Genomic DNA, 111,942 nt, shown 5'->3' with positions numbered 1-111,942 from the left:
TAATTGCTCATTTGCGTTGCTAGCGAGATTTTGCAATCTCTTTTTGAACGATTTCTCGTTCGTGCTTACTCACTCGTTGTTCAGTTTTCAAAGATCAATTTCTTTCGTTTTAATCCTTCGCCCCTCAAAGGCGACTTGATCAATATACCACACCGGCCTATTCGATTGCAAGAACTTTTTTTGATTTCTTTCGTTCTTTCATTCGACCGCCGAAGCGACAAGGAGTAATATAACAAATCCGCAAACTGATTGCAAGCTTTTTATACCTTGAAAAATATGGTAAAAAAAAAGCTCTAGTGCGTAATGCACCAGAGCTTGAATCTTTTTAACCTTGGCTTCCTATAAAGATGTAACGAGCTAGGATCAGAATCGCCAGTACCCACATTAACCAGTGAATCGGATAACGCGTCTGACTTTTACCACCTAGGTTAGCTGCTGCTGCCAAAACTACATACGAAACGATACCGAAGGAGATACCATTAGCAATATTGTAAGTGAAAGGCATCAATACAATGGTAAGGAAAGCTGGGATTGCTAGAACGAAATCTTGAAAGTCGATCTCACGAATGGATTGAACCATCAGAACACCAACCACGATCAACGCTGCCGCTGTCGCAGAACCAGGAACCAACATGGCAATCGGAGCTAAGAACAGGGCAAGCAGGAAACATACGCCTGTAGTTACTGCCGTTAAACCTGTACGTCCGCCTTCAGCTACACCCGCTGCGCTTTCTACGAAAGCAGTAACCGTACTAGTCCCAACCAACGCACCGCCACTAACACCAATCGCATCCACGAACATCGCTTTACCTACACGCTTGTTGCCCTCTTCTTTGTTCTTCATAATACCAGCGCGATTCGCTGTTCCAACCATGGTTCCGAATGTGTCAAAAAGCTCAACAAACGTAAATGTAGCAATAACGGAAACTATACCCGTTGTCATTATGCCCGCAAAGTCAAAATCAGCGAAACGAAGTTTGGACAAATCAGGAACCCATGTCGTGTCTGCACTAGTCAATGAACCTAGATTAACCATACCCATGAAATACCCAATGATTGTTGTAGCCAAGATACCGATCAAGATAGCGCCGCGCAGTCGAAGCACCATAAAGATAGAAATCAACAAGACCCCAACGATTGTTAAAATAACGCCTTTATCTTCTAATGAACCCATGTGGAACACAGTTTCAAATGAAAGTACATCCGTAAATTGATGCGCCTTAATATCTTTGCCGCTTTCTACCGCAACGGTTAAGATACCGCTGTTCTTAAAACCGATCATTGCGATAAACAAACCAATACCGACGGTAATCGCATGCTTCAGGCTGTCTGGAATGGCCACAAGGAGCATTTGACGGACTCTGGTGATGGTAAGAATGATGAAAATAATCCCCGAAATGAATACAGCTGCTAAAGCCATTGAAAACGTGAATTTACCTTGCGAAGTTAAAATGATGGTCGCGAAGTAAGCATTCAAGCCCATCCCAGGAGCTAGCGCAACTGGAAAGTTAACGAATAACCCCATTGCAATCGTCATTACACCTGCAGCAATCGCTGTAGCCAAGAAAATCGAAGTCCAGTCACCACCGGTAGCCCCCGATTTAAAAGCACTCAGAATGTCTGGATTTACAGCAAGGATGTAAGCCATCGTCATGAATGTAGTGATCCCCGCCATGATTTCTGTTCTTACTGTCGTGCCGTTTTGTTTCAATTTAAAAAAGCGATCCATTTTCCTACTCCTCCTAAAACGAATGTGGGGAACCAAGGATAAACGCCCTTGTCGTCCTATCAAGGACGAGCGCGTTTATCAAGGTTGTGCGAAGCAAAAGTATACATATATACTTTCTGGCAACAGCAAAAAACCCGGAATCATAATGCCTGATTCCGGGTACGAAAAAGGAGCTATCCATATGAGAGCTGCCTTCGATGTGTAAAGGTGCACGTAGAAACTCATACGGATTCCGTTCCTTTTTTTCGTAGCCAGATCATTTGCGGTGATCTCGTAGAAACTCTCAGGCCAATTCCCGAGATTATACGAAAAACTGTTATCCATAACACATTTTAGTCGTGAAATAACCTAATGTCAATAAAAAAGACGAACGATAAAGGGGTATATTTTCCCAAAACGTTCGTCTTTTGCTAGTGATTTATATTATTCCCACTCAATGGTAGCTGGCGGCTTAGAAGTGATGTCATAGACGATACGATTCACGTTCTCAACTTCATTAACGATACGAACCGAAATCTTCTCAAGCACATCCCAAGGAATACGCGCCCAGTCAGCTGTCATGCCATCAATAGATGTAACAGCACGAATACCTACGGTGTAAGAGTAAGTTCTTGCGTCACCCATAACTCCCACGCTTTTCATACCCGGAAGTGCTGTGAAGTACTGCCAGATCTCACGATCTAAGCCTGCTTTGGCGATTTCGTCGCGCAGAATGGCGTCGGATTCACGAACTATTTTCAGCTTATCTTCCGTTACTTCACCTAGAACACGAATGGCCAGACCAGGACCTGGGAAAGGCTGTCTCCAAACGATTGCTGCTGGAAGGCCACATTCCTCTCCTACTTTACGCACTTCGTCTTTGAAAAGTGTTTTGAGAGGCTCGATGAGCTTGAACTTCATATCTTTCGGCAGTCCGCCAACGTTATGGTGCGATTTGATCGTTTGAGCCGTAGCCGTGCCGCTTTCTACGATATCTGTATATAGAGTGCCTTGGGCTAGGTAAGTAAAGTCATCAAACTGACTGGATTCCTCTTCGAATACACGGATGAATTCGGTACCGATAATTTTACGTTTTTGCTCTGGATCGTCTACGCCAACCAACTTGCCGAGGAAACGGTCACGCGCATCAATTTTGACCACTTTCATATCGAATTTACCGACAAAAGTGTCCATAACGCTCTCAGCTTCACCTTGACGCAGCAAACCATGATCAATAAACATACATGTCAGCTGTGCACCAATCGCTTTATGCAGCAGAATAGCAACAACCGATGAATCCACACCGCCACTAAGTGCGCATAGGACTTTCTTGTCGCCAACCTCTTGACGAAGTTCTTTGATCATGTCTTCCACAAAGGAGGACATCGTCCAGTCGCCTACGCAACCGCAAACTCCATAAATAAAGTTATGGATCATTTCATTCCCTTGAAGGGAGTGACGAACTTCCGGGTGGAACTGTACAGCATGAATGTTGCGCTCACGGTTACTCATAGCTGCAATCGGAAGAGAATCCGTGCTTGCTTCTATAACGAAGCCTTCAGGCAGGACGGAAACGTGATCGCCGTGACTCATCCACACGGTTTGCTTGGATTCTAACCCTTTCACTAACGGGCTTTCATTCGTAAATGCAAGATCTGCCTTGCCATATTCACGCGTGTGCGCACGTTCAACTTTACCGTTCAGTTGGTGAGCAATTAACTGCATGCCATAGCAAATACCCAAGATTGGAATACCCAGATCAAAGACTCCTGCGTCAACAGCCGGAGCTCCTTCACCATATACACTCGACGGACCGCCTGAGAACACAATCCCCTTAGGGTTAAGCTCACGAATTTTATCAACAGTTGTATTGAACGGCAGCAGCTCGCTGTAAACGCCCAAATCACGAATACGTCTAGCAATCAGTTGATTATACTGGCCTCCAAAATCTAATACGACAATCATTTCACTCGGTTTACTCATTATCCGACCTCCTAGATTCATAGCGATTGAGTTTTAAGGGGCTCCCCTTGTCCACTTATCACTATTTATAGGTACTAATTTTAAACATTAGGTACCTAGGATGTAAAGGGGTTTAATGTGTCTTTTGAATGGCTTTCCAAATCGCGTTGATTTCCCGCTTCGTATAGGTCAGTGAATTGGCCGTATCATAACGGACACTTTCGTAAATCAAGGCAAATTCGAGCAGTGCTTGTTTCTGCCGTTGATCTTTGAAATTTAGAGTTGTGACATACTCTCGCACCGTCTGGCTTGCGGATTTTGCGCCGTATTTTCGAAAAAGCTGCATCCATAAGCGATCCATATAGGGTGTCATGGGGTGTGAATTGCCCTGCTTGCTTTGGTAAATTGGAAAATTCAGCCGCGTATTGACTAGGAACCCTTTTCGCCTAAGCAAAACGAAAATACCCACAAGAAGGAAACAACTTCCGATTAGAAAAATGAAAGCTTTCCTATAAGGCTTTGCAAAATTGACGATTCTATCCTTCGTTGCATGAAGCCACTCACTTGGATTGGTTGTAAACTTGGTAGGCGCAGGAATGTTCGTGAGTGAAGCCGTCATCGCCGCTTGCTCCATGGCAGCTGTCGTCAAGGTTTCTCTCGGATGATCGGATGAAACACCAGAGAAACCCGGTGTAGGTTCAAACGGCACCCAGCCCATAGAAGGAAAATAAACCTCCACCCATGAATGCGCATCTAGATTACGAACCATAACATCCTTAAGCCCATCGCTATCGCTTGATGCTTGCAGTGTCCCTGGCGCGAAACCTTTTACCCAGCGGGCAGGCACCCCGACAGAACGAAGCATAACGACCATCGAGGTTGAAAAATGATCACAATACCCTGTTCGGTCTACGAACAGAAAATGACTGACAAAGTCCTCATTGCGGCTTGGATGTGTTGGCTTTTCGAGACTATAGGTATAGGTATTGCTTAAATACTGCTCAATCGCAACCGCTTTGGCATATGGTGTCAAACGGTTCCCTGTCACTTGCTCTGCAATGCTTCGAACAGACCGCGGCAATGAAGCTGGAAGTTGAAGATATTCCCCTACAATGTCCGAGGGATAGCTGCCCGTATCCGTGTTAAGTATGGATGGATCTTCCTGCGCGGGCTGGACAGTTATTTTGTAATAAGACAAAGGATCCATAATCTCAGGCAGAGTTACTATACCATTAGATTTAGATGCAAGGAGGCTGCTCGGCGTTAGCGGTTTCTCCTTCTCACTCAAAAGCATATCAACACCTAGTAACTTCCCACCCACAAACAATTGGCGATTAGGTGACTTCGTGTCCCATAGAATTTCCTGACTCACAGCCCGACCTGTAACTGATTGATTAGGAGAAACGTAAGGCTCCAGCTTTTGATTGGGCTCGGTCCAGCCTTTGCCGTCGTAGAAGCTTTTGGATTCTCCGCGCCAGTAGGTTAATTCAGAGGTTCTTGCTGTGAATACCGGGGTCGTGTCCACCTGGAGTGGACCTCCTAAAGAAGTGTCGTCTTGACCGTATCCAGACCGAGCAAAAGCACCCTTTGCCCCCGTATCATCGTTGTAAAGTTCAAATATACGATCGTATAAATACGCCCAACTAACTGGTTTCATAAGAGGAGTAGGCTCCGCCTGCTTTGCCGAGTACCATCCAACACTAGCTAGCGCGCTTACAACGACCAAGCTGACTACAAACCATTGAAAAAAGCCGCCCGATCGAACCGAAGCAATGCCATAGGTTTGTTCAATTCTAGAGAGATTGAGCAGCGATAACAGAAGTAGTCCATACCCTATTGTGCGCATAATCCCTTGAACCGTATCCGCGCCAAGCACCAACTGTAAGAAGACAAGATAAATGAGCGTAGCAGCAACAAACCAAAGACTGTGCTGCCTCTGCAGCATGAGAGCTTGCACAACGGAGATCAGGAGCGACCAACCTAACAGAAAGAGCAGCGTTCGCATTTGACCACTGATAAGATCGAAATGAGCTTGAACGATGTGAACCATATCCTGAGAAATGATCCTCACCAAATCGATGATCCATGCTCCGGTTAGAAAGCCTTCACGGTCAAACATAAAACCGATGAAAAGCAGGATAATGATGCTTTTGGCTGTCCATCCCCAAGCATAAGGAACCTTGAAGCAGTCTATGGCAATGCAGATCGCAAATACGACGAGAATGGGACCGATTTGAATGGAGGCATCGGCCATCCAGGCTAAAGGACGAAGCCACTCCGAGAGCAGTAGGAAGAGCAGCAATGAGATTAGAATGTCTCGGAATAAGGTGTTGGTGATTGGCGATGATGACTGTGCGTTAGAGATGGCGCTTGTATGGAAGATTGGACTTGATGGGATAGCGGCTGCGGGCTCGGCGCTTGAGTGTGCAGAGCTAGTGCTTAAAGAGCGTGAGTTCGAAGTGCGAGAGATTACACTCGGCGAGTCTGCGCTGGTGTGTATAGAGTTAGTGCTTAAAGAGCTAGTGCTTAAAGAGTTAGTGCTTAAAGAGTTAGCGCTTAAAGAGCGAGACTTCAAGCGCGACGAGTCTGCGCTTGAGCGTAAAGGACGTGAAAGAGCGCGCGGCGCGCGGTTGGGTTCAAGCGGTTGCATCCGCGACACCCCCTTGCTTTGGCCACTGGCTCCGCGGGTGCGGCACTTCTGTGAAGCTGCAGCCTGCGGCCTGCAGCTGAGAAGCCCCCTCTCGCTCCGCGACCGAGAGGGAAGGCCGCGCGTGCACGTAGACCACGTGCACGGATCGGCGCCTGGTTCGCGCATCAGCAACCGCGCGCACCAACGCCAGGTCCAGCGTCGATGTGATGCACAGCATCGACGCATCCAGCGGCAAGGCCGCCGCCTCTTTCCTGACAAGGTCAGGAAAGGAAAGGGCGGGCTTGCCGCCCACGCTCGCGAGTACTTCGTACGCGAGCGTTAGATCAGGGCGAATCGTCGGCGCGATTCGCCTGCTGCCCGAGCTGCTGGCGAAGCCGCAGCTCTCGCGCCCGCCAGCGGCGGCTTCGAAGAAGCCCGCCGCTAGGGCGACGCCCTTCTCCAGCAGCGGCTGCGCCGCCTCAGCTGGACCCGCCGCAGGCGCCGCGTCGAGCAGCAGCATCCGCTTCGCGGAGGATGCTTGCTCGGGGTCTTTGGTCATCAACCGGCTCAGCCTGGCTGTGGATTTCCAATGGATGCGGTGGTAGGGATCACCGCTGACATAGTCACGAACACCGCTAATCAGCGGAGTCTCGGTTTTAGGACCACGGACGGTAGACACATCACCGTCCTCGGATTGAAATGTCATACCTGATCCGGTCAAAGAATCAGGTCTCGGATAAACAACACACCGATGAAGATCATCACGGTATGCTTTTCGAACAGCAAAGCCAAATAAATCACCGGTCACCGCCTCAAAACCCGCGAACCGATAAACACCTCGCATAAGACCCGTCATTTTATAATGGAGGATTAAAGCTGATCGAAACCCTGGGAAAAGCAGCTTGCTGTAGCTCAGCTTCACTCCGCTTCCTTCATGAATCCATGTATCCTTAATGATCATCCAAGGCAGCGGCAAAAACGTACGATGCCCAACTTGCAAAGTGATTGTTACGTCTTCACCGGATACGAAAACTTCGCCTGACAACTGCCGGCTAATGGTTAGTCCTTGTAATGCGAATACATAAAATAATCCAGCCTGAATCCATATTAATGTCAAACAAATTCCTAAATACCAAGCGGCAAATCCGCCTTGCCAATACGCCAAAACAATGGACAGCACACTTCCCACAACCAACAGCGTCGTTTTACCCCAGCTTCTCATAGTAGGCCCTACTTCCCCGAGACGTAACGAAGAACAGGAGTTTGTAAGGAGGCTAGTAAACCTGTCAAAATCGTATCCGCAGACTTGCCAGTCATTCGTGCTTCGGAAGTCAAAATAAGCCGGTGTGTCCAGATCGGCAGCACCAAATCCTTAATGTCATCTGGTACCACGAAGCTTCTGCCCTTCATATAAGCAGACGTTTGCGCAGCGCGCATCAAAGCGTAAGATGCTCGTGGACTTGCACCCAAGTACAAATCAGCATGCTCCCTTGTTGCCAAGGCCAGGCGAACAATGAAATCTTTTAACGTATTATCGACATGAATCATCGTTGCTTCTCTTTGCAATTGAACAAACTCATCCTGTACGATAACCGGCTTCAAGTGATCCAGAGGCTGGCGATCCTGTAGGCGATCCAGCATCAGAATTTCTTGCTCAGGTGTTGGATAACCAAGTGATAACTTCATCATAAATCGATCCATCTGCGCTTCTGGCAGCGCATAAGTACCTTCATAGTCCACAGGGTTTTGCGTAGCTAATAAAACGAAGGGTTTAGGCAATTCATAACTCACTCCATCAATAGTGACCCGCTTCTCTTCCATCGCTTCTAAGAAAGCAGACTGTGTCTTTGGTGAGGTACGGTTGACTTCGTCTGCCAGCACGATGGGTGTCATTAAAGGTCCAGGGCGAAACTCAAAATCATTCGTCTTCACATTAAATACAGACACACCGGTTACATCTGACGGCAATAAATCAGGGGTGCACTGAATTCTCTTAAACTCACAACCAATCGTCCTTGCCAAGGCACGCACAAGCATCGTCTTCCCAACACCGGGTACGTCTTCTAACAAAAGATGGCCGCCGCTCAACATAGCAACGAACGCTTTCTCTATCGTCTCTCTCTTTCCAACTATCACTTTCTCTACGTTCATGATCATCCGTTCCACAAGAGGCTGCGGCTGATCGAATATTCGGGTTTTCGACTGCATAGACAAGAAGCCTCCTTTATAAGGGTATGCTTCTAGTTTTTCCAGCCCTCTACTATTTTAGACATTACCCTCCCATGGCAAATAGAGAGTTTTTCAGAAGACTATCATTCTCTTTAAATATATAAAAAGGCCGTAATGCCACAGATACCTCTCGCTTATTAGATTCTATGACCGTATCCGTAATTCGCCCGCCTAGTAAATCTATGGTTTTTCGTAAAGGAACGATGATCTTACCGTCTTTGAAATCCATATCCGCTAATGAATAGGTAGCCACGCTATTACCTAGGGTATAAAGCCTGATGCTTCTAGCGGACAAATCATATTCCAAATCATAAACACCAAAATGTGCATTTGCCGTCTTCTTTTCAGCCAGCCATTCTACTTGCCCGCCCATTTTCTCTATGAGAAAGCGCATAGACATTTCAATCCGGTTAGCACGCAGCTGGTACTCTGGAGGTTCAATTGTAAAACTGCTGCCTCCGACCACATGTACTTGCAGCGGCAACACTGCTTGCGCGGATAGAATTTGTGCCGTTTCTTCTCTGGCTGCAACCGTCTGATTGGCAAGCTGCTGTTCAGCATCCTTCTGGTCTTGATCCGTCTGAATATGTGCTAAAGCATATTGATGCGTTTCTTTCAATAAGTCTTGGAAATGGGCCAAACTCATGTTTCTCGACCACTTCGGCTTACCCACTGGGAATTGTTTGGGCTTAACCTGAGAAGTAAGGGGAGCGAACGCGTAACCTAATTTTTTGTAATAGCTGATGACTTGAGGCAATACCTCTACCGTTGACTCATGCCCGCTGCCATCATGAAACAGGATGTTGATCTCGTGTTCGAGCGGTGATCCTTTAATCGTTTGCCAAATTTCATTCACAGGTACATGCGCTCTTTTGGAATCACCGCTGTCAACATTCCAGTCCGTAACGATATAACCTGCTTGATCCATCAAATAGTAGTAGTACGAATCGAAATTCGTATATGTACCTCCAGGGGCGCGCACCAATTGCGGTCTGGTATCAGCCAAACTGGCAAATATGTCCTCACTACGTTGGATTTGGTCCCAAAAGGTTTGGAAATCGCTATACAGCTCTTTATATACATGATTATAGGAATGATTGCCTAATGTATGCCCGTCTTGCACGATTCTTTTCACCAAATCAGGGTGTGCCTGAGCTTGCTCGCCAAGTGCGAAAAAAGTAGCTTTCACATTCTCTTTATCTAAAATATCCAGCACCTGACTCGTCAGCTTGCTAGGACCGTCATCAAAGGTTAAGTAAACGGTAGGCTGTTCCGGTGTTTCATACGTCTTCTCACTCTGCTGGCGCTTACCTGTTTTGAGCTTTTGATAAAGATCTTGCCCTTCTTGTGCTTGTGCGGAGTTTCCATCGCTCTCCGCTGCTTTTGCCGGAATCGTAAGGAAAAATAGAGAAACTAGTAAAAGGACTACCACCCAAAGTTGAACTCTTTTCTGCCAGTTGGTCGCACGTTGTACCTGAAAACGCATCCGATGATCCCTCCGCTTGTTCTATCATTTTGCTAGCTCTGATAGATTATATGGGAGAACGATCAAGAGTATGTCACTACAACAAAAACTACCCATCTCGGAGTGAGAAGGGTAGTTTCCTGTGAAAGAACCTGATCTGCCTTTGTTCAATTTATGGCTAAATTTCTTGCGGTACAGCCTCATTTTTCGTTTGCGTTGTCACATTAAACAAGGGCTTGCTGCCAATAAGACCTATGAAACTAACGACTAATAAGACTCCGAGCAAAAGAATGGCCATTCTAGCGCCTTGAAAAGAAACAATTTGTGTACAGATACCAATGAGTAGAACTCGCATACCCATCCCTACAGTGTTGAAAAAGCTATTCACACGACCGATCAAATGATTCGGAACCATTTCCATCAAAATCGTATTGCGCGCTACGCGGCTCCCCGCATTCCCCCATCCGTTCAACGTTTTGAACAGGAGAAAAATAGAGACTAGAGGGAATACGTAAAAGAAAACAATCGACAAACTGAAAATGACAAACGAGAGAATCGTCGTATAATATGAGCCCAAACGCTGCATGAGCAGCGGGACCGTCAAACCGGCCACGACAGCTCCGATGGCAAAAATCATATCGGCTGCCCCGAGAACATTGGCCCCACCATGTAGGACACTTGTGATATACACGGGGTAAAGGTAATTACCAACCATGACACAAAGGAATGGCATCAGTGCGCAAAGGAAAAACATGACCAATAGCGGTCTTGTTTTCAAATAAGCGAAGCCTTCTCTGATATTCGACCACATGGAGACGGCGCCGTTTGCCGTGACAGACCTGTTCTTGATATAAGGAATAAGCAAAAATAGAGCAAAGCCCAAAAAGTAAGTCATCGCGTCTGCTAGTAGAATCCACGCAAAATCAATATGATCAATCAGTAGACTAGCCAAGCCGCCCGCGATCATCGATGTGGATTGATTTTGGACCTCGAGGATGGAATTTAACGTTTTGTACTGCTCCTTCGAGAAGATCTCCTGTGTAAAAGCGAACTGGGTTGGAAAGTGAACGTTGTAGTACAGAGAACCACTAAAATAAATAACGATTAATTGCCACGTTTCGAAGTGGCCTGCACTAAGCCCCCATAGCGCAAATAGCAGCGTGACCGATCCGCCAATTACTTCACTGCCCAGCAGCATTTTCTTTCGGGAAATACGGTCAATATACACGCCGATATGCGGCGATAGGAAGAAAAGTATAATGGTAGATGCCAGCGTCGCGTAGCCATAGATCTCACTTCCCCCGGCTCGATTCACTAACAGCCACGGCACGCCGATCATGGTTATTCCTGAGCCGATCGAGGATAAGATGTTGGCTATCATGAGAAATGTCATTCTTCGGTCTTTGAGCATCATCCACATGTGAAAAAATCCTTTCAAGAACTATTTTCTTCTAAGTTCACGATATTCCAAGTTGTATTTTGTGCAACAATATATCTCCCCTCAGCCGGAGTAGCTTGATATTGTTGTACTTCGTACAACAATTTGAGCTAAAAACACCTAATTCTGAGCGATTCTCACCAAATTGTTGTACGCGGTACAATAATTTGCCTATTTGTCCAAAGAAACCGCCATATTGTTGCACAAAATACAACAATACGGCTAGTTAGGAACTTTATGAGAAAACCTCTATCGAGGCCATTCAAAGTTGAGCGACCGCGTTTAACGAGGAGAGACTTTGGTCTACGACCAAAGATCCCTATAAGCGGAGAGACTTTGGTCTACGACCAAAGATCCCTATATTAGGTTTTATCGCCATAAGAAAGCGGTTTTCGGGAACCGAAAACTTATACTTTCTTATGTGGTCAAAAAAACATGCCCACTGGCTCGAGCTTGACTCCTCTATCTACCCTATAGTAAAGCTTCAATCTCCGAAAGGACCATGATTTTACCCGTTCTGGCATCAATATATACAACCATTTTGTTTCCTGCTGGATAGACCGCTTCTACGACCCATCCATCATAGATTGACCTGTTCGTGTTGTCATGGAGCACCAGCCCCTTCTTGAAGGTTACTTTCCATTCGGCTTCAGAATCGGGGTCCGTTTCTTTGGCTATTTGCAATGCAGTCTTCTCATCAATTAGCAAAGGGGTATCGTTCAAAGCCTCCCTTAGGCTTGCACGGATAGCAAGAGCAGCCGCCTCAGCATAGGTTAGGTAACCGTGGACGCCGAAGCTTTGGCCGTTCCGTCCCTCCAAAAGGCCATCTCCGTAAGCAACCGCGATTTTATCGGAGTCAAAAGCAGCGCCATAATCTGCAAACGCTTGTTCAGCTTTCATTCTTTCCTCCGCAGTTGCGCTTCTTGGATTTTTCCCCAGCTTAGTTACTCCGACTACGGCTCTGTCCCGTAGTATTCCTCCGTCCTTATCATAGGCGAGCGTATACATAAACGCTTTCTCCTCTATATAGGCAGGTACCGGCAGCCCTGAAACTAGCATTTCATGCCACAAACCAACAGGAATATTGCGTTCGGCGTTCATCGGATCTTGAAAAGCACGACGCAGCACCTTAAGCATCGGCTTTGGAAGCTTATTGCTTTGGTAAGCTGACTCCAGCTCTTCGCTGAGCCAATGGTTTGCCGGTAGATCCGGCTTGGCATACGCCAATTCCCCCATTACCTTAAACATCATAGAAATGGCTTCGGCATTCGTCAGCATCTCGTTCGGCCTAAACTTTTCTTTCACTGAATCATCCAAAATGCCATGGACATACGCAATCTCAACCAGACCTCGCTGCTTATCGTTGATATCCTGGAGATCCAGCAGAGCTTTTGCAGGCTTTACTTCTTCTGCAGACCAGCTCCCCTTGAAGTAAGAACCGATCAACAGCTTTACCATCCCGCCGACACCATTTTCACGGGTAATTTCCGTCCCTTGCCCCAGCTCGTGAACATACATCCTGATCCAGGTATCACGGTCTTTTTCCGGCAAATCAACCGCCATTTTAAGAGCGGTCGCCCAATCATCGAGCAGTATGGGTTTATCCAGCTTGCCAGAGTCCAGCACATTTCGCTGGAATGAATCCCACTCTTTCTGCGTGATCGTACCTTGTGTCGACGTAATATCCCTATAAGGCACGATGTACTGCTTGTAATCCTTAAGCTCCTTCATCACCCAATGGGTTTCCTCCACAGCCCCGTACGCTGTACTTCCATATGCCATGAGAATAGACAATATCGAAACAATCAGCTTCTTTTTCATCGCTTTCCCCTCTTCACAAATGTTCTCCCTTGCAATTGATTAGACGAGTAATTTGTAAAAAAGTTCCATCATTCTTTGTGGCGTATTAACTGCTTGCATTCAATGCCATTACAGCGTCCAAAACCGATTGTACGTGATTCTTAATCCTCACTTTACTCCATTCCTTGACGATATATCCCTCTTCATCTATGAGGAAAGTAGACCGAACAATCCCCATATACTCGCGGCCATATAGCTTCTTCCATGCCCATACACCAAACTTCTCAGCTACCTGATGGTCAGGGTCAGAGAGCAGTAGGAACGGCAGCTCATATTTTGCAATGAACTTATCGTGAGCTTTCAGCTCATCAGGGCTAATTCCGATCACTTCTACGCCTAGCTGTGCAAACTTACCATTATAGTCACGAAAATCGCACGATTGTTGGGTACAGGTTGGCGTATTGTCTTGTGGATAAAAGTAAATGACAAGCTTCTTCCCTTTAAAATCCTGTAAAGATACGTTTTTCCCGTTGGATGCAGGTAGTGTAAATGATGGTGCCAGTCGCTTGGCTTTCTCTGTCTCAATCTGTATCTTTTTGCTCATCTATGTTCTCTCCTCTAATTATCCGGCTATTGTCTTTATTCATTATGCGACATTCTATGGGAGAACATCAAACAGATCTTATCCAGGCTAGCTTTTACAAGGAAAAATATGGTAGTTTAAAAAGGAGAGGAAGTGTTCTTAATGAAAGCCAACATATCCGTAATTACGATTCTATCGAATGACGTGCCTCATTTAGCTCAGTTTTATCGTGATGCACTAGGTTTTAAAATAATTGTTGATTCTGAAGAATATGTTGAATTCGAGAATATAGGGGTCCGTTTTTCTATTTGCTCAAAAAGACTAATGGCTGTTAACACCGATGGACATAGCTCCTTTTTAGAAGAACGTAAAGGTCAATCATTCGAGCTCTGTTTCCCCTGTGATTCACCGGAATTAGTCCAAAAAACGTATAGCGACATCCTTACCAAAGGTGCTATTGCAATTAAAGCACCAACTATTATGCCGTGGGGACAGACAACCGCCTTCTTCGCTGATCCTGAAGGAAACATTCACTCCATTTATGCAGACGACGAAACTTCTGATTCGTAACAATAGCAGAATAAGCTGCCACGAGTCGTCACAAATGACTTCGTGAGCAGCTTTTTTTATCTACGTAGCACAAGCCTCTAATTTCCATTACAATGAGGTTTAGAAATTCGACGCTAGTGGAGTGATTCCTAATGTTTAAGATCTTGCTCATTGAAGATGACGTAACCCTGTTTACGGAGATCAGGGACAGGCTGGCCAAATGGTCATACGACGTACACGGCATCATGGATTTTAGCCGAGTGGTTGAAGAGTTTATTGCCCTAAAACCTGATTTAGTTATCATTGATATTCAACTGCCCAAATTTGACGGGTTTCATTGGTGCCGAATGATTCGGACCCATTCCAACATTCCGATTGTATTTCTGTCTTCACGCGATCACCCCACTGACATGGTCATGTCTATGCAGCTAGGAGCGGATGATTTTATTCAGAAACCCTTTCATTTTGATGTGCTCGTTGCGAAGATCCAAGCCATTCTTAGGCGCGTCTATAACTACAACACGGAATCCATCAAGCTCAAAACATGGTGCGGCGCAACTGTGGATTACGAGAAAAATGCGGTTACGAATCAAGCAGGCTCGATTGAGTTGACGAAGAATGAAATCTATATCTTGAAAATGTTGATTGAACATAAGAACACGATCGTGAGTCGAGAAGAATTGATTAACAGCTTATGGGATGACCAGCGTTTTGTAAGCGACAATACCTTGACTGTGAATGTCAATCGGCTGCGGAAACGGCTGGACGAGATTGGCTTAGGACGATTTATCGAAACGAAGGTCGGTCAGGGTTACATCGCTGCAGAGGAGTCCCCTTTCCATGATTAAGAAATATGTTATGGAAAGGAAAAGCTGGATCCTGCTTTTTTTGCTTGGGCAAGGGCTGCTCCTTTTTATCGCTTATCTCGATTATGAGATTCCCTTCTCCCCTATTCTCTATATTGTTTTTTTATTTACGACCTTGTTTGTTATCTTTCTGGTAATCCGTTACAACAAAGAAACAAAGTTCTACAAACGGTTGGAAGAACGAGAAAACTTTCTCGATCTCGCAAGTATCGCCGATGCTGAAAGCCCGTTTGAACACATTGTCGAGACCAGTATGACGGGCCTGACCGAGCGGCTGAGTCAAATCGCCTCACGGCACCAAGTGGCGTTAGAACAAGAGAAAGACGAGCTGCTGTCCTGGATTCATGAAGTGAAGACACCTCTCACGGCCATGCGTTTAATGATTGACCGCTTGGATGATGAAGCCATGAAAGCTGCTTTAACCTATGAATGGCTGCGGATTCATCTGCTGCTGGACCAGCAGCTCCACCATAAACGTTTGCCCTTTATGGAGAACGACCTGTATATCGAGCACGTAGATCTTGAAGCTCTTACTTATATGGAGATCAAGACGTTGAAGTCGTGGTGCATACAAAAAGGAATCGGCTTTGACGTACAATTCGAAGTCACGAAAGTGCTCAGCGATGCGAAATGGTTAGCCTTTATCCTACGGCAGCTCTTAACGAACGCCGTAAAATACAGCGACAGCGACTCATTGGATATCATAGTAAAGAGCTTCCAGCAGCATGAGCGTACAGTGCTCGAGGTAAAAGACTACGGCCGTGGAATCAACCCAAAGGATCTTCCTCGTATCTTTGATAAAGGCTTTACTTCTACGACTTGGCATAAGGACAGCGCAGCAACAGGTATGGGCTTATATTTGGCCCAAAAAGCGTCACAGGCCTTGTCCATCCATATTGCTGTACATTCAGAAGAAGGCATAGGAACAACCTTTACACTCACCTTTCCACAACCAAATGAAACCGTCCGGATTACGGGCATGTGACAACATTGTCACATGCCTTTCTTCTTTGTTCGTTCAATCGAAGGAAAAAGGATGCGAAGCTTTTTATAATAAAGCTATCGTAGACGAGGAGTGAATAATATGAATATTTTGGAAGCAGTCAAAATCCATAAAAGCTATGGCAATAAACTTAATAAGCAAGAGGTGCTTAAGGGCCTGGATATCAGTATTGAAAAAGGGGAATTCGTCAGCATCATGGGTGCATCCGGCTCAGGGAAAACAACTTTGCTTAATGTACTCTCTTCCATTGACAGGTTAAGTCAGGGCTCTATTAAAATCGAAGGCCAAGAAATTACGGCCATGAAAGAGAAGCAGTTGGCTGAATTCCGCAAGCATCATCTGGGGTTTATCTTTCAGGACTATAACCTTCTGGATACATTGACTGTTAAGGAGAATATCCTTTTACCGCTGTCCATTACCAAAGCCTCGAAGCAAGAAGCCGATAACAAATTTCAAGCGGTAGCAACAGAGCTCGGCATTTTTGAAATTAAGGATAAGTATCCGGGCGAAATCTCAGGCGGACAGAAACAGCGAACCTCTGCCGCAAGAGCATTTGTTCATGATCCAAGTATTATTTTCGCCGACGAGCCCACCGGAGCACTCGATTCAAAATCCGCATCCGATTTACTTAATAAGCTTAATGAACTGAACCAACGGCGGAAAGCAACCATCGTAATGGTTACCCATGATTCAGTTGCCGCCAGCTACAGCAGCAGAGTCATCTTTATTAAGGACGGACAAATCTATACGCAATTATATAAAGGTCAAGAATCCAGGCAGGCCTTCTTTCAAGACATCATGAAGACTCAAGGTGTTCTAGGCGGGGTGCATAATGAGCATTAACCAGCTGATTGTTCAAAACCTGAAGTCTAACATCAAGCATTACTACCTATACGTGTTTGCCTTAATGTTCAGCGTCGCGCTTTATTTCGCATTTGTCACCCTGCAGTATGACCCTGCTTTAGACCAAACCAAAGGTTCAATTAAAGGTGCCGCGTCCATTCGTGCTGCTTCCATTTTACTTGTTGCGATTGTCGCCATCTTTAATCTGTATGCCAACAACATCTTTATGAAAAGGCGCAGTAAAGAAATCGGCTTATTGCAATTAATCGGAATGACGAAAAGCGCAATTTTCCGCATTCTTAGCACCGAGAACTTCATCCTGTATTTCGCTTCATTAATCGTCGGGTCGTTTATTGGATTTTCCTTGTCTAAGCTCATCCTGATGATTTTATTTCAAATTACAGGTGTTAAAGCTGCCGCTACGCTGCAATTTTCGTCACAAGCACTGATCCAGACCCTCGTTATATTTAGCGCTGTCTACTTGTTCATCATGCTTGTCAATTATATGTTCATTAAAAGACAGAGCATTTTATCGTTGTTTCGCGTCTCTACCTCAACTGAAGTGAAGGTGAAAAGATTGTCTACTTCGGAAGCCATCATGGGGATACTGGGATTGATCCTTATTTTGCTAGGCTACTACGTTTCCTCTAAGCTGTTTAGCGGAGATTTCATGACAATGGTTGCCCTCTTTTCGGCCATGATCTTCATTCTGGCATCCGTCATCATCGGAACCTATCTGTTCTATAAAGGGTCTGTCCGGTTAATCCTTAACGTCATCCGAAGAAGGAAAAATGGTTATTTAAATGTTCGCGAGGTCTTATCGCTTTCATCCATCATGTTTCGCATGAAATCGAATGCTTTGCTATTGACTGTCATTACAACCGTATCCGCACTTTCCATCGGTTTGTTATCTTTAAGCTACATTTCCTATTACTCTGCGGAAAAAACGGCAAAAAATAGCGTGCCAGCCCACTTTGCCATTACGAATGTACAAGATGCTAATAAATTTAAAGCAGCGCTAGATGCCAATCAAATCAAGCACAAGGATACTTCGATTGAGGTCGTTCAGGTCAAGGCCAATCTAAAGGATATCTTGGATTCCAATATGAAGGGTCTTCTCCTTGATCCGAGTAACATGACGATTCCTGTTGTCAGTGACAAGGACGCGCCATTCATCGATCTGACTTCAGAACAAACGATTTTTACCGGTACCAATGATCTATTGGAAAAATTTATGAAACTTAAAGATGCCGGCCAAATCCAATTTAGCGGACAACAAGTCGTTATTCCACAAACTTATTTGGGCTCTGAGAAGCAATACATGGTTTCATGGTACTTTTCGAATGGCGGTCAGCCAGTCGCTATCGTTGACGATTCGGTATTCAAGCGTCTAAAGCAAGATATGAATCCCACGATTCAAAAAGAGTCATCCATGTATTTTGGAATTGATATTGAGAATGAAGCGAAGCTTCCCGAAGCGAATCAGATCTTTCATGAGCTGGGCTTTGGTAAAAATAAGTCCTATGATTCCCGCCAAGATATGGCCAATGAGCAGAAAAATAGAATGGGACTCATTATGTTCATCGTCGGCTTCTTAGGACTAACCTTCCTTATTACATCTGGCTGCATCTTATATTTCAAACAAATGGATGAAAGCGAAGATGAAAAGCCGACGTATACGATTCTAAGGAAGCTTGGTTTTACACAGGACGATTTGTTAAAAGGCATTCAGATCAAACAAATCTTTAACTTCGGAATCCCCTTGGTCGTCGGGCTGATCCACAGCTATTTCGCCGTCCAGTCGGGATGGTTTCTTTTCGGAGCTGAGCTATGGACGCCAATGATCATTGTGATGGTGCTGTATACCGTCTTATACTCGATATTCGGCATACTCTCTGTTCTGCACTATAAAAAGGTGATCCGAAAAGCTCTTTGATTAACAAGAAAAAGCTGCTATGAATCGTGAAGACTTCGTGAGCAGCTTTTTTTATCATCGTATGCCACCTAAGTGATTCGGATTACATGTTCTTCAAAGCTATAACATAGTCGTTTAGTTCGGTTGTAACTGAATTTTGCTTATATTTAATGTTATCAAACGTTAGACTGGTACCATAATAAAACTTGTTATCCCCAATGGTTAATTCCATACCGTACAAAGACCCATAAATTGTTCTTTTATCATTGGCTCGTATAAGTTCAATTCTTTTCAATTTTGACGAAATATCTTCTAGAGACTTCGTATCTGTAATGGCCAGCTTTTTACCGTCGCCGAATCTGACATCGATTTGTTTAATGCCATTAAAGTCTGTCTTCATTAATGCTGAAAGTGCAACTGGCGTTTCATCTTCAGGCTCCACCACCTCAATATCAAGTGCTGTATATTGCGGAGGAGAACTTAGCATTACAGCTCCTGTAGTCCATATATGCAGCCAATCTCCTAGTTTAAGATCCTCAAACTTACTTGTACCGTTGCTGGTATTCGTTATGATCGTATCTTCATAGAGATTGACCCAGAACTTCTCTATTTTCTTGCATTCCTTATCAGAACAGGCTTCAGTATTGACAAGGAGCATCTTAGAATCCTCCCTATCTATTTCGGATATAACCCCAACCAACTCCTCCTCACTCGGTATAACCAAAGTTGTAATATCAAGTGAGAAACGTGACCCTATGGCCTTATAGATGGCTTCTTTAATCTGGCCTTTCTCCTGTAAGCTCAATTCCTCACGATGATTACCTAGCTTCAGAAGCTGGAGATGAAATGCACCATTGGGGTATTCACCCTCAGACTTAGAAATACTCATTGGCTTAACAGATAATTGTTTATACACATTTTCAAGATGAAATATTCGATCCTGCAAGTTTTCAGGCAGCGGAGCTGCAGGATTCGGGGATGGGAGCTCATAGACACTTTCCACCTCAGTTGGGGGAACGGCGACGTCACCTTGGTTCCCGATACTAGACAAACCACATGCAAATAATAGCAATAAGAGTATGGACTTCATCTATCAACTGCACCTCACATCTTTTTGATTCTTTACTACTTAGACGCAATTAATTTCCAATTGTTGCATAAAAATCCTTTTTACTCAAGATCACTGAGAGAAAGGCTTGGCGCTGGCGAGAACTGGCAGTAGTTGCAGTGAATTTCAGAAGCCAACTGATTTAAAGCCATTTGAGGAGTGCACAAAAAAAACCTTCCTCCGCATAATCCCTGAGAGATCATGTGTAAGAAGGTTGAGTAGTGCTGATTTATATATGCCTCAATTTGTCAGGATTAATTACGAAATAGATAGCAGCTATCTGGCCATCAACAACATGAAAGGAAATTACATTGTATGGTAGACCATCATCGTAAGCCACAATGCCCATTTGTCCATTCACGGTCGCTAAAGAATAACTGAAGCCAGGCGGCACTTTGGAAAGCAGGCCTGACATAAACATGGCGATCCGTTCCGCCCCCATAATAGGCTTAACAGCCGCTTTAACCTTACCTCCACCGTCAGAGTAAAGGACGGCATCCGTTTTGACGATGCTCAACAACTGACCGATGTTGCCAGATACTAAAGCCTGCACGAATTGTTCCACGACAGCTGAAGTTTGTTCCATTACAGGCTGCTTCTGCAGCACCTTTGGATCACCGCCACGATCTGGAAAGCTGCTAATGGCGCTTTTGGCTCTACGAAAAATTTGCCGGCAATTGGTACTGCTTTTCCCAACAATCTCAGCAATTTCGTCGTATTCGTATTGGAGTACCTCTCTCAGTAAGAATACCGCCCTCTCTACCCAAGACAGCTGCTGCAGAAGCAACAAGTACGCGGTCGAAAGGGACTCTTTTTGCGAATAATAGCGATCAGGTTCTGTCTGGTTGTCAGCACTCATTATAAGTGGTTCCGGTAGCCACGGACCTACGTAGACTTCGCGCTTTTTGCTGGCGGAACGCAGCTTATCGATACACCGATTGGTAACGATTTTGCATAAATACGCTTTAGGATTGTTGACATGCGCCAGCTTCGTCTCACTCACATATAGAAATGCCTCCTGTACAACGTCCTCAGCATCCATAACACTCCCAAGCATCCGATAAGCAAGTGAGAACAAAAGCGGTTTATACGATGTATACACCTGCTCGGAAGATCCGGCTAACTCCATATCGCACAGCTCCTCACTCTATTTAGATGATATGACAATTTTAAGCTAAATGACTTTCTTTTAAAATAGCCTCTGCTGCTCGTTTGGCGCTTGCCGCTGATGTGTCTGCGAGCATTTCACCATGACTGACCCAGTCCCCAGCAACGTAGAGGCCACGAATTCCCTGAACAGCCGGACCTGTAACCCCATCTGATTTACCTATATGCATATAGTCGTGAACAACTGTTATATTCGGTAGAAATTGTCTTGAGACAACTTCTTGTTCCCAGCCCGGATGAAGTGTATTCATGGTAGCGGTTAGCATCTGCTCATCTGCTTTAGGATCGCTTTCCCCAGGTCCGTTATACTTCACCAAATGCACAACCAATGTACCGTCATCACTTAATTTGGCACGGAAGGTATGATGGGAGAAAAAGATGGGTTGATCCAGAGCGATCGCAATATCTCGTCCGGGTACAGGCAGCTTCTTCAATCCTAAATCAAGGCATGCCGCTTTCGATGGACGGGCCTCATCCTTCCACCGTTTCAGCACCGTGTGATCGGCATCACGAACGAGCTTGTAGGTCTCAGAAGCGGACGCAGTGCTGATCACGTTTGAGATTTCTATATATTCCTCATCGGCAAGCTTAAGCTTTTGAATTTTGCCATCCTCATGCATGATCTCCTTCACGTCTTTGCCGCTAATGATATGCACTCCTGCTTGAACCGCTTTGTCGTGCAGCTGATCCACGAGCGTCTGCCAGCCGCCATGAAGGTATAGTACTCCCTTAAGTGAACGCTGTACTTGTGCAAGCACAGGGCCCGCCAGCTGATAGTCGGGATCGTGCGTGTATGTGGCGGTTCTGCAGAGAGCATAGAAAATATGACGTACCATCGGATCAGGAATCTCACCTTCAGCCCAATCCCTCAAGGTTGAATGCTTTAATGTGGTTGAGTCGATTTTGTTCAACTTCATCACCAGTCGCAGGAGAGTCATTTTGCCAGACCATGATAGAAGCTTAGATGATAACATAGTCATCGGACTCGCTGGCATAGGAAGAATGTGATTGTTCCAGATGGCGTTCACTTTGGATGAAGGCGCCCCCCCATCTATGCGAACTCCAAGCTCTTGTAAAATCGAGTACGCTTTCCCAGCGCGGTATAATGCATGCCCGCCTAAGTTAAAGAAAACACCATTTTTCTTATTCGTGATGGCCCTGCCTCCCAAGCGCCCCGACTTCTCCAAAATAACCACTTTATTTCCACCCTTAGCTAATTCGATGGCCGCAATTAATCCAGCTAAGCCTCCACCAATAATCGCTGTATCGTATTTTCTCATGTTCATCACCCTCCGTTTTCGCTTTTCATTTATAAGGCGAAATAAGGATGTGTTTTGTGACAGATACGGCTTCAAAACCAAACTTTCTTTGTGGATATCTATATCTGTGGATATGTTGACACAGTACATGGAAGTTATGCACAACAGGACTTTTTCCCCTGTGGAATTGTGGGTAATTATGTGGATAACCTAGACCGCCGATTTATCCATCGAATATAGTTCTACATAGAGGTGTCTAAATCGGAACTCATCGTCTAATAGGCTCACATGAGGTGCCGGATGAATGAAACCATCTTCTCGGTCGAAATGATGTTGTAAAAAGTGCAACAATTCCAGCCTATATCCCGCCTCTTTCCCCTCGATGTTGCATCTTGTACAACAATTTAGCCCTAATCAGGCCATTTCGTACGAAATGGTCTCGAAATGTTGTACAAACTGCAACTTTAAGCTGCAAAACAGCCTTTGGGCTTGTGAATTGTTGTAGAAAATGCAACATTAGCTGCCGAACGACTCAAAATCGAATTTTGGTGTTATGCCTGCCAGTTGTGAGAATGAATCTACGATCTCCAACATACAGCATTCTGGGCTCGCCCAGAAGAAATCAAGGAAATGTCTCCACGCTGTACAACTCACCTTCCCAATTCCCTGTTTCCCATTCCCTATTTTCCCCCTTATCAAATGTCAAAAAAAGCACTGCGCCACCAAGGCCAGTGCTGCTACTTTTCACATCAAACAGATCGACTACTCTCTAACCTTATGCCTTTGTCCATCTGCAACGCTTCCTTCCAATAGTACCCGGCTAAAGCAATATCGAAGACGCCTAAACCCATCGGATTGAAGTAAACAGACTCTTCCGCGGCAATAGCTGCTAATCCATTACGCAGCACAATATCAGCTAACGTTAGAACACCTGATTCCTGTAAATCATACAACAGATGCAGCTGCTCGATATCCGTATTTTCACGACACACCTCTCGCCAATCATCCACGATGATCCCCTTCACCTTGGCTACACTTTGCGGCTTATAATCCCTTAGCGATATATTGAGCAGCAGTGCCCCTTTTGGCGGAGCCTCGTCGATATACCTTTGTGCAGATACCGTACATGTGGCAATTACATTAGCGCTTCGATAACCGGACCGCCAATCGCTTGTTATGTCAGTAATCCCTTTAACTGCAGCCGGAATCGTGCTTGGAACTACACCCTTCAGATCGTACACTGTCACCCGTTTAATCTTTTCTCCGAATAACGCGATACACATATCGAGGTGCAACCGACCAATGGGTCCCCACCCTATCACACAGATGCGCAAATCAGTAGGCTGCCTGGCTGCGATGTAATAACTAAGCATGACACCGCTAACCGCTGCTGTCCGCAAGCCATTCAGCAAGCCGCTGTGGATAAATGCCAGAGGCTCACCAGTAGTAGGCCTATTTAGAATAATGGTATTATGCGCTCTAGGAAGGCCGAGACGGCTATTATTCGGAAAGCTTGCAATCCACTTAATTCCCGACATCTCAATAGTTCCGCCTACAAACGCAGGCATCGCTATAATCCGGTTTGCCTGCTCACGGAATCGTAAGTACGGCTTTAAGGGGTGTACACTGTCACCCTTGTCTTTAATGGCAACGACATCTTTGATGATGTCAGTTATCTTCGTCCAATCGATTCCGATTTCTCGGATATGGTCATCGTGTAAATAAATCATACTCCAGTCTCCCATGCCAGGTACTCGGATTAGAACCTATCTCTTGCAGCACCCATTCGTCGTTGTACACGGTGTTCAAATAACGCTCGCCTCGATCTGGCAAAATGGCTGCACAAACCGCTCCTTCAGGGATGATTCCGCTCATTTTGCGGATCGCGGAAATAACGCCTCCAGAAGAGGCACCGGCCAAAATCGCTTCACTCCGCACCAAAGCACGGCAGCCTTCCACGCAGTCCAAGTCTGAAACGTAGATGACAAGGTCCGCTACATCATGTTTGTATAGACCTGGTACCATTCCGGCACCGAGCCCTGGGAACCTTCTCGAACCTTTTTCCCCGCCAAAAATGACACTGCCTTCCGCATCTACAGCTACAATCTGTGTGGACCACCCACGACTTCGGATGTATTCCATACACCCCCGAATCGTTCCGCACGAGCTTACGCCGCAAAATAAATAGTCGATCGGTCCCAATTTCTCTCCGATTTCCGACATGGTCGTCTCCATATGTGCCTTGGCATTATCTGGGCTCCCATACTGATTGGTCCAATAAGCATTCGGTATTTGTCCAACCAGCTCACCTACTCTCCGAATCCGTGCGGGCAAGAATTCACCAGTCTCCGCGTCCGGTTCCGTGACAAGATCGATTTCTCCATGGAAGCTGCGGATAATCTGCTTATGCTGCTCCGTTGTGCGGGGATCTACCACACAGATGAATCGCAGTCCCAGATAACAGCACAGCTGCGCAAGACTAATAGCCAAATTACCTGAACTCGATTCCACAATGACGCTGTCGCTGGTAACTTCACCACGCCGTATTGCTTCTCGAAGCATATAGAGTGCTGGTCTATCCTTCGCGCTGCCCCCTGGATTCATCCACTCCATCTTCCCGTAAACTTCGAATGGTTGATCTTTGAACAACCGCCCAAGTCGAATGAGCGGCGTGCCTCCGATCGCTTCAACAATACCCCCTTCAAGCTGCATATGCATTCCCTCCTTCACGTATAAAAGATTTTTTTATTCTTCACGGAGGCGCGGCTTAGCGAATCTTCAAAGGTACCTCCGATAACCTGAATTCCTGCTAATATCCGGGCTCGAATCATCATGCCGATCTCTGGAATGCGATTTTCCACATCAAAGCGAATGCTTTCCAGAACTTCTGTTGTTGCAAAATTCGTACTGTACACATATACACGCAATGAATTTCCCGCCATATTTACACGAACACTGGCATTTCCTAAATGACGATAAACGACATCTTCAATGTCGTAGATACTTATCTTCTCTCCGTGCTTCAGATCAGGCCCTATTCGCTTCACTATACTTTGAAAGCTTTGTCTAGGAACACCTTCCACCATAATAGGACGCAAATCACGAACAACATCGTAAGTAACGTAACGCAAAGCAGGAAACGAGTCTCTCACCGTTGACGTCAGTATAAGCACCTGCTCTTGCTCATCCGCCAGAGGCTCCAAACCTTCTCCGAGCGACTCCGCGTTGACCCCCTCAGCCAAAAGTCCTTCCGCCAACAGATATCTCCCATGTTTATGGGAAAAGTAAGCAATAGTTCCGATCTCAATAGAGCCATACGTATCTGTTATTTGTTCCTCAGCGATGCTGAGCCTTTCAGCTACCCGCTTGACCCAGCCTGGCGCAGCAATTTCCCCGACCAAAATAACATGCTGAATCCCATACGCAGCAGGGTCAACAGAGGCCAACAGAATGCGATCTAAAATGGACGGCATTGTATATAGCACTTCAGGCCTAAAGCTTGCCAGTCTTTCAATATGCTGCTCTACAGGAAGTTGGAAGGATAATGATTCAACCTCCAAACCCAGTTCGCGGAACACCTCTACAGCCGTCGCCTCCGCGTGTCCGGTACCCATATCCGCCATCGCGGTCCGATACTTGTGTCCATCAAGAATCCTACGGAAAATATCCAGCTTAATGCGCAGGTAAGCCTCTTCATCCGATTTTGAGTAAAAAATCGTTTTTCGCCGTTTGGAACTCGTACCTGATGTCTGATACCGATTCAAATCAGCGCGCAGCTGAAAAGGGTTATTTTCCGTATAGTAAAACGTCTCTAAAGTAGCTGCTGACATTAGCGGCAGCGAAGTCAAAGCACTATGCCATTCTTCATCCGGCTGCTCAAGCCCGTTCCCTTGTGGATACCAAGAAAATTGCCGCTTCATCCCACGTATCGTTTCCATAATGTGCATGGAAGGATGGTTCCTCCTCTCCGCTTTTCCCTCATAAACAACCGATAATCCATGACACTGCTAACTACATATCCTATGCGTTTTGTCCTGCCTTAGTTCTTTATTCTTAACTTGGTTGTCACAAACTTGGTCTGGTATTTACACCTATATGCCATCCAATTCATAAGGTAAAGGAATTCAATTTTCTCAGTAGAGAAGAGGATCCTATCCATGAACAAAACCCGCAAAATCATTGCAAGCAAGCTGATAAAAACTCGAATTGTACTTAGAAATAATGAACTGCAAAAACACGTGCCTCCCACTCACCCCTTTACTCAAAAACGCTTATCTGCCATGCTCTCGAGGTATGGAATGATATATGTCAAACCCGATGCCGGCTCACTAGGTATAGGCGTGATGCGAGTTGAAAAAAAGGGCGGGATTTACCGCTATCAAAGCGGGGTACGAATATTCACCTTTCCAACGTTTGAGAAACTGTTCCAATCCATACAGAATCGCTGCGGCAGCAAACGTTATCTCATTCAGAAAGGCATTCACGTCTTGGAGCACGAAGGAAACCCTTTCGATTTTCGCGTCATGATTCAAAAAAAACCATCCGGTGGGTGGGAATGTACCGGAACAGCCGGGCGTGTTGCTCATCCACGCAAAGCCGTTACCAACGGCAGCCAAGGCGGTACCATTTACAAAGCCGCTGATCTCATTGAACCCAAGCACGGAAGCGAAGCCACGAGTTTGCTTTTGCAAAAGATGGAGCAACTAGCAAAGCTAACTGCTGCGCAATTCAGCCGCTCCTATCCTGCCATGAATGAACTCGGACTCGATATCGCAGTCGACCGCAAACTGAATCCCTGGATCTTGGAAGTAAATACACGACCAGACCCTTGTCCTTTCACCAAGCTCGAAGATAAAGCGATCATCCGTAAAATCGTCACTTATGCCAAAGCCTATGGCAGGCGGTACTGCTTGACCTGTTCCAAAGCGAAGAAAGCACCTAAGCGAAACAAATAGTCATACTAAAAAAAGCCCAGTTCCTGCTTTTTAGCAAGAACTGGGCTTTTTCAATTTTAAGATCCCGCGCCGCGGTACCGTTTCACACCTATATTCCAAACCGTAATTCCCAAAATACTGAAACCAATCCCAACAACCGGTGTCAGCAAAGCGAACCACTTCCAGTTCACTGGATCAATGAAATAAGCGGCCGGATAGAAACCGACGAACGCAAAGGGCAAAATCCACGTCAAGATCGTTCGGAGCAGTTTATTATAGATCGTAGCCGGATAACGTCCGTAGTTTTGGATGTTCCAAATCAAGGGCAGAATACCTGTCGGCGCATCTGAGAAAAAGGCGAGCGATGTCAGCGAAATGTATACTCCTGCATAAATGAGAATCGATCCAACCACCAGTACGATAAAGACCAGCGGATCATGCCAATGAAATGGGATACCGAGCTTAGCCCAAGAATAAATCATAACAATTAAACCTGCTAATGCGCTAAATAGTGAAGATGGACTCATGTTTTCGAGCATCAATTGCCATAGATTGTAGGCGGGACGCGTCAGGATCCGGTCCATCTCCCCTTTGACAATATAACGTTCACTGAAGCCCCATAAGTTAAAAAAAGTGATGAATATGCCATATGGAATCATAAAATAACCGTAAATGAACAAAATTTGTTCTTGATTCCAGCCACCAAGCGATTGAGTTTGCAAAAATACGACGAGAATGAAGAATAAATTTAAACCGTTGAACATCAAGTCGGAAAAAACCTCAATCCAGAAATCGGATCGGTAGGTGAGACGCGTTTTCATGTAATTTTTCAAATATTCCACAACTAGGGAGATGTAGAACTTCATGTGCTAACCCCCCTGTACGAAAAGACGCGTTTTGGATTTAACCCACAGGACATAGATCGGGATAATTAAGACCAGGAACCACAGCACTTGAACGCCAAGGCTTTGGAATATCGCAGTCCCTGTAATTTTTCCTGTGAAAGCAGCGCTCGGCAAGTAAGTAATCGCTTGAAAAGGCAGCCACTCTAAGACCGATTTGGACCATCCTGGGAAAAAGGAGATCGGAATAATTAAACCAGAGAACAAGTCGACAGCAACGCGCTTCATGCGCATAAGACCTTCGTTGTTTTCCAAGAAAAAAGCGAATAATCCCGTAATAATATTAAGCTGCGTATTAATCAGAAAGCTGAAAAACAGCATCACGAAGTAGATAACCCACAAGCCTGGATCGGTTGGGAATTCAATAGGCAAGAGAAGCCATATGAAGATCATTCCCGGTGTTGTGAAGAGAAGCAGACGGAAAACACCCTCTCCCAATCCTTGCATCATTTTCACAAAAACGTAATTATAAGGACGGATGAATTGGATGGCTACACTGCCGTCACGAATTTCATTAGCAATTTCACGATCTAAGTTATTGAAGTAAAAAGCGCGCCCCATCCAAGAAATGGCCACATAAGTCGTCATCTGACCTAGTGTCAGGCCGCCAATGATAGCTTGCTCACCATAAATTGCTTTATATACAAAATAATAAGAACCAATATTGAGTGCATAGATCAAAATGCCGCTGTAATAATTAACACGGTAAGCGAGCATCATGAGAAATCGCATGCGGATAACTTCTAAATAAGCACTAAGCATGAGACGCGACTCCCTCTGGCTGCGGCACTTCATCTTGACGTTTCACATCGGCTGAGCCGGCTTTATAAATTTCACGGACGATATCATCCGTATTCGTTTCATTGATTTTGATATCTTGAATTTGCAAAACGCCGACTACGCGGCTAAGCACCTCAGAAACATTGGCTCGTTCGTGCGGTATGAACACTTTGGCGGACAGCTCATTTTCAAGCTGCCAAGCAACATCTAAGCCTCGCGTAAGCTCTTGAAGACGAGCCAATGTGGTAGGATGCTCAAATTGCAGCACGACTTCCTTGCCTTTGCCCCATTTCACCTTCAGCTCTTCGAGTCCGCCATCATAAATAATACGGCCATCATCGAGCATGATAACACGGGAACATAATGCTTCAATATCTTGCAGGTCATGCGTTGTAAGCAAGATCGTCGTTTCGTAACGCTGATTAAGCGATTTGAGAAATTCGCGAATTTCTGTTTTTACTACGATATCTAGACCAATGGTCGGTTCATCGAGGAACAGAATCGCTGGATTATGAATAAGGGAAGCCGCTAACTCACAGCGCATTCGCTGACCTAGACTTAGCTTACGAACGGGACGTGATAGCAAATCGGATAATTGCAGACGATCGACAAGCTCGTCGAGACGCTTTTTGTAATCGGCTTCTGACACGCGATACACCTTTTTCAATAGTTGAAAGGATTCGACGACACCAATATCCCACCAGAGCTGACTGCGCTGACCGAAAACAACACCGATTCCGGCTACGAATTTCTCGCGCTCTTTAAATGGAACGAAACCATTGACCTTGATATGTCCTGATGTAGGTACTAGAATACCTGTCAGCATTTTAATGGTAGTAGACTTGCCAGCTCCATTTTCACCTATATATCCACAAATTTCGCCCTTTGGAATTTGGAAGCTGATGTCTTTTACAGCTGTAATTTGCTTATACTCTCTTTGAAATAAATCTTGAAATGCGCCCTTTAAACCCCCGCGGCTCTGCTGAACTTGAAATTCCTTGCGCAGATCTTGAACATCAATTGCTAACATGAACTTACCCCCTGTCTGTGTAGACTCGGCTACATATAATGGCAAAAATCGCCGTAACTTGCTATCGAAGTTTCATAACCTCTATAATATGGATCATAAAGATGAAATGTACAACACACTCATGATACATGAATTCTGTAAGAAAAAAAAGTACAGATTACCTCTACCTACGAAAGGAGCGCAGAACCTTGAGAATCATAAAACGAACCTTGCTCCTGATTGGCTTGCTGCTTATGGTAGTAGCTGGTTATTATTCTTATTCTTTCTATAATTTCGCGAACAATATCTCCCATAAATCGGACAATCCACAAGGCAGCGGCACCATGATTGCCCAGAATATTAAAGATAAAGGGGATAAATTTATCCCACCTAAATGGGAAGGCAAACAGCGAGTCAACATTTTGCTTCTAGGCGGAGACTCGCGTGGTATGACCAAGAATGAGCTGCCCCGCTCAGACAGTATAATGCTAGCTTCAATTGATCCCGTAACCAAAAAGGCTCACCTATTCTCTATCCTTCGAGATACCTATGTGAAGATCCCAGGCGAAGGCGAAGATCGTATCAACACAGCCATTACATCAGGCGGACCGAATTTAGCGATGAAAACGGTAAGCGATTTGCTCGGCATCCCTGTTCAGTACTATGTTTATACCGACTTTAAAGGATTCATTGCACTTATTGATGCCGTTGGCGGGATTGATATTGACGTCGAAAAAGATATGAAATATTCGGACTCGGAAGATGATCATGTCTATGATATTAATTTGAAAAAAGGGCTTCAGCATCTCGATGGCAAAACCGCTTTGCAGTATGTACGCTTTCGACACGATGCTTTGTCCGATTTCTCACGTACAGAACGTCAGAGGAAGTTCCTAACTGCGGTCGCACAAAAAATGCAAACAACTTCTTCCTTAATTAAGCTGCCAAGAATTCTAAATGCCATCGATCCTTATATCGATACGAACCTCAGTGTGACGGATATGCTGAAGCTTGGTGGTCTTGGTTTTGAGGCGAAAGCTGACGGAATCGTCAGCTCCCAATTGCCGCCAACCGATCTGCTGATCGAGAAAAACGTCCGCGGAGCCGCTGTCATTACGGCGAACAAAGAGAAGCTGCAGCTTTATGTGAAAGACCTTTTTGCAGGAAAGGCTGAGGCCGACTCTGGTCCTACGAAGCCATCGCCTTCGCCTACACCGAAGTCTTCGGTGAAGGCGACGAAGTGATGAAGCGTTGCAGCTCAGTATCGACTGATGATGCTCTGGGATGGCGCGAAGTTAATTAATCAATTGATATTGTATGCCTCTACTTGGCTAGAGGGCTTAGCGCCCTTCGAGTAGGGGCTTTTTGTAAGACGATAAACGACTACATAAATAATGAGATATACGACTACATTACGTAAAGGAATGATTTTTCTAATGGAACGAAAACAATCCGAGCAGTTATATCAAGAAGCATTGAAACATATCGTTGGCGGGGTCAACAGCCCTTCCCGCTCATTCAAAGCCGTCGGCGGCGGCGCGCCCGTCTTCATGAAGCGAGCGCAAGGCGCACACTTCTGGGATGTAGACGGGAATCGCTTCATTGACTACCTCGCCGCCTATGGCCCTATCATTACCGGTCACGCGCATCCGCATGTGACCGAGGCGATTTGCCGTGCCGCTCAGAACGGCACGCTGTACGGGACCCCGACCGAACTCGAAATCGAGTTCGCCAAGATGCTGAAGTCGGCGATTCCTTCGCTCGACAAAGTACGCTTCGTCAACTCCGGCACAGAGGCCGTGATGACAACGATTCGCGTGGCGCGCGCCTTTACGAAGCGCACCAAGATCATTAAGTTCGCCGGGTGCTACCACGGCCACTCGGATCTCGTGCTTGTGGCGGCCGGCTCCGGGCCGTCCACACTAGGCACGCCGGACAGCGCGGGCGTGCCTGCGAGCATCGCGCAAGAGGTCATTACGGTGCCGTTCAACGATATTCCGGCACTCGAGGCCGCGCTTGCGCGTTGGGGGGAAGAGATCGCCGCGGTGATGGTGGAGCCCATCGTCGGCAACTTCGGCATGGTCATGCCCCATGCCGGCTACCTCGAGCAGCTCTGCGCAGCTGCTCGCAGATACGGTGCCCTCGTCATCTACGACGAGGTCATCACGGCATTCCGCTTCCATTATGGAGCGGCACAGACCTACCCTGGCCTCCCACTCGTGGAGGGCGGCACTTCCGAGGCGGCGGCGCGCTTTGCCGCCGTGGAGCCGGACCTTACGGCCCTCGGCAAAGTGATCGGCGGCGGGCTGCCGATCGGTGCCTACGGGGGCCGCAAGGCCGTGATGGAGCAGGTCGCTCCGCTCGGACCTGCTTATCAAGCCGGCACGATGGCGGGGAACCCCGCCTCCATCTCGTCCGGCATCGCCTGCTTGGAGGTGCTCCAGCAGGCTGGTGTCTACGCCAAGCTCGAGCAGCTTGGCGCAACGCTTGCCGGCGGCATCGCAGAATCCGCCGCAAGGCATGGCATCGCCTTGACGCTCAATCGCATCGGCGGTGCCTTCTCCACCCACTTCTGTGACCATCCCGTCACGAACTATGACGAAGCACAGGATACCGACGGCGAACGCTTCGCTGATTTCTTCCGACTTATGCTGGAGCAAGGCATTAACCTCGCTCCGTCCAAATACGAGGCGTGGTTCATGACCATCGCCCATACAGATGAAGACATCGCTCAGACGCTCAATGCCGTTGACCAAGCTTTCAAAACCATGAAAATGCGCTAAGATGACTTTACTTGTGCATCTGTTTCGGTTATGGGTTTGATATTAGAGGTTAGAGGTTGGGTGTTACGGTCTGGTAGAAGGGTTAAATGTTACTAGTTAGGTGCTATGAGTGATTACGGGTTAGATGCTACTAGTTAGGTGCTATGAGTGATTACGGGTTAGGTGCTACTAGTTAGGTGCTATGAGTGATTACGGGTTAGATGCTACTAGTTAGGTGCTATCAGTGATTACGGGTTAGATGCTACTAGTTAGGTGCTATCAGTGATTACGGGTTAGATGCTACTAGTTAAGTGCTATGAGTTATTACGGTTAGATGCTACTAGTTAAGTGCTATGAGTTATTACGGTTAGATGCTACTAGTTAGGTGCTATGAGTTATTAAAGTTAGATGCTACTAGTTAGGTGCTATGAGTGGGATAGATGCTTCTAGTTAGGTGCTATGAGTTTATTACGAGTTAGATACTACAAGTTAGTGTGCTATGAGTTATTACAGGTTAGATGCTACTAGTTAGGTGCTATGTGCTATTACGGGTTAGATGTTACAGGTTTGGAGTTTGGAGTTTGGAGTTTGGAGTTTGGAGTTTGGAGTTTGGAGTTTGGGGTTTGGGGTTTGGCTATGGTCTTTGGTCTTTGGTCTTTGGTCTTTGGTCTTTGGTCTTTGCTTTAAAGGTAAGGTATCTTAGTTAAGCAAACCAGATCAAACTACCGAACAACATGAACCCACCCCAATCTCCATTGGACAAAATACAATAAAATCGACTTAAACACCCTAAAATCACAGATTTCATTGGATTTTCTCCAATAGAACCATCTGATCCCATAATAGATTCTCCTGCTCCTTCCCTGCTCCTGCCCTTTGCTCTCATTCCTGCTCAAGCTTTTGCCTTGTCCTCTCGCTCATGCTCCTGCCCTATCCTCTTACTCCTGCCCAACTCATGCCCTTGCTCTTCGGTCACCATTCTAACAAACTCAACCACTTTCTCAAGCCTAAACAGCTCCAACTTCTATCACTACATGTCCCAGAAACGAACTATGATCCTATATGGATTCTAGTTCGTTCGTATTTTAACAGTGCCCTATGCCATGAGAAATATGGTTTTATTCACCAGTATGCAAAAAAGGTAACGCTTACATTTGTGATTTCGATCTGCAACTATTGTCGGATGATCTTTTTCATGCTATTCTAAGATTACTTTTACCCTTTTCGCGAAATGTCTTGTTTTCGCAGTATTTTCCTAGAAAGTTAGGGCATGATTTACAAATTCTTTGCCGATTTTTGTGTGTGATGCCTTACTTTATTACAGGTCGATTAGAGCCTCATTTTGAGGGGATTATTTCCTTAAAATTGGTATGCTATTCAATAATATTGCATTTTTATTCACATTCTTGCATATTTCGGTTTTGACCCCTTTGTGGGTAATTCCTTGAAAATGCTAGGGTTGCGGGCTCATCAATGCAGAATGCAAGAAGCGTAGTGCAAGAGGAGTTTAAATATGTATGGGAGGTGACGGTCAGGCGACTGACCAGAGCGATGAATGAATTGATGCGTAATGAAGGCCGTTTTCAAGATCTACTAGGAACCGAACACGACAGCTGCGGTATTATTTGTATTATTGAAAAGAATGGTCACCCTTCCCGTGATAACATCCAAAAAACGATTGAAGCCCTTGTAAAAATGGAACATCGTTCGGGTTTTATTAACGGTGAAGGCGATGGTTGCGGGATTTTAACGGATATTCCACGCGCTCTTTGGGAAAAGAAATTAACAGATGCGGGTCTTGAAGGCAAGCTTGCCTACGACAACCGTTTTTCTGTTGGACATATCTTTGTTCCACGCAAGCTTGACCTGACCGTTACCGAAATCCAGAATGGCATTCGTGAGCTCTTTGCTGCCCATGATGTTTCCATCATTCTTGAGCAAGAGAATCAAGTCGATAGCAGCGTTTTAGGCCCTAACGGCTTGAACGATGAGCCAACTTTCTGGCAAATCGCAGCGATTAGCAATAAAACAGAAGGCCAAGTGGCCGATCACCTTTTTGAATTGCACATTGCTATTGAAGATAAATATAACGTTCACGTTGCTACACTAAGCAATGTAACATCTGCATACAAAGTTTTAGGAGCTGCAAGCATTCTTCCTAAATACTTCAAAGATACGTGTGATGCTTTATTTGCTTCCCAAGTTACAATCGGTCACAACCGTTATTCCACTAACACCTTGTCCAGCTTCTTCCGTGTACAACCGTTCTCGCTGCTCGGGCATAATGGTGAAATCAACACGATTAAGAAACTTCGTATCGAAGCAGACATGGTTGGTGTTCCGCTCGTAAGCGGCGGTTCTGACTCTCAAGATATGAACAGAACGATTGAAACGTTCATTCACCGTTTTGGATTGTCCCTTTTCGAAGCGATGGAAATGGTATTCCCTCCTATTATTAATGAAATGAAACAGTTCCGTCCGGAACTTCAAGATTTATATGTGTACTACCGCCAAGTATGGGGCCATTTTGCACAAGGTCCTGCTGGTATCGTTTCTCGTTATGGCAACGAATGTATTTTCAGCGTGGATGCGCTTGGTCTTCGTCCAGTATGGATGGTTGAGAGCGATTCTTCCTTATACTTCTCCTCGGAGCAGGGTGTTATTACGGTTGGCGAAATGGTTGCTGATCCGAAACCAATTGCACCAGGTGAAAAAGTGGGTGTTGTACTGACACCAGGCGAACACGTTCAAGTTATTCCTTACCATGAAGTGCAAACACTAGTGTACGAGCGCGCAAGCAAACGTCTCAATATTGGCGGACTTCGCAAATATCTGAATCATGTCCCAACAGATACTCAAGCAGAGCTTAATGAGAACATTGTAGCGACTGACCAATTGTATAGTGCATTTGGTTGGGATCGTGACGGTATTCAACACATCGAAACAATGTCTGAAACAGGTGCAGAGCCTATCCGCTCCCTGGGTCACGATTCACCTCACGCTGCTCTTGCTTGGGAACGCCAGAACGTGCCTGACTTTATTAAAGAAAGCGTAGCGGTTGTTACGAACCCAGCGATTGACCGTGACCGTGAGATGGAGCATTTCTCCACGCGTATCATTGCCGGTACTCGTACTCCTGTTTATGCTCAAGTAGATAACAACCTGCGTCTTGAGCTTCTAGCTCCACTTGTACTCGAAGGTACGAATGGCGTAGATAGCGAAGAGCACCTGTCACAACCTTCTTATGAGCAATTGTTGGCTCTGTTCCGTGCACAAGGAGACAATGCTGTAGCCGTGCTTTCCAGTACTTTCGCTCGCGGAACTTCTCTAAGCGATGGCTTGGACGCTCTAGCTGCTGCTGCTATCGCTGCTGCCCGCAATGGCGCTGCACTGATCGTTCTTGACGATGCAGAAGCTCATCAAAATGACCGTTTGTGGCTTGAGCCGCATCTTGCTGTTTCCAAAATCGATATCGCACTTCGTGCGGAAAAGCTCGGTTTCGGCGACAACTTGCGCCGCCATGTTACTTTGGTCCTGCGTTCCGCTGCAATTCGCAGCTTGCATGATATCGCTGTTGCTTGCGGTCTTGGCGCAGACGTTATCTCACCATACCTGTTGTTCTCAACAGCTTCTGATAAAGAAGGCAATGCTGCAGCAGCACGTAAAGTGTATGCAGCACTGACGAAAGGTCTTGAGAAAGTTATTTCCACGATCGGTACTCATGAGCTTCGCGGTTACACACGCTTCTTCTCCTCCATCGGCTTCCATCCGGAAGTTGCTGAAGTATTAGATATCGTGAACTACCTCGGCAGCGAAAAAGCGGGAACTGGCTTTGCCCAACTCGAAGCTGATGCCGAATTACGTTATACAGACTACACAAATCCAAAAGCAAAAGCAGCGAAAAACTTCCGTTTCTTCCAACGTATGTGGAAAGCATTAGGCGACGCCGCTTCCGGCGCTGCTCCTTATAGCGACTACCGCGATAAACTGCGTGAAGAAGAGAAGAAGAACCCGATTTCCATTCGTCATATTGCTGGATTCAACATTAACAAAGCACTGAGCGAAGGCCGTAAGGCACTCGATCCGTCACAAGTTGATATCTCCATTGGCGGTCATTCCTTGCCGATGTTGATTTCTTCGATGTCATTCGGTTCACAAAATGAAACAGCTTTCCGTGCCTACGCTGAAGCCGGCGAACGCCTGAACATGGTTACCATGAACGGCGAGGGCGGAGAGATTAAAGATATGCTCGGCCGTTACAAAAAAACGCGCGGTGCGCAAGTCGCATCCGGACGTTTCGGTGTTAACGTAGAACTAGCTAACGCGGTTGCTTTCCTTGAGATCAAAATCGGTCAAGGGGCTAAACCGGGTGAAGGCGGTCACTTGCCAGGATCCAAAGTAACAGCGAAAATCGCTGCTGCTCGTAACGCAACCATTGGTTCTGACCTGATCTCTCCTTCTAACAACCATGATATCTACTCGATCGAGGATTTGGCGCAAATCATTTCCGAGCTTAAAGAAGGTAGCGGTCGTAAAGCGAAAATCATTGTTAAAATCCCGGTTGTACCAGGTATCGGTACGATTGCGGTCGGTGTAGCGAAAGCAGGCGCTGACGTAATTACGCTTTCCGGTTTTGACGGTGGTACAGGTGCGGCTCGTATTCACTCCTTGACGCACGTTGGTCTTCCTACGGAGATCGGTACGAAGCTTGCTCACGTTGCTTTGATTGAAGCTGGTCTTCGTCACCGCGTTGAGCTGTGGTCCGATGGCGGTCTGAAATCAGGTTCTGACGTTGTTAAAATGGTTATGCTCGGTGCGAACCGTGCAGGTTTCGGTAGTATCGCGATGCAATCGATCGGCTGTACAACTTGCCGCGGCTGTCACTTAGATACTTGTCATGTTGGTATTGCTACACAAATCGATTCCATGGAAGAAGCGGAAGAAAAAGGGCTTCGCCGTTTCGTACCTCGTCAATTCGACGTAGCTGTTGACAGCTTGGTTCGTTTGTTTGGCGGTATTGGTGAAGAAGTACGCGAAGTTGTCGCTTCCCTTGGTTTCAACAGCTTGCAAGATCTCGTAGGCCGTTCTGACTTGCTTGAGCAAATCAGCCACTTGGAGCGCATCGATCTATCTGACATTCTTCGTCCGGCTCCACTTCAGTTCATCTCTGATGCTGAAAGAGCAATGGAAGAAGCAGCTGTATCATCCGATATCCGAATCGCTGCAGGTGCAGAAGGCCTAGAATTCTTCCCAGAATCTTTGGCTCTTGATGCTCCAATCGTACGCAACTGGTCCAAAGTGGACGCCGAGTCCCGTATTCTGGGAGCTCGTTACTCCAGCCATCGCGTAAGAGATCGTTTCGACGGCAGCTACGATGAATTACCGACAGTTGCGCTGAACTTGATCGACGGTTCCGTACCAGGAAACGGTCTGGCTGCCTTCAATGCTCGCGGAGTAGACATTACTGTTCACGGCGGCGCTGAGGATGGTCTTGGTAAAATGGCCTTCGGTGGTAAAGTTGCCATTGTTAAATCACTTGGCAAAAACAACACCTTCATCAACGGCAGCGTTGGTAAATCGTTTGGTTACGGCGCACAGAAAGGCTTATTCTTGATTCAAGGCAGCGCAGATACACGTGCTTGTATCCGTTTCTCTGGTGCAGACGTTGTATTCGGTGGAGAGATTACAACTCCACTTCGTGATGAGCTTGGCGGACTTGCCGCTCGTGCGAACCTCAAAGGCTTCGCGTTCGAGTACATGACTAACGGCCGTGCCGTGGTTATGGGCGATCCAGGTCCATGGATTTGCGCTGGTATGACAGGCGGCGTGATCTACCAACGTCTTGTTCCAGAAATGGGTCTAGATCAAGCAGCAATCGAACGTCGTATTGCCAAAGGCGCGAAAGTAAAACTTGAAACCATTGGCGTACAAAGTAAAAAAGATCTTACTGAATTGCTCACAGCTTACCACGCTGAGCTTGCTAAATCCGGTCAATCCGATGCAGCTGCAAAAATCGAAGGTTTGCTAAGCAATCTTGAAGCTAACTTCATCCGTATCTCCCCGGTCAACATGCAAGCTGACCAATCCGTTGCTACGGAATAGATCATCCAAAAGCTCCACAGGACCTTCGCTGGTCTTGTGGAGCTTTTTTTCATGGAAAGAGTTTGCATCGGTGCATAAAATAAGCTCAACCATCGCATTTTATTTAATGCAGCACCCATCCGCATACCATAGGAGGTTTTTAGCTATGAGCCACTCGAAACGCCGCGATGAAGCAGCATGGAAAAGCCGCAAACAAGCTCAGCATCCACATGGTAAGGTGAAGTCTCTGGAGGAATTCGCCAGTGAATATGAAGCGGAACACAAGAAGTAAGTAACTCCCCCTCTCCCGTCGAAAGAGGGACCAACACAAAGAGCCCGGTCATCTCGTTTCTAGTGAAACGCGGTTATCGGGCTCTTTGGTATCGATATATTTGGAAGAGCTAGCTCGGCACTTAATGTAACAAGCGGATGAGTACGGTTTTAATCTCGAACGGTGTAAAGGAAAGCTGGTAGTGTCCTTCATCGCCGCTCAGCGACTCTAATGGGTTTTCCATCAAATCTGCTAGCACTGCCTCTCGGTGAGGAAGATGAACCGAAAGCTTGATATCACCATTCGCTCCCGACGTTTCGTAAAGCCGAACTACGAGAGCGTCTTCGTCCTCCGCTTTTTTCACCGCTTCAATCATGACTTTGGCGCCTTCAATCTCAAAACCGGAATACTTCTTCGGCAGTCCGCCTTCTTCTGCGCTAGCCAGAACCGCGGATATCGGAGCATTTAATTCATAGCCTTGCTTGTAGACTTCCGCCTCAATGAAATCCCCTTCATGCGGCAATATGGCGTATACGAACTGATGGCGCGCCCTGTCGCAAGTTGGATCGGGGTACGATGGACTGCGAAGTAAGTTAATATCCATAACGTTGCCTTTAACACTATAACCATACTTGCAATCGTTCAAAAGAGCGACACCAAAGTCCGGTTGGGAAAGATCGATCCATTGATGAGCGCAAATTTCGTCCTTAGCGTAATCCCACAACGTATTTTGGTGAGTCTGTCTTTTGAGATGACCAAATTGAATTTCGCAATTCACTTGATCGGCATACACGTTGACTGGGAAAGACGCTCGCAGCATTTTGCTATCTTCCTGCCAGTCGACATCCGTTTCAAAATCGATTCGTTTGCTGCCCGCCGTCAGAATAACTTTCTGTGTGAGTACTGACTTGCCGTAGTGATACTCCTGCTCAACCACTGCTTTGGGTCCGTTGACGTAAGCTTTCGATTGCACAAGCTTCATCTGCGCAGGCTTCGTTCCCGCATAATCTTCAGGGAAATCCCAAGCATCGCCGTCATCATGATAAATGGATAACACGTTCCCTGCTTCACCGGCAGCGACTACTTCACGACCCAACTCTTTATCCAAGATCGAAAGAATGCTTCCGTCCGCACCAAACGCAATCTTGATCAATTCGTTCTCTAGTGTATCGCTCATTGACGTTACTTCGAATGATGATACAAGAGATAAAGCAGCCGAATCTATAACCTGATAGCCCATTGCAGGAATCGTTACCTGCATCCATTCATTGTCCAACTGCATCCATTCGCGGCGCTCCCATGGAAGGGAGTTGAAGATGACCATCGGACGTTCTGCTCCCTGCGTCCCTATGGAGGATGCAAAGCCGCGGTACATTTGATCGGTTAGCTCCGTTACTCTAGCTAGTAAAATTTCGTATCGTGCAAGGGATTCATCGAATACACGCTTAATAGAAGAACCAGGCAAAATATCGTGGAATTGGTACAAAAGCACTTCCTTCCAGATCGTTTCAAGCTCCTCGGACGGATATTCGTTGCCGTACGTGAAATGAAGAGAAGCAGCGAATTCCAGCTCTCTCAACGCCTTCTCAATTTTCCGGTTAAATCGTTTATTGCGAGCCTGACTGGTGAACGTCCCTTGGTGCTTCTCTAGGTAGAGCTCACCTTTCCACGTCTTATACTTCTCTTTATTCATAGCCAGCTTCTCAAAAAAGTTCAGGGCAGGCTCCTGTTTCACCGGGATAAGCCCTTGTAGATTTTGCTCGCGCTGAAGGCGCTCTAAGTGCTCTTCTCCTGGTCCGCCGCCGCCGTCTCCGATTCCGAACACGACAAGGCAATGGTCGGATACGTTTTTATCCAAGTAATCCCTTTCGGCTTTGAGAATCGACCTTGGCAGCGCAGGGCCATTGTAGGTATCTTCTGGCGGCAAATGCGTCAACACGCGGCTTCCGTCAAGTCCTTCCCAGAAAAACGTATGATGCGGATGATCATTATGATCGTTCCAGGACAGCTTCTGCGTCATCACATAATCTACCCCAGACTTCTGCAGAAGCTGCGGCAAGCTAGCCGAATAACCAAAGATATCGGGAACCCATAGCATCTTCATATCTTGACCGAATTCCTGCTGGAAAAAACGTTTCCCTAAGAGGATTTGCCTTACAAGCGCTTCTCCTCCCGCAATGTTGGAATCCGGCTCAACCCACATGGCACCTTGCACTTCCCAGCGTCCTTCCGCTATGCGTTCTTTGACCTGAGCGTATAACTTCGGATGCTGCTGCTTGATCCACTCGTATAATTGAGGCTGACTGGCTCCGAATACATAATCGGGATACTGCTCCATCATCCGCAGTGCAGTGGCAAAAGTCCGAGCCCCTTTGCGGTAAGTCTCACGAATAGGCCACAGCCACGCCAGATCGATATGCGCATGACCAATTGCAGTAGCCGTCAGTGTTGGATCCCCGCCCTGCTTGCTTAATGACGGAGCTAGAATACGTCTAGCCTGCGCCACGTTCTCATCGCACATATCCCTGAGCAATAGATGAACGTCATAAAGGGCCTGAAGGATACGTGCTCTTCTTGCTGATTGATCCTCAAGATGCTTGGCCAGATCGAACAGCACCTCATAATCGTAAAATAGCTGTCTCGTTTCCTCACTGCAGATGGCTATTTGAGCCTCCTTCAGCGTTCCGCTCCGGTAACGCCCAAACAAATCGTTATTGCCAGCGTCAGCCCAGAGATCGATAACTTCTTCCCCCGTTGCGGTAGATACGACCTGCACGACCCGTTTGCCAGGCAAGCCAAGCGTTAAGTCAAACTCCGAGTTCACGTTTGTGAGCCCTTGCGTCGGTGTTCCTTCCTCATCGACAAGACATAGCTCTCCGTTGACATCAATCAGCAGCACGACCTTGCTTCCCGCAGCCTCTCGCGGCACTTGACCCTGGAAATGAAACCAGGCACAGTCCCACAGTTCTCCCCATTTCTCTCCCGGGCGAACTTCAAGACACTGTCCCGACATTCTTTGCTCGAAGGTTACGGGCTCCTTCGTTACGTATGCGATGGCCGAAAGAGGAGCTACCGGCAGGTAAATATGATTTTCGATTCGATCTAGCGTTTGCTTAAGGGTTTCCAGCTTTATTGGGGTGTATGGCATATAGGCTGCACCATCCTTCGATCATTATGCTTGAAGATAATGTTTATTGTTATACGCCTTGGTTTGATTATAACTATATAACACTAATAAATATATCATATATATCAATTATTTCAATGTTTTAAGAAGAAAAATACAAGCAAAAAAACTGACCTCGGCTGCAATGCCAACGATCAGTCTCATTCGTTCTCTTATTCTTGCGGAAGTACTGGACCCGATGTCTGTTTGATAACCAATCTCGGCTCCAAGACCACTCTGCTATTTTTAAGTTGAGTTCGATTCCCTTTTATAGTGTCCATAATCAGTTCTCCAGCCCTAGCCCCTATTTCGCCCTCGTTTTGGTCGATATATGTGAACAGACTTAGCTCATCCATCATCGGACTCGGATTATCAAAGGTCACGATGGACAAATCTTCCGGCACGCGGAGCCCTTCACGCTTGGCGATGGACAAAATATGTACACCTAGGTTTCCGTTCAGCGCAATGTATGCGGTTGCCATCCGGTTCTTGATAAACCGATATAAAGGGTGCTCTTGATTAACAGATGAAAGCGGGGATGCAAAATCCGTCAAGAATAAGGCCGGGTTGATCATCTCGCCTTTATCCCTGAGTGCGCTGATGTAGCCATTCACCCGATCTTCCACGGATACCGTGGGTTGAGGCGAATCGGAACAAATTGCGATGTTGCGGTGACCAAGGTCCCACAAGTGATCTACAGCCAGTTTAGCTGCCAGCGCGCTGTCGGAATAAACCGTGTTCGTCTCCACGCCAGGCAAATATCTGTCAATGAGGACAAAAGGATAGTCCGTCATTTTGAGTGTAATGATTTCCTCATTATAGACTTCAGCATCCACTGGAAAAATGATCAGGCCAGCTACTTTATCTTTCAAATCCCGAATGATTTCCTTTTCCCGCTCCTTTGAATTGAAAGAGAACATCATTAGCAGCGCGTAGCCGCTATTCTCAAGAACGGAAGTAATGCCCCGGATCAACCGGATAGCAAAAAAATCATCAACGAATGGAAAAATAAGCCCGATCTTCGGACGATCCGAGTGATTAACGGACGGCGTTTGAACGGCAACTGTCTTCGCAGTTGGAATATAAGTTTCTGGAATACCCTTAACAAAGGTCCCCCGCCCCGGAATGCGGTAAATCCAACCTTCCCGAGCAAGCTCATTCAACGCGTTGGCTACCGTGATCCGGCTTACATTAAACTGTTCGAGAATTTCCTTCTCGGTCGGAATCTTGTCGTCTTCTTGCAATTTTCTAGAGCTGATCAGTTCTTTAAAATGGTTTTGAATCTGAATATATAGCGGTTCCCTGTCTGTGCTCATCCTACTACAAGCCTCCAAGATTACTCTCATATATAGTTATAAAGATCTCATATCAAATATAGCATATTGCCTTAAGCATTTCCAAACCATTTCTGTCAAAACCCCGTATGATAAAAAGAAATTTATGTATTCTATTCATTTATAATAATTTGTTATATAGTATATATTGTTTATGTTTTTTGGACTTTATCCGAAGGGAGGAAATATGACAGATACACGAGGTCTTCATGCTGGATGAGTAGCTGATATGGATCTCGCTTCAACTTGCGATTACTCGTAATTCCACATGTTCAAATCAACCGCCATGTCGCCATCGTCGTAAGCCTATTCGATCCTTTTGAGAATGCAGGAGCAGGCGAAAGCGGAGAACTGATTGGATAAAAATAAAAATAACCCTTTTGCAAACCTTGCAGAAGGGTTATTCCTTATGTGAAGCTCCTTTTTCCATGGTAAAAAGTTGCTGTGGGACGGAATTGTTGTATTTTCCGCAACAATTCACACGCCTAAAGGATATTTTGCAACTTGTTGTTGCAGTCTGTACAACATTCCCGAGTCCATTTGGTGCGAAATGACCTGTATCGGACAAAATTGTTGTACATTATGCAACAACGAAGGGAGAGAGGCGTGATTTAGGCAGCAATTGTTGCACTTTTTACAACATCATTCAGCCGCAAATGCGGATTCATTCATCCTGCAACCTTTATTGAGCATATATGACGATTGATCCCAATTTAAGATACCTCATAAAGAACATAACCTCACCTCTTTCATAGTTCCAGTAGAGGTAAGGCCTGCAAAGTCACCAAAAGAGGTAAAGCTGCAAACTCACCAAAAGAGGTAAGGCTGCAAACTCACATTAAACCAGCTCATACGTATCTTGCGGTTGATCCGTGATAAAGCTGCTTGGCTCGCCTAGCGAGAACATACATAGCTCGTGCATAGCCCGGGTGCAAGCAGTGTAGAACAGCTTGCGTTCGTTTTCATGTCCGTACTGATGACGGGAACCGTCATAGATGAGTACGGCATCGAACTCTACCCCCTTCGCCAGATACGAAGGGATGACGAGCACGCCCGACTCGAAGGTCGGGCTATGTTTGGTGATGAGCCCCAGAGGCACTTGCAGTTGGGGCTCTAGGGCTTGGTGCGCGAGCTTGCTCTCGCTCGCGGTTTTGGCGATGATCGCGATGGAGGCATAGCCTTCGCCTAGCAGCCGAGCAATCTCGGCTGTCAGCAGGCTATGCAGCGTTCCGCGATCGCTGACCTTGATCACCCGCGGCTTTGCGCCGCCGCGGGTGAAGGGCTCTATGGCATCGCCGCCAGGCACGATGCCGCGAGTGAACTCCACGAGCTCTCGCGTGGAGCGGTAGCTGCGGTGCAAACGGATAACCTCCGTTTGCTCCGGCCCATACAAAGCGGCGATCGGATCGATTTCGCTGTACGCGGAAGCGTGCGAATAGATCGCCTGGTTCAGATCCCCGAGCGCTGTCATCCGGCAGCGCGGAAAGAGCCGTTTCAGGTAGGCCAGCTGAAACGGAGAATAATCCTGCGCCTCGTCGATGATCACGTGGCGTACGGAGCCGTTCGTCTGGAAGCCGCAGACCGCTTCCATCAGGTATAAGAACGGCGTCGCGTCCTCATACGGCAGCCTAGCCTCCGCCAGCTTCTTCAGCGTCCGCTCGCAGATTGCCGACCAATAGGGCGGCTTATTCTCTATAGAATTCCTCTGATTCCTTAGCTGACTCTCTTGATTCTCTACAGGACTCTTCTGATTCCCTAGCTGACTCCCTTGATTCTCTATAGGACTCCCCTGTTTCTCTAGCTGACTCCTCTGGTTCCCCAGTTGACTCCCTTGATTCTCATTAGGACTCCGCTGACCCGCCTTCACTTCCTGATCGGCTTCCTCTTCACGAATCTCATCACGAAACAATTGCCCATACAATCCACTCAGATCTACAAACTTAAGCCGCTTCACAGCGTCCCGCACTGGTTTCAAATGCTCCTTGATAACGATGTGTGCAAGCAGAACTCTCTCCTGATCAAAATCATCAAATGTGGCTCCCTGACCCCGCTCTATTTTACGCAGTTTTAAATAAGCAAGATGGTAATCTTCACTACTTAGAAGCTCAATCTCCTCATCGACCCAAGCTGCTTCCAGCTGAAGCTCTGCAAAGATCTCTAACTGTTCCAGAATCCAGCCCCGCATCAATTCCAATCGGTTCGGCAGCCGAATGGCCGGATCATAGCTGTAAAACCGCTCTACCAATCGAGCAGCGCTCAGCACTTCTTTTTCACGAAACTTAATAGGGTTAAATAGCATATCTGTATGCATCAACCGCTCCTGATAAGCATGAATGACAGCAAGGAACTCCAGCGAAGACTTGTAATGAATTCCGCTTAAACGAGCATTGTAAGCACATTCCTCATCCCGTTGTGGGATAATCTCCTCAACCGTCTCTCCTTTTCCAGATGAACGCCCCCTAGCTAACACATACTCTAATTGCGTAAATGAGTCCTCCACATCAAACTCTTCACCCAAACGATGCTCTAAATAGGCCTGATAGGTCGTTTGCTGCATATTTTCTTCGCCTAATTCCGGTAATACCGTGGATACATAGTGATTGAAAAGCGGATTTGGTGAAAATAGCACCATCTGGTCAGAGCTTAGCTGATCTCGGTGCTTATATAGTAAGTAGGCGACTCTTTGCAGAGCAGCCGAAGTTTTCCCGCTACCAGCTACCCCCTGCACGATGAGCATTCGTGCTTTGTCGTTTCGAATAATGCGATTTTGTTCTTTTTGAATCGTCGCCACGATTGTCTTCATTTGCGCATCAGAGCTTCGACTGAGCACTTGCTTCAGCAACTCGTCTCCGATCGTCACTCCAGTATCAAACATCAGCTGAATATGGCTATCGCGAATGACGAATTGACGTTTCAACAGCATCTGTCCTTCTATCATGCCGTTCGGTGTTGTAAAGGCTACTTCCCCGGGCGCATAATCGTAATAAAGGCTGGATATGGGAGCTCGCCAATCATAAACCAGGTAGTGATCCTCCTGCTCATCCAAAAAGCCAGCAATGCCTAGATAAATGGCTTCTCCTTGTCTCTCGTGCCGCTCGATGAAATCGATACGACCAAAATAAGGGGAATTCACAAGTCTTTTTAACTTTCCTAAAGATGCTGTTGCCTGTCGATGAGTACGTTCTCGCTCAGAAAGCACCTCCGCTTGCTGCCGCATACTTGCGATCGATTCAGCCGCATCTTCTGTCGTACTCATATCCATCGTGACTTCATCCCAATAATGCTTGCGAATCTCAACAACATCCGATTGAACCTTGCCAACCTCATCCTCTAACCCTGTAATTCTGATGCGCATCTTTGCTGTTACTTCTTGAACTCTCTGTTCCTCATCTGCCCAATACTGCTCAGTTAAATTCATTAAAACACCTCTTTTCAGACCATGTAAAATGCAAATTTGACACGAAGGCTGTCTTGATGCTATAATTATATTAGGATAATAATGTTATTTAATACATTTTTTCCTAATCAATCTTTATCATATCAATTTGCCTGCCTAAAATCAACAAATAAACCCAAGAGCTTGTGCGCTTGGGCTTTTCTTCGTTTTTATAGAATGCCGTAACCGAAATTAACATCCGTGAAGTTCACGAATTCGCTCCACCGCCCGTACATGGTGCCTAGCATGTCCTGCCATCATTTTGAGCAAGCTTGCAACCGACTCTTCGCGATTATTTGTAGTTATAACTGTGCGCTCAAGCGCACCAGGCAAATGTTCACATAATCCAAGGATATGCTGTCTCAAACTACGAAACAGCTGCACTTCGTTTGTAATTGGCCTCGCCGCATAATGAAGACTAACACTCCAATCGTCCTGCGAAAAACGATTTCCTTGGTAGGTACGGCCCGGCTCTGCTAGGGCAAATTTCACTTTGTGAATCGTGACTAATTCCAAATCAATCAGGTGCAGCACTTGTTCACGAACCGACCATTTGCCCGGTGCTTCCGTTAAATTGAGCTGCTTTTCAGACAAACCATCTACAGCACATTCCAACTCGTCTATTCCTTCAGCGTACATCTTCGTAATTTCATCGTCAGAAGCAAATAGTTCCTCCCAGAAAACGAAGGTATACCCATCAACGGCGGGAACGAAAACCTTACGAATATGCCCCTTTTCTTCTTCTTTTCTCAGCTCATTCCATCCGTTTTCTTGTAAGCTTTTTTCCACTTCGTTAACGGAGCTAACTCCTATATAAACGAGATCCCCCGCTCGCGGACTGAAAGGCTTTGGCTGCAACCAACGAGTTAAGTAAGCCTCTAGTACTTCATGCTCCTGCTTGGTTAGCTGACCTCTCTGAACCATAACAACTTCATCGTTCAACCAAATGCGAATCAACGCTGCATGGCCCGCAGGAGCTTCCTCCACCAACTCCCAACCAAGCTGTCTTGTATAAAAAGACACCGACTTCTGAAGATTATCGACCTGCAGCAGCAGCCTCGCTTTGCCATGACTCATAGTTTCTTTTCCTTTCATCAAAAAAATACGCTCCGTCATCATTTCGACGGAGCGTACGGATTTCCTACTTCTTGGCCGCTTTGTAGGCCTCGATATATTGAGCTGCCTTGTCAGCAACAAGGCTGTAGTTACGGGTTTTGACGGCTTCGCTAGTCAAATCAGAACCAATGCCGACAGCAACGGCGCCGGCCTGGATCCACTCGCCGAGGTTGCTCAGCGAGACGCCGCCGGTCGGCATGATGTTCGCCTGCGGCAGCGGACCTTTAATGGCCTTAATCATCGCGGGCGAGTAGAGATTGCCCGGGAAGAGCTTAACGATATCGACGCCGAGCTCAAGCGCCGTCTGAATCTCTTGAATCGTCATGCACCCTGGCATGACGGGCACTCTATAACGGTTGCAGAGCTCAACCGTTTTCGGGTTAAGCGATGGGCCAACGACGAACTCGGCCCCGCTGAGGATCGCGGCACGCGCCGTCTCGGGGTCAAGGGCTGTGCCCACCCCGATGATCGCGTACTTGGCCGCGTCCTGCGCTGTGCTCGAGTAGCGCTTCGCGAGCTCCTCGATCGCGCGCAGCGCGAAAGGCACGGTCATTGTGACCTCGATGACCTTAATCCCGCCGGCAATGGCTTGATCCGCCATTTCCACGACTTCTTCTGGCGTATCGCCACGTAGAACGGCAACGACACCTTCACTTGATATTTGTTGGATAAGTTTAATTTTTTTCATTAGAATCTACACCCTTCTTTTTCAAGCATTTAACGTTCTATATGTTTAACATCGTTAAGTACGGCATCCACTTGATCCCAAGTCGGAGCGCCTTCCCAGTCTCCCTCGGTCTGAACGATCAGGGAGCCCACAAGGTTGCCGATGCGCACGGCTTCCGCATATTCATACTCTTTTAACAAGCCAACCAAAAAGCCCGCACAGAACCCATCACCCGCTCCAACGGTATCGACCACATGCTCCGCTTTGAAATAAGGAACTGCTGTAACGCTGTCAGAGGTTACGACGTACGTCTCATTTTCCCCGCCTTTGACGATGGATATCGCTGATAATTCACGCAGCTTGCTCACGATAACATCCCAGTCCTCTGTCTGGTAGAGCAGCTTCAATTCATCTAAACCAGGTAAGAAAATATCAGACAGCTTAGCTAGTTCTAACAGCACGGGACGTGCCTCTTCCACACTCCAAAGCTTCAAACGCAAATTAGGATCAAAGCTGACCTTGACGCCATGCTTACGAGCCATTCGAACAGCTTCGAAAGCCGCCTCTTTACAAGATTCGCTTAAGGCAGGAGTGATGCCTGTGATATGCAATATTTTGGCCCCAGCGATATAAGCCTCATCCAGATGCTTCGCACTCATGTGACTAGCAGCTGAATTTTTACGATAGTAGTAAACAGACGTTTTACCCATTAGTACTTCGCGCATCATCAGTCCCGTAGGCGCTTCTGCTGTCAGCTCAGCGCGTGAAACATCGACGCCTTCACCACGGATTTTTTTGAAAATCATGCGACCTAATGGATCTTTGCCTAACCGTCCAAACCAGCCAACCTTGCAACCAAGGCGCGATATGCCAATAGCAACATTACTTTCGGCACCACCAAACAAGCTATGAAGCTCAGATGAGTACTCCAGTCCCTTGCCACTGGAAGGCATGAGCAGTGCCATCGTTTCCCCAAAAGTAATGATATCTGGGCCAGATCCTGAATGCGATTGTGTATTTGCTGTCATAGAAGCTCTCCATCCATTTCCCGATCACGCCTGTGCGTGTCCAGTTAATTAATTGAAACGTTTAAATATACGATATACCTCATATTATAGTCCATGTTGAGCGTTTACACCAGACTTGACTTACCGTGTTAATAGCTCGAGAACCTCGATCAAGTGACGGATAATTTCAACAATCTCTCTCCCGTTCTCCCCCCTTCTGAAAGCTGCCTAGATAAGCGAATTTTTAAAAAAAGTAAGTTTGTAAAGGTTATTTCATAGAAAGTTACGCCGAAGACGTATATGTTTAAACTATCGATAGTCCAAGTTGTATTTTGTGCAACAATACACCTTCCTTACGCCAGAGTAGCCTGCTATTGTTGTGTTTCGTACAACAATTCGAGCTTAAAACGCCAATTTCTGAGCGATTCGCACCAAAATGTTGTACTCGGTACAACAAAAAGCCAATTTGTCCAAAGAAACCGCCGGATTGTTGCACAAAATACAACAGTTCGACGGGCAAGAGATAATCTCTAGTCGGAATCGCAGCATTCGGAGTACTCAGGCCAATCAGGCAACCACAATTGATCCGTCTCATTGAAAAATACAGAAAAAAGAAAGCCACATTGTGACTCTCTTCTCCATGCTTTGCATCTATTCGATTAGGCCAATTGCTCTTTCTTCTGTTTATAGCCCATTGTTGCTTGAACCGCTGCTTTCCAGCCTTCATATAACCCATCGCGCTCAGCAGATTCCATGGTTGATTCGAACGTACGCTCAATCACTTTGTTCTGGATAATATCTTGCTTGCCTGCCCAGTAGCCAACAGCTAGACCAGCCAGATAAGCTGCGCCTAGCGCTGTCGTTTCCAGTACACGAGGGCGATCTACAGCTGCACCTAAAAGATTCGCCTGGAACTGCATCAGGAAGTTGTTCGCCACTGCGCCTCCGTCAACCGCCAGCTTTTGTAATTGGATGCCCGAATCAGCTTCCATTGCTTCCAGCACATCTTTCGTTTGGTAAGCTAAGGATTCTACCGCTGCACGTATAAAGTGGTCCTGCGTCGTTCCACGCGTCAACCCAAAGATCGCACCCTGAGCTTCCATATCCCAGTAAGGTGCACCTAGTCCTACAAAAGCAGGCACAAGATATACGCCGTCTGTGCTAGCCACATTCGTTGCATGCTTCTCAGAATCAGAAGCCTTCTCAATAAGTTTAAGACCGTCACGCAGCCACTGAATTGTAGCGCCCGCAACGAAAATGCTGCCTTCAAGCGCATACTCCACTTTACCATCCAAGCCCCATGCAATCGTAGTCAACAGTCCGTTTTGGGAAGCAACAGCTTTGGAACCCGTGTTCATAAGCATGAAACAGCCTGTGCCGTAAGTATTTTTGGCCATCCCTTCTTCGAAGCAAGCCTGGCCGAACAATGCCGCTTGCTGGTCACCAGCGATTCCGGCAATCGGAATTTGAACTTCGAACAAACTTTTGGACGTCGCACCGTACACTTCACTGGAAGGACGCACATCGGGCAGCATGGATGCAGGGACATTCAGCATGTTAAGCAGCTCTTGATCCCATTGCAATTCGTGGATGTTGTACATCATCGTTCTCGATGCGTTGGAATAGTCTGTCACATGGACCTTACCATCGGTCAATTTCCAAATAAGCCAAGTATCGATGGTGCCGAACAACAATTGGCCGTTATCGGCTTTTTCTCTAGCACCTTGTACGTTATCCAATATCCATTTCACTTTCGTACCGGAGAAGTACGCATCAATGAGCAATCCTGTTTTCCGACGCACTTTAGGATCAAAGCCCTGTTCCTTCAGCTCATTACAAATGTCCATGGTTTGTCGACTTTGCCAAACGATTGCGTTGTACACGGGTTTGCCCGTAAGTTTATCCCAAACAACAGCTGTCTCGCGTTGGTTCGTGATCCCGATAGCTGCAATTTGGTGCGGATGCACATGATTTTGGACCAAAACTTCTTTGAGCACCTCAAGCTGCGTCTCCCAAATCTCCTCGGCATTATGTTCAACCCAACCTGGCTTCGGGTAAATTTGTGTAAACTCTTTTTGAGCAACACCCATAATGGCACCGGATTTATCAAATAAAATAGAACGAGAACTCGTCGTTCCTTGATCTAATGAAAGCACATATTTCTTTTCCATGGTTATCAGCCTCCAAAAATATATAAAAAAAAACAGCAAGCTATTCCAAATGCACGCATGGTAACGTACGATTTGAAATAAACTTGCTGTTCTCCTAAGCTCCGCAGCTAAATTAAATTATAGTCTTATATTACTTTAAATAGCTTGATTGTCAACAATAAATCGAGCTTACAAACCTGTCGCTCCCGCTTCAGCCAATTCCTGCTGAAGTTCGTCATGAATATGACCATTGGTAGCAAGCACATTTCGCACGGCAAGCTTGTATGGATTTCCAGCCGTATCGCTCACTTTACCGCCGGATTCTTGAATCAATAACGAGCCTGCAGCAACATCCCATGCACTAAGACCAATCTCCCAGAACCCGCTTAATCGTCCTGCTGCGACGTAAGCCATATGCAGCGCTGCTGATCCGCCCGAGCGAAGATTTCTTACCTTCGGCGCCAAAGCCAGCGTCCCTTTAAGATTGATCGGGAGCGCGCCGTCACGGTCTGCAGGGAAGCCGGTCGCCACCAAGCTCTCGGATAGCTTACTATCGAGGGAAACCGTCGTCTTATTGCCATGCATATAGGCGCCTTTCCCTTTTTCTGCGACGAACAGCTCATCACGAGAAGGGTCATAGACGACACCTACGATAATTTCACCCTTATGTGCCAGCGCAATCGAAACCGAGTAGAACGGAAAGCCGTGAACGAAGTTCGTCGTCCCATCAATCGGATCCACGATCCAGAGATACTCCTCCTCACTCATCGCTTGAAGGGCTTTGGCCGAAGCCGCTGGTCCAGGTTCCACGCCTTCCTCACCAAGAATGGAATGATCTGGGAAATGGGTCATAATCAAATTACGAATTAACTTCTCAGAACCTTTATCCACCTCAGTGACCAAATCTTGCGAAGAGTACTTCGTATCCACACGATTAATGTCCCCCAGCTTGCTCTTAATCCATTGCCCAGCCTTGGCTGCCGTATTAATGGCCACCGCTGTAAAGCTCTTACTGCCCACCACGAAAGGCTCCACCTTACTATCAACCATTTATATCAACTCTTTCTTTTCATTAATTTAATTGGTAACTCCAGTATAGTAAATTATACGTTTTAAATACTAGTGCGTTTCATCCCAAAATATTCGTATAATTTTACATTTTAACTAGAATCAGCCTGTTTTTTGCGTAAAAAAACCGTATCACCCATAAGGCAATACGGAATTTCTTAGTATGCGCGTTTAAATGCCAACGATATGATATCCACCGTCTACATAGATAACTTCACCTGTGATACCGCGGGAAAGGTTACTCATCAAGAACATTGCTGTGTCGCCGACTTCGGCTGTATCCGTTGTTTTGCGCAGCGGTGCTTTCTCTTCCACTTGGCGCAGGATGGAATTGAAGTCTTTGATGCCTTTGGCAGCCAAGGTACGAATCGGGCCAGCGGAGATCCCGTTGACGCGAATGCCGAATTGACCGAGATCATTTGCCAGGTAGCGCACGCTTGCTTCCAGCGCTGCTTTGGCAACGCCCATGACGTTGTAGTTCTTCATCGCGCGCTCAGCGCCGAGGTAAGTCATCGTCATGATGCTGCCGCCCTCTGTCATCAGCGGGTAAATCCGTTTTGATACCGCTACAAGGGAGTATGCGCTGATGTCATGCGCTAATGCGAAACCATCACGCGATGTGTCAACGAATAGCCCGTCCAGCTCTTCGGTTTTAGCAAAAGCAATACTATGTACAAGGCCGTGCAGCACACCGAACTTCTCTTTAAGTGTGGATGCAAGTGTTTCGATCTCAGCATCTACAGTTACATTGCAAGGCATCAAGGTTGAGCCTGGAATCGTGTCTGCGAGCTTGCGAACGCGTTCTTCAACACGCTCATTTTCAAACGTAAAAACAAGATTAGCTCCCTGTGCCGCTAAGGATTGAGCAATAGCCCAAGCGATGCTGCGGTCGTTGGCAACACCCATTACAAGTATATTTTTTCCGGTTAACAATTGACTCATGGTATTAAGAAGCCCCTCTCACAATGGATTGTGCGTCGTTCATTCCCACTCTCCAAAGTACCCCATTTTGTCCAACAATTCAAGAATTAAATCTGAATGCCTATAGCTGGATGGAGGCTTGATCGAGAACCTTGACTCCCTCTTGCATCTTGAGGTCTTCCATGAGGCGAAATAACGCTTCATCCTTCATCTTCGCTTCAATCATGATATCGAGATTTGGCGTGGCCGGCGCAATAGCACGTAGGAATGCGAAAAGAGGCCCTACCTCCACGTAGTCAGCATGACTTCTTGGATCACTTTCACTTTTTGGACTTGAAACGTGGATTTTCGGTGGGAGTAAGTTTGCGGCCTGTTCCGACTGCTCACTCTCCTGTCTAGACCACGTTTGTCGGATCCGCGGCCAGAGATCTGCCGCATCCTCCCCGTTGTTGTTGACCGCATGATGATGAATATCCAGCACCATAGGCGCTCCCACCTTTTCTGCAATCTCAAGTGTCTCTTGCGCAGTAAAGGTTTTATCATCATTCTCAAGGGTGATCCGCCTCTGAATGTCAGGGCGCAGCGCGGAAAAATTCTGAATAAATCGCTTAGCAGCTTTCTCTTTATCGCCGTAAGAACCACCTACATGAATATTGCACATGGCTTCCATACCCAGTCCCATCGCGTTAAGCATAGCCGTATGCCGCTCTAGATCCTCCACTGATTTCTGCAGCACATCTTCCTTTGGCGTACTCAGGACGGTGAAATGATCCGGATGAAAGCTTACGCGCATGCCAGACTGCTTAGCGTAGCTGCCAAGCTCTTGGAATTCAGCAGAAAGCGTAGTAATTGGGTCCCAATCACCTAACATTTCATGTCCAATGAGAGGGATCAGCCTGGAGGAAAAGCGAAATACCATGATGTCATGCGCACGGTTGTGCCTGAGCAATCTAAGCGTATTATGCAAGTTTTCGGCGCCAAGCCGCTCTAGCTTCCGAATGGCCGCATCTCGATCCAGAAGCTTGCTGAAGTTCGTGACTGTCATCGTTTTGGAAGGGGACGCGTTCTTGACTACCGTCGACATAGCCACATACCCAAGGCGAATAATCATGCAAAGGTTAACCTCCAAGAAGAGTATGAAAGATAAACGGCTTACATCGTCCTATTGAACGAATGCATTTGTTATAATTGATGCAAAAATTCCTTTCATAGGGTACCCTCTGAAGGAGCAGCACATACACAACTCACCTAATTAGGATGAGATGGATGTTATGATTTTGAAGCTGATAAAAGACGAGATCGCCAGTGGCAGCAGGCTTAACGCTAACATACCGAACTTGGTGCCTCGATCTTCTTTTCGCAAACACATATAATTTCCGATAAACCAAACTAACAAGTAGACGCAAAGTACCCCCGCAGCCATATACCGAGCCTGCATCGTTGGAGGCGACATAAAGCCATAAAACCCAAAGATCAAATAAATAAGTACATATGGAGTTGGTATACCTAAGCCAATATTGAAAAGCCAATAGGCAATAAACTTCCTGTCCGTCAAGAACGTTTGTCTCATCCTTTTCACACTCCAATCTGAATATCTCCTAAGTACATTGTAGTTCTTCAAGCTAAATAGAATAAGTACTAAGTTCTTGTAGTACCTATGGAGAGAGCGACTTTTGGCGTGGAGGTACTTTACCCCTAACGCTTATATTAGTGATGAAATACATCCCTAGAGAGTGGCGAACGGACTATATATCTGCACGACCTCATCGTGTAAGCATGTTTTTCATCGCTATGAAGGTGATTTTCCACCTCGCGCATACGTTAGTGATGAAAATCATCCTTACGGAGCGGAAAATGGACTATTTCGGCTGCAGCCTCTTCATGTAAGCATGTTTTTCATCGCTATGGAGGTACTTTTCCGCTTCGCGCATACGTTAGTGATGAAAATCATCCTTACAGAGCGGAAAATGGACTATTTTAGCTGCAGCCCCATCATGTAAGCATGTTTTTCATCGCTATGGAGGTACTTTTCCACCCCGCGCAAACTTTAGTGATGAAAAACATCATTACGGAGCGGAAAATGGACTATTTCAGCTGCAAGCTCATCATGTAAGCATGTTTTTCATCGTTAAGGAGTTACTTTTCCGCTTCGTGCATATGTTAGTGATGAAAATCATCCTTATGGAGCGGAAAATGGACTATTTCGGCTAAGACTCAACTATGTAGGAATGTTTTTCATCGTTATGGAGGCACTTTTCTTTCCCCACGCATACTTTAGTGATGAAAATCATCCTTACAGAGCGGAAAATGGACTATTTCGGCTGCAAGCTCATCATATAAGCATGTTTTTCATCGTTAAGGAGTTACTTTTCTGCTTCCCGCATACTTTAGTGATGAAAATTATCCTTACGGAGCGGAAAATGGACTATCTCGGTTGAGACTCAACCATGTAGGCATATTTTTCATCGCTATGGAGGTACTTTTCCACCCCGCGCAAACTTTAGTGATGTAAAACATCATTTACAGAATGTAAAATGGACTATTTCGGAACTGCAAGATTGCTCCAACAGTGAAATATCCGCAAAAAAAGACACCGCCCATATCGGACGATGTCTTCTAATTAAAGCTATGCTTGCTCACCGAAAAACATCTCATAAGCAAGTGAGGTTTGGATCCGTGACTCTTCTTCCGTCAGACGGCGAATGAGCTCCATCTCCACTTGCGTCACTTCATCTCCTTGGAAATTGATTTCCGCAATGGAGGCAACGATTCGGACAATGGCTATCGCTTGATTCTCAGGCGTATAGGCAATGACCTTCTGACCGGTTGGGAAGACGCGGAAGCCGCTCTTCACCATTTTACCGCGGCCGTACTCTAGAAGCTCATAAAGCTCCTGCGCGGACTTGAACTTGCAGACTGAATTGAACTCCGTTTGAAATCCCATTTGCATCTACTCCACATCAAAAGAATATTGGATACTCTGCTTCGCTGTATGCCGTTCGATAGCTAGACGAATAAGATCATCGAGAAGTTCTGTATATGGTTTACCGGTTTCTTTCCATAGCAGCGGGTACATGCTGAATGGTGTAAAGCCCGGCATCGTATTGATTTCGTTGATATAGATCTTCTGATCGATTTTGCCTAAGAAAAAATCAACTCGCGATAAGCCGCTGCCGTCCACAGCCAGGAATGCTTGAAGCGCCAGCTGTCGGATCTGCTCGGACGTTTCTTCTGGAATGTCTGCAGGAATAACCATCGCTGATTTGCCGTCCATATATTTCGCTTTATAATCGTAAAATTCGTTCGAGGACACGATTTCACCAGCAACCGAAGCAATTGGTTCATCATTGCCCAAAACGGCGACTTCAATCTCGCGGGCGTCGATATTCTCTTCAATAATGACTTTGCGATCATATTGGAAAGCGAAGTTGACCGCTTTAATTAATTCTTCTTGATTTCTTGCTTTGGAAATACCGACACTGGAGCCTAGATTAGCCGGCTTCACGAAGCACGGATATCCGATAGCCGTTTCGAGCTCGATCAGGTGATATGCACGGTTCTTTTCCCACTCGGTACGTGTGAAATGACGGAAAATACACTGCGGAAGCCCTTCTTGTGCGAAAACCTTCTTCATCATGACTTTATCCATCCCGACAGCTGATGCAAGCACGCCTGCACCTACATATGGAATGTTCGCCATTTCAAGTAATCCTTGAATGGTCCCATCTTCGCCGAATGTGCCATGTAAAAGCGGGAAAATAACATCTAAGCCTGTGTCCTTTATACCAGCTGTATTAGTTGCAGCTATAGCCACATCCCCTTTTGTCTGAATGGACCCGAATATGGGGGCCAAAGCATTGGAAACAGGTGCGGCTGCAGCGGTAACTCCACTACTAAATGTCAGTACTTCCTTGGATTCAGCCGGACCTAGTAGGGGGGCACCGCTTCTCCATTCGCCTTTTTTGGATATATAAAACGGTGTAATCTCATATTTATTGAAGTCCAAAGCTTTCATAACCGCCAATGCTGTTTGCAGGGACACGTCATGCTCTCCGGATTTCCCCCCATAAATTAGTCCAATTCGTATTTTGCGGCTCATTACGTACCTCCGTCTAGTATTTGCATTTCCTCTTCCTATTTACATCTGATCAGCGACCCGAAAGAAAACGTACTTCGTCCTCTCTGTCCAAGCAGGTGAATCCTTATAAGCCCAATAGCGATTACGGCTATTATATGTATGCGCATTGACCAGCGGCATCCCGTTAGCATCTTTGCCTATCACAATCGTATTGTGCTGAAAGCGGCCATCGCCATCCCAGTCGTAGCTAATTGTATCTCCCGGTTGAAGCTCTCTCGGATCATTGACCGCATGCCCTTGCAGACCTCTGCGGCTATGGGAGAGGAATGTTTGCAGGCTATTGGCAACAGCCCAACTAAAGCTCCAAAGCTCTTGATTGCCTTTTTTGCCAGCATACCACCAGCCCAAATCCCTTTTCCCAGTATAGTCCATTGGAGCCCCGCCTGCAAAGAGGCATTGCGATACAAAATTCGTACAGTCGACTTCAAATTCCTCGTATTTCGGATTCGGGGTTTGCCACCAAGTTTCTGCATACTGGACCACTTTGGCACGATTATAAATGATTTTGCGGGGAGCTGATTCCTGAGCACCGCTGTTGAGTATACTATGATTAATATAAGGTAGTGAGGGCGCTCTGCGAAGCCCATCCACAAAACCTTCATAATCAGGCAAAAAGACGCCTCGCTGCTTGCTCGGAAGCGACTTTTCTCCATGGAGAGGTTCTGTATATCGGACCTGCCAGCAGTTCGCCGCGTTGCCAATGAACACACGTTCAGGTTCAATACGTTCCTCTAGGTGTTCGATGGACCCAATCCGATAGTTTAGAAACCGATGTAATTGGATATCCGCGATAATCACTTGTGGCGATTCTTTAACACCAGTAAGACGAAGCTTTGTTTCTCCACGCAGCAATTTCGCATCACGGTCGCGGTAACTTTTCAGGAGCCTACGCACCTTGACATCCTGTTTCCGTACATAAGCGCTGTCTGAGACATAAGCTTCCATAGGTGCAGCAGAGCCTTCGATCTCTGCCTGGTTCTTAGCATGAACGTAGTTATAGAGCGCTGTTTTCCAGGACATCTTGGTATCCTCCTTAGGACGAGCCCGAATTGCTTTGAATTGATTCAATATATGACATTTTGACGGTAAAAATGATTGAAATTAATCTTTACTCATACACAGCGAAACGCTATACTTGATGTAGAGGGATTAATGAAATTGAGTTTCACTAGATGAAACCAATGGATGATCAATATTATTGAGGAGGAATTACCCATGTCCAATAAGGACTCTTTTTCTGTGCGTAAGCAGTTAACTGTGGGAACGAAATCGTTCCAGTATTACAGTCTTCCTGATTTTGAAAATCAAGGCCACGGAACCGTTAGCAATCTGCCTGTCTCCATTCGCGTTCTGCTTGAAGCCGCTATTCGTCAATTCGACGGTCGTGCTATTACAAGTGAACACGTTAAACAAATCGCTGGTTGGGCTGAAGGCCGCGATGAAAACAAAGAAATTCCTTTCATTCCTGCTCGTATCGTTCTTCAGGATTTCACAGGCGTTCCCGTCGTTGTTGACCTTGCGGCAATGCGTGCGACGATGGCTCGTGAAGGCGGAGATCCTAAACGGATCAACCCACTCGTTCCTGTAGACCTTGTTATTGACCACTCTGTTATGGTCGATGCTTTCGGATCCCCGGAAGCACTAGACTACAACATTAACCTAGAGTTCGAAAGAAACGAAGAGCGTTACCGTTTCCTGCGTTGGGCACAAACGGCATTCGATAACTTCCGTGCTGTTCCACCTTCAACAGGTATCGTTCACCAAGTTAACTTGGAGTACCTAGCTTCCGTAGCAGCTACAAAAACGATCGATGGTGAAACGGTTGTTTACCCGGACTCCCTCGTAGGTACAGATTCCCACACGACAATGATCAACGGACTTGGTGTTGTAGGTTGGGGCGTAGGCGGTATTGAAGCTGAGGCTGGTATGCTTGGACAACCGCTTTACTTCGTAGCTCCAGACGTTGTTGGTTTCAAATTGACAGGTCACCTGGCAGAAGGCGCTACCGCAACTGACTTGGCTCTGACTGTTACACAAATTTTGCGTAAAAAAGGCGTTGTTGGTAAATTTGTTGAGTTCTTCGGTCCTGGTCTAAGCAACATTTCGTTGGCTGACCGTGCAACAGTAGCGAACATGGCTCCTGAGTACGGCGCAACAATCGGTTTCTTCCCAGTCGACAACGAAACGTTGAACTACCTGAGAAGTACAGGTCGTGACGCAGATCAAATCGCACTCGTAGAAGCTTACTACAAAGCACAAGGTATGTTCCGTACAGACAGCACACCAGATCCTCAGTTCACTGATGTAATTGAACTTGATCTTGGCGCCGTAGTACCAAGCTTAGCTGGTCCTAAACGTCCGCAAGACCGTGTTGAGCTTACGAACATGAAGGAGTCTTTCAACTCCATCATCCGTACACCTATCGACAAAGGCGGCTATGGCCTTACCGATGAGAAAATCGAAGAAGTCGTTGATGTTGTTTATCCAAACGGCGAAACTGCCAAAATGGGCACAGGTTCAGTTGTCATCGCGGCAATCACTTCCTGTACAAACACATCAAACCCGAGCGTTATGCTAGGTGCCGGACTTGTGGCGAAAAAAGCGGTAGCTCGCGGTTTGAGAAAACCAGCTTTCGTTAAGAGCTCATTGACACCAGGTTCCCTGGTTGTTACCGAGTACTTGATTAAAGCAGGCTTGCTTGAGCCACTAGAAGCACTTGGCTTCCATGTTGCAGGCTACGGCTGCGCAACTTGTATCGGTAACTCCGGTCCGCTTCCAGAAGAAGTAAGCAAAGCCATCATCGACAACGATATGACTGTGGCTGCCGTTATTTCCGGTAACCGTAACTTTGAAGGCCGCGTACATGCTCAAGTGAAAGCAAACTACCTGGGATCACCTCCGCTTGTTGTTGCCTATGCACTTGCAGGAACAGTGAACATTGATTTGGCTAACGATCCAATCGGCTACGACCATAGCAATCAACCTGTCTACCTCAAAGACATTTGGCCTACAAACCAAGAGATTCAAGAAGCTCTTGGGATTGCAATGAGTGCTGACATGTTCCGTGATAAATATAGCAACGTATTCCGTGCGAATGAGCGTTTCAACCAAATCGCAATTCCGGAAGGCGATCTTTATGAGTTCGACAACAATTCCACTTACATTCAAGAGCCTCCGTTCTTCACAGATCTGGGCACGGTTCTGGATGATATCGCAGATATTCGCAATGCCAAAACATTAGCACTCTTGGAAGATTCCGTTACAACGGACCATATCTCCCCTGCCGGTAACATCAAAGTTGACAGCCCTGGAGGCCAATACCTGATTAACCATGGTGTGAAAAAAGAAGACTTCAACTCCTACGGTTCCCGTCGTGGTAACCACGAAGTCATGATGCGCGGAACGTTCGCGAACATCCGTATTCGTAACCAAGTGGCACCAGGAACAGAAGGCGGCGTAACAACTTACCTGCCAACTGGCGAAGTTGAATCCATCTATGATGCTTCCATGAAGTATCAAGCTGAAGGCCAAAACCTCGTAGTTATCGCGGGTAAAGAGTACGGAACTGGAAGCTCCCGTGACTGGGCAGCAAAAGGTACATTCCTACTCGGCGTCAAAGCCGTTATCGCGGAAAGCTTCGAGCGTATTCACCGCAGTAACCTTGTTGGTATGGGTGTTCTTCCACTTCAATTCCTTGAAGGAAATGGTTGGAAAACACTAGGTATCACAGGTCGTGAAACATTCGATATCACTGGTTTGAGCAACGATGTACAACCAGGTTCCACTGTAAAAGTAACAGCTACTCGTGAAGATGGTACAACTTTCGAGTTCAATGTACTTGTGCGTCTGGACAGCATGGTTGACGTAGATTACTACCGTAATGGCGGTATCCTGCAAACCGTTCTTCGTCAAATCATTTCTGAGAAAAACTAATACAGCAAAACACACACAAAACGCATTACACACAGCAAAAGTCCGGGATTGCCTTACATGGCGGTCTCGGACTTTTATTTTTTATAAAAAGACCAAATCAACAATTTTTGAGCTATATTTACAAACTAAATTCCCTTAGAGCGCCAAGCGTTTGGAGTACATTTCCAAATACTGCGGGTTGAGCCTCCCCTCCTCGGCACCTATACTGATAGGACGAAAGGGGAGATGAAGATGAAGTTGATAAAAAAACTCGTCCTTGTCGTGCTGTTAGCTTCAATGGGTCTAGGTTTTACTGTAAGTGAATGGAGCCTGCCGGCTTCTGCAGCAACGACATTGAAGCAAGGCAGTCAAAACGGTGATGTCTGGGACGCTCAGTTCCGACTCGAGACTTTAGGCTACTACCAGCAATCTGTGGATGGCAAATATGGTCCGATTACGGCCGCTGCTGTTCGCAATTTTCAATATAATTATGGTCTAACCGTTGACGGCATGATTGGAGCAAAAACATGGGAGGCTTTACGCAACTATTCGGTGAATCAAGCTGAATTGGATATGTTGGCGAAGGTGATTTACAGCGAGGCTCGCGGTGAGTCCTATGAGGGACAAGTTGCCGTTGGGGCCGTTGTCATGAATCGTCTACAATCGAGTAAGTTCCCGAGTTCCATCCAAGGCATTATCTTTGAACCTGGGGCTTTTACAGCCGTTAGTGACGGCCAATATTGGCTGAAGCCGGATTCGACAGCCTACATGGCAGCACAGGATGCTGTCCGGGGCTTAGACCCTACCAAGGGTGCCTTGTATTATTTTAATCCTAAAACTGCGACGAGCAAATGGATCTGGTCACGTCCGCAGACTGTGCGGATTGGGAATCATATTTTTGCTAGGTAATCAAAGAATAAAGATATAAGAAAAGCAAACACCTCTACCGAAGCCGCTCCATGGTGAGCAACCTCGCGTAGAGGTGTTTTTGCATAGATGTAGGAAAGCGAATTGGCGGCAGAGGAGTTTAGTGATTAGTTAAGATCAGTCGCCGCTTGATTCAGCAGACTCATCGTACCAAGGATTCAAATGAACCAGCACCTCATCCACATCACTATGCGCTTCCTTGATCTTTTTCTTAATAAGGCGGCTAATGTCATGGCCTTCTTGGATGGTTAATTTGCCCGAAACAGCCAATCTGGCGTCAACTAATATGTAATGACCGTGCTCGCGGGCGCGCAGGCGGTCAATCCGTTTGACCTCCGGGACAGATCGGATCAATGCTGCGTATTGTTCAATGTATGTCGTACTTACACTGCGCTCCATGAGAATGTCGAAAGATTCGCTGCCCATTTCGTAAGCCAATTTCAGCACTAAAAAAGAAACGATGATACCAGCCACGGGGTCGCCAAAAGCCAATATGCTATAGCCGTAGTGATCCCCGATTAAGGCCAAACCTATGCCGACCGAAGCCGCAATCGAAGCATATACATCGGCTAAATGATCATACGCAGTAGCTATTAACCCCTTGCTGTTGACCCTATGGCCGATACGCTTCGTGTAAATATAAAGAATTTGCTTCCAAATTAGCGAGATGATCGCCGCAATAAATGCAATAATATGCGCCTCTCCCGCTGGCTCAAATAACGCATGAATAGAGTGGTAGCCCATATAAATGGCTGCTCCACCTAAGATGATAGCGACAATGAAGGCTCCGAGCACCTCAGCTTTGCCATGCCCGTAAGGATGATCTATATCCGCTGGTTTGGAGGAGACGCGCATCGAGCTATAAGCCGTTGCGGTCGCAATGACATCTCCCGCGTTATGGATGCCGTCGGCGATAAGCACTTGGCTTTTGAAATTGAGGCCTACGATGATTTTGATGGCGGTCAGCACGATATTACTGGCAAGACTGATCCAGATCGCCAGCATCGAGGCTGTCTTATTCATCACTTGCCACTCCCTTTCCCTCTTCTAGTATGACCTCCTAGAAGCAAAGCATCCGTCATCCTGACGACGGATGACGGTAGGGCCGCGGCTTCGCGCCAGCACGAAGCCGCATAACAAGACGATGCGCTAGCGCAGCATCGTTCCCATACGCCGCGCCGCCTCCACAATGAGCGGCGCCTGCTCTTGCATCAGCTCCAGCGTGAGCCGGTTCGCTGGGCCCGAGACCGCGAGGGCGGCTACAAGCCGGCCGCCGCGGTCCAGAACCGGTGCGGCCACAGCCGCCGCACCGGGCTCGCGCTCTTCGACGCTCGTGGCGAAGCCTGCGCGTCGAGTGTCGCTGAGCTGCTGCAGGAACGCAGTCTGATCTAGCCCGGTCGGCCAATCGGCCGAGGCTAGAAGCTGCTCCTGCAGCGCTGGCTCAGCGAAGGCGACGAGCACCTTGCTCGAGGCGCCGACGTATAAGGGCATTCGCGCCCCGACAGGGGCAACGCGGCGAATGGCGTGGTTGCTCTGTACAGCTTGGACGCGTACGCGCACCAGGCCGTCCTGCACGTACAGCGAGATCGTCTCGCCGAGTTGATCGCGCAGCCGTTCCATTTCCGGCAGCAGAATGATGCCGGGGTCTCCTTCTTTGGAGAGGTTAGCGGACAACTCCCACAGCCGATAACCGAGTCTGTATTTATCCGACGAGCCGTCGCGCATGATGAATCCTTTGCCTTCTAGGGATGCCAGAAGGCGGTGCACCGTGCTTTTGTGAAGCTGCGCACGGCTTGCTATTTCGGTCAGCGTCAATTCCGACGCCCCAGTGAAACAAAGCATAATATCTAAAGCGCGCTCTACAGCACGCACTGTCAGCTTGCCATCTTCCATCGCTTTACACCACTTTCATCCGTGTGAGAAAGTTTCACTATATGAAACTCAGTTATATTCAGTATACCGAAACTCGTTCAAACCGTAAAGGAGAGACTTTGTTTACAAAGCTCACTATAGAGGAGACTTTGGTATTGAGCAACGATCCCTATATATGTTCAAATATCCGCTTTCTCATTGTTACAGGACGATTACAAAGGGCTTACAATTAGCGCAATCTCATTGACTTGTAAGCGCATTCAGAATAATATTAAGTTAATAGAATACTTATCTGAATATTTAAATAATTTATTCTCCCTTTAACCTCTAACCCGCAGAAGCATAATCTCACTAATTTTAATGGAGGGAGGGTACTACGATGTCAACAACATCTCTAACCCCTGGAACTGGTTCGCTACAACCCACACTCGAGCAAGTGGTCACCCGACCGCTTTTGCGCAAAAAAAGGCTGGTTTTCACCATCCTCATTTCATTTCTAATCCTATGCACTTCTCTACTTCTTGGTTTTCACGCCTATATTGCTTGGACACTGGCTCGACCGCATATTGACCCGCTTCATTCAGATCCGATGAGGGCCGTTGGTCTTCCTTACAACGATGTAACCTTCCCAAGTCTGAATGGTTCGTCAAACCTAGACGGGTGGTTCATACCTGGTAAGTCCGACAAAACGGTAATCTTCTCCCATGGTTACGGCGGCAATCGCGAAGAACTTTGGGTTCCCATTTACAACTTGGCCCGCGAACTTCATTTGCAAAACTACAATGTTCTCATGTTCGACTATGGCTATGTGCACCCTAGCAGTAAACGAATTATGACCGGCGGCATTCAAGAATCACAAGAGCTGCTTGGCGCAATCAACTATATCAAGCAGGTATCCAGCGGTCCTATCTACATTTGGGGCTTCTCAATGGGAGCAGGAACAGCACTACAGACTGCTCTTCAAAGTGGCAACGATATTTCGGGGATGATTCTGGACAGCACTTTTTTGCTTAATCCGGATACACTCTATCATAATATGAAGCAAGTCGTTAATGTGCCTAAATTTCCATCTCTACCGCTTGTACGCTTATTCTTCCCTCTGCTCAATGGCGTAAGCTTGCAAGAGGTGCCTTACAACAAAGTAACCTCAACAGCTTATCCCATGCCAATCTTCTTCATCCATGGGACCGAAGATTACAAAGCACCCTATGGCATGGTAGAGGATATGTTCAAGCAGCAAAAGGACTCCGAATCCAAGCTATGGATTATCCCAAAAGCGCAGCATGAGCTGCTGTACCGAGCAGAGCCCAAGACGTATATGCGCCGAACGATGAATTTCCTTAACGGTATCTCTTCTACTCCCTTGCAAGCTAACCTTGGTATTCCCTCCTCCCTATAAAATCGGCCCCTCGCGGGCCGATATTTTTTTGCCTATACCCTCGCGTTCCAAGCTAATTTACCAATTTTGCAGCACCTGACTGGTCTATAACCAACATCATGCAAAAAGTGCAGCAAATCATCGTTGATTCCATATCTCTGAACACGGCGAGAATCCAATGCAAACACTTAATTTCGCGCCTACTCGGTTCTGCATCGTTTCACCCAACTAATCCATCTCATAAATCGAGCCGGATTTGCTCGCGAACAATTCGGCGTAGACCTTCTCAGCGTAGGCGTCGGTCATACCGGAAATGTAATCCGCGACGAAACGCGGCCAGCTCCAAGTGGCATTACGGCGTTCGTAGCTATCTATCCAGTCGGGAGGCATGATCCACTGCCCCTTCTCCTTGTCGATGAAGCTATCCCACAGACGCTCGACGATGATCTCGCTGCGTTTTTGCAGGCGCAGCACGCGGAAGTCTTTGATCAGCGTGACCCACGCAAGCTTCTTAAGAATTTCCATCGTGCGCAGCAGATTCATATCCTCGGCTCCGTCTTTCACGAGCGCAACCTTTTTCCAGCCTCGGTCAGGGTCATCTATAATGTCCAGACTGCTCGCGAAAGAGCTCACCCAGCGGGCTTTCATCTCTCTGCGCGTACGCGATTCTTCCCCGTTGCACTCTGAGAAAATTTGCTCCCATTGCTCCAGATAGTCCGACAGAACTTGCCTGACCATTAGCTCGATATTGACTTGCTCCCAGCCGAATTTATGCTTGTTGGGATCATTTAATATTTCCATGACCACATGACGAATCAGTCTTTGATCCTCAAAAAAGGTTGCATTCATTTGAATTTTGCCAGCACGAATACCATCTTCAATATCGTGGGTGGAGTATGCGATATCGTCGCATAAATCCATTAATTGTGCCTCTAAGGTCGAACAGCCTTCCGGCATGTTCCATTGTGAGCGCAGATCACGAATGATTTCCCACTCGGAGGCGTAGACACCCTTAAGTCGTCCTTCTTCCTCGATCAAAAATGGATACTTATTAATGCCAAGAAGCACCGCGGCTGTAAGATCAAGGCCGCTTTCGCTGCCTGCTCTTTTTTCGAGAAACATCAGGATGCGGAAATTTTGGGCGTTGCCTTCATATTTTAAACCATGATCCCTCATCAGAATATGATTCAGAACCTCTTCCCCTTTATGCCCGAACGGCGGGTGACCGAAGTCGTGAGCGATCGACGCACACTCAACGACGGTAGGATCAATGATCAAGCCTGGATGCTCTCTTTTACTCAAAAAAGGATTCGTCCGTTCTAACCGCTTCGCCACTTCTCTGGCGATTTGGGCAACTTCGAGCGAATGGGTTAGACGTGTTCGATAGTAATCACCTGATCCTGCGCCGAACACCTGCGACTTCCCCTGCAGCCGTCGAAAGGTCGGAGATTGAATTAACCTCGCATAATCCCGCTCAAATTCATCCCGTTCTTCACTCAATTTAGAGGAACCGGCCTCACCTGGCCGATATTTTCGTATGTTGTTCATAAGCTTGCCTCCTCTAGTGCTGTTGCCGGACGCCCGGTATAGTTCTTAGTCTCTTTGTTCAATTTGCCACTCCGTATACCTCTTCATGTTTCCTATCAGTTTATGCTAAAGCATGTACGATAGTCACTTGAGGATATTTTATTATGCAAAACAACCAGCTTACGCCATCCTTAGTCGAGAGTCTGAGTAAAGGTTGATGCAGCGCAAATTGCGCCTAAGACGTATATCTGTTTAAACATTCGCTTGCTAATCCGTGTAATGTTGTAAATTCGTTGTACGCTATACAACTTGCCTTCCTAATTCTACGCTTCTCTCAAAAACCTGAAACAAACACGGGAAAATAGTGTCACTTACCATTCATCAGTGGTTCCTCAACGCGGCATGGAAGTCTTATTTGGTAAAATAATACTATATCGTCTAACTCGCAACAAGTCATGCAGCGCTTCCTGAACAAAAAAAGGGATGCTGCACAAGACTATTGTCTCCATGCACATCCCTCGTACGCACTCCTTATTTCAACAAAGACAGAAATTCAGCACGAAGTGTCGAGTCCGAGCGGAAAGAACCGCGAACAGCTGAGGTAATCGTTTGACTTCCGTATTTCTTCACGCCTCTGGAGCACATACACATATGTTCTCCCTCCACGACAACCATGACGCCGTGCGGCTTCAGCACATCATCTAGAATGTCGGCGATTTCTGAAGTAATCCGCTCCTGCACCTGCAGCTTACGAGTGATCACATCAACCAGACGAGCAAATTTACTTAGTCCAGCCACTTTGCCGCTTGGTAAGTACCCTACATGCACTTTCCCGAAAAAGGGCGCCATATGATGCTCGCATTGACTGTAATAGATAATATCCTTAATAATAACTAGCTCTTCGTGCTGTTCATCAAAAGTTACACCCATCACATCGCGCGGATTCGCCTCATAGCCCGAAAATATTTCTTCATACATACGAGTTACGCGAGCAGGTGTGTCTAACAAGCCTTCCCGATCTACATCTTCGCCAATCAGCCGTAAAATTTCTCGGACATGCTGTTCAATCAGCTCCCGATTCTCAGCAACTCTTGTATTTTTGTAGTCAATGGACGCCATCTTTTTATATCACTCCTCTTTCTTATCCTCTACCCCATACATACGGTCAAAACCTTGATACTGTCGCGCAGCGCTCTGGTGTCTTTGTGCGTTTTGGTGAGCAGCATCCCACCCTGCAGAAGGGATACGATCGGGGGCGCCAGCTCCACTGGGGTTAGCCCCTGCAGCAGCAGCTCGCCTTGTCTCTTGCCTTCCTGCAAACAGGATTCTACCTCAGCCTCCAGCTCACTGAAAAAGCGGCTCAACGGCTTACGCAGCTCCTCAGAACTGTCACTCAGCTCCAAGGCCAGATTACCGAAGAAGCAGCCTCTGCGGCATTCATGCTCCTCACAAAAGGCCAGCATGCGTTCAAACAATGCTAGTACCCGCTGTTTCGGCGATAATTGCGCATTGCCCAAACTAGGCTCCATCACAGATTGCCGCATCTCCTGCACCTTGCGCTCAATAACTTTCAAACCCAGTTCTTCTTTACTTTTAAAATGGTAGTAAAAATTGCTCTTGCATACCCCGCTGCTCGTCAATATATCTTCCAGACCCGTTCCTTGAAAACCATGATCGTGAAATAAATCCATGGCAGCTTCCATGATGCGGTCTTTGTTGCTTGCCATCGCTTGAGCCACCTCTGAATAGTACTGGTATGTCCTACTCTATATTAGGAAGGGCTCGTGCTGCCCACCGTTCGTACGGTTAAACAGCAAAGCCCCTTTGAAGAGTTAATCTAACCCTAGGTCTTATTTCCACTTTTGGTTTTTCATCATTTGCTGCGCTTTGTTGAGCTGCTGCTTGTTCATGTTGTAGCCCATTTGCTTAGCCATTTTTTGCAGCATTTCTGGATTGTTCTGCATGGATTCCAGCTGTCTTTTTAAATAAAATACGCCGATGAAGAACCCACCGACCAAGCCAACAATTAACGTGAGAATGGGAATCAGATAACTCCACATATTTTATGCCCCCTGAATGTACAATTGGTATCAATTACTTGCCTTATCATATCATTTCTGTTGATCTTTTTACAAATGACTACCCCTTAATTACAGAACCTGTTCGATGAAAACGGTCGTATGCTTGGCCAGATCAATTTCTTTGATATCCAGCTCTTTATCCGTCGCATTTTGCTTCACGATTCGCACAATCGGACGGCTTGGCAGCCCTCTATGCTGTCCGACCACGACACCCGTTTCCCGATTGGACAAACGAACGGAAGCTCCCGTGGGGTAGATCGAGACGATTTTCAGAAACTGGATCAAGACATCGCGATCAAGCTGGGTCTCCGCTACCGCCATCATATGCTCGCAAGCCTCATGCGGAAGCATCCGACGCCCTAAGGAGACATCAAAGAGGAGATTATCGTACATATTCGCGACGGCCGTAATTTTTGCATAAATATGAATATCTTCACTCATAAGTCCTCTCGGAACTCCTTGGCCGTTAAGCGTTTCATGATGTTGGAAGGCTACATGGGCGATAAGTAGGCTGAATTCACGCTTATTCTTCAGAAGCTCGAAGCCGCGCCATGTATGGTGCTTCTTCATGTCGGGCGATTCATCATCGCAAACAAGCTCCACCTTACCCACATCATGCAGAAGCGCACCAATGGCAAGCTCCTTCAATTGGGTTCCATTGAACCCCATATTAATCCCAATGAGCACGGCCATCATACAGACATTCGTCGCATGAACGTACATCTCGTTATCCTGCGTACGAATATCGGTCAACTGTACGAGGACATCACGATTTTTCATGATCTCATCCAATAACGTATTAATCGAAATACTCATAGCTCGCGAGTTAAATTCCTTACCAGACTGGATAGCTGCGAACGTCTGACCCATTTGCTGCATAACGATACGCTTGGTTTCATCCGAAAGGATTTCCGGGATTTCTACATCCTCTAGGTTCGGGTCCTTGATGTAAATCATTGTGACTCCGATTCGGTTAAGCGTGTTAATCATAAACACCGTTAAATGCACATCTTCTGAAAGCAAAATTGCTCCATTGCTGGCAAATATCGTTCGGCCCAAAATTTGACCCGGCTCAACGGAATCCAAATGCACATATTTCATAGGATTCACTCCACGTTTTATTTATTAGATATTACCGTATTCGGACTTCGTTCCAAATCGAGCAAGAGCACTTTAATGGGGAGACCTCCACCGTAGCCAACAAGGTCGCCACTAGCGCCAATGATGCGATGACAGGGGATAATGACGGGAATTGGGTTTTTATTGTTAGCTCCACCAACCGCTCTAACTGCTTTCGGTGAGCCTATGGCTTCTGCAATATGTTTATAGGAAGCTGTCTCTCCATATGGAATAGAAAGCAGTGCTGTCCATACTTGTTTCTGAAATTCAGTTCCTTGTAAATCCAGTTCACCCTCAAAGCTTAAACGTTCTCTTCTAAAATACTGCTCCAACTGCTTCACAACCGGTTTGAGCTGTGCTGCATTCTCTTGCAGCTCATGCCTGCCGAACCAGCGGTTAGCCCATTGCTGCAGCTTCTCTCGGTTATGTTCGTAGGTGCCGAAATCGACCTTGCAGAGTCCCTGTAAGGTCGATACAAGAACTAGCGGACCTATTGGAGAGGTAACCTCCGTATAGGCAAGGACGGTCGCAGCTTGTGTCTGTTGCTGTGTCATATCTGCTCTTTCTCCCCCATATCAGCTGTAGAATGGCTTATACCGCCGAGCGCCTTCTCGATATCCTGCCTAACAGCGGGTTCCTGCTCGGCTGCTCGAGCTTTATCAAGAGCAACCGACGCTTCTTCTCCGCCAATCCGCCCTAGCGCCCATGCTGCCGTAGCCCTGATCTCAGGGCGCGGATCGGTCAGCAGCAGCTCTTCAAGGACGGGTACAGCTGATCTGTCCTTGAAATTCCCGAGCGCGATAATCGCATTGCGCTGGATCGGCTTCTTGCCTCTCCAGGACGCTGCGATGCGTCCGTACTGTTCTTTGAAATCCTTGTTCGACATGGTCAGCAAGGGGATTAATAACGGCTTGACCTTCTCGGGGTCAGGCTCGAGTTCTGGGTGGTGCATCCAGTTCATGCCCTTATTCTTCGGACAGACGATCTGGCAGGTATCACAGCCATAGAGGCGGTTGCCGATTTTGAGCTTAAACTCGTCATCGACATAGCCTTTGGTCTGTGTGATGAAGGAAATGCAGCGGCTTGAGTTCAGCTGTCCTGGTCCGACCAACGCACCTGTGGGACAAGCATCGATGCAAATCGTGCAGTCCCCGCACTGATCCATAATAGATGTATCGGATGTAAACGGTATATTCGTGATCATTTCGCCCAAATAAACCCACGATCCCCACTCGGGGGTGATGACAGCGCAGTTTTTGCCGGACCAGCCGATCCCAGCCCGCTCGGCTACGGCGCGGTCGACTAGTGCACCTGTGTCGACCATGCTCATTAGCCTCGCGTCAGGCACGCGCTGCGCGATGAAAGCCTCCAGCTTCGCGAGCCTATCGCGAAGCACGTCGTGGTAGTCGCTCCCCCACGAGGAGCGCGAAATAATCCCCCGATAAGCCCCAGGCTCGGATCGGGGAGGGTTCGGCAGTTTCGACGGGTACGCAACAGCGATAGAAATGATCGACTGCGGCGCGTCGAAGCTTAAGCTTGGATGTACCCGCTTCTCGATATCCGGCTCCTCGAAGCCGGATTCAAACCCCTTCTCCCTGTGGCGGAGAAGGATCTCTTTCAGTTCTGTGAACGGCTCCGCTGACGTGAAGCCGATTTTATCAATACCGAGGGACGGCGCGGCTTCCACGATCTCTTGTTGTAGCTTGCGCCAGTCCGCATCTGTTCCTGCTGCTATGGAAACCGCCAACCCTCTCACCTCTCTCTTCTTTCGCGTCCGTTATCTTAAAGCTTCGCGGCCATCGCGAATGGCCACAGCACATATTCGGCCCTGCCTTGGATCAGTCCGATCGGGACAGCCCCGAACCTGCGGCTGTCGCCACTTGCCGCCGCATGACGGTTATCGCCCATCACGAAGACGTGGCCTTGCCCGACGCGTGTCGGTCCAAAGTCTCCGTCCTCAATGAGCGTATCCGTATACGGCTCCTCCATCTTGTCGCCGTTGATATATAAATATCCGGCTCGGCCCTGCACCTCGTCGCCGGCAATCGCGACAATCCTTTTAACCAAGAAAGGATGTGTCACTGTAACAAACTCCTCTGACTCTTTGAGAATGACAATCTCTCCGCGTTTGGGTGCCTTCAGGTACGTAATGGCCTTATTCACGAACAACCACTCCCCCTCCTGCAAGGTGGGCTGCATCGAGTGACCTCGAACTGTGGAGAGATTGAATCCGAATTGATGTACGAGAATAACGACAAGAAGAGCTACAAGAATGGATTTCGTCCAATCCCATAGCTCATGGGTTAGGCTTCGAGCCTCATGATAGTTCTTAGGCTGAGAAGCTGCCTTATTCGATTCACTTCGTCCTACAAAGAAGCTCATTTATGCTCCTCCGTTCTTATACTTTTCCCACTGCTCGTAATAATACATAACCATATCATCTTGAAACGGCGGCTTGTCCCCGTTCACCAGCGCGAGTAAAGCTGCAAGACCTTCCTTCACCTTCGTTTCCACAAGAGAAGAATAGTGATAATTCAGTTTATGGCGTTCATATTCATCTTGATCTACGATATGCACGGAACGATCCGGCATCCGGATAACATCAAGATCGTAGTCAATATACGTCAGTACTTGCTGGGTCACATATAGTGGAGATGCGACATTGCAGTAGTATCTAACACCTGTTTCTTCTATAAGCGCAACAATATTAAACCACATTTTAGGAATAAAAAAAGATACCCCTGGAATGCGGCTAACCCACTCCTTGCCGTCAGCTTCCTGAATCTTGGTCTGGCTGTTAATAAACACCATCATTTCTTGCTGCTGATGATCGGCATGAAGAATGTGCTGCGGTACCCGCCAATTCGTCAGCCACATCCGGTGAAGATGTCCATCATGTTTGAAGCTTTTTATCACATACGGCGCGAAGTTATCCATGTCCAAAGCTCCTCTATTCATTGCTGCCGAAAAGTTCCCATATTATATAGAAAAGCATATCTGACCCCCAATTGCAATGGCGGCACAGATATGCTTCCCTCGTTCCAAATCTATTCATTTCATGGACATCCGAATGATCAGTTAAACACTGACTTTCTTCACAATGCTGAGACGATGTGCAGTACGGGAAAAGTCCGATGTGCTGTAACCAGCAGACTCGTACACAGGCAGCACCATTTCATTATGGACATCCACCGTTACCATAATTTTCTTCACGTTCCGATGAAGGAACCTTTGCTTCATTGCTTCGATCAAAGCTTTACCGATACCTTTGCGTTGATACTCTGTTGCAACTGCGATCCGATAGTAGTAGCCATTGTTGTTATCGATCGTACCGATAATCATGCCTACAACTTGCTCTTCTTCTTGAGCGATTAAAACAAGCTCTGTATCCCATGATAGCTGACGTGCAAAAGCTTCAATCGTTTCCTCATAGCAGGTTTCCGATAAAACATCCTGCAGAAGCGTCTTCACCGAAGAGGTATCACCAAGCTGAAATGAACGAACATGCATACGGTTCTCTCCCAATTCCACTTTTATTTGTTAGGAATAATTTTTTGGTAAAGTAGTAAATACGACAAAAAAGTGCGGAATCCTGCTAAAAATGTGTCAAAATTCACAAAAAACTTAGTTTTTTTCGATTTTCCTCTTGAAAGCGCTTAAATGCAAGCGTTTTCAACAAATTGTTTCAAATATTTAGTATATATATTGTCTAAAGATATGGACCTCATGTATAAAATTCGTACTAACGTCGGATTTTATAGAAGGATGAGCAAAGAATGGGAGGTGAATTCATGTCAAACAATGAAGAGATCGGTGACTCATACCCACGAAAGATACGTGATTTTCAGGTACTGAGCTCCATAAAACCTAGCGAATGGACGGAGATCGAACTTCGATACAATCACAGTGCCATGAGCGATTTATCTCCTTGGCTTAATGAACAAGGAACCCATATTCACAGTCAAATCATCCAGGAAATTGAGCGCCGCGGCGTCTGACTTAGTAAACATACATGTTGCTTTATTATCGAAATTCCTTCATAATGAAGTTGAAACTACATAATTTTAGGAGGTATTTATACAATGGCACATCAATTACCAGCTCTTCCGTACGCGAACAACGCACTTGAGCCACACATCGATGCAAAAACAATGGAAATTCACCACGATCGTCACCATAACGCCTATGTAACTAACCTGAATGCAGCTCTGGACAAACACCCTGCTCTGCATGACAAATCCTTAAACGACCTGATCGCTGACTTGAACAGCCTTCCTGAAGATATCCGTACAGCTGTACGCAACAATGGTGGCGGACACGCGAACCATTCCCTTTTCTGGGAAACTATCGGACCAGAAGCTGGCGGAGCACCTACTGGCGCTTTAGCAGCAGCTATTGAAAGCGAGCTTGGCGGCTTTGATAAATTCAAAGCAGACTTCGCTGCAGCAGCTACAACACGTTTTGGCTCTGGCTGGGCTTTCCTAGCTGTTGACAAAKCTGGCAAATTGAAAGTATACAGCTTGCCTAACCAAGACAGCCCGATCATGGAAGGCGAAACGCCGGTCCTTGGTCTTGACGTATGGGAGCATGCTTACTACCTGAACTACCAAAACAAACGCCCTGACTACATCGCGGCTTTCTGGAACGTTGTGAACTGGAACGAAGTTGGCAAACGTTACGACGCTGCGAAGTAATATCTGTGCATAGAGAAAGCGACCCCTCGGGGTCGCTTTTTTTTGTTTGCATGGTACGGAACACTATGAGCATAAGTTTGGCTATACAGAGTATGAAGTTCATAGAACAAACTGGATCTGATACGCGGTGGCATCTGAATTTCATTGGAGAAAATCCCATGAAACCCCTATTCAGACTTTGGATATCCTACTTTCATTGGAGAAAATCCAATGGAATCTAACATTTTCCATGAATATTAGCATTTGGAGGCAGTTCGATTGGAAATAGTCCAATGAAAGACGTCATTATTAGGCCTAAATGGTAAAATCATTGGATAAAATCCAATGGTGCAACAAAGGTGAGGCCGCCAAGCAGTTTCTGCCAAGCAAGAAACAAGCGCGAAAACCGCGCTTTCAGCGAGAGCTCGGTGAGCTGATGCTCGTCGACAGTGTCTGAGAGGTCGGAAGTCGACTTCTCAGATGACCGTCACGCGCGTCCGTACTGTGAAAGGGCAGAAAACGCGCTTAATCGTACATGCCCGAAGAAATAAGCGCGAAAACCGCGCTTTCACGAGAGCTCGGTGAGCTGATGCTCGTCGACAGTATCTGAGAGGTCGGAAATCGACTTCTCACCTGACCGTTACGCGCGTCCGTACTGTGAAAGAGCAAAAAACGCGCTTAATCGTTCATGCCCGAACAAAATCACCCTGCGGTTGAAGAATACACTTATCCACAACTTTATCAACATTTTATCCACAGAAGCAGAAAATCATAATTTCCTATACAACAAAAAAGCGACCCCAGAGGGATCGTTTTTGGATTGGCTTTATTTTATTAACATATAAGATTTACTGAGGAGCCTTGGTTTGAAGCAGCTTTAATCCCATTCCAATAAAAATAATACCCGTTATTTTGTTTAAAACCGTGCCAATCTTTGCGCTTCCTCTTACTTTTTTTGTAAGGTGTGAAGAAAAATAGGCAATAAAGAGACACCACAGCAATCCAGTGAACGTAAATGTAAGCCCTAGAATAATAAATGGGATAGGCCCAGAAGCCTTTTTGTCAATAAATTGCGGGAGAAAGGCAATGAAAAATAAAGAAACTTTCGGGTTCGTAAGACTGGTCACAAGCCCTTGCATATATATTTTACTTATTTTTTGTTTGTTGGACTCAGAAGCAGCACTAAAGTTTACATTTGATTTATCAAGTAACATTCGAATGCCAAGATAAACTAAATAGATAACTCCAACTATTTTAATGATATTGAATAGGAGAAGCGACTTTGTAAGTATGATGGATAAACCAAAAGCAACTAGTAATGTATGGATTAAAGAGCCGCTAATAATTCCATAAACCGAATAAATACCCGCATTTCTCCCCTGCGAAATACTTCTTCCCACAATATACATGGTGTCTGCACCAGGAATAAGATTCAGAAGAATTCCAGTTAGCAAAAATACTTCATAATTAATTATTCCATACATATTCGCACCCCCATCTTTTTTAAGATCTTATCATATTGAGGCAAGTTGTAAATAGAAAGATTTTTAATTTTCAAACACAAAGCCCTCCCCGCACATCACGCGCTGGAAGTTCTTTACGCAAACACTAGAAAGCTGTACGATATAGACATGGTCAAGCTGATCCGAGGGCAACATCGCGATCTACCCTTATGCCTTGGCGATTCCCTAATTACAGGTGAATCCGGCATCTGGCGAACAGCTGGTCGTTTAATATGGCCGAAATGAGATGAATACCTGGTGAAAACAATCGTTTCTTTACTCCAAAATGTCCCCTTATTTCAAGAGCTTTCGGAAGAAGATCTACAGGCAATCGCCCCTTTATTCATAGAAAAAAAAGCAAAAAAGAGCGGAATTCTTTTTCTCGAGGGTGATGAAGGTGAAGAATTATTTCTTATTAAATCAGGTGTCGTGAAAATATATCGCTTGGATGAAGCCAAGGAAATTATTCTAGCTTTGTTTCGTGATGGGGATTTTTTCGGTGAAATGTCCTTGATAGGAAGCGGTCATACTCGGTCAGCAACTGCCGAAACGATGGAGTCTTGCACACTTTATGTCCTTAAACGTACGGTATTCACTCAGTTCATGGAAAAGAGCCCTAAGCTATGCTTAAAGCTCCTAGAAACCACGATGGGACGACTGCGTCTAGCCAATGATCAAATCTACGACCTTACGTTCTTAGGGGTTCGCTCTCGTATCATGAAGACTATTATCCGCCTATCCGAGCAGCATGGTGTCCCTACACCGGAAGGTCTTTTGATTAATGTAAAACTTACACATCAGCAGCTAGCTAATATGGTTGGCACTGTGCGAGAGTCTGTAACCAAGGTGCTGCAGGAGCTCCTCGATGACGAACTTATACAAATTGATAAAAAGTTAATCACATTAAGAAATGTGGATGCCATTAAGAGTGAGATTCGATAAAAAAAAGAGAAAGCGGAGGAAGTTACTCCTCGTTTCTCTCCTGCCACTCTTTCATAATCCGTATAAAAACGTTCGGAAAAGCGTATTGATCGAGCTCGTCCGGGCCTACCCAACGATAATGAAAAGGGATCCATTCTCCTCCAGTACTTGGGCGGTTAGAGTTGCTTAGCTTAGCGCGGTATACTTTCATTTTCCAAACAATATGACTGAAAATATGTTCGGTATCCATGAACCACTCGTTAGGCTCAATACCGATTTGTTCCTGATCCACAAGGGCTTGACGGAGCTCACTCCTATTATCCTCATCCGTATTCCATCCTTCAGACTTCCACGCCACATGCGGCAGCTCCCACATACGAGCGAGCAACCCCTCTTGCGGACGCTGCCTGATCAACCATTTCCCTTCGTTCTCACCTGTACCTTCTATTAAAGCCACTGCATGCAGTTCAGGACGCGGAGGTTTGGCTTTCTTTTTGATGGGCAGGGCTTCTTCCATACCAGCTTCACGCGCGGAGCAATGCGCCATTACAGGGCAAGTCAGACAGTGCGGTGAACGAGGCGTACATACCATAGCTCCTAGCTCCATCAAAGCTTGATTGAAATCACTTGCCGTACCTTCTAGAATGAGTTCGCGTGCCAACTTCTCCATTTTGGTCCGGGTTGCAGGCTTCATAATATCTTCTTCAATTAGAAAATAGCGTGACAGGACTCGCATAACATTGCCGTCCACAGCAGGTTCAGGTTTATTATAGGCGATGCTGAGGATCGCTCCTGATGTGTAGGGGCCGACGCCTTTGAGCGAGGATATCTCCTCTTTATTTTGGGGGACGATACCTTCATAGCGCTCGTGAACTTCTCTGACTGCCGTTTGAAGATTTCTTGCACGCGAGTAATAGCCGAGCCCTTCCCAAGCTTTGAGTACGTTCTCCTCTGGCGCTTTAGCCAATGCCTCAACCGTTGGAAATTGCTCGACGAAGCGATGGAAATACGGAATCACTGTATCCACCCGGGTTTGCTGCAGCATGACTTCGGAAATCCATATATAATAAGGGTTTTTACTTCTTCGCCATGGTAAATCCCGTTTATGCGTTTGGTACCAATCCAATAGATTTTTGGAAAAATAAACTTTCTGTTCTTCGCTGTACATGAGCTCTCCTTCTCTATGGGACACGTTCCAGTTATAATGAATGAATGGACATGTTTTCATTATACGAGAAGTGTGGAACATAAAACTAGAGGTGAATGTATGCAAAACTCAAAACAAACAGATTTGGCAAATACGAATCAGAAGGACTTGGAGAATAAAAAGCAGCAGGACTTGGAGAATAAAAGAAAAGCCTGGATCGGTCAAGCTAACGCACTAATCCCGCTTCTGTTCATTTGGGGTGCGGAATGGATGTTCAGCGCGCTTGTCGATTTTGCGATTTATTGGCGTGACTTGGATTGGTTGAAGCAAGCGGCTTTTATCACAGCGGTTGTGGCCAGCTTGATTCAGATATGGAGCCTGCGCAAGGAATTTAGGGCTGACTCTGCTGAAGGCGCGCGTGAAAGATCAACTGGCTCGGATGGACATGCAGGCGCGAGGTCAAGTGCTGGTGAGCGCAGCGGCTGGGGACATCCAGCGCTTCTAGTTCTGCCTGGAGCGATGCTCATTGCAGCCGTTGCCCTGCTCGAGGCCATTGGCGCTGTTAGCCCGCTCTTCGCGCCAGTGCTGCGAGCGTTCATTCTCGCCATCGGGTTCGTGCAGGTTGGGCTCCTGCTAGGTAAACCGCTTGTTTACCTTGGTTTATGGCTGTTCGCCTTGTCTGCCCTGATGGGCGTGTGGTATTTAGGTTACTCCGGTGTTGTATTGGAAGGAATGGGCGGCATTAGCCTTATTCTAAGCGGCTATATGCTGCGAGTTTGGGGACGGTAGGAGGAAGCTCACTATGGAACAAAGCAAAAAGGCTTGCACTCGCGCAAGCCTGAACGAATATCGGATGCCGGAGGATAAGCAATCCGGCATAACATCTAGACCGCCGCTGCAAGCAGTACGGCGGTTTAGAACCATCGGCGCGCTCGTCATTGCGCCGATGGTTCTAGCGCTGGCCGCGTGCGGCGGCGGTACTTCGGGTGGCAGCGCCGCCACGAAAACACCGGCAGCAACTGCGGCCGCCGAGAGCAACCCTGCGTTCGTGAAGGCGCAGGAGCTCTTCACAACGAACAAGTGCATCAGCTGCCACGGCGTTGATCTTGCTGGCAAAGTCGGCCCTAAGACGAATTTGCAAAAGGTCGGCAGCAGACTGAGCAGCGAGCAAATCGCGAACAAGATCAAGAATGGCGGAGGCGGCATGCCCGTCTATAATACCAAGATTTCCGAAGAAGATATCGGACTTCTATCCGAGTGGCTCAATTCGAAGAAGTAGTCGCCGATTAGACTTTCTCCACAATTGCATAGGCGGCAGCCATCGATTCCGTATGGGTTATGCTAATATGGATGCGGTGGCTGCCTATTAAGCCTGCCCGCAGCAGCGCTGCCTCGTTCACACGGCATATCGGTTTGCCAAGTTCATCCGGCAGCACCTCGACGTCTTGAAAGCCAATTTGCTTGCCGATGCCGCAGCCAATCGCTTTGACAATGGCCTCCTTAGCAGCAAAGCGGCCTGAAGCAAACTCAGCAAGCCGGCCACGCCGTCTCTGCGCCAACTCTCTCTCCTGAGGCGTCAGAATCCGCTCAAGAAACCTTTCACCTGTCGAACCCTCTAACATTTTGCGAAGCCGTGCAATTTCAACTAAATCCGTTCCGACTCCAATAATCATAGACACCTAAGCCCCACTTTTCTTGCAACGTTGTGCGTACAATTTACATGATTCCTTGCTTGCGGTCAAGGGGGAGTAAGAGCTTGTCTGTACTTGCCCCTAGTCTATCCTTGTTCATTGTTCTCCCCCAACGCTTACTTCGAGGTAAGTAAGTTACACTATTTTCAGCTCTTATGCCGAGCCTCGACTAGGGGTATACTGGGTATAGATTTAAATGCTGGGAGGCCGACATAATGAGAATCATGCCACTTGAGAAACGTGGAATATCGAATAGCCGAGTTGTCTATGGATGTATGGGAATTGGCGGGGAATGGAATTCGACTCCTTATACAAAGGAAGATTATATCATCGCTGAAAAAGCTGTAGAAGCTGCATTGTCGATTGGTATTACGATGTTCGATCATGCTGATATTTATAAAAAAGGCAAATCCGAATCTATTTTCGGAGAAATCCTCAAAAAAAGACCTGATCTGCGCGACCAAATCATTCTGCAATCCAAATGTGGAATTCGTCCTAGTGACGGCGTGCTTCCAACTCGCTTTGACTTCTCCAAAAGCCATATCATAAGCTCGGTTGATGGGATTCTGCAGCGTCTTGGCGTGGAACATCTGGATATTCTTTTGCTGCATCGTCCAGACCCGCTTATGGAACCGGAAGAGATTTCTGAAGCTTTTAATCAGTTAAGATCAGCTGGAAAAGTGCGTCATTTCGGTGTATCCAACATGTCATCCGCACAAATTCGTTTCATTCAAAATTCATTGCCAGAACCGCTCGTTGTGAATCAATTGGAAATGAGCCTAGCCCGTCTAGACTGGCTGGATCAAGGCATTTCAGTCAACCAAAAGGCTGGCTTGGACACCAACTTCGCAGACGGCATCATGGAGCATTGCCAAATGCAAGACATTCAAATCCAGGCTTGGGGACCTCTTGCCAATGGAAAGTTCTCTGGCGGCAGTCTCGATGACGCGCCTGAAACTGTGAGACAAACAACGGCTCTCGTGCAAACATTAGCTGACAAATATGAAACTAAACCGGAATCCATCGTGCTCGGATGGCTCATGAAGCACCCTGCTCGCATTCAACCGGTTATCGGTACGTCTTCCGCCGACCGCATTGTCGCTTGCAAAGACGCCGTGAGAATAGCCGAATCCCTCACTCGCGAAGAGTGGTATACCCTCTATACGAGCTCCCGCGGCCAACAGATGCCATAGAATCGTTCACGATAACAACCCCCGACCTCTTGGCCGGGGGTTGTTTTATATGAAGCCCTACACACCCGGGATCGGGATTCGTTTATGCTCCGTTTTCAAATATTGCTTCTCCAGCTTCTCCTGCACAGCCGGATCAATTTGCTTGCCCTCGAGATAGTCACTGTTATCTCCATATGTAATACCCAGTTCGTTCTCGTCCGTCTGGCCGTCCCAAAGTCCGGCTGTCGGAGCTTTATCCAACACGCTTTGCGGTACGCCAAGCTTCGAGGCCAATGAACGCACTTGACGCTTGTTCAGCGTGCTCAGCGGCGTAATGTCGACCGCACCGTCGCCATATTTGGTAAAGAAGCCAGTGATCGCTTCAGATGCATGGTCTGTCCCTACAACGATCAGGCCAAGTTCAAAAGCAAGTGCATACTGCATAACCATGCGTGTCCGCGCTTTGATGTTGCCTTTGCCGCCGCGGCTTACATGCTGATGAACACCGATATGCTTAAGACCATACTCGACTTCAATGGCGATTTCGTCGACGGCTTCTTCAATATTATTCTCGATTTGATATTTCAAATCGAAGGCTTTGGCCACCGCGTAACTATCCTCGATATCCACTTGCTGACCGTATGGCTGAAACACACCGACGGTTTTGTACTCTTTGCCCTTCTCGGCCGTCAGCTCGTCCGTCGCTTGCTTGCATAAACCCGTAGCTACAGCACTGTCGATGCCGCCGCTGATGGCAATCAGCAGACCGTTTGCGTTCGCACCCAATACATAGTTTTTCAGAAAGTCCACACGTTTGCGGATTTCTTCATCCACATCAATCTCCGGCTTAACGCCGAGCTTCGCGATAATTTCGGTTTGCAAACTCATGCATCTCTCCACCTTTTCTATAGTTTGAAACCATTCATTCTTTAAGATTTAGTATAGACTTTCATTCCTGAAATTTCAAAGGCAAATCCATCGGACATGGCTTCAAAAAGCAAAAAGACCCCCTTGCAAATACTGCAAGGCGGGCCTTTCCGAATTATACTTAATGCTATTTATTATTTACAGAATTCATTGAAGGCACTAATTAAGTCGCCAGCAATCATATCCGCGGAGCGGTCTTCGATTTGGTGACGTTGAATGAAGTGAGCGAGTTCACCATTTTTGAATAATGCGATGGAAGGGGATGATGGCGGGTATGGCGCTAAGAATTCACGCGCTTTCGCTGTTGCATCCTTCTCTTGTCCAGCGAACACGGTATATGTGTATGTTGGCAGTGTATCGTTTTGAAGTGCTTTAGCTACACCTGGACGACATTGGCCGGCTGCGCAACCACAAACGGAATTGACGACTAACAGCATCGTGCCATCCTTCGATTTTTCAATCGCTTCTTCTACTTGCTCTGGTGTAAGAAGCTCTGTAATACCCAGACGAGTCAAATCTTCTCTCATCGGTTTAACCATATCTTTCATGTAAGAATCAAAAGACATTGCCATATGTGCCACCCCTTAGGATTTATTAGTTACTCTCAAAACGTAATCGTTACAACTTATATTATACATCCGATAGCCGTGAAAGCAAAGTCCAATGTCCCAAATAGAAATAAAGCGAAAGCTTTTACGCTTCCGCTTCATCTTCCTTCTTCGTTGTCGATTCCTTGTACGGATCATAGGAAACATCTTTATCCGGATGCATGAAGATACCGCTTTGCGGTACGATGCCTTTTTCAAAGTATTCTCGGTTCTCGGCACTTTGGAACCCAATATCCTTAAAAGGATGAACCCATTCATCTCCGGCCATGACCGCAGGGTCGGTCTCAGCCGTCCACTGCTCTAGCGGTGAATTGTCCGATTCATACTCATGGTCGCCGATGACGACGCCATGCTCATTCACAAAAGCTTCTCGCGGACCGCGCCCTTGTTCAAACTGAGGGAGAAATTCAATCTCGAACGGATCGAGATCGCTTTGGTTCTGATTGCTTTGTACTTGAGCTGATTTGGCCATCTTATTCTTGTCTTGACTCATGTCGAAGGTCGGTTGGGACCGTCCAATTTCTTATCAACAAAGCCCTCTTTCCCTGCAGGTGTTGCGGACTTCTCGCGCTCTTGGTTTTGCTGTTCTTGCTGGATTTGCGTCTTGGAATCGTTTTGACTCATTGCACTCAGCTCCCTTCTGCTAGTATTATGTGTCAAAACGGGGAGAAGCATTCCAAGGATAAGCATGAATAGAAACAATAGCTGCGCTAAGCTAAGATACAGTAATGTCGGTTTAGCTGCAGCAAAAAAGCTGGTCAGCATCCCTGCCGTGCCCCCGTACAAAAGCGAATATTTGAACAGTACGCCTTGTCCAAGCGTCTTCTTCCGCAGCTCTATAACATGCTGCCAAATAAGGAGCGGCATAAGAAGCAGCGAAATATAAGCGTGATAAGGATGAAAACGAGATACCGTACCACCGACTCCTATACCCCAAGGTACCTCTGTAGCCAGCCCATATGCTGGAATCAGTGCGCAGAATAGGAAAACAGCAGCCGTTATTCCAATTGTTATAACATCCAGAACAAGGAAGAGTGGTATTCGATTTTTTCGGATTTGGTAGTACATGTAGATACAAGCAATCAGCACACCTAAAGCAATCTCCGTGCCCGAGCCAGACACCATGAGCAGCTTTAATGGATTATTCCACAATAGGGATGGCTGCGTGACAATGACCCCTAGCTTCCAAGTCAGTAAAACGATAATAGCACCGTTAAAAACAAGATCCTCAATAGGCTTGGCAATCACGATTTCGGTGTCTTTCAACAAACGTTGGGTTACTCTCCGGATTAGCCATAATCCCAAAGCACAAGCTAGCAGCAGCGCCAGTAATCTTCCTTGCAGTTGAAACGGTCCAATCTGTAACACATCAGGCATAGATAACGCCAGCCTCTCTCATATCGACTATCTTTATCGTAGTCAAAGTAAGAGGCATCTGCAACTGTTATGGTTCCAAGAATTGGAACGTGAATGAGGATTTCTTCAATTTTTCAAAATGAAAGCCGGCTGCTTGCAGCTTTTTGATCACGATAGGCAGCGCTTCTAAGGTTGTCGTCTTGTAGGTGTTATCGTGCATCAGCACAATAATGCTCTTCTTGCCGCGGCTTGCGCTAAGCACGGAGTCGATAATCATTTCCCTGTCCTGCACAGGAGCAGCCGCATCGGTTGAGCTCACGTTCCAGTCGAAATACTGGTACCCTTCCTTTTTCACCACGCTAGCTACATTACTCATAATGCCTCTGCCTCCTGGCTTCCAGCTCAAGTGATTATTCGACCCTCCAGGAAATCGCAAAATATCTGGTCGATAACCGACCGTTTCCTCCAAGAGCTGATCCAACCTATGCACATCCTTCATGAATGCCTCAGGTGATTTATAAATACGATTATAGTCATGTGAGTATGTATGATTCCCTAGGGCATGGCCTTCAGCGACGATTTGCTTATAAAGCGCCCTCCCCTCGCTCGTATCCGCACCGACAACAAAAAAAGTGGCGGTGACACCGAATCTTTTTAAAATATGAAGTATCTTGCTCGAACTCTCAGAGGGTCCGTCATCGAAGGTGAGATAGGCAATTTTGCCAGAAGAAGAGATATGTGGAGGCCCCGTGTAGGAATGCCGGGTTTCCACGATTTCGTCGTCTACGTAAGTCGCTGTGGAAGGTGCGGATGTCTTCCCTGTTCCAGCTGGTGAAAGCTGCAATGTCTCGATGGATACTGATTTCGGGTCCTTCCTTTTATGTAATTCTGGTGTCGAGCATCCAATTAAGCTGGACCCACTCAGAAACATCGTCACAAGTAAACCTGTAATCCGAATCATGCTACCCATTCTATGTCCCCCCCTGTTCGATCCTAAAACCCGCTTGCTCCAGAAGGAATAATCACTCCTTTAGATTCCGTTCTTATTATGGCTTCCTTTGCTTTCGACATTAAACCCAATATTTCCCGGGAAATTTGTAAAAGTTCTGTTTTCTTCGTCTAAATAACATAAATAAGCGCGAAAACCCGCTTATTCTGGAGCCCCCGAACAAATAATGGATAACCTTTGCATACCACCAAAGGCAAATCGTATAATTTCGAATATGTCGAAAAAGCCCCTCACAAGGAAGAGCTTCTTAATAAAACACTTTCTATTTCTCAACGAATGGAAACAGCAGCTTTTGATTTTCCCTCGTATACATATTTTCTTTCGTGATAACCTCCGAGCCTGTATCTATGGATGCTTTCACATTTTCCCCATCGTAAACCTGCAGTGCTGTTTTCACCGCTAAATATCCCATGTTAAATGGCTTTTGCACAATGGTTGCTTGCAGGATCCCAGCCTCCAGGAAAGCAATTTCATTCATCGAGCTATCGAAGCCGACCAGCTTAATGTTATGCTCTGGATCAAACTCCTTCAACGCCCTCGCAGCCCCTATCGTAGAAACCTCATTCAATCCGAAAATGCCGCGAATATCCTTATGTTCGGCAAGGAGATTTTTCGTTTGCTCATACGCTTTGTCTTCAGAACCATTACTATATAACGTATCTAAAATCTGTATGGAAGAGTCGTTCTGCAAATGGTCTCGCACCCCATTCTCTCTATCCAGCTGGGTTGTAGATCTCTTGACAAAACTGACGATCGCATAGGTTGCAGGTCCCTGTACATAGCGTTTCATCGCCTCCACTGCTTTGCTCCCTGCTGCATAGTTATCAGTTGCAATCAAACTAGTTGAAACACCGCCTTCCAGACCGGAATCTACGGTAACTAGCGTAATGCCGGAGCTAATTACTCTTTGAGCAACAGGCACTAGCCGGTTATAATCCGTTGCCGCCAAAATGATGGCTTTCGGCTTCAATGCGATCGCCTCTTCCACCAACTTGATCTGCTCATCGATGTCTGATTCGGACGGCGTACCCATCACTTTCACCTCCGTATTGTACTCTTTGGCCGCAGCAGTCACGCCTTGGTTCAAAACCCGCCAAAATTCCACGTGAGGATCGATCGTCTTGGGAAGGAGGATAAGCGGCCTGTCCTTAGCCTCTATGCCCTTTGACACGATGAGGTACGCGGTCGTCATGAGCAGGACCAGTATGACTGCAATCGCTACGTAGCTTGCTCTAATTTTCAACTTCACACCTCAATTCTCGCTATCGTCATGGACAGGGGGTATGGCCGGAATTCGTACGGTGACCGTCGTGCCCTCTTCCAGCTCACTCTCAAATTGCAATCCGTACAGCTCCCCGAAATAAAGCTGGATGCGATGATTCACGTTGTGCAAGCCGAAGCCTTTGCCTGACTCTGTTTGACGTGTTTTGAGCATCAACGTTTTCAATTTCTCTTCACTCATCCCAACACCGTTATCCATGACCTTGAGCTCAATAACCCCTTCGATTCTGCGTCCCGTGATGCGTATATGACCGCGTTCCGGTAGATGCTTCATTCCATGGTATATGGCATTTTCAACCAGAGGCTGCAAAATAATCTTCAATATTCGACAGCTAAGAATGTCCGATTCTACCTCGACCACGTACGTAAATTTATTCCGATAACGGATGTTCTGAATCGTCAAATAATTCTGAATGTGCTCCAACTCAACCGCAATTGGAATGAGTTCTTCCCCTTTGCTAATGCTCGAACGGAGGAGTTTGGACAAGGCTGAAGTCATCGTAACCACTTCATCTACCTTGCCCATTTCGGCCATCCAAATGATGGAATCCAGTGTATTGTACAGAAAATGGGGCTGAATCTGCGCCTGTAACGCTTTTAGCTCACTGATTCGTTTGACCTCCTGATCTTTCAAAGTTTGGTTCATAAGCTCTTTGATTTTGCTGATCATTAGATTAAAGGTACGTGACAGTTTACTGATCTCATTCGCACCTTCCACATCGACACGAATGTCGAAGTTGCCTTTTTCCACCTGCTTCATATGGACTTCCAGTTGTTTAATCGGCTTGGTTAGGGTGACAGACAGCAAAATGGAGATCGCTAAGGCAATAATTAACGAAATACCGCCCCACATCGCCGAAGTCAACTGCATGTCCTTCTTATTTCCACTTAGATCCCCAGCGTAGGTAACCCCAACAATTTTCCAGCCAAATTTGGTTGTACGGACGGTGTAGATTTTGCTTTGCTCATTTTCTTGTGTATGGAAAGTGCTGTCTTTCGCCTGTAAAAGGGTTGGAATATCCTCTGATTTCAGTCCCGAGTAGATAAGCTGCTGCTGAGGATGATAAATCAGATCGCCTGCCTGGTCGAGTATGAAGATGTACCCTCTTTGCCCTAGCTGAATTTGATTGCACAAATCATTAATGACGTTATAATTCAAATCGACCAACAGAACACCGCTTGCCGCTCCAGGCAATGGATTTGGCATTTGCTTACTGATCGACACGACCCATTTGTACTCATCTTTATATAGGTGCTGAACGTGTGAGGGAGAAATGGCCACATCACCATTGTCTCTATTAGCCTTGCTGTACCACTCTTGCGTAATTAATTCGGCATATGATTTGAAATTTGCATCCATGCGTTCCGATACAATGGCTCCATTGGAACCCGCAAATACGATGGAAGCGATATCATTTCGAGAAGCAACAATGGCATGAAAATAACTGCTGATCTGACTCGCCAGCTGCTCTCCCTCTGTTCCCTTCGGGTTTTTCAAAGCTAAGTATCGTTTCAAATCAGCGTTACTCAGTGATAGAGCAGATATACTTTCCATGTTACCAATATAGGTTTGGATATTTTTGTTTACTTGCTCGATAAGCTGCTTGGTATACTCCAATGAAGTATCCGTAACGGCCACCGTAGAGAGACGGTAAGCGCTGTAGCTTAGGATGATGGTTGTGCAAAGAATTAAGCATGAAAAAGCCAGTGCAATCTTTGTATGAATGCTTTTGAATTGAATAGGACGGCGCCAGGTTCTCATAGGCTCGGCTGACCTTTGTGCGCTGATCTGAATTCTTTTGGGGTCATGCCTGTATTTCTTTTGAAAATAACGCTAAAATATTGCGGATCACTGTAGCCAACCTTAGCGGCCAACTCGTAGGTTTTGAGCTGCGAAGCAGCGAGCATTTCTTTGGCTTTATCCAAACGGTATCGGGTCACGTACTCGACGAAAGTCTCGCCGGTATGCGGTTTGAACAAAGCGCTGAAGTAGCTCATGCTCATATAAATATGATTGCACACCTGCTGAAGCGAGAGCTGTTCATCCGCATAATTCGCATGAATGTAGGCGACCGCGGCTTCCATCTGAGCTTGAGACACTTTGGTTCGTTTCTCAGCCAGCAAGTCCATGAGTGCAAAACAAATTTCCTCTAACCAGATCCGCACATCATCTAAGGTTTTCCTCGCATATAACTGCATGAAAGAATGATCGCCAAGCACCGCAGCTTCTTCGAAACCAGTCTCCACCAATACATTCATTAACGCGACGAGCAGTTTATTCAGTTTGCCGTAGCATTTATCCATCGAGCAGTTGCCCTTCTTCATTTCGTTGATCCAATCTTGCAGCGTAACTGTTACGACTGTCTTTTCACCTGTTTTGATGGCAGAAATCAATTTCTTCTCCATATGGATGTAACTAAGATTGTCCAGGCTGCTCCCAAATTCCATATCCCCAATCGAAATGATCCGATTCGTCCCTAGCAAAAATCGGTAATCCAGCGCAGAAAGCGCTTCCTGAAATGCTTTTGGAAGGTCTGACAGATCGCTGTAAGTGCGACCAATTCCCATCGTTACCGTCATGCTCAAATATTTCTCGATGCTGTGCCTCACATGTTCGGCAAGTGTTTGGCAGGTCAATTCGATTCTTTCTGAATCGCCAGAAAGCAGTGCGACAAGCTTGTCATCACGCGTTCGGAACACGATGCCTCCTTGTTCTTTCTCCATGATTTCATGAAAAATGTTGTAGGCTGCAAAGCGTAACAGCTCCTCCTCAGCTACTGGGTCACTGTAGAACTCACGGTGAAACTCATCAATATCAAGAGCAAGTACCGTTAAACTGGGACCGCTCAAAGAAAGTCCAAACATCTGGAACTTGCGTTCAATTTCATCTCTTCTCATGCAGGAAGTAACTAAACGTTCAAGAAATCGCTCTCGAAGAAGCGGCATGCTCTCGTGAAACTGATGACGGAGAAAGGTGACATCTTCCAGCTGTTTGCGCTCCTCATCCAGTTCTAGCCTCAACTTATAAAGAAATTCGGTAAACTCTGCGGAGTTGATCGGTTTCAGTAAATAATCTTTGACCTTGAGTTTGATCGCCTGTTTGGCATAATCGAAATCCTCGTAACCGGTTACAATAATAACTTTAACATCCCGGTAATTCGCGGCAATTAGCTCTGTCAGTTGAAGGCCGTCCATGAACGGCATGCAAATATCTGTAATGACGGCATCCGGCTGCAGGCTCTCCAACGCCTCATAGGCATCTCTGCCATTATCGAAATCTCCAATCAGTTGGAAGCCGCAGGCCTCCCAATTCGTCTTCCGCTTGATGCCTTCTCTGACTTCATCTTCATCGTCAATCATGATGATTTTGTACATTATGGGCCACCTCTGGCGAAATCGAATTAAGCTCTATGTGTATTGTACACAGCAGTTTCATAAAAAGACAATAGAGGCTGCCCGTATGGGCACAGCCTCTTTTTTCCTATTCGTAGAGCAGTGGTTTGATATCAGCAGCATCAATGTTCGTTTTGTCGTACCAGTGGAACCCTGTATCGATTGATTTAGGAACCGTTTCCCCTTTAATCGATTGGACGGCAGCTTTCACTGACCAGTAACCAATACCGATTGGATCCTGTGTAATGGCACCAGCCATCTTACCGCTGCGGATCGCATCCATTTGCTGCTTGCCGGAGTCGTAGCCGACGATGATGATTTTGCCGTCTTTTTTCAGCTCTGTCACGGCATTGATAACACCGATCGCGGATCCCTCGTTAGCACCGAAGAAGCCTTTAATATTCGGGTGAGCTTGGATAATTGCTTTGGCCAAATCCGTTGACTTGAGTTGATCGCCTCCGCCGTACTGCGTGTCAACAATTTTGATATTCGGATATTTCTCCTTGATCCGATTCGTGAAGCCATCCCGGCGATCAATGCCCGTACGGCTCGTTTGGTCGTGCACGACAAGGGCGATCTCTCCCTCATTGCCGATGAGCGATGCCATTTTGTCCGCTGCCAACGCGGCAGCAGCTTTGTTATCGGTGGCGGCCGTCGTCACCGGAATGTCGCTGTCCACACCGGAGTCAAAGCCGATGACGGGGATTTTGCTTGCTTTTGCCTTCTCCAGCAGCGGCGTAGCCGCTTTGCTGTCCAGTGCGGCGAAAGCGATGGCTTGTGGCTTTTTGCCCAATGCAGCTTGCAGCATTTCAATTTGCTTATCCACTTGCGTCTCCGTCTCTGGACCTTCGAACGTAATTTCTACATTAAATTCTTTGGCGGCTTTCTCAGCACCCTGTTTGACAGCTTGCCAGAATTGGTGCTGGAAGCCTTTTGAGATGACCGGAATATAAATTTTATCCGATTTGGCCGCCGCAGGCGCCGCAGTTGTTGATGCGGCTGGTGCGGCCGTTGTTGCCGCTGTTTTCGTATCCGTCGTTTTGGCACCGCATGCCCCAAGTACGATCGTCGTTAATAATAATAGCGATGATGCTACCGCAAATTTCTTTGTCCGTTTATACAATCTTAATCTCCCCTTACTTTTAATTTGTTGTATGTGACTCCGATTTGGAGTGAAATACCTCTATTTTTTGCGACGTCTCATCATATCAGCGTAGACCGCTAACACAACAACAACCCCTACGATGACCGTCTGCCATTCTTGCTTAACTGATAAGATTCGCAGCCCGTTCGTGAGTACGCTCATAATGAGAGCACCGATGACGGTTCCAAGAATGGATCCTTTGCCGCCGCTTAAGGAAGTGCCCCCGATGACCACTGCAGCGATCGCTTCCAGCTCATAACCTGAGCCAAGCGCGGGTTGAGCAGAATTAAGGCGGGAGGCCATCATAATGCCAGCGATACCGCTAAACACACCAGTCAGCGAGTAGATGACAATTTTCCAATAGTCTACATTAACGCCGGAAAGCCTCGTGGATTCTTCATTGCTTCCAAGGGCAAAGTTATAGCGTCCAATGATCGTCTTCGATAAAATAATGCTGGCGATAATGGCAGCGCCGAAGAAGACGAGAATGGCATTCGGAATTTCGAAGCCAGGAATGATTGAATTAAGAATGGACCCCATCGAAATCTGCGAGAATGCCGGCGTATCGTTAAAATAGATCGGCTTCGTCCCTGAGATGACAAGAGAAAGTCCTTTGGTCACCATCATCATAGCTAGCGTTGCGATGAATGGCGGAATTTTCATCTTCGCAACGAGAAGCCCGCTGATGAGACCGCAAACGGCTCCAGTGGCAATGCCTCCGATAATGCCAAGCGGCATCGGTAAATGCCACGTTGTGATGATGACTCCGGCCATTACCGACGAGAAGGTCATGACGGTTCCGACGGCCAGATCAATCCCAGAGGTGATGATAACGAACGTTGAACCTAGAGCAAGCACGCCGATAACGGCTGTTGATAGCATAATGGCTACAATGTTATTGAATTGAAAGAAATTGCTGGAAGATACCGAGAAGATAATAACCAGCATAATCAAGCTGGCGAATGCCAGCAGCTTCTGTGCAGCGCCGGTTTGACCCGATATCGTGGGTACTATTTTTTTACGTACAAGCCATGTTGACATCATGATTCCTCCTAAGACATCCGCTAACTGATTCGCATCGTAGCGTATTTCATAATCGCTTCCTGGGTGGCGTCCTGTTGACGAAGCTCACCGGTAATTCGCCCTTCGCACATGACCATGATGCGATGGCTCATTCGCAATATTTCGGGCAGCTCCGACGAAATCATAATGATCGATTTCCCCTGTGCGGCTAGCTCATCCAGCAGTTTATAAATCTCCGTTTTTGCGCCAACATCGATACCTCGCGTCGGCTCATCGAAGATGAGAATGTCGCAGTCCCGCAGCAGCCATTTACCGATAACGACCTTCTGCTGATTGCCGCCTGAAAGAAATTTAACTTGCTGATGAATGCTCGGCGTCTTGATTTGAAGCGCTTCCACAAAGTGTGAGGCTGACTGATCAATTTTACCGTCGTTCATCCACCCGAGTAGACGTCTCGCTTTGCGATAAGAGGCAACGGCGATATTTGTCTTCACGTCCATATCCACCATAAGCCCATAACGTTTACGATCCTCTGATAAATAACCGATTCCATGTTTCACGGCATCATGCGGGGCTTTGATCTGCACCTTGTGCCCGTGGATGCGTATGTTGCCCGAGTCAATCGCATCTGCGCCAAAAATGGCCCTCGCCACTTCGGTACGACCAGCTCCCATGAGACCTGCAAAGCCAAGAATCTCGCCTTTTGCCAGATGAAAGGAGACGTCTTTCACGGCAGAACCACGGTTCAGATTCGTAACCTCGAGCACTCTTGTCTCTGAAGCATCGACGGTAATCTGCTGCGTGCTAACATAGAGTTCGCGACCAACCATCATCGCTATGATCTGATCGATGGTCGTATCTTTCGTCTGTACCGTATCGATATAACGACCGTCACGCATGACGGTGATGCGATCGGTAATTCGCTTCAATTCTTCCATCCGGTGAGAAATATAGACGATGCCTACCCCGCGCCCGCGCAGCTGTTCGATGATCCTAAACAGCTCCTCGATTTCCGCGTTGGTTAGTGCAGCCGTCGGCTCATCCATGATGAGCACTTCGGATTGAAATGATAAAGCTTTAGCGATTTCCACCATTTGCTGCTTGGCGACTGTCAGCTCCGACACTTTCGTGCGGGGATCTAGCTGGAGATTCATTTCGTTCAGCAATTGCTGTGCCTGATCATTCAGTTTCCGATCATCGATGAACAGCTTAATTCCCTTCCTCGGCTCGCGCCCAATAAATATATTTTGGGCAATTGTCAAATCCGGCATTAAGTTCAGCTCTTGATGAATCATCGAGATGCCCAGCTGCTGAGCCGCTCTCGTATTGGGGATATTCACTTCCTTGCCTTTCAGGATAATTCTGCCTTCATCTTTCTGATATACACCTGTGGCAATTTTCATTAACGTAGACTTTCCGGCGCCGTTCTCGCCAACAAGCGCGTGCACTTCTCCGGCTGCCAACTCCAGACGACATTGATGGAGGGCATGCACACCAGGAAAATGCTTCTCAATTCCTTCCATCCGGACCAGTGCTTCACTCATGACCTCACCTCGTGTTTCGTTTTAACATTTCGTGCTTATGTGCTTATTCTATCTGCAATCTGCTGGAAAAAGAGTGGATAAATCTCTTCAAAAAAGTTGAAAATCTTATGATTTTACTGATGCCACTGCTCCAAGAGCAGAAGGATGTCCGGCAATAAGGTTGTCCGGATTAAATTTTCCTTTTGGACAATTTTGAAAACCATAAACGATAATAAAAAAAGGCTTGACTGATCCAAATAGAGTTGTATTTTGTGCAACATTATGCAAACAAATCCGCGTAATCGTTGCAATTGTTGCAAAAAATACAACAATTGCAGCTAAAAGTAGCTCTATTGGATGAAAAAAGGAAAAATTGTTGTACTCCATACAACATCTTTTCCTTGGCGAGAAAAACCAACAAAATTGTTGTACGTTGTACAACTTACCATCAAATAACTCGGGGAAAGACAGAACAACTACCTTATAATTCCTCTTCTCCACCAACTTGAACCCTGCAACCTGCAGTCAGTTTCCAGAGAAAAGAAATCAGAAACCAGAAGTCAGAAATCAGCAAACCGCAACCAGAAACCAGAAACCAAAAGCCGAAAACAAAAGCCGAAAACAAAAACTAAAGACTAAAACCAAAACTAAAGATTAATACCAAAACTAAAGACTAAAGACTAAAACCAAAAACTAAAGACTAAAATCAAAACCAGAAAATCAAATCAGTCACCGGATGAAAATTCGTTCATCCACAATTCCAATCAACAAAATCCATTAAAAAGGTTGAAAAGAAGTAAGCTCCACTCCCTATAAGCCAATTTCAAACAAAAAAAGCCCCTCACAAGGAGGGGATTCTAGATAAAACCAAGATTACTCGGCTTCTTTAACGTTTAATTTCTCTTTCAGCAGATTCAACTGCTCATCAACTTTAGCTTGTTTTGCAACATCAACAGGTGTGTAGCTGCCTACTGAACCTGCTGGTACGTAAGGCTTGCGAGCGATTTCTGCTTCAACTTCCAGTTGGATAATCTTCTCTTCCATACGTTGGAAGCCGCGGGATGCGTTGCCGCTCTCGATGACGCCATTGTAGGACACTTGTGCCATTTGTTTTTTGGCTTTAGCCAGTTGAGCGCGGGACACAAGCTCGTTGCGTTTATTACGCAGTTTGTAGAACTCGTCTTTCATTTCGTGCAGCTGCTGTGTTAGCTCATCAGCATGTGCTTTGGAAGCGGCATATAGATCTGTGTACTCAACAATTTTATCTTCGTGGTACAATTTTTCTTCAACGGCTTGGCGAGCGATAGCCTCTTGGCCATTTTTGATCGCTGCGGAAGCTTTTGCTTCGCGGTCAGCCACGAGACGAACAGACTCTTCCAGACGTTGCTTCAGCTTGCGCTCATTGGCGATTTGTCTAGCAACAGTAACTTCAGCTTGCGCGATTTCTTGCTCCATATCCCGTAAATATTGATTCAACATAACGATCGGATCCTCAATTTTATCCAATACCTCGTGAATTGATGCTTTTGTCATATCTTTCATTCTTGTAAATACTCCCATGGTTTACACGTCTCCTTTTTTAATATCAATTGGTTGTTGTTCGAAGCGAGCGACTTTGGCTCTCAGTTCTTCTACTTCTCTTTGCAGAGCTTTCTTTTCAATGTCTTTCATCATCTCGTCAATGTTGTTTACTTTCCCTGCGTCGTACGGAGCATTGTAGCCCGTTTGTTGTGGCGCATGGCTAGGGTGGTGCGGCTTGTGAGAGTTCCATGCCCCGCCATTATAGCCTTGACGGCCATATGAGCCAGCATAAGGATCAAATGGCGGCTGATCGTACCCAGGTTCCTTTGGAATAACAAGTGCAGCTACAAAGTAGATGAAAATGACTGTTCCTCCAGTGAAGATTGTGGTAATCACCACTAACAAACGTAATAGCGTTGCATCTACATTCATGGCCTCGGCGAGTCCACCGCATAGGCCAGTAACTTTCTTATCTCTTCGTGAGCGGTATAGTTTGCTCATGATTACTTGGCTCCCTCCTGCTGCAGTCTGTTTCTAAGAGCTTCCATTTCAGCATCTACTGCCGGGTTCCCCCCGCTATAGTAGCTTTCGCGCCCCATTCGTCTTACATCGCGGAGCGTTCTGGCATGCAGCTCCATATCGGATACGCGCTCTTCCAAGCGACCGAACATCCGTGGTGTCGCATCCTGCGTCACACTGCTTCTAGCATGCAGTCTTTGCTGCAACCGTGCGGACTCCATTCGCGCTAAGTAGTAGCTGCGTTTGTCTGCCACTTCCTTGTAATCCGCTTTAAGCTGCTGCAGCTCTTCATCTAAATCAAGGATGGACTGCTTTGCTTGGTCGTACAATTCATGATACTGCTCACTTTTCTCTTCGGCTTGCAGCTTTTCTTGAAGCACGATCCTTGCCATATGTTCTTCGCCGGCCTTCAGAGCCAACAGCGCCTGATGCTCGCGCTTCTCTTTGGTTTCCAGCGCCGTCAGATATTGCTGTCGGAGTGAAGCGGCGTGGCTTACACATTGTTGATACAGTCTCTCGGACTGTTGAAGCTGCTCACGCTGCGCTGCTAAGTACTGGTCAATCAAGCGGACCGGGTCTTCCGATCGCTCCAAATGTTCATTCAGTGTTGCTACGGTAATGTCTCTCATTCGCCTAAATAGGCTCATCTCTCATACCACCTTTTTCACTCTCTGTATTCGTTTCATTCCATTACACAGTTCTTCTTGTTAACATCGAAACTCCGTAACCTATCAACCCAATCGCCAGTAAAATGATGATCCAACCAGCTAACTTACCTATCAGGATGATAGCGCCAAGCCCTGCAATAATCCAACCGATTTTGCTGCCGTTCTGTATGCCTACATAACCAAGGCCAACCATTCCTATTGGAATCAAGTATCCCATCACCGAGCCAATAAATGGTCCCATGTGAACGCCTAGCTTATTTAACAGAATCAGTGCACCGAATGCGATTAGCAGAGCGGCTAAGCCTGTATTTCTTTTCATCGTTTCGTCACCGCCTTTCGTTGTTTGCTTTGTTGTTTGCTGTGCTCTTGTTCATGTCTTTATTTTAGGTAAAAACGAAGCTTTCCAAAACGGACTAACGACGGTATTTGTTCCTAGACCTTAGTCGGGGCGCATCTAAGACCTGTGTCAGGCAAAAACAGTGTTTATACGACAGACGTTTTGGTTAAATACTTAACGAACTCGGTCACCAACGCTTTTATCCTGGGAAAAGGAAGGTTTAACTTAGATGAAACAACGATTACAAACGTTAACTATACGCATCCTATTATCCGCTCTATTCCTTCTATTACTCCCTACTTATGCTTGGGAAGCAACGGCGATAGCGCCTGTTTCGAAATCGTTTAAGGCGGATATTCTTAGTAAAGAGCCATTGCCTATGGTAAAACTTTTTCGTACTGTTCCCAAAAAAACGTCCACGGCAAGTAACGCGCCTCTCTTTTCTTTTTCCGTGCTGAGCGATATACATGTGGGTGCAAAAGACGAAGATTCTCAAAAGCGCTTCCGTGCTGCTTTAGCCGATCACCGTCTTATTCGACCTGACAGCAAACTTATGGTACTGAATGGTGACCTTAGCAATGGCAACGAAGCCGATAATCGGAGTCTGGTCAGCGTTATGAGCGAACACCCTTTACCTCCCGTACATGCAACGATGGGAAATCATGAGTATTATGGAATGTGGCAGACGAAGAGTGGCGGTCAAGATACCAGCAGGCTGAATCCGAATTGGACAAGCCAAAAGGCCATTGACCTATTCCATCAGATGTTTAATTATGAAAAGCCCTACCATGAGCTCGTCATGGAGGACTATCACTTTCTATTTCTTGGGGGTGAGTTTTATCGCGATGTGGATCCTAACGTGAAAGAAGACGCTTATCTATCCACTGAACAGCTTACTTGGTTTCAAGATAAATTGAAGGAAGCTGCGGCTGCGGCGCCGGACAAGCCTATCTTCGTGTTCCTGCATCAACCGCTCGTTCATACCGTGGACGGCTCGGATCAAGAGCTCGGAGTTGTACAGCATGAAGAGCTTAGGGCGATTGTAAATGCGTATCCGAATCCGAATGTGGTGTTCTTCAGTGGACATACCCACTGGAATTTGGAGACTACAAAGCAGATTAAACAGCTGGAGTTCCTAGCAGTATCTAGCGCCTCTGTCCACGAAATATGGAATTCGAAAAATGAGCCTGAAGGCAGCGCGGCTAGCCAGAGTATTGTTGTGGACGTTTATACGGATCGTATTGTGATTCAGGGGCGTGAGCATTCGGAGAAGAGATGGATTGAGCCGCCATTTGTGAAGCGTTATGGGGCGGAATTGAAAAAACTACCGAGCGTTGCCGCTAGGTAGTTAATGATCATTTATAACTTCGTTCAACAAAGAAATTACAAAAATATTTAGAGCAGTTTTTGTAATCTAACAAAATCTTGCCGCATTTGCTGCGGGTCGCATGTATCGTACGGAAAGATAGTAATTGAAACAACTCATTTATGAAGCAAAAAAAGTTTTATCCGGAAAACCGTCTCCCTCTGCATAACATCTTGCAATAGCAGAAGCAGCCTTCATGAACATATGGTCTTTGGTTGTACCTGGGACTCTCTCTAGCTGCCGAAATTCCTCATGAACTAGATTAAATTCAATTTCACCCAAACTTTCTTCTGTTGGACCAAATTTGTATATGACCTTTTCGGCATCGTCGAATACTTTAATCAGCATAAGATATGTTGCCATTTTGAGACCCTCCTTTCTTTTTTGGCAATAAAAAAACAAGCCCCTAAAGAGTATCCCGGCTATCATCCCATGACATGTGATTCATGGCTTAGACCCGTGGCTTTGCGTCTCCACCTTTCGATGGATTTGCCTTTGTTCATTATTGCTTGATATTAGGTGTGTTTGAGTGATTATTTCTAGTTGTAAAGAACTATCTATTTCCATGGTATTCCATAAAATAATGAAATTCAACATTTTTCTACAAAAAAGAGGTAATCCGTACACAAAGTGTGTGATTTCATACAAAAAAGTTTAAGTAGAACAATGTTCTTGGCGTTACGCCCTTCTCCATTCATACCATACCATCGTACTGATATCCATCCTCCAAATAAGAAACGACCGTCCCAACTAGGGTACGGTCGCCAAATTCGCCTGCTACATTTAATTAATAAATTTTAAAACCTTCAAAGATTGATACAGTATCTTAGCACTTTGTCCTCGATCCGCGAGTGTTGTAGGGGAGAAGGTTGAATCGGTAAGACCATTAACAATGCCTTCCTGTATACCAACTGCAACTGCCTCTCTTGCCCATGGTTGAATGCTCAATTGATCTCCAAATTTGTTAATAGCCGCGTTCTTTTCCGTTTCCGTTAATTGTTTGGTGTATCCGCCTGCTTGCAGCATACTGTGAACCATTTTCATCATTTCCTGACGGGTAATCGGTTGGTTTGGTTTAAAGGTACCATCCTCATATCCACTTACTAAACCAGCCTCAACAGCAGCATACACGGGCGCAGCATACCATGCGTTTGTTTGTACATCATTAAATTTTGCAGGCAATCCACTCTTTGGCTGAATGCCAAGCCCTCTTATGAGTAAGGCAGCAAATTCAGCACGTGTAACTGGACTATCATATCCAAAAGAACCGTTATCATAACCAGAAACAATGAATTTAGATGCCAGGGTTTCAATTGCTTCCTTGGCAAAATGAGACGAAGGTACATCTTCAAAAGTTTTTACATTCTTCACTAAGGAATAAATGGAATTACCCTTACGTATCATATTTGCTTGCAGTGTTCCATCTTCACTAACCGTGAAAAACGTTGGAACTGGATAGTAAGTATTTGTAATGGGATCAAATACCACACCAGCCAAATTCTTGATAGCAGTAATGTTCGTCAGCCCAGGAACCAATAGGGAATGCTGAATGTAAGAGTTTACTGTGGTTATCTCGGTTTGTTTATCCCCAGACACCGCTTGTATTGTAAAATCAATTGGTTTTAATACTTGCTCTACAGAGGATTTTTGAAGCAGGATACCAAAAGACTTTTCTAACTCGGCATCAATTTTGCTTAAAGATACTGTGATTTTTGTAGTATCTATAGCTAGACCTTGTTGTTGAACTGCTTGTTTGATCGAATCCGCACTAAACTTTACTTCCCCTATTGAAGATTGAACGTGAATCATGGTTTCGGCATTCAAGGAGGCTGCTTGTGTGATTGCAGATGCACTTAACTCCGTTTGAGCAAAGTCCCCTTGTCCTTGAATCTCTATAACAACCGTTTTAATCAAAGAATCCACTTGACTCAGTAATTGCTTAGCAATGATTTCAGCCAATTGTTTATTTGTAAATGTAAGCTTGACTACAATTTGTCCCTTATCGTTAGTACTTATCTCCACTTTTGGTACAGTTGAATCTGGTACCGTTCCTGAACCTGAACCTGAACCTGAATCTGATCCTGAACCTGGATTTGGATTTGGATTTGGATCTGGAACATGAATTGGATCTGTTCCCTGATCTGGAGTCCCTATAGTCTCAATACTCTCCAATACCGATAGATTTTTGCTTTCTCCGGATGTATTCACAGCTGCTATTGCGATTTTGACAGCACCAGAAGGTAGTACAGTTCCATTAGGAATCGTAATTCGATATGAACTTCCTGTTGTTTTTTTAACTATAGCTAAATTTCCCACTTTTTCATTATTAGCGTTCAAGAAAAACACTTTATATCCAGTCAGTTGCGACTGATCAATAGCAGCTTTCCATGAAAGAGCGCCTCCCACTTTGCCAGTATCCGTTTCCGTGCTTGTAAAGGATATTGCACCGGGAGCCGGGAGATAAACAGAATTGGCTACTGTTACAGGCACAGCAGAGATATTATCCCAAACATTAATTAAACTGATCATATTCAGTTCCTGCTGCAAATGATTGAGAGCTACAACTCCAATATTTACAGCATTACTGGGCACGGTTTGGATATTGTAAACACCATACGTAACTGTTCCAGCATTTACCTTGGTGATCGCATTACCAACGGCCTGTAAATTTGCATCTAGAAAATAAACTGCGTAGCCTGTAATTCCTGTTTCATCGCCTGGCGACCACTGAAGGGAGCCAGTATATAATCCAGAGGACGTATTAGCCTCAGTGAACGATAGCTTTCCAGTCAAGAAATTCGGTGAATCATAAATAGGTGATGCCGTATATTTGACGCTTTCCGCATAAGCATTTTTAGAGAAAACACCCATTTGCTTGGCATTAGCAGGTATGGCTGTGCTGGCCACAGAGATTGTATTGGCACCGCCTTTTGCTAGTTCGCCTATCATACCTAGCTTATTGCCTTGAGCATCCAAATAATAAGCAGTATAGCTTGTAATATAGGATTGATCATCCGGTACTGCCCATTTCAAGCTGCCCTGTATTTGCCCGGATGTGTAGTTCGTGTCAGTAAAGCTTGAGCTTTTGGGAACTTCCCTAGGGATCTTAATCTCCTCAACACTTGTATAACGATAGATACCATTTTTAGCTAGACTATAGAGCACTACACTGCCGTCATCTGCCATCGTCACGTTATCTATTGTAAAAGGAAGGTCGAAAAGCTTATTCGCATTGGTTCGATCATAAACAGCTTTTTTCGAGAAGACATATTGATTTCTTGCAAAAATGACCTGCTCTCCGTATGAGGCATTTACTAACTTCAAATTACTAGCGTCCAGCTTTTTCCCTGCAAAAAAGACTTCTGCTTCATCTTTTACCAATGGTCGGGATGAAGGTGAATATCCGTTTGATTTATCATATGTTTTATATTTCCCAGCATTAGCTGGATCCGGGCCAACCAGCGATAAAGAAGAAGGGGATGACTGCGATTCCCCAATATATAGTTTGTTTAATTCAGGACTATAGATGAGGTCACCTTGATAGAACGATGTGTTGATTTGATCACTGAACACAACCTTTTTAGATACTCCGGAAGCAACATCATACGTATACAAATTACGATTACCACTGCCTCCGTATTCTGGTAAATAATAGATTGTATCTGCGCTAATTGCGATTTGGAATGGTGGCTCATTAACGATCAAACTTGCAATGGCGCCGGTGTATTGAGTATCGGTAACAGCAATTTTAGTACTACCGAACAAAGCCACATAAAGCTTCCCATTATAAATATCAATATCTGTCGGCTTCGAGCCTATGAACATCTCATGCTCAATAGAAAGCGTAGCAGGATTAATATATAGAAGTTTGTTTGTATCTTGGGATACGGCATATACGAGGCCAGTTTCTTGACTGAATACCATATCCGTTATCGGTACAGTAAAGCTTAATTTATTATCCGAATAGGTTGCTTGCGTAATCGTATTTGTAGGCGTCAGATTAAGTGATACCTTATCAACCGTCTTTGTTGACGTATTGAATAAATAAACCGCATCCGTACTATCCATTAGTACTCTTTCTGTTGTGTAAGGCAGGTTCGTAATTTTCGTAAAGTTATCTCGATCATACACAGCGGTATCGGAAAATACATAGCTGCCTTTTACATGATAAAGTTTATTCTCATAGTAACCATCTTTGTAGTCCCCATGTATGATTTTTAAATTGCTCTTATCTAATTTATGCCCTGCAAAAAACACGTCGTTACCATCTAGGATAACTTTACGGTTTGGGTAGGAGAAGCCATAGCCTTCATAATAGGTAGATTGATTATTAGGTATTAAAGTGTCTGTCTGGGTACTATAAGCAGCTAGATCGGTACCACTTAAACCACTTTCGCCCACATACAACGTGTGAGTTGTTGTATCCACAACGAGATCAGCCATATAGTAATCATTTGGATATACGTCAACTTGTGTCTCTTGATTGGAAGTTAAATTAATATCGTATATAAAACTAGAGTTGTCCTTAACTACATAGTAAAGTTTAGTCCCATCAACAGCTACACGAAATGGAGATCGGCCGCCCGCTGTGTTAATCGTCGATGAAATGGCTTGTGAGGCGATGTCGACAACCTTAATTTGCGTCGCCCCCGATAAGGGAATGTACAACTTCCCATTATCCATGGCAATTCCAGATGGGCCGGAACCTATCGGCAATTGTTTAACAACCTGAAGATCACTTGTACGGATAAACAGCAGCTCATTCGTATCGCTTGTAATCGCATAAATGTAACCAGCTGACTCATCGAGCTTCCAGTCAATAACACTTTTATTCAGTACATTACTGATAGTTGTTGCTGATGCATGGCTAGTAGAACGGTAAAATACATTACTCATTGTGAAGAATAGTAAGAATAATATAAGAACAGAAGCTATCTTTTTTTTAACTTGCACCTTATAGACTAACTTTTCCATCTTGGACCTCCTAGAAATTTAGTAAAACAAAAAACCTCCGCAAAGCCATTCGCTTATTTTGCCTGCCGTTAATCCACTGTGAATTCTCTCTGTTTCAATCACTAAGCGGGCTGCGGGAATTGAGTCCAAATGCAAGCAAGCCGCTTTGGTAGATTTTTAAGGCTGGGGTACGTCAATCTTATATTTACCCTGGAAGATTACTTTACCATCCTTATCGTATGTAGTTCCTTGGCCATGACGTGTCATGTAAGTTTTGGAATATTCGCCAACATAACGTTCGCCATTTTTGTAATAGATCGTCCCGAAATAGGTTCCATTTTCTTTAAGCGCGAGTTCTATCCACGATTTTCCATCTTCGTAATAGTAGGTGCCGTTGCTCGTACCTCCTTTCACGAAATTTCCTTCGTAATATTTGGCACCTGATGAATAATATTGAGTTCCCTTCCCGTTAAGCATTCCGTCAGCATATTGTCCCTCTTCATAGAGATAAACCTTGTCTTCAGATTTTTCATAAGTCTTACCGTATCCATTAGGGATGTTCTTAACCCAATTGCCTTCGTATCGAAGAATTCCATTTATAAAATACTTGCCATAACCGTCATACAAATTGTCTTTAAACTCGCCATCGTAGACAAGCTTATCTACGATGTAAAACTTACCTTTCCCTTGAAAAACCCCTAATTTAGTTTCACCTTCGTAAGCTACGAAACTACTATCGTCAATATTGATAACATAGCCTGTCTGACGACCGTCCTCGAACTTCTGCGCAATCGCAATTTCACCTGTTCGGTCGCGACCGTATTGGTTACCTGAAAAATAGATGACGCCTGGTCCAACGACTTCATTATCATGGAACACGGCATCGTACCAAACTGAGCCATTATCGCGGTATAGCTTTCCTTTGCCGTTCATTTGGCCATTCTTGACTTGACCTTCATATAGAAGTGCGCCGTTGTCACCGTACAGCTTTCCTTCAGTTGCAGGATCGTAGATATAAACGGATTTCAGATTAGCATCCCACAGCACCTTGCGCCCCGTTGCTTCGCCAACAAAGCGCAGCGGTACGAAGGTGTAACCCTGATTTAGAAAAGGAGCGGTAGGCATTGAGGTAGTACTGCCATTCACGTTCGCTTCATCCTGTCCTAATATGAGGGAGAGCGACTTACCCTGACTCGTTCCTGTTACACTTTGTTTGGAGTCGTTCCATTCAATGTCTAAACCCAGTTTTTCGAAAATAGGTCTAAATTCAACCGTCGTTGATCCATCCTTCAGTACAGGGGACTGATGGAAGACCACTTCTTCTCCGTCCAAGAAAACACGAATCGGTTTATCTGCATTTAATAGTTCAATTCGCTTCTGTATCCAATAATCACGAACAAACTCATTCGGAACATCGAAGTAAAGCACAGCATAAACACCTGACTGAGAAATGTCCGTAAATAACCGTGTGTTATTCTCCTCTAGCAGAGCGCCCATGTAAGTCCACAAGCCGGAATCTAGTCGATATATCCCCAGTTTGTTCAGACCTCCTGCAGGAACTCTTTCCTTCATATAGGTCATCGAGAGCTTCAAGACGTCATCCCTCGACTCATAGGACACAGCCCACGGGTAGCTGACCATTTTTTGGCCAGGCTTAAGTGCTTTGGTAAGCGCTAAATCTTTATCATCCTTGAAGTCAATTGTGACAGCTTCATAAAAATCAGATTCCGGGTCTTTCGGTGAGTATACGGTTACGCTATCGTCCTGTGTAGACAGTTTTTTAATATTACCCAATTTCCCAATACTTCCCCTGATACCAGTAGGAACACTATAGAAATAAGGAACAGCCGAAACGAGCGTGTCTTCTACCTGACCTTCACCTGTCTTTTCGAGCCGGCGAAGTTGGATGGTTTCGTCCTTCATTCTCAATACAAGCTGGTCGTTATAGATGCCAATGAGGACTTCATTGTCTCCAACAATGCCAGTTTGTCTTGAAGAAAGATCGGCAGCGACAATATGGTTAGCTCCATTTTTGAACTCCGGCCATGCCGCTATACTAGTACCAATGGATACTTGCGAGAAAATATCTCCTAATTCCTTGAAGGTGCTTAGAACCTTTGGTACGGTGTCGATATCCTCGACATTCAGCATCCTTGTCTCATAATCTGGCTTGGAAGTAAATGCATGCATCCAGATAACGTTTTTGCCGTCAAATGCAAATTTCTTATCATTCCTGATATAACCTTCTGTTGGCTTGTACAATGTCCTGGACAATCCATCCATTGCGTTATAGCGTTCTAAGCTCCCCTTATCGCTAATATAGACGACAATACCATTTTCAATTAGAGCCCTTCTGCCTTTTCCGATTTCTGAGGTTACTTTTGTTTCTAAGTTATAAACCCTGAGTATCCCTTCAATCGGTTTGTAGAAAACAACATATTTCCCATCAGTGGCAAATTGATCATAGGAATACGGAGAGATTTCAGTCTTGGTTACTTCACCGGTTAGAAGATTGACAAGCATAACATGCTTTTGGTCCTCCAAATAGACGGCATAGCCTCCTCCTGCAGATAAGTATTGCTTATACTTCTTGGTGTCAGTAAGTTGCTTCAACTCTCCGGTCTCTAAATTGCGGCTGAACACCTGCCACCAACCAGGATTATCTTTGCCTAAGTACACCATCTGATTGCCTGTGATCTTCGCTTCAGACTCAGGTAGCGTGTACTCGGTAAGCTTGTCCGTTGAGGTGAATAACTCCGCGAAGGCGCTTTTTGGCAGCAAGCCTAACGATCCTGCGCCAATGACAACCATCAAGATAAGCACCCATAATTTCATTCTTATAAACCCCACATGCCCTCGCTCCTTCTCAATCTCCATGTTAGATAACACAAAAAAACCAAGCTCAATAGAGCAACCCGGCTATCATCCCATGAGATATGACTCATGGCTTAGACCCGTGGCTTTGCGTCTCCACCTTTCGATGGATTTGCCTTTGTTCATTATTGCTTGGTTATTAGGTATTTTTACTCATTCGTACTAGTTAATTAGAACCAACTGTTTTCCATATTAATCCACGTTTTTTCAAATTTCAACACTTTTCTACAAAAAAGAGGAAATACATGCACAAAGTGTGTGATATCACACAAAAAAGGCCAACCGGATGTCCCGGTTGACCTTTGCCCTGATAAATTTCTGACTTAAATATTCTCTCTATCTAGCAAATAGACTTTCACATTCTTCTTTACACCGAATTCTTGAGCGTCACTCAAATCATTCATAAATACATCAATTCTCGAACCGCGAATAGCCGAACCTATATCCTCCGCTTTACGAATCCCGATGCCGTCAATGAACACCGTAGAACCTAAAGGGATTACTGCAGGATCCACGGCGATCGTGCGTCCTTCTTTGGCTTTAAGACCACTAAATGTGATGCCATACATGGGATGGGATGCCTTTTTACCTGTTGATTCAACGCCAGCCGTATAAGCTGTAAGGGTTGTGTTCAACACTTTTTTGATAATTTTCTTTTGACCATTTGGTAAACCAATCTCGGATTCACTCTTCGGAATCGTTAAACTTTGACCTATCGTTAGCTGGTTCGGATTTGGAATATTGTTTGAATTGATAAGGTCATCTACGGATACGCCAAAATCACGTGCAATTTTGAACAGCGTATCTCCGCGGTCCACTTGGTATTGCGTCCTTGGCTGAACAAGCTCAGCTTGAGCGGCTTCTTCCACAGGAGCTGCATTTCTTGCCATACTATACGTAGGAGGTAATTCCCCCCCATCTTCACTTTCAGGGTACGAATAGGCGGGTTGCACCTGCCACAAACAAAGCAGCAACGGAAGCGTCAAAGTAACATAAAGAATTTTACGAAACATAGTATCTCCTCCTCTTAAAAAATAATAGAGTTATAGCTACTAGATTCGTCCAATTCTATGATTTATATACGTCTCGTATATATTTTTTTCAATTTGATAGACATAATGGACAATTCTTATGAAATCTTATAAACCTAGTAAAAACGGTCTATTGATTTACTATATCACCATTTTCAACGGTAATATTCGTATTCAAAGAGTTGAAGGCGGAGGACAGATCAACAAACATGTGGGGACCAACGCAAACCAAGGCGGACAGAGCGCTAAAAAAAACAAACCATAAAGAAATAAGAATGCTCAGTAGTATACAAAACAAATCTTGGCTTAAACTAACAAACGTGAAAGTAGGAGACTGCCGGTGTGGCAGTCTTTCTTGCTTTTCAACATACAGTAGTTCACAAATATTCCTTGACAGGAATATTCCATCTGGAGTATATTATGTCTATGAATAAGACTTTCAGTGCTCTTGCCGAGCCAAACCGCTTGCACATTGTCGAGCTCTTGCGTGACGGTCCCCTTACCGTCGGGGAAATAGCGGATCGGCTTGAGCTCCAGCAGCCGCAAGTATCCAAGCATCTCCGTGTGCTTAGTGATGCAGAACTTGTCGAGGTACAACCGTCTGCGAATAAAAGAATCTATAAGCTGCAGTTTCAGTCGCTCAAGGAGCTAGATGGATGGCTAGACTCTTTCCGCCGCATGTGGGAAGAGAGATTTGATCGCTTGGACGATTATTTGCAGCAAATGTTAGAGAAGGAAAAGAAAAAACAATTTGATTTGGAGGATTAGACATGACTCAAGAAAAAGCAGGGAACAACTACAATGCCACCGTAGACGGAGGCGAATTGGTTCTTACTCGCACCTTTAATGCACCACGTGAACTCGTCTTCAAAACGTGGACTGAGGCTGAACATTTAGCTCGCTGGTGGGGACCAACAGGCTTCGAATTAAGCGTACACACCTTAGATCTACGCCCAGGTGGCATCTTCCACTACAGTATGAAATCAGCTGAAGGCTTTGAAATGTGGGGTAAGTTTGTCTACCATGAAATTAACTCACCTGAGAAACTCGTCTTCGTGAATTCTTTCTCCGATGCAGAGGCTAACATTATCCGCGCACCTTTTAGCGAAAGCTTTCCGCTGGAAATAATGAATAAGTTATCTTTTACTGAAAATGAAGGAAAAACTACACTGATCATGCGTGGCGGCCCTTTCAATGCTACTGAAGAAGAACTTAAGTTCTTTGAGGGCATGTTTGATTCCATGAAACAAGGCTTTGGCGGCACGTTCGATCAGCTCGATGCCTACTTAGCCAAAGTCGTATAAGCGTTTTTGCCGGCTTAAAAGATGTTTTTGCGCCACTCTAGCAGCACTTGCCGATCCGGGCATGCCGCTAAGGTGGCGTTTTTTTCTTGAGGCGTATGCAAGATTGATTACTCTATATTTTACAGAAAAATAACGGCTTTTCTCTGCCCGGTTCTCGCTGCGGCGACCGCATAGTGACCGCTTTATGGATTAGGCCGGCAAGCCGAAGCTCGGCTGGAGATGGTCAGGTAACACGCATACATGGGTCGGTTCCGCCTTATTCGGATCTCGAGCGGTAAACTAACAAAATAAGCCTACTGCAGCTGCAGTAGGCTTATCCTTAGTTCTAAACAGTCGCTCTACGAAGCAATCCATAAGCTGCCATCAAGTACACGACAACCAAAGGCACCATCCACCAGAACAGATCCATATATTGATGGATGATCCAATCCAAGAGACCTCCCCACAACCCAAAGTGCGTGAAGGTATAGGAAACTACGGTACCAATCAAAAGCAGGGATGCAAAAAAGATATACATCGAAGCGCCGCCGAAACGACGGTGTAAACTAGATATCGCGAACCCGAGGAAATACATATGAAGAAGTACGATGAGATAAATACCCCACGTGCCTATCAGTGAAAGATCGTTTAGAAATTGAACATTAAAAAGGTGCAATCGAACCCCCCAGCCATGGGTCGCCTCTTCAATCACCGACAGGATGGCAAGTACCAGGGCTGAGCAAGCATTGACAATAATAGCTGTCACAGCCGTTCCAAAGAAGTAATCCTTCCTCCGAATACTCAGCCCCAAGGCAAATGGGAAGGTTTCTTTAATAGTGACCGTTCCTGCTACAAAGGTGTAGATGAAAATCGAAATAATCGCTCCCGTGTTTATGGACTCATCTATTTCCAGCGAAGTCGCAGTAATCAAATTGATCAAAAAGTTTGCACCGACAATGAACCATGGGATAGCGAACCATGTCATTTTGTTCCTCAAATGGAGCTTTACTACCTGGTTTACTTGATTCATTATTCCTCAGTCCCCTTTCCCGCGATTGACGTGCGTGTTAGATGAACGATAAGCTGCTGCATGGATACTGGAGCGAATTCAAGCCCCATCCCCTCCGCTTCCTTACGATCCCGGTCACTAAGAGCACCTAGAATCGTAGCCGATGCAGCCGCACCAATCGCCGTGCGTTCAAGCAGCTCTTTGCCCCGCGTGAAGGAATCCACAGCTGTCGCTAGACCGGAAACCGTGCAAGCACGACCGCGAAGAGCATCGGCATCTTCATTCATAATCAATTTGCCGTTATCGATAACCAGCACGTGCTCGAGCAAGCGGCTAACTTCGTCGATGAGATGCGTAGAGAGAATAACCGTCCGCGGAAACTCAGCATAGTCTTCAAGTAAGCGATCATAGAAGAGGATTCTTGCCACAGCATCCAGCCCCAAATAAGGCTCATCGAAAATGGTTAATGGAGCACGGCTTGCCAGACCAACCACAATACCGACGGAGGAAAGCATCCCTCTGGATAGCTTTTTTATTTTTCTTTTCAAAGGCAGACGGAAATCTTCAATCAAAGCATGCGCATAAGCATGATCCCAGTTCGGGAAAAGCGTTCTCGCAACCTCGATTACATCTATGACACGGAAGCTATCTGGGTACTTCTGGCTCTCTTTAATGAAACAAATCTGATTGAGCACTCGGCTATTCTCGTAAGGTTCTTCCCCAAATACCTTCAACTCGCCGCTTGTAGCAAACTGTTGAGACGAGATCATGTGCATGATCGTTGTTTTGCCTGCTCCGTTTCTGCCTAGCAAGCCATAGATTTTATTCGCTTCAATCGTGAAACTAACATGATCCACAGCCGTCACTTGGCCATAGGACTTGGTTAGTCCTTTCACTTCCACAATGTTGGTCATCACGCTTTCTCCCCTCTGCGCACCATTTCCGTCAATTGCTCTACGGTAATCCCGAGCTTCTCGGCTTCTTTCACCATCGTCACTACATATTGCTCATAAAATAGTTCTTTCCGCTTCTCCATCAGCTTCGTTCGCGCTCCCTCCGCTACAAACATGCCAATCCCTCGTTTCTTGTACAAAATCCCTTGGTCCACCAACAAATTAACACCTTTCGCTGCTGTCGCCGGATTAATTTGATAAAAGGATGCAAACTGATTCGTAGAAGGCACTTGCGATTCCTCCGGCATTCTTGACTCAATAATGTCATCTTCAATACGCTCTGCAATTTGCACAAAAATCGGGCGGCTATCGTCCATCATTAGTCCCATTTCTCTCACCACCACATCGGTTAGTTACTCATGTAATTAACCATACAACCAACCGACCTAAAAGTCAACACTTAAACTGATATTTGGGCTGGGCAGCAAAATAAATAAATTCCCATGGAACTGGGAATACCACTAGGGTGCGTGCTTGCTGTATTTTGGGGGTAGCAAGAGGTTTAGGCGAAGCGTGTAAAGGCTTTGACGCGATGCGATGTGTTGAGAAAATTGGCAGAGCGAGGCGCTTTAGGAAATGTTGAAGCAAAGAATCAAAGCAAAGCATTCTAGCGAAATGCTTAAGTAAAAAATCAAAGCAAAGCATTCTAGTGAAATGCTTAAGTAAAGAATCAAAGCTAAGCATTCTAGTGAAATGCTAAACAAAGTACGCTTCATATAACTGTGGATCAAGCAGAAAAAGTTAACTGCTCTAAGCTCCCCCATCTTACTCCCACGGTTAGCAAAGTTGTACTTTGTACAACATTAAGTGAGCGAATCCGAGAGTTTCCCAGCGAATGATGTAAAAAGTACAACAATTTAGCGCAAAAACAGCCAAATCTCCTAGGCCCCCTAAATAAACTGGAGTCCTCCTTTCAAATAAATTAAACTTATTTACAAAGGGGATGATCCGGAATGGGAAAAAGATTAGGAGAAGA

92 protein-coding genes, 1 pseudogene and 3 riboswitches are annotated in these 111,942 nt (G+C 46.0%); of the genes and pseudogenes, 23 read left to right on the top strand and 70 right to left on the bottom strand.

Going from position 1 to position 111,942, the window contains the following annotated elements; all coding sequences use genetic code 11:
- Nucleotides 1–325: 325 nt before the first annotated feature.
- The 9 genes from ASG85_RS16400 to bcp all read right to left on the bottom strand — a co-directional run bounded on the left by ASG85_RS16400 (nt 326) and on the right by bcp (nt 13,835).
- Nucleotides 326–1,729 carry an NCS2 family permease gene (locus ASG85_RS16400; protein WP_060646962.1) on the bottom strand — a complete coding sequence of 468 codons (1,404 nt, stop codon included), beginning with the start codon at nt 1,727–1,729 and terminating at the stop codon, nt 326–328.
- A gap of 228 nt (nt 1,730–1,957) precedes the next feature.
- A riboswitch (purine riboswitch) is annotated at nt 1,958–2,058 on the bottom strand.
- Nucleotides 2,059–2,152: 94 nt separating this feature from the next.
- Nucleotides 2,153–3,691 carry a glutamine-hydrolyzing GMP synthase gene (guaA, locus tag ASG85_RS16395; protein WP_060646960.1) on the bottom strand — a complete coding sequence of 513 codons (1,539 nt, stop codon included), beginning with the start codon at nt 3,689–3,691 and terminating at the stop codon, nt 2,153–2,155.
- 112 nt (nt 3,692–3,803) lie between these two features.
- Nucleotides 3,804–6,320 carry a transglutaminase-like domain-containing protein gene (locus ASG85_RS16390; RefSeq protein WP_162257267.1) on the bottom strand — a complete coding sequence of 839 codons (2,517 nt, stop codon included), beginning with the start codon at nt 6,318–6,320 and terminating at the stop codon, nt 3,804–3,806.
- A complete protein-coding gene (locus ASG85_RS16385; RefSeq protein ID WP_060646956.1) occupies nt 6,307–7,521 on the bottom strand; it encodes a DUF58 domain-containing protein in 1,215 nt (404 codons plus the stop codon). Before ASG85_RS16385 ends, ASG85_RS16390 begins: the two co-directional genes overlap by 14 nt.
- An 8-nt stretch (nt 7,522–7,529) precedes the next feature.
- Complete coding sequence (locus ASG85_RS16380) at nt 7,530–8,507, bottom strand: AAA family ATPase (protein WP_057303511.1); 978 nt, start codon at nt 8,505–8,507, stop codon at nt 7,530–7,532.
- Between the two features lie 64 nt (nt 8,508–8,571).
- The gene (locus ASG85_RS16375) at nt 8,572–10,014 is read right to left on the bottom strand and encodes a polysaccharide deacetylase (RefSeq protein ID WP_057303510.1); all 1,443 of its coding nucleotides are present in this window, start codon (nt 10,012–10,014) and stop codon (nt 8,572–8,574) included.
- A gap of 157 nt (nt 10,015–10,171) precedes the next feature.
- The gene (locus ASG85_RS16370; RefSeq protein WP_060646954.1) at nt 10,172–11,413 is read right to left on the bottom strand and encodes an MFS transporter; all 1,242 of its coding nucleotides are present in this window, start codon (nt 11,411–11,413) and stop codon (nt 10,172–10,174) included.
- A gap of 489 nt (nt 11,414–11,902) precedes the next feature.
- Nucleotides 11,903–13,252, bottom strand: a complete 1,350-nt coding sequence (locus ASG85_RS16365; RefSeq protein ID WP_060646952.1) for a PepSY domain-containing protein — start codon at nt 13,250–13,252, stop codon at nt 11,903–11,905.
- Between the two features lie 85 nt (nt 13,253–13,337).
- Complete coding sequence (gene bcp, locus ASG85_RS16360) at nt 13,338–13,835, bottom strand: thioredoxin-dependent thiol peroxidase (protein ID WP_057303507.1); 498 nt, start codon at nt 13,833–13,835, stop codon at nt 13,338–13,340.
- A gap of 141 nt (nt 13,836–13,976) precedes the next feature.
- On the opposite strand from bcp, the gene ASG85_RS16355 reads away from it, so the two are divergent.
- From ASG85_RS16355 to ASG85_RS16335, 5 genes are all read left to right on the top strand, one after another.
- A complete protein-coding gene (locus tag ASG85_RS16355) occupies nt 13,977–14,384 on the top strand; it encodes a VOC family protein (RefSeq protein ID WP_060646950.1) in 408 nt (135 codons plus the stop codon).
- A gap of 131 nt (nt 14,385–14,515) precedes the next feature.
- The gene (locus ASG85_RS16350; RefSeq protein WP_057303505.1) at nt 14,516–15,211 is read left to right on the top strand and encodes a response regulator transcription factor; all 696 of its coding nucleotides are present in this window, start codon (nt 14,516–14,518) and stop codon (nt 15,209–15,211) included.
- Nucleotides 15,204–16,214 (top strand): sensor histidine kinase, encoded by a 1,011-nt coding sequence (locus tag ASG85_RS16345; RefSeq protein WP_060646948.1) that lies wholly within the window; start codon nt 15,204–15,206, stop codon nt 16,212–16,214. The genes ASG85_RS16350 and ASG85_RS16345 overlap by 8 nt, the downstream gene beginning before the upstream one ends.
- A 99-nt stretch (nt 16,215–16,313) precedes the next feature.
- Complete coding sequence (locus ASG85_RS16340; protein WP_060646947.1) at nt 16,314–17,075, top strand: ABC transporter ATP-binding protein; 762 nt, start codon at nt 16,314–16,316, stop codon at nt 17,073–17,075.
- A complete protein-coding gene (locus ASG85_RS16335; RefSeq protein WP_060646945.1) occupies nt 17,065–19,011 on the top strand; it encodes an ABC transporter permease in 1,947 nt (648 codons plus the stop codon). The genes ASG85_RS16340 and ASG85_RS16335 overlap by 11 nt, the downstream gene beginning before the upstream one ends.
- A gap of 82 nt (nt 19,012–19,093) precedes the next feature.
- Here ASG85_RS16335 and ASG85_RS16330 read toward each other — a convergent pair whose 3' ends face one another.
- From ASG85_RS16330 to ASG85_RS16305, 6 genes are all read right to left on the bottom strand, one after another.
- Nucleotides 19,094–20,080 (bottom strand): DUF3221 domain-containing protein, encoded by a 987-nt coding sequence (locus ASG85_RS16330; RefSeq protein WP_057303502.1) that lies wholly within the window; start codon nt 20,078–20,080, stop codon nt 19,094–19,096.
- A 247-nt stretch (nt 20,081–20,327) separates the two neighbouring features.
- Nucleotides 20,328–21,227, bottom strand: a complete 900-nt coding sequence (locus tag ASG85_RS16325) for an RNA polymerase sigma-70 factor (protein WP_060646944.1) — start codon at nt 21,225–21,227, stop codon at nt 20,328–20,330.
- A gap of 40 nt (nt 21,228–21,267) precedes the next feature.
- On the bottom strand, nt 21,268–22,545 hold the full coding sequence (locus ASG85_RS16320) for a phytoene desaturase family protein (RefSeq protein WP_235549233.1): 1,278 nt from the start codon (nt 22,543–22,545) through the stop codon (nt 21,268–21,270).
- 728 nt (nt 22,546–23,273) lie between these two features.
- Complete coding sequence (locus ASG85_RS16315) at nt 23,274–24,254, bottom strand: 2,3-diaminopropionate biosynthesis protein SbnB (RefSeq protein WP_060646942.1); 981 nt, start codon at nt 24,252–24,254, stop codon at nt 23,274–23,276.
- Complete coding sequence (gene sbnA / locus ASG85_RS16310; protein ID WP_060646940.1) at nt 24,235–25,236, bottom strand: 2,3-diaminopropionate biosynthesis protein SbnA; 1,002 nt, start codon at nt 25,234–25,236, stop codon at nt 24,235–24,237. Before sbnA ends, ASG85_RS16315 begins: the two co-directional genes overlap by 20 nt.
- Nucleotides 25,237–25,250: 14 nt before the next feature.
- Nucleotides 25,251–26,471: a CoF synthetase gene (locus ASG85_RS16305; protein ID WP_235550145.1), complete on the bottom strand. Its 1,221-nt coding sequence runs from the start codon at nt 26,469–26,471 to the stop codon at nt 25,251–25,253.
- A gap of 210 nt (nt 26,472–26,681) precedes the next feature.
- On the opposite strand from ASG85_RS16305, the gene ASG85_RS16300 reads away from it, so the two are divergent.
- A complete protein-coding gene (locus ASG85_RS16300; RefSeq protein WP_060646938.1) occupies nt 26,682–27,479 on the top strand; it encodes a YheC/YheD family protein in 798 nt (265 codons plus the stop codon).
- A gap of 56 nt (nt 27,480–27,535) precedes the next feature.
- Here ASG85_RS16300 and ASG85_RS16295 read toward each other — a convergent pair whose 3' ends face one another.
- The 3 genes from ASG85_RS16295 to ASG85_RS16285 are packed head-to-tail and all read right to left on the bottom strand — an operon-like array spanning nt 27,536 to nt 30,170.
- Complete coding sequence (locus ASG85_RS16295; protein WP_060646937.1) at nt 27,536–28,324, bottom strand: ABC transporter permease; 789 nt, start codon at nt 28,322–28,324, stop codon at nt 27,536–27,538.
- A 3-nt stretch (nt 28,325–28,327) separates the two neighbouring features.
- Entirely contained in the window at nt 28,328–29,122 is a 795-nt protein-coding gene (locus ASG85_RS16290) for an ABC transporter permease (RefSeq protein ID WP_057303495.1), read from the bottom strand.
- The gene (locus ASG85_RS16285; RefSeq protein ID WP_057303494.1) at nt 29,115–30,170 is read right to left on the bottom strand and encodes an ATP-binding cassette domain-containing protein; all 1,056 of its coding nucleotides are present in this window, start codon (nt 30,168–30,170) and stop codon (nt 29,115–29,117) included. Before ASG85_RS16285 ends, ASG85_RS16290 begins: the two co-directional genes overlap by 8 nt.
- 233 nt (nt 30,171–30,403) lie before the next feature.
- On the opposite strand from ASG85_RS16285, the gene ASG85_RS16280 reads away from it, so the two are divergent.
- From ASG85_RS16280 to ASG85_RS39185, 4 genes are all read left to right on the top strand, one after another.
- Nucleotides 30,404–31,393, top strand: coding sequence for an LCP family protein (locus ASG85_RS16280; RefSeq protein WP_060646967.1), 990 nt, complete (start codon nt 30,404–30,406; stop codon nt 31,391–31,393).
- Between the two features lie 192 nt (nt 31,394–31,585).
- Complete coding sequence (locus ASG85_RS16275; protein ID WP_060646935.1) at nt 31,586–32,932, top strand: glutamate-1-semialdehyde 2,1-aminomutase; 1,347 nt, start codon at nt 31,586–31,588, stop codon at nt 32,930–32,932.
- Between the two features lie 1,542 nt (nt 32,933–34,474).
- On the top strand, nt 34,475–39,013 hold the full coding sequence (locus tag ASG85_RS16270; protein ID WP_200957402.1) for a glutamate synthase-related protein: 4,539 nt from the start codon (nt 34,475–34,477) through the stop codon (nt 39,011–39,013).
- A 145-nt stretch (nt 39,014–39,158) separates the two neighbouring features.
- Nucleotides 39,159–39,284 carry a DUF6254 family protein gene (locus ASG85_RS39185; RefSeq protein ID WP_235549231.1) on the top strand — a complete coding sequence of 42 codons (126 nt, stop codon included), beginning with the start codon at nt 39,159–39,161 and terminating at the stop codon, nt 39,282–39,284.
- 121 nt (nt 39,285–39,405) lie between these two features.
- Here the strand turns inward: ASG85_RS39185 and ASG85_RS16265 are convergent, their stop codons facing one another.
- The 14 genes from ASG85_RS16265 to ASG85_RS16195 all read right to left on the bottom strand — a co-directional run bounded on the left by ASG85_RS16265 (nt 39,406) and on the right by ASG85_RS16195 (nt 59,286).
- Nucleotides 39,406–42,411 carry an alpha-mannosidase gene (locus ASG85_RS16265; RefSeq protein ID WP_060646933.1) on the bottom strand — a complete coding sequence of 1,002 codons (3,006 nt, stop codon included), beginning with the start codon at nt 42,409–42,411 and terminating at the stop codon, nt 39,406–39,408.
- A gap of 191 nt (nt 42,412–42,602) precedes the next feature.
- Nucleotides 42,603–43,745, bottom strand: a complete 1,143-nt coding sequence (locus ASG85_RS16260) for a GntR family transcriptional regulator (RefSeq protein ID WP_057303489.1) — start codon at nt 43,743–43,745, stop codon at nt 42,603–42,605.
- 856 nt (nt 43,746–44,601) lie between these two features.
- Nucleotides 44,602–47,181: an RNA polymerase recycling motor HelD gene (gene helD, locus ASG85_RS16255; protein ID WP_060646931.1), complete on the bottom strand. Its 2,580-nt coding sequence runs from the start codon at nt 47,179–47,181 to the stop codon at nt 44,602–44,604.
- Between the two features lie 210 nt (nt 47,182–47,391).
- Nucleotides 47,392–48,276 carry a DinB family protein gene (locus tag ASG85_RS16250; protein WP_162251235.1) on the bottom strand — a complete coding sequence of 295 codons (885 nt, stop codon included), beginning with the start codon at nt 48,274–48,276 and terminating at the stop codon, nt 47,392–47,394.
- 64 nt (nt 48,277–48,340) lie between these two features.
- Complete coding sequence (locus tag ASG85_RS16245; protein ID WP_056833998.1) at nt 48,341–49,003, bottom strand: bifunctional 2-keto-4-hydroxyglutarate aldolase/2-keto-3-deoxy-6-phosphogluconate aldolase; 663 nt, start codon at nt 49,001–49,003, stop codon at nt 48,341–48,343.
- Between the two features lie 29 nt (nt 49,004–49,032).
- Nucleotides 49,033–50,010: a sugar kinase gene (locus ASG85_RS16240; protein ID WP_060646929.1), complete on the bottom strand. Its 978-nt coding sequence runs from the start codon at nt 50,008–50,010 to the stop codon at nt 49,033–49,035.
- Nucleotides 50,011–50,648: 638 nt separating this feature from the next.
- Nucleotides 50,649–52,160, bottom strand: coding sequence for a glycerol kinase GlpK (gene glpK, locus ASG85_RS16235; RefSeq protein ID WP_057303486.1), 1,512 nt, complete (start codon nt 52,158–52,160; stop codon nt 50,649–50,651).
- Between the two features lie 168 nt (nt 52,161–52,328).
- On the bottom strand, nt 52,329–53,189 hold the full coding sequence (locus ASG85_RS16230; RefSeq protein ID WP_060646927.1) for an inositol monophosphatase family protein: 861 nt from the start codon (nt 53,187–53,189) through the stop codon (nt 52,329–52,331).
- A 189-nt stretch (nt 53,190–53,378) separates the two neighbouring features.
- Nucleotides 53,379–54,149 (bottom strand): enoyl-ACP reductase FabI, encoded by a 771-nt coding sequence (fabI, locus tag ASG85_RS16225; RefSeq protein ID WP_029194483.1) that lies wholly within the window; start codon nt 54,147–54,149, stop codon nt 53,379–53,381.
- 100 nt (nt 54,150–54,249) lie between these two features.
- Nucleotides 54,250–55,239 (bottom strand): UV DNA damage repair endonuclease UvsE, encoded by a 990-nt coding sequence (gene uvsE / locus ASG85_RS16220; RefSeq protein ID WP_060646925.1) that lies wholly within the window; start codon nt 55,237–55,239, stop codon nt 54,250–54,252.
- 141 nt (nt 55,240–55,380) lie between these two features.
- Nucleotides 55,381–55,698: a hypothetical protein gene (locus ASG85_RS16215; RefSeq protein WP_060646923.1), complete on the bottom strand. Its 318-nt coding sequence runs from the start codon at nt 55,696–55,698 to the stop codon at nt 55,381–55,383.
- A 1,056-nt stretch (nt 55,699–56,754) separates the two neighbouring features.
- Nucleotides 56,755–57,072: a hypothetical protein gene (locus tag ASG85_RS16205; RefSeq protein WP_057303481.1), complete on the bottom strand. Its 318-nt coding sequence runs from the start codon at nt 57,070–57,072 to the stop codon at nt 56,755–56,757.
- 6 nt (nt 57,073–57,078) lie between these two features.
- Nucleotides 57,079–58,227: a D-alanine--D-alanine ligase gene (locus tag ASG85_RS16200; RefSeq protein WP_060646918.1), complete on the bottom strand. Its 1,149-nt coding sequence runs from the start codon at nt 58,225–58,227 to the stop codon at nt 57,079–57,081.
- Nucleotides 58,228–58,266: 39 nt separating this feature from the next.
- Entirely contained in the window at nt 58,267–59,286 is a 1,020-nt protein-coding gene (locus ASG85_RS16195; protein ID WP_060646917.1) for an amidase domain-containing protein, read from the bottom strand.
- A 195-nt stretch (nt 59,287–59,481) separates the two neighbouring features.
- Between ASG85_RS16195 and acnA the strand changes: the two genes are divergently transcribed.
- Both acnA and sleB read left to right on the top strand, forming a co-directional pair.
- Nucleotides 59,482–62,199, top strand: coding sequence for an aconitate hydratase AcnA (acnA, locus tag ASG85_RS16190; protein WP_057303478.1), 2,718 nt, complete (start codon nt 59,482–59,484; stop codon nt 62,197–62,199).
- A gap of 231 nt (nt 62,200–62,430) precedes the next feature.
- A complete protein-coding gene (gene sleB, locus ASG85_RS16185; RefSeq protein ID WP_060646915.1) occupies nt 62,431–63,087 on the top strand; it encodes a spore cortex-lytic enzyme in 657 nt (218 codons plus the stop codon).
- A 135-nt stretch (nt 63,088–63,222) separates the two neighbouring features.
- On the opposite strand, the gene ASG85_RS16180 is transcribed toward sleB, so the two are convergent.
- Both ASG85_RS16180 and ASG85_RS16175 read right to left on the bottom strand, forming a co-directional pair.
- Nucleotides 63,223–64,128, bottom strand: coding sequence for a cation diffusion facilitator family transporter (locus ASG85_RS16180; protein ID WP_060646913.1), 906 nt, complete (start codon nt 64,126–64,128; stop codon nt 63,223–63,225).
- Between the two features lie 126 nt (nt 64,129–64,254).
- Nucleotides 64,255–64,998 carry an IclR family transcriptional regulator gene (locus ASG85_RS16175; RefSeq protein WP_057303475.1) on the bottom strand — a complete coding sequence of 248 codons (744 nt, stop codon included), beginning with the start codon at nt 64,996–64,998 and terminating at the stop codon, nt 64,255–64,257.
- Nucleotides 64,999–65,356: 358 nt separating this feature from the next.
- On the opposite strand from ASG85_RS16175, the gene ASG85_RS16170 reads away from it, so the two are divergent.
- A complete protein-coding gene (locus ASG85_RS16170; RefSeq protein ID WP_060646911.1) occupies nt 65,357–66,376 on the top strand; it encodes an alpha/beta hydrolase in 1,020 nt (339 codons plus the stop codon).
- 207 nt (nt 66,377–66,583) lie between these two features.
- Here ASG85_RS16170 and ASG85_RS16165 read toward each other — a convergent pair whose 3' ends face one another.
- From ASG85_RS16165 to ASG85_RS16120, 10 genes are all read right to left on the bottom strand, one after another.
- Entirely contained in the window at nt 66,584–67,903 is a 1,320-nt protein-coding gene (locus ASG85_RS16165) for a deoxyguanosinetriphosphate triphosphohydrolase family protein (protein WP_060646909.1), read from the bottom strand.
- Between the two features lie 510 nt (nt 67,904–68,413).
- Nucleotides 68,414–69,001 carry a GTP cyclohydrolase I FolE gene (folE, locus tag ASG85_RS16160; protein WP_056833970.1) on the bottom strand — a complete coding sequence of 196 codons (588 nt, stop codon included), beginning with the start codon at nt 68,999–69,001 and terminating at the stop codon, nt 68,414–68,416.
- Nucleotides 69,002–69,030: 29 nt separating this feature from the next.
- Nucleotides 69,031–69,609 (bottom strand): TetR/AcrR family transcriptional regulator, encoded by a 579-nt coding sequence (locus ASG85_RS16155; protein WP_060646907.1) that lies wholly within the window; start codon nt 69,607–69,609, stop codon nt 69,031–69,033.
- Between the two features lie 123 nt (nt 69,610–69,732).
- Nucleotides 69,733–69,942: a YneF family protein gene (locus ASG85_RS16150; protein ID WP_036632513.1), complete on the bottom strand. Its 210-nt coding sequence runs from the start codon at nt 69,940–69,942 to the stop codon at nt 69,733–69,735.
- Nucleotides 69,943–70,032: 90 nt separating this feature from the next.
- Nucleotides 70,033–71,064, bottom strand: coding sequence for an HD-GYP domain-containing protein (locus ASG85_RS16145; RefSeq protein ID WP_057303471.1), 1,032 nt, complete (start codon nt 71,062–71,064; stop codon nt 70,033–70,035).
- A 17-nt stretch (nt 71,065–71,081) separates the two neighbouring features.
- Entirely contained in the window at nt 71,082–71,636 is a 555-nt protein-coding gene (locus ASG85_RS16140; protein ID WP_060646906.1) for a methylated-DNA--[protein]-cysteine S-methyltransferase, read from the bottom strand.
- Nucleotides 71,633–72,817, bottom strand: coding sequence for a tRNA epoxyqueuosine(34) reductase QueG (gene queG, locus ASG85_RS16135; protein ID WP_414858741.1), 1,185 nt, complete (start codon nt 72,815–72,817; stop codon nt 71,633–71,635). Before queG ends, ASG85_RS16140 begins: the two co-directional genes overlap by 4 nt.
- A 47-nt stretch (nt 72,818–72,864) precedes the next feature.
- A complete protein-coding gene (lepB, locus tag ASG85_RS16130) occupies nt 72,865–73,464 on the bottom strand; it encodes a signal peptidase I (RefSeq protein ID WP_057303468.1) in 600 nt (199 codons plus the stop codon).
- On the bottom strand, nt 73,465–74,019 hold the full coding sequence (locus ASG85_RS16125) for a DUF402 domain-containing protein (RefSeq protein WP_057303467.1): 555 nt from the start codon (nt 74,017–74,019) through the stop codon (nt 73,465–73,467).
- A gap of 141 nt (nt 74,020–74,160) precedes the next feature.
- The gene (locus tag ASG85_RS16120) at nt 74,161–74,592 is read right to left on the bottom strand and encodes a GNAT family N-acetyltransferase (protein ID WP_057303466.1); all 432 of its coding nucleotides are present in this window, start codon (nt 74,590–74,592) and stop codon (nt 74,161–74,163) included.
- Between the two features lie 281 nt (nt 74,593–74,873).
- Between ASG85_RS16120 and ASG85_RS16115 the strand changes: the two genes are divergently transcribed.
- Complete coding sequence (locus ASG85_RS16115; RefSeq protein WP_036632516.1) at nt 74,874–75,080, top strand: hypothetical protein; 207 nt, start codon at nt 74,874–74,876, stop codon at nt 75,078–75,080.
- 84 nt (nt 75,081–75,164) lie between these two features.
- The gene (locus ASG85_RS16110; RefSeq protein WP_060646904.1) at nt 75,165–75,776 is read left to right on the top strand and encodes a superoxide dismutase; all 612 of its coding nucleotides are present in this window, start codon (nt 75,165–75,167) and stop codon (nt 75,774–75,776) included.
- 827 nt (nt 75,777–76,603) lie between these two features.
- Here ASG85_RS16110 and ASG85_RS16105 read toward each other — a convergent pair.
- Nucleotides 76,604–77,239 carry a LysE family translocator gene (locus ASG85_RS16105; RefSeq protein WP_060646902.1) on the bottom strand — a complete coding sequence of 212 codons (636 nt, stop codon included), beginning with the start codon at nt 77,237–77,239 and terminating at the stop codon, nt 76,604–76,606.
- Between the two features lie 276 nt (nt 77,240–77,515).
- Between ASG85_RS16105 and ASG85_RS16100 the strand changes: the two genes are divergently transcribed.
- Nucleotides 77,516–78,199: a Crp/Fnr family transcriptional regulator gene (locus ASG85_RS16100; protein WP_060646900.1), complete on the top strand. Its 684-nt coding sequence runs from the start codon at nt 77,516–77,518 to the stop codon at nt 78,197–78,199.
- Between the two features lie 22 nt (nt 78,200–78,221).
- Here the strand turns inward: ASG85_RS16100 and mutY are convergent, their stop codons facing one another.
- Complete coding sequence (gene mutY / locus ASG85_RS16095; RefSeq protein WP_060646899.1) at nt 78,222–79,346, bottom strand: A/G-specific adenine glycosylase; 1,125 nt, start codon at nt 79,344–79,346, stop codon at nt 78,222–78,224.
- 99 nt (nt 79,347–79,445) lie between these two features.
- Here mutY and ASG85_RS16090 point away from each other — a divergent pair, with 99 nt between their 5' ends.
- Together ASG85_RS16090 and ASG85_RS16085 are read left to right on the top strand one after the other, a co-directional pair.
- A complete protein-coding gene (locus ASG85_RS16090) occupies nt 79,446–80,114 on the top strand; it encodes a hypothetical protein (protein ID WP_060646897.1) in 669 nt (222 codons plus the stop codon).
- Nucleotides 80,115–80,127: 13 nt separating this feature from the next.
- Complete coding sequence (locus ASG85_RS16085) at nt 80,128–80,604, top strand: c-type cytochrome (protein WP_060646895.1); 477 nt, start codon at nt 80,128–80,130, stop codon at nt 80,602–80,604.
- Nucleotides 80,605–80,611: 7 nt separating this feature from the next.
- On the opposite strand, the gene acpS is transcribed toward ASG85_RS16085, so the two are convergent.
- Nucleotides 80,612–80,998: a holo-ACP synthase gene (acpS, locus tag ASG85_RS16080; protein ID WP_060646893.1), complete on the bottom strand. Its 387-nt coding sequence runs from the start codon at nt 80,996–80,998 to the stop codon at nt 80,612–80,614.
- Between the two features lie 233 nt (nt 80,999–81,231).
- On the opposite strand from acpS, the gene ASG85_RS16075 reads away from it, so the two are divergent.
- Nucleotides 81,232–82,209 (top strand): aldo/keto reductase, encoded by a 978-nt coding sequence (locus ASG85_RS16075; RefSeq protein ID WP_057303458.1) that lies wholly within the window; start codon nt 81,232–81,234, stop codon nt 82,207–82,209.
- 57 nt (nt 82,210–82,266) lie between these two features.
- On the opposite strand, the gene nadE is transcribed toward ASG85_RS16075, so the two are convergent.
- From nadE to ASG85_RS15995, 16 genes are all read right to left on the bottom strand, one after another.
- Nucleotides 82,267–83,076, bottom strand: coding sequence for an ammonia-dependent NAD(+) synthetase (gene nadE / locus ASG85_RS16070; RefSeq protein ID WP_060646892.1), 810 nt, complete (start codon nt 83,074–83,076; stop codon nt 82,267–82,269).
- 173 nt (nt 83,077–83,249) lie between these two features.
- The gene (locus tag ASG85_RS16065; protein WP_029194512.1) at nt 83,250–83,687 is read right to left on the bottom strand and encodes a BrxA/BrxB family bacilliredoxin; all 438 of its coding nucleotides are present in this window, start codon (nt 83,685–83,687) and stop codon (nt 83,250–83,252) included.
- 121 nt (nt 83,688–83,808) lie between these two features.
- Nucleotides 83,809–84,216 (bottom strand): DUF3905 domain-containing protein, encoded by a 408-nt coding sequence (locus tag ASG85_RS16060; protein WP_060646890.1) that lies wholly within the window; start codon nt 84,214–84,216, stop codon nt 83,809–83,811.
- Nucleotides 84,213–85,100, bottom strand: a complete 888-nt coding sequence (locus tag ASG85_RS16055) for a prolipoprotein diacylglyceryl transferase family protein (RefSeq protein ID WP_060646887.1) — start codon at nt 85,098–85,100, stop codon at nt 84,213–84,215. The genes ASG85_RS16060 and ASG85_RS16055 overlap by 4 nt, the downstream gene beginning before the upstream one ends.
- A 67-nt stretch (nt 85,101–85,167) precedes the next feature.
- On the bottom strand, nt 85,168–86,049 hold the full coding sequence (locus tag ASG85_RS16050) for a polysaccharide deacetylase family protein (RefSeq protein ID WP_060646885.1): 882 nt from the start codon (nt 86,047–86,049) through the stop codon (nt 85,168–85,170).
- A 301-nt stretch (nt 86,050–86,350) separates the two neighbouring features.
- Nucleotides 86,351–87,331 (bottom strand): substrate-binding domain-containing protein, encoded by a 981-nt coding sequence (locus tag ASG85_RS16045; protein WP_235550144.1) that lies wholly within the window; start codon nt 87,329–87,331, stop codon nt 86,351–86,353.
- A gap of 9 nt (nt 87,332–87,340) precedes the next feature.
- Entirely contained in the window at nt 87,341–89,131 is a 1,791-nt protein-coding gene (locus ASG85_RS16040; RefSeq protein ID WP_060646884.1) for a sensor histidine kinase, read from the bottom strand.
- On the bottom strand, nt 89,128–90,744 hold the full coding sequence (locus ASG85_RS16035; RefSeq protein WP_060646882.1) for a response regulator: 1,617 nt from the start codon (nt 90,742–90,744) through the stop codon (nt 89,128–89,130). Before ASG85_RS16035 ends, ASG85_RS16040 begins: the two co-directional genes overlap by 4 nt.
- A gap of 106 nt (nt 90,745–90,850) precedes the next feature.
- Nucleotides 90,851–91,885, bottom strand: coding sequence for an ABC transporter substrate-binding protein (locus ASG85_RS16030; RefSeq protein WP_060646880.1), 1,035 nt, complete (start codon nt 91,883–91,885; stop codon nt 90,851–90,853).
- Between the two features lie 60 nt (nt 91,886–91,945).
- On the bottom strand, nt 91,946–92,950 hold the full coding sequence (locus ASG85_RS16025; protein ID WP_060646878.1) for an ABC transporter permease: 1,005 nt from the start codon (nt 92,948–92,950) through the stop codon (nt 91,946–91,948).
- A gap of 20 nt (nt 92,951–92,970) precedes the next feature.
- Entirely contained in the window at nt 92,971–94,473 is a 1,503-nt protein-coding gene (locus tag ASG85_RS16020) for a sugar ABC transporter ATP-binding protein (protein WP_060646876.1), read from the bottom strand.
- 105 nt (nt 94,474–94,578) lie between these two features.
- The gene (locus ASG85_RS16015) at nt 94,579–94,839 is read right to left on the bottom strand and encodes a hypothetical protein (RefSeq protein ID WP_060646874.1); all 261 of its coding nucleotides are present in this window, start codon (nt 94,837–94,839) and stop codon (nt 94,579–94,581) included.
- Nucleotides 94,840–95,325: 486 nt separating this feature from the next.
- Nucleotides 95,326–96,012 (bottom strand): PspA/IM30 family protein, encoded by a 687-nt coding sequence (locus tag ASG85_RS16010; RefSeq protein ID WP_060646872.1) that lies wholly within the window; start codon nt 96,010–96,012, stop codon nt 95,326–95,328.
- Nucleotides 96,013–96,015: 3 nt separating this feature from the next.
- Nucleotides 96,016–96,474: a PspC domain-containing protein gene (locus ASG85_RS16005; protein ID WP_060646870.1), complete on the bottom strand. Its 459-nt coding sequence runs from the start codon at nt 96,472–96,474 to the stop codon at nt 96,016–96,018.
- 2 nt (nt 96,475–96,476) lie between these two features.
- Nucleotides 96,477–97,139, bottom strand: coding sequence for a PspA/IM30 family protein (locus ASG85_RS16000; protein WP_060646868.1), 663 nt, complete (start codon nt 97,137–97,139; stop codon nt 96,477–96,479).
- A gap of 43 nt (nt 97,140–97,182) precedes the next feature.
- Complete coding sequence (locus ASG85_RS15995) at nt 97,183–97,479, bottom strand: LiaF transmembrane domain-containing protein (protein WP_060646866.1); 297 nt, start codon at nt 97,477–97,479, stop codon at nt 97,183–97,185.
- Between the two features lie 247 nt (nt 97,480–97,726).
- On the opposite strand from ASG85_RS15995, the gene ASG85_RS15990 reads away from it, so the two are divergent.
- On the top strand, nt 97,727–98,845 hold the full coding sequence (locus ASG85_RS15990) for a metallophosphoesterase family protein (protein WP_060646864.1): 1,119 nt from the start codon (nt 97,727–97,729) through the stop codon (nt 98,843–98,845).
- Nucleotides 98,846–98,983: 138 nt separating this feature from the next.
- On the opposite strand, the gene ASG85_RS15985 is transcribed toward ASG85_RS15990, so the two are convergent.
- The 4 genes from ASG85_RS15985 to ASG85_RS15970 all read right to left on the bottom strand — a co-directional run bounded on the left by ASG85_RS15985 (nt 98,984) and on the right by ASG85_RS15970 (nt 107,703).
- Nucleotides 98,984–99,226, bottom strand: coding sequence for a hypothetical protein (locus ASG85_RS15985; protein WP_060646862.1), 243 nt, complete (start codon nt 99,224–99,226; stop codon nt 98,984–98,986).
- Between the two features lie 46 nt (nt 99,227–99,272).
- A riboswitch (cyclic di-GMP riboswitch) is annotated at nt 99,273–99,367 on the bottom strand.
- A 279-nt stretch (nt 99,368–99,646) separates the two neighbouring features.
- Nucleotides 99,647–103,837: an S-layer homology domain-containing protein gene (locus ASG85_RS15980; protein WP_060646860.1), complete on the bottom strand. Its 4,191-nt coding sequence runs from the start codon at nt 103,835–103,837 to the stop codon at nt 99,647–99,649.
- Nucleotides 103,838–103,993: 156 nt separating this feature from the next.
- Complete coding sequence (locus tag ASG85_RS15975; protein ID WP_060646858.1) at nt 103,994–106,651, bottom strand: stalk domain-containing protein; 2,658 nt, start codon at nt 106,649–106,651, stop codon at nt 103,994–103,996.
- A gap of 71 nt (nt 106,652–106,722) precedes the next feature.
- A riboswitch (cyclic di-GMP riboswitch) is annotated at nt 106,723–106,817 on the bottom strand.
- A 196-nt stretch (nt 106,818–107,013) separates the two neighbouring features.
- A complete protein-coding gene (locus tag ASG85_RS15970) occupies nt 107,014–107,703 on the bottom strand; it encodes a 3D domain-containing protein (protein WP_060646856.1) in 690 nt (229 codons plus the stop codon).
- Nucleotides 107,704–108,147: 444 nt separating this feature from the next.
- Between ASG85_RS15970 and ASG85_RS15965 the strand changes: the two genes are divergently transcribed.
- From ASG85_RS15965 to ASG85_RS39890, 3 genes and pseudogenes are all read left to right on the top strand, one after another.
- Nucleotides 108,148–108,489, top strand: coding sequence for an ArsR/SmtB family transcription factor (locus ASG85_RS15965; RefSeq protein ID WP_156396625.1), 342 nt, complete (start codon nt 108,148–108,150; stop codon nt 108,487–108,489).
- Between the two features lie 2 nt (nt 108,490–108,491).
- Complete coding sequence (locus ASG85_RS15960; protein ID WP_060646854.1) at nt 108,492–109,025, top strand: SRPBCC family protein; 534 nt, start codon at nt 108,492–108,494, stop codon at nt 109,023–109,025.
- 232 nt (nt 109,026–109,257) lie between these two features.
- Nucleotides 109,258–109,308: pseudogene (locus tag ASG85_RS39890) on the top strand (hypothetical protein); the annotation flags it as partial.
- Nucleotides 109,309–109,350: 42 nt separating this feature from the next.
- On the opposite strand, the gene ASG85_RS15955 reads toward ASG85_RS39890, so the two are convergent.
- From ASG85_RS15955 to ASG85_RS15945, 3 genes are read right to left on the bottom strand one after another with little or no spacing between them, the layout of a single operon-like run.
- The gene (locus ASG85_RS15955) at nt 109,351–110,034 is read right to left on the bottom strand and encodes a hypothetical protein (RefSeq protein ID WP_060646852.1); all 684 of its coding nucleotides are present in this window, start codon (nt 110,032–110,034) and stop codon (nt 109,351–109,353) included.
- On the bottom strand, nt 110,034–110,927 hold the full coding sequence (locus tag ASG85_RS15950) for an ABC transporter ATP-binding protein (RefSeq protein ID WP_060646851.1): 894 nt from the start codon (nt 110,925–110,927) through the stop codon (nt 110,034–110,036). Before ASG85_RS15950 ends, ASG85_RS15955 begins: the two co-directional genes overlap by 1 nt.
- Entirely contained in the window at nt 110,927–111,295 is a 369-nt protein-coding gene (locus tag ASG85_RS15945; RefSeq protein ID WP_047678668.1) for a GntR family transcriptional regulator, read from the bottom strand. Before ASG85_RS15945 ends, ASG85_RS15950 begins: the two co-directional genes overlap by 1 nt.
- Nucleotides 111,296–111,942: the final 647 nt, after the last annotated feature.

It is taken from the genome of Paenibacillus sp. Soil724D2, from assembly GCF_001427935.1.
GTDB lineage: Bacteria > Bacillota > Bacilli > Paenibacillales > NBRC-103111 > Paenibacillus_E.
The sequence above is the reverse complement of the archived record's forward strand: the minus strand, read 5'-3'. Positions and strand labels throughout refer to the sequence as shown.

Bases quoted from the DNA above. Each gene is read 5' to 3' on its own strand.
- ASG85_RS16400 (WP_060646962.1), bottom strand. From the start codon at position 1,729: ATGGATCGCTTTTTTAAATTGAAACAAAACGGCACGACAGTAAGAACA.
- guaA (WP_060646960.1), bottom strand. From the start codon at position 3,691: ATGAGTAAACCGAGTGAAATGATTGTCGTATTAGATTTTGGAGGCCAG.
- ASG85_RS16390 (WP_162257267.1), bottom strand. From the start codon at position 6,320: ATGCAACCGCTTGAACCCAACCGCGCGCCGCGCGCTCTTTCACGTCCT.
- ASG85_RS16385 (WP_060646956.1), bottom strand. From the start codon at position 7,521: ATGAGAAGCTGGGGTAAAACGACGCTGTTGGTTGTGGGAAGTGTGCTG.
- ASG85_RS16380 (WP_057303511.1), bottom strand. From the start codon at position 8,507: ATGCAGTCGAAAACCCGAATATTCGATCAGCCGCAGCCTCTTGTGGAA.
- ASG85_RS16375 (WP_057303510.1), bottom strand. From the start codon at position 10,014: ATGCGTTTTCAGGTACAACGTGCGACCAACTGGCAGAAAAGAGTTCAA.
- ASG85_RS16370 (WP_060646954.1), bottom strand. From the start codon at position 11,413: ATGTGGATGATGCTCAAAGACCGAAGAATGACATTTCTCATGATAGCC.
- ASG85_RS16365 (WP_060646952.1), bottom strand. From the start codon at position 13,252: ATGAAAAAGAAGCTGATTGTTTCGATATTGTCTATTCTCATGGCATAT.
- bcp (WP_057303507.1), bottom strand. From the start codon at position 13,835: ATGAGCAAAAAGATACAGATTGAGACAGAGAAAGCCAAGCGACTGGCA.
- ASG85_RS16355 (WP_060646950.1), top strand. From the start codon at position 13,977: ATGAAAGCCAACATATCCGTAATTACGATTCTATCGAATGACGTGCCT.
- ASG85_RS16350 (WP_057303505.1), top strand. From the start codon at position 14,516: ATGTTTAAGATCTTGCTCATTGAAGATGACGTAACCCTGTTTACGGAG.
- ASG85_RS16345 (WP_060646948.1), top strand. From the start codon at position 15,204: ATGATTAAGAAATATGTTATGGAAAGGAAAAGCTGGATCCTGCTTTTT.
- ASG85_RS16340 (WP_060646947.1), top strand. From the start codon at position 16,314: ATGAATATTTTGGAAGCAGTCAAAATCCATAAAAGCTATGGCAATAAA.
- ASG85_RS16335 (WP_060646945.1), top strand. From the start codon at position 17,065: ATGAGCATTAACCAGCTGATTGTTCAAAACCTGAAGTCTAACATCAAG.
- ASG85_RS16330 (WP_057303502.1), bottom strand. From the start codon at position 20,080: ATGAAGTCCATACTCTTATTGCTATTATTTGCATGTGGTTTGTCTAGT.
- ASG85_RS16325 (WP_060646944.1), bottom strand. From the start codon at position 21,227: ATGGAGTTAGCCGGATCTTCCGAGCAGGTGTATACATCGTATAAACCG.
- ASG85_RS16320 (WP_235549233.1), bottom strand. From the start codon at position 22,545: ATGAGAAAATACGATACAGCGATTATTGGTGGAGGCTTAGCTGGATTA.
- ASG85_RS16315 (WP_060646942.1), bottom strand. From the start codon at position 24,254: ATGATTTATTTACACGATGACCATATCCGAGAAATCGGAATCGATTGG.
- sbnA (WP_060646940.1), bottom strand. From the start codon at position 25,236: ATGCAGCTTGAAGGGGGTATTGTTGAAGCGATCGGAGGCACGCCGCTC.
- ASG85_RS16305 (WP_235550145.1), bottom strand. From the start codon at position 26,471: ATGCACATTATGGAAACGATACGTGGGATGAAGCGGCAATTTTCTTGG.
- ASG85_RS16300 (WP_060646938.1), top strand. From the start codon at position 26,682: ATGAACAAAACCCGCAAAATCATTGCAAGCAAGCTGATAAAAACTCGA.
- ASG85_RS16295 (WP_060646937.1), bottom strand. From the start codon at position 28,324: ATGAAGTTCTACATCTCCCTAGTTGTGGAATATTTGAAAAATTACATG.
- ASG85_RS16290 (WP_057303495.1), bottom strand. From the start codon at position 29,122: ATGCTTAGTGCTTATTTAGAAGTTATCCGCATGCGATTTCTCATGATG.
- ASG85_RS16285 (WP_057303494.1), bottom strand. From the start codon at position 30,170: ATGTTAGCAATTGATGTTCAAGATCTGCGCAAGGAATTTCAAGTTCAG.
- ASG85_RS16280 (WP_060646967.1), top strand. From the start codon at position 30,404: ATGGTAGTAGCTGGTTATTATTCTTATTCTTTCTATAATTTCGCGAAC.
- ASG85_RS16275 (WP_060646935.1), top strand. From the start codon at position 31,586: ATGGAACGAAAACAATCCGAGCAGTTATATCAAGAAGCATTGAAACAT.
- ASG85_RS16270 (WP_200957402.1), top strand. From the start codon at position 34,475: ATGCGTAATGAAGGCCGTTTTCAAGATCTACTAGGAACCGAACACGAC.
- ASG85_RS39185 (WP_235549231.1), top strand. From the start codon at position 39,159: ATGAGCCACTCGAAACGCCGCGATGAAGCAGCATGGAAAAGCCGCAAA.
- ASG85_RS16265 (WP_060646933.1), bottom strand. From the start codon at position 42,411: ATGCCATACACCCCAATAAAGCTGGAAACCCTTAAGCAAACGCTAGAT.
- ASG85_RS16260 (WP_057303489.1), bottom strand. From the start codon at position 43,745: ATGAGCACAGACAGGGAACCGCTATATATTCAGATTCAAAACCATTTT.
- helD (WP_060646931.1), bottom strand. From the start codon at position 47,181: ATGAATTTAACTGAGCAGTATTGGGCAGATGAGGAACAGAGAGTTCAA.
- ASG85_RS16250 (WP_162251235.1), bottom strand. From the start codon at position 48,276: ATGAGTCATGGCAAAGCGAGGCTGCTGCTGCAGGTCGATAATCTTCAG.
- ASG85_RS16245 (WP_056833998.1), bottom strand. From the start codon at position 49,003: ATGAAAAAAATTAAACTTATCCAACAAATATCAAGTGAAGGTGTCGTT.
- ASG85_RS16240 (WP_060646929.1), bottom strand. From the start codon at position 50,010: ATGACAGCAAATACACAATCGCATTCAGGATCTGGCCCAGATATCATT.
- glpK (WP_057303486.1), bottom strand. From the start codon at position 52,160: ATGGAAAAGAAATATGTGCTTTCATTAGATCAAGGAACGACGAGTTCT.
- ASG85_RS16230 (WP_060646927.1), bottom strand. From the start codon at position 53,189: ATGGTTGATAGTAAGGTGGAGCCTTTCGTGGTGGGCAGTAAGAGCTTT.
- fabI (WP_029194483.1), bottom strand. From the start codon at position 54,149: ATGAGTCAATTGTTAACCGGAAAAAATATACTTGTAATGGGTGTTGCC.
- uvsE (WP_060646925.1), bottom strand. From the start codon at position 55,239: ATGATTATTCGCCTTGGGTATGTGGCTATGTCGACGGTAGTCAAGAAC.
- ASG85_RS16215 (WP_060646923.1), bottom strand. From the start codon at position 55,698: ATGAGACAAACGTTCTTGACGGACAGGAAGTTTATTGCCTATTGGCTT.
- ASG85_RS16205 (WP_057303481.1), bottom strand. From the start codon at position 57,072: ATGGGATTTCAAACGGAGTTCAATTCAGTCTGCAAGTTCAAGTCCGCG.
- ASG85_RS16200 (WP_060646918.1), bottom strand. From the start codon at position 58,227: ATGAGCCGCAAAATACGAATTGGACTAATTTATGGGGGGAAATCCGGA.
- ASG85_RS16195 (WP_060646917.1), bottom strand. From the start codon at position 59,286: ATGTCCTGGAAAACAGCGCTCTATAACTACGTTCATGCTAAGAACCAG.
- acnA (WP_057303478.1), top strand. From the start codon at position 59,482: ATGTCCAATAAGGACTCTTTTTCTGTGCGTAAGCAGTTAACTGTGGGA.
- sleB (WP_060646915.1), top strand. From the start codon at position 62,431: ATGAAGTTGATAAAAAAACTCGTCCTTGTCGTGCTGTTAGCTTCAATG.
- ASG85_RS16180 (WP_060646913.1), bottom strand. From the start codon at position 64,128: ATGAATAAGACAGCCTCGATGCTGGCGATCTGGATCAGTCTTGCCAGT.
- ASG85_RS16175 (WP_057303475.1), bottom strand. From the start codon at position 64,998: ATGGAAGATGGCAAGCTGACAGTGCGTGCTGTAGAGCGCGCTTTAGAT.
- ASG85_RS16170 (WP_060646911.1), top strand. From the start codon at position 65,357: ATGTCAACAACATCTCTAACCCCTGGAACTGGTTCGCTACAACCCACA.
- ASG85_RS16165 (WP_060646909.1), bottom strand. From the start codon at position 67,903: ATGAACAACATACGAAAATATCGGCCAGGTGAGGCCGGTTCCTCTAAA.
- folE (WP_056833970.1), bottom strand. From the start codon at position 69,001: ATGGCGTCCATTGACTACAAAAATACAAGAGTTGCTGAGAATCGGGAG.
- ASG85_RS16155 (WP_060646907.1), bottom strand. From the start codon at position 69,609: ATGGCAAGCAACAAAGACCGCATCATGGAAGCTGCCATGGATTTATTT.
- ASG85_RS16150 (WP_036632513.1), bottom strand. From the start codon at position 69,942: ATGTGGAGTTATCTGATTCCCATTCTCACGTTAATTGTTGGCTTGGTC.
- ASG85_RS16145 (WP_057303471.1), bottom strand. From the start codon at position 71,064: ATGAAATATGTGCATTTGGATTCCGTTGAGCCGGGTCAAATTTTGGGC.
- ASG85_RS16140 (WP_060646906.1), bottom strand. From the start codon at position 71,636: ATGACACAGCAACAGACACAAGCTGCGACCGTCCTTGCCTATACGGAG.
- lepB (WP_057303468.1), bottom strand. From the start codon at position 73,464: ATGAGCTTCTTTGTAGGACGAAGTGAATCGAATAAGGCAGCTTCTCAG.
- ASG85_RS16125 (WP_057303467.1), bottom strand. From the start codon at position 74,019: ATGGATAACTTCGCGCCGTATGTGATAAAAAGCTTCAAACATGATGGA.
- ASG85_RS16120 (WP_057303466.1), bottom strand. From the start codon at position 74,592: ATGCATGTTCGTTCATTTCAGCTTGGTGATACCTCTTCGGTGAAGACG.
- ASG85_RS16115 (WP_036632516.1), top strand. From the start codon at position 74,874: ATGTCAAACAATGAAGAGATCGGTGACTCATACCCACGAAAGATACGT.
- ASG85_RS16105 (WP_060646902.1), bottom strand. From the start codon at position 77,239: ATGTATGGAATAATTAATTATGAAGTATTTTTGCTAACTGGAATTCTT.
- mutY (WP_060646899.1), bottom strand. From the start codon at position 79,346: ATGTACAGCGAAGAACAGAAAGTTTATTTTTCCAAAAATCTATTGGAT.
- ASG85_RS16090 (WP_060646897.1), top strand. From the start codon at position 79,446: ATGCAAAACTCAAAACAAACAGATTTGGCAAATACGAATCAGAAGGAC.
- ASG85_RS16085 (WP_060646895.1), top strand. From the start codon at position 80,128: ATGGAACAAAGCAAAAAGGCTTGCACTCGCGCAAGCCTGAACGAATAT.
- acpS (WP_060646893.1), bottom strand. From the start codon at position 80,998: ATGATTATTGGAGTCGGAACGGATTTAGTTGAAATTGCACGGCTTCGC.
- ASG85_RS16075 (WP_057303458.1), top strand. From the start codon at position 81,232: ATGAGAATCATGCCACTTGAGAAACGTGGAATATCGAATAGCCGAGTT.
- nadE (WP_060646892.1), bottom strand. From the start codon at position 83,076: ATGAGTTTGCAAACCGAAATTATCGCGAAGCTCGGCGTTAAGCCGGAG.
- ASG85_RS16065 (WP_029194512.1), bottom strand. From the start codon at position 83,687: ATGGCAATGTCTTTTGATTCTTACATGAAAGATATGGTTAAACCGATG.
- ASG85_RS16060 (WP_060646890.1), bottom strand. From the start codon at position 84,216: ATGAGTCAAGACAAGAATAAGATGGCCAAATCAGCTCAAGTACAAAGC.
- ASG85_RS16055 (WP_060646887.1), bottom strand. From the start codon at position 85,100: ATGCCTGATGTGTTACAGATTGGACCGTTTCAACTGCAAGGAAGATTA.
- ASG85_RS16050 (WP_060646885.1), bottom strand. From the start codon at position 86,049: ATGGGTAGCATGATTCGGATTACAGGTTTACTTGTGACGATGTTTCTG.
- ASG85_RS16040 (WP_060646884.1), bottom strand. From the start codon at position 89,131: ATGAGAACCTGGCGCCGTCCTATTCAATTCAAAAGCATTCATACAAAG.
- ASG85_RS16035 (WP_060646882.1), bottom strand. From the start codon at position 90,744: ATGTACAAAATCATCATGATTGACGATGAAGATGAAGTCAGAGAAGGC.
- ASG85_RS16025 (WP_060646878.1), bottom strand. From the start codon at position 92,950: ATGATGTCAACATGGCTTGTACGTAAAAAAATAGTACCCACGATATCG.
- ASG85_RS16020 (WP_060646876.1), bottom strand. From the start codon at position 94,473: ATGAGTGAAGCACTGGTCCGGATGGAAGGAATTGAGAAGCATTTTCCT.
- ASG85_RS16015 (WP_060646874.1), bottom strand. From the start codon at position 94,839: ATGGAGTACAACAATTTTTCCTTTTTTCATCCAATAGAGCTACTTTTA.
- ASG85_RS16010 (WP_060646872.1), bottom strand. From the start codon at position 96,012: ATGGGAGTATTTACAAGAATGAAAGATATGACAAAAGCATCAATTCAC.
- ASG85_RS16005 (WP_060646870.1), bottom strand. From the start codon at position 96,474: ATGAGCAAACTATACCGCTCACGAAGAGATAAGAAAGTTACTGGCCTA.
- ASG85_RS16000 (WP_060646868.1), bottom strand. From the start codon at position 97,139: ATGAGCCTATTTAGGCGAATGAGAGACATTACCGTAGCAACACTGAAT.
- ASG85_RS15995 (WP_060646866.1), bottom strand. From the start codon at position 97,479: ATGAAAAGAAATACAGGCTTAGCCGCTCTGCTAATCGCATTCGGTGCA.
- ASG85_RS15990 (WP_060646864.1), top strand. From the start codon at position 97,727: ATGAAACAACGATTACAAACGTTAACTATACGCATCCTATTATCCGCT.
- ASG85_RS15985 (WP_060646862.1), bottom strand. From the start codon at position 99,226: ATGGCAACATATCTTATGCTGATTAAAGTATTCGACGATGCCGAAAAG.
- ASG85_RS15980 (WP_060646860.1), bottom strand. From the start codon at position 103,837: ATGGAAAAGTTAGTCTATAAGGTGCAAGTTAAAAAAAAGATAGCTTCT.
- ASG85_RS15975 (WP_060646858.1), bottom strand. From the start codon at position 106,651: ATGAAATTATGGGTGCTTATCTTGATGGTTGTCATTGGCGCAGGATCG.
- ASG85_RS15970 (WP_060646856.1), bottom strand. From the start codon at position 107,703: ATGTTTCGTAAAATTCTTTATGTTACTTTGACGCTTCCGTTGCTGCTT.
- ASG85_RS15965 (WP_156396625.1), top strand. From the start codon at position 108,148: ATGAATAAGACTTTCAGTGCTCTTGCCGAGCCAAACCGCTTGCACATT.
- ASG85_RS15960 (WP_060646854.1), top strand. From the start codon at position 108,492: ATGACTCAAGAAAAAGCAGGGAACAACTACAATGCCACCGTAGACGGA.
- ASG85_RS15955 (WP_060646852.1), bottom strand. From the start codon at position 110,034: ATGAATCAAGTAAACCAGGTAGTAAAGCTCCATTTGAGGAACAAAATG.
- ASG85_RS15950 (WP_060646851.1), bottom strand. From the start codon at position 110,927: ATGACCAACATTGTGGAAGTGAAAGGACTAACCAAGTCCTATGGCCAA.
- ASG85_RS15945 (WP_047678668.1), bottom strand. From the start codon at position 111,295: ATGGGACTAATGATGGACGATAGCCGCCCGATTTTTGTGCAAATTGCA.